The organism is Chryseobacterium sp. AC417 (genome assembly GCF_979258215.1).
The window spans coordinates 1,496,952-1,612,294 of record NZ_OZ409845.1 but is presented as its reverse complement, the minus strand read 5'-3'; the positions used below and the strand labels follow the sequence as shown (position 1 = coordinate 1,612,294).

The 115,343-nt window shown below is 34.2% G+C and carries 116 protein-coding genes and 4 tRNA genes (2 of these 120 cut by a window edge); 57 read left to right on the top strand and 63 right to left on the bottom strand.

The features are described from left to right. Positions 1-111 carry the end of a preprotein translocase subunit SecG gene (gene secG, locus ACZZ9T_RS07850; protein ID WP_463441606.1) on the top strand. The gene continues 234 nt to the left of window position 1, outside the view, so 111 of the gene's 345 nt are visible here — the last part of the coding sequence; the start codon falls outside the window, past its left edge; the stop codon is at positions 109-111. Between the two features lie 50 nt (positions 112-161). Here the strand turns inward: secG and ACZZ9T_RS07845 are convergent, their stop codons facing one another. Next, entirely contained in the window at positions 162-1,001 is an 840-nt protein-coding gene (locus ACZZ9T_RS07845; RefSeq protein ID WP_463441605.1) for a glycosyltransferase family 2 protein, read from the bottom strand. A 1-nt stretch (position 1,002) separates the two neighbouring features. Next, positions 1,003-1,614, bottom strand: coding sequence for a recombination mediator RecR (gene recR / locus ACZZ9T_RS07840; RefSeq protein ID WP_463431076.1), 612 nt, complete (start codon positions 1,612-1,614; stop codon positions 1,003-1,005). 166 nt (positions 1,615-1,780) lie between these two features. Between recR and ACZZ9T_RS07835 the strand changes: the two genes are divergently transcribed. The 5 genes from ACZZ9T_RS07835 (at position 1,781) to ACZZ9T_RS07815 (ending at position 6,455) form a co-directional block, all read left to right on the top strand. Then, entirely contained in the window at positions 1,781-2,383 is a 603-nt protein-coding gene (locus ACZZ9T_RS07835; RefSeq protein WP_463441604.1) for an LURP-one-related/scramblase family protein, read from the top strand. A 66-nt stretch (positions 2,384-2,449) separates the two neighbouring features. Continuing rightward, positions 2,450-2,941 (top strand): hypothetical protein, encoded by a 492-nt coding sequence (locus tag ACZZ9T_RS07830; RefSeq protein WP_463441603.1) that lies wholly within the window; start codon positions 2,450-2,452, stop codon positions 2,939-2,941. Positions 2,942-3,154: 213 nt separating this feature from the next. After that, positions 3,155-4,600, top strand: coding sequence for an aminoacyl-histidine dipeptidase (locus tag ACZZ9T_RS07825; protein WP_463441602.1), 1,446 nt, complete (start codon positions 3,155-3,157; stop codon positions 4,598-4,600). 171 nt (positions 4,601-4,771) lie between these two features. After that, positions 4,772-5,353, top strand: a complete 582-nt coding sequence (locus ACZZ9T_RS07820; RefSeq protein ID WP_463441601.1) for an LOG family protein — start codon at positions 4,772-4,774, stop codon at positions 5,351-5,353. Positions 5,354-5,690: 337 nt separating this feature from the next. Next, positions 5,691-6,455, top strand: coding sequence for a putative phage abortive infection protein (locus ACZZ9T_RS07815; protein ID WP_463441600.1), 765 nt, complete (start codon positions 5,691-5,693; stop codon positions 6,453-6,455). A gap of 59 nt (positions 6,456-6,514) precedes the next feature. Here the strand turns inward: ACZZ9T_RS07815 and ACZZ9T_RS07810 are convergent, their stop codons facing one another. Continuing rightward, complete coding sequence (locus ACZZ9T_RS07810; protein ID WP_463441599.1) at positions 6,515-6,844, bottom strand: 2Fe-2S iron-sulfur cluster-binding family protein; 330 nt, start codon at positions 6,842-6,844, stop codon at positions 6,515-6,517. Between the two features lie 75 nt (positions 6,845-6,919). After that, a complete protein-coding gene (locus ACZZ9T_RS07805) occupies positions 6,920-7,975 on the bottom strand; it encodes an NAD(P)/FAD-dependent oxidoreductase (RefSeq protein ID WP_463431064.1) in 1,056 nt (351 codons plus the stop codon). A 150-nt stretch (positions 7,976-8,125) separates the two neighbouring features. Here ACZZ9T_RS07805 and ACZZ9T_RS07800 point away from each other — a divergent pair, with 150 nt between their 5' ends. Next, positions 8,126-8,896: a DUF3108 domain-containing protein gene (locus ACZZ9T_RS07800; protein ID WP_463441598.1), complete on the top strand. Its 771-nt coding sequence runs from the start codon at positions 8,126-8,128 to the stop codon at positions 8,894-8,896. Between the two features lie 632 nt (positions 8,897-9,528). Here the strand turns inward: ACZZ9T_RS07800 and ACZZ9T_RS07795 are convergent. The 6 genes from ACZZ9T_RS07795 to ACZZ9T_RS07770 all read right to left on the bottom strand — a co-directional run bounded on the left by ACZZ9T_RS07795 (position 9,529) and on the right by ACZZ9T_RS07770 (position 13,789). Beyond that, a complete protein-coding gene (locus ACZZ9T_RS07795; protein ID WP_463441597.1) occupies positions 9,529-9,636 on the bottom strand; it encodes a hypothetical protein in 108 nt (35 codons plus the stop codon). Next, positions 9,627-10,172 carry a response regulator gene (locus ACZZ9T_RS07790; protein WP_463441596.1) on the bottom strand — a complete coding sequence of 182 codons (546 nt, stop codon included), beginning with the start codon at positions 10,170-10,172 and terminating at the stop codon, positions 9,627-9,629. Before ACZZ9T_RS07790 ends, ACZZ9T_RS07795 begins: the two co-directional genes overlap by 10 nt. Beyond that, positions 10,169-11,149, bottom strand: a complete 981-nt coding sequence (locus ACZZ9T_RS07785) for a sensor histidine kinase (protein WP_463441595.1) — start codon at positions 11,147-11,149, stop codon at positions 10,169-10,171. Before ACZZ9T_RS07785 ends, ACZZ9T_RS07790 begins: the two co-directional genes overlap by 4 nt. Next, positions 11,094-11,909 (bottom strand): CHASE3 domain-containing protein, encoded by an 816-nt coding sequence (locus ACZZ9T_RS07780; protein WP_463441594.1) that lies wholly within the window; start codon positions 11,907-11,909, stop codon positions 11,094-11,096. The genes ACZZ9T_RS07785 and ACZZ9T_RS07780 overlap by 56 nt, the downstream gene beginning before the upstream one ends. An 85-nt stretch (positions 11,910-11,994) precedes the next feature. Then, positions 11,995-13,005 carry a phenylalanine--tRNA ligase subunit alpha gene (gene pheS, locus ACZZ9T_RS07775; RefSeq protein ID WP_463441593.1) on the bottom strand — a complete coding sequence of 337 codons (1,011 nt, stop codon included), beginning with the start codon at positions 13,003-13,005 and terminating at the stop codon, positions 11,995-11,997. A 124-nt stretch (positions 13,006-13,129) separates the two neighbouring features. Beyond that, the gene (locus tag ACZZ9T_RS07770) at positions 13,130-13,789 is read right to left on the bottom strand and encodes a YceI family protein (protein WP_463441592.1); all 660 of its coding nucleotides are present in this window, start codon (positions 13,787-13,789) and stop codon (positions 13,130-13,132) included. 77 nt (positions 13,790-13,866) lie between these two features. Between ACZZ9T_RS07770 and ACZZ9T_RS07765 the strand changes: the two genes are divergently transcribed. Beyond that, entirely contained in the window at positions 13,867-14,802 is a 936-nt protein-coding gene (locus tag ACZZ9T_RS07765; RefSeq protein ID WP_463441591.1) for a sulfate/molybdate ABC transporter ATP-binding protein, read from the top strand. Positions 14,803-15,066: 264 nt separating this feature from the next. Here ACZZ9T_RS07765 and ACZZ9T_RS07760 read toward each other — a convergent pair whose 3' ends face one another. Beyond that, a complete protein-coding gene (locus ACZZ9T_RS07760) occupies positions 15,067-15,411 on the bottom strand; it encodes a zinc ribbon domain-containing protein YjdM (protein ID WP_463441590.1) in 345 nt (114 codons plus the stop codon). Between the two features lie 137 nt (positions 15,412-15,548). Here ACZZ9T_RS07760 and ACZZ9T_RS07755 point away from each other — a divergent pair, with 137 nt between their 5' ends. The 17 genes from ACZZ9T_RS07755 (at position 15,549) to ACZZ9T_RS07675 (ending at position 32,693) form a co-directional block, all read left to right on the top strand. Beyond that, positions 15,549-16,754: an RsmB/NOP family class I SAM-dependent RNA methyltransferase gene (locus ACZZ9T_RS07755; protein WP_463441589.1), complete on the top strand. Its 1,206-nt coding sequence runs from the start codon at positions 15,549-15,551 to the stop codon at positions 16,752-16,754. A 102-nt stretch (positions 16,755-16,856) separates the two neighbouring features. Then, positions 16,857-18,521 carry a GLPGLI family protein gene (locus ACZZ9T_RS07750; protein ID WP_463441588.1) on the top strand — a complete coding sequence of 555 codons (1,665 nt, stop codon included), beginning with the start codon at positions 16,857-16,859 and terminating at the stop codon, positions 18,519-18,521. Between the two features lie 316 nt (positions 18,522-18,837). Then, the gene (asnB, locus tag ACZZ9T_RS07745; RefSeq protein ID WP_463441587.1) at positions 18,838-20,505 is read left to right on the top strand and encodes an asparagine synthase B; all 1,668 of its coding nucleotides are present in this window, start codon (positions 18,838-18,840) and stop codon (positions 20,503-20,505) included. Between the two features lie 145 nt (positions 20,506-20,650). Continuing rightward, positions 20,651-21,466: a hypothetical protein gene (locus ACZZ9T_RS07740; protein ID WP_463431044.1), complete on the top strand. Its 816-nt coding sequence runs from the start codon at positions 20,651-20,653 to the stop codon at positions 21,464-21,466. Between the two features lie 86 nt (positions 21,467-21,552). Next, positions 21,553-22,956 carry an MFS transporter gene (locus ACZZ9T_RS07735; protein WP_463441586.1) on the top strand — a complete coding sequence of 468 codons (1,404 nt, stop codon included), beginning with the start codon at positions 21,553-21,555 and terminating at the stop codon, positions 22,954-22,956. A gap of 119 nt (positions 22,957-23,075) precedes the next feature. Further along, a complete protein-coding gene (locus ACZZ9T_RS07730) occupies positions 23,076-23,951 on the top strand; it encodes a pirin family protein (RefSeq protein ID WP_463441585.1) in 876 nt (291 codons plus the stop codon). 41 nt (positions 23,952-23,992) lie between these two features. After that, on the top strand, positions 23,993-24,310 hold the full coding sequence (locus ACZZ9T_RS07725) for a GNAT family N-acetyltransferase (protein WP_463441584.1): 318 nt from the start codon (positions 23,993-23,995) through the stop codon (positions 24,308-24,310). Between the two features lie 77 nt (positions 24,311-24,387). Further along, positions 24,388-25,287 carry a pirin family protein gene (locus tag ACZZ9T_RS07720; protein WP_463441583.1) on the top strand — a complete coding sequence of 300 codons (900 nt, stop codon included), beginning with the start codon at positions 24,388-24,390 and terminating at the stop codon, positions 25,285-25,287. Between the two features lie 40 nt (positions 25,288-25,327). Next, positions 25,328-26,200: a subclass B3 metallo-beta-lactamase gene (bla, locus tag ACZZ9T_RS07715; RefSeq protein WP_463441582.1), complete on the top strand. Its 873-nt coding sequence runs from the start codon at positions 25,328-25,330 to the stop codon at positions 26,198-26,200. Between the two features lie 24 nt (positions 26,201-26,224). Beyond that, positions 26,225-26,758 (top strand): NADPH-dependent FMN reductase, encoded by a 534-nt coding sequence (locus tag ACZZ9T_RS07710; protein WP_463441581.1) that lies wholly within the window; start codon positions 26,225-26,227, stop codon positions 26,756-26,758. 5 nt (positions 26,759-26,763) lie between these two features. Continuing rightward, on the top strand, positions 26,764-26,982 hold the full coding sequence (locus ACZZ9T_RS07705; RefSeq protein ID WP_463441580.1) for a (4Fe-4S)-binding protein: 219 nt from the start codon (positions 26,764-26,766) through the stop codon (positions 26,980-26,982). Further along, complete coding sequence (locus ACZZ9T_RS07700; RefSeq protein WP_463441579.1) at positions 26,982-27,380, top strand: OsmC family protein; 399 nt, start codon at positions 26,982-26,984, stop codon at positions 27,378-27,380. The genes ACZZ9T_RS07705 and ACZZ9T_RS07700 overlap by 1 nt, the downstream gene beginning before the upstream one ends. Position 27,381: 1 nt before the next feature. After that, positions 27,382-27,663 carry a GNAT family N-acetyltransferase gene (locus tag ACZZ9T_RS07695; protein WP_463441578.1) on the top strand — a complete coding sequence of 94 codons (282 nt, stop codon included), beginning with the start codon at positions 27,382-27,384 and terminating at the stop codon, positions 27,661-27,663. Between the two features lie 113 nt (positions 27,664-27,776). Next, the gene (locus ACZZ9T_RS07690; protein ID WP_463441577.1) at positions 27,777-29,351 is read left to right on the top strand and encodes a sodium:solute symporter; all 1,575 of its coding nucleotides are present in this window, start codon (positions 27,777-27,779) and stop codon (positions 29,349-29,351) included. Between the two features lie 101 nt (positions 29,352-29,452). Further along, positions 29,453-30,670 carry an AbiH family protein gene (locus ACZZ9T_RS07685; protein WP_463441576.1) on the top strand — a complete coding sequence of 406 codons (1,218 nt, stop codon included), beginning with the start codon at positions 29,453-29,455 and terminating at the stop codon, positions 30,668-30,670. 134 nt (positions 30,671-30,804) lie between these two features. Beyond that, a complete protein-coding gene (locus ACZZ9T_RS07680; RefSeq protein WP_463441575.1) occupies positions 30,805-31,656 on the top strand; it encodes a transketolase in 852 nt (283 codons plus the stop codon). Between the two features lie 89 nt (positions 31,657-31,745). Then, on the top strand, positions 31,746-32,693 hold the full coding sequence (locus ACZZ9T_RS07675) for a transketolase family protein (RefSeq protein WP_463441574.1): 948 nt from the start codon (positions 31,746-31,748) through the stop codon (positions 32,691-32,693). Between the two features lie 138 nt (positions 32,694-32,831). On the opposite strand, the gene ACZZ9T_RS07670 is transcribed toward ACZZ9T_RS07675, so the two are convergent. From ACZZ9T_RS07670 to ACZZ9T_RS07660, 3 genes are all read right to left on the bottom strand, one after another. Continuing rightward, on the bottom strand, positions 32,832-33,221 hold the full coding sequence (locus ACZZ9T_RS07670) for a hypothetical protein (RefSeq protein ID WP_463441573.1): 390 nt from the start codon (positions 33,219-33,221) through the stop codon (positions 32,832-32,834). A gap of 68 nt (positions 33,222-33,289) precedes the next feature. Next, a complete protein-coding gene (locus ACZZ9T_RS07665; protein ID WP_047446659.1) occupies positions 33,290-33,760 on the bottom strand; it encodes an Lrp/AsnC family transcriptional regulator in 471 nt (156 codons plus the stop codon). 134 nt (positions 33,761-33,894) lie between these two features. Beyond that, complete coding sequence (locus ACZZ9T_RS07660; RefSeq protein WP_463441572.1) at positions 33,895-38,682, bottom strand: translocation/assembly module TamB domain-containing protein; 4,788 nt, start codon at positions 38,680-38,682, stop codon at positions 33,895-33,897. A 4-nt stretch (positions 38,683-38,686) separates the two neighbouring features. Between ACZZ9T_RS07660 and tsaD the strand changes: the two genes are divergently transcribed. The 3 genes from tsaD to ACZZ9T_RS07645 are packed head-to-tail and all read left to right on the top strand — an operon-like array spanning position 38,687 to position 40,912. Then, complete coding sequence (tsaD, locus tag ACZZ9T_RS07655) at positions 38,687-39,703, top strand: tRNA (adenosine(37)-N6)-threonylcarbamoyltransferase complex transferase subunit TsaD (protein ID WP_463441571.1); 1,017 nt, start codon at positions 38,687-38,689, stop codon at positions 39,701-39,703. A 59-nt stretch (positions 39,704-39,762) separates the two neighbouring features. Then, positions 39,763-40,173, top strand: coding sequence for a hypothetical protein (locus ACZZ9T_RS07650; protein ID WP_463441570.1), 411 nt, complete (start codon positions 39,763-39,765; stop codon positions 40,171-40,173). A gap of 43 nt (positions 40,174-40,216) precedes the next feature. Beyond that, positions 40,217-40,912, top strand: coding sequence for an RsmE family RNA methyltransferase (locus tag ACZZ9T_RS07645; protein ID WP_463441569.1), 696 nt, complete (start codon positions 40,217-40,219; stop codon positions 40,910-40,912). 12 nt (positions 40,913-40,924) lie between these two features. On the opposite strand, the gene ACZZ9T_RS07640 is transcribed toward ACZZ9T_RS07645, so the two are convergent. The 3 genes from ACZZ9T_RS07640 to ACZZ9T_RS07630 are packed head-to-tail and all read right to left on the bottom strand — an operon-like array spanning position 40,925 to position 42,884. Next, on the bottom strand, positions 40,925-41,782 hold the full coding sequence (locus ACZZ9T_RS07640) for a hypothetical protein (protein WP_463441568.1): 858 nt from the start codon (positions 41,780-41,782) through the stop codon (positions 40,925-40,927). Further along, entirely contained in the window at positions 41,782-42,213 is a 432-nt protein-coding gene (locus tag ACZZ9T_RS07635; protein WP_463441567.1) for a hypothetical protein, read from the bottom strand. Before ACZZ9T_RS07635 ends, ACZZ9T_RS07640 begins: the two co-directional genes overlap by 1 nt. Further along, positions 42,210-42,884 (bottom strand): TrmH family RNA methyltransferase, encoded by a 675-nt coding sequence (locus tag ACZZ9T_RS07630; RefSeq protein ID WP_463441566.1) that lies wholly within the window; start codon positions 42,882-42,884, stop codon positions 42,210-42,212. The genes ACZZ9T_RS07635 and ACZZ9T_RS07630 overlap by 4 nt, the downstream gene beginning before the upstream one ends. A gap of 77 nt (positions 42,885-42,961) precedes the next feature. On the opposite strand from ACZZ9T_RS07630, the gene ACZZ9T_RS07625 reads away from it, so the two are divergent. Together ACZZ9T_RS07625 and ACZZ9T_RS07620 are read left to right on the top strand one after the other, a co-directional pair. Next, positions 42,962-43,978, top strand: a complete 1,017-nt coding sequence (locus ACZZ9T_RS07625) for an asparaginase (RefSeq protein ID WP_463441565.1) — start codon at positions 42,962-42,964, stop codon at positions 43,976-43,978. 55 nt (positions 43,979-44,033) lie between these two features. Then, positions 44,034-44,120, top strand: a tRNA-Ser gene (locus ACZZ9T_RS07620). A gap of 179 nt (positions 44,121-44,299) precedes the next feature. Here ACZZ9T_RS07620 and ACZZ9T_RS07615 read toward each other — a convergent pair. Beyond that, positions 44,300-44,986, bottom strand: coding sequence for a hypothetical protein (locus ACZZ9T_RS07615; protein ID WP_463441564.1), 687 nt, complete (start codon positions 44,984-44,986; stop codon positions 44,300-44,302). Between the two features lie 390 nt (positions 44,987-45,376). Between ACZZ9T_RS07615 and ACZZ9T_RS07610 the strand changes: the two genes are divergently transcribed. Next, positions 45,377-45,754: a hypothetical protein gene (locus ACZZ9T_RS07610; protein ID WP_463441563.1), complete on the top strand. Its 378-nt coding sequence runs from the start codon at positions 45,377-45,379 to the stop codon at positions 45,752-45,754. Between the two features lie 14 nt (positions 45,755-45,768). Here ACZZ9T_RS07610 and ACZZ9T_RS07605 read toward each other — a convergent pair whose 3' ends face one another. The 8 genes from ACZZ9T_RS07605 to ACZZ9T_RS07570 form a co-directional block, all read right to left on the bottom strand. Then, positions 45,769-46,821, bottom strand: a complete 1,053-nt coding sequence (locus ACZZ9T_RS07605) for an NAD(P)/FAD-dependent oxidoreductase (RefSeq protein WP_463441562.1) — start codon at positions 46,819-46,821, stop codon at positions 45,769-45,771. 54 nt (positions 46,822-46,875) lie between these two features. Then, complete coding sequence (porN, locus tag ACZZ9T_RS07600; protein WP_463441561.1) at positions 46,876-47,814, bottom strand: type IX secretion system ring subunit PorN/GldN; 939 nt, start codon at positions 47,812-47,814, stop codon at positions 46,876-46,878. Between the two features lie 18 nt (positions 47,815-47,832). Continuing rightward, positions 47,833-49,425 carry a type IX secretion system motor protein PorM/GldM gene (gene porM, locus ACZZ9T_RS07595; protein WP_463441560.1) on the bottom strand — a complete coding sequence of 531 codons (1,593 nt, stop codon included), beginning with the start codon at positions 49,423-49,425 and terminating at the stop codon, positions 47,833-47,835. A gap of 40 nt (positions 49,426-49,465) precedes the next feature. Continuing rightward, positions 49,466-50,158 carry a type IX secretion system motor protein PorL/GldL gene (gene porL / locus ACZZ9T_RS07590; protein WP_463430991.1) on the bottom strand — a complete coding sequence of 231 codons (693 nt, stop codon included), beginning with the start codon at positions 50,156-50,158 and terminating at the stop codon, positions 49,466-49,468. A 64-nt stretch (positions 50,159-50,222) separates the two neighbouring features. Further along, positions 50,223-51,635 (bottom strand): T9SS ring complex lipoprotein PorK/GldK, encoded by a 1,413-nt coding sequence (gene porK / locus ACZZ9T_RS07585; protein ID WP_463441559.1) that lies wholly within the window; start codon positions 51,633-51,635, stop codon positions 50,223-50,225. 107 nt (positions 51,636-51,742) lie between these two features. Beyond that, a complete protein-coding gene (glmS, locus tag ACZZ9T_RS07580; protein ID WP_463441558.1) occupies positions 51,743-53,596 on the bottom strand; it encodes a glutamine--fructose-6-phosphate transaminase (isomerizing) in 1,854 nt (617 codons plus the stop codon). A 23-nt stretch (positions 53,597-53,619) separates the two neighbouring features. Continuing rightward, the gene (locus ACZZ9T_RS07575) at positions 53,620-55,194 is read right to left on the bottom strand and encodes a DUF4270 family protein (protein ID WP_463441557.1); all 1,575 of its coding nucleotides are present in this window, start codon (positions 55,192-55,194) and stop codon (positions 53,620-53,622) included. A 14-nt stretch (positions 55,195-55,208) separates the two neighbouring features. Then, entirely contained in the window at positions 55,209-55,979 is a 771-nt protein-coding gene (locus ACZZ9T_RS07570) for a glycogen/starch synthase (protein WP_463430987.1), read from the bottom strand. Between the two features lie 168 nt (positions 55,980-56,147). On the opposite strand from ACZZ9T_RS07570, the gene panC reads away from it, so the two are divergent. Beyond that, positions 56,148-56,996 (top strand): pantoate--beta-alanine ligase, encoded by an 849-nt coding sequence (panC, locus tag ACZZ9T_RS07565; RefSeq protein ID WP_463441556.1) that lies wholly within the window; start codon positions 56,148-56,150, stop codon positions 56,994-56,996. Between the two features lie 98 nt (positions 56,997-57,094). Here panC and ACZZ9T_RS07560 read toward each other — a convergent pair. From ACZZ9T_RS07560 to ACZZ9T_RS07550, 3 genes are all read right to left on the bottom strand, one after another. After that, positions 57,095-57,167, bottom strand: a tRNA-Lys gene (locus ACZZ9T_RS07560). A 65-nt stretch (positions 57,168-57,232) separates the two neighbouring features. Beyond that, a tRNA-Leu gene (locus ACZZ9T_RS07555) sits at positions 57,233-57,315 on the bottom strand. Positions 57,316-57,349: 34 nt separating this feature from the next. After that, positions 57,350-57,422: transfer RNA gene (locus tag ACZZ9T_RS07550), tRNA-Lys, on the bottom strand. A 116-nt stretch (positions 57,423-57,538) separates the two neighbouring features. Here ACZZ9T_RS07550 and ACZZ9T_RS07545 point away from each other — a divergent pair. Further along, a complete protein-coding gene (locus ACZZ9T_RS07545) occupies positions 57,539-58,054 on the top strand; it encodes a shikimate kinase (protein ID WP_463441555.1) in 516 nt (171 codons plus the stop codon). Here ACZZ9T_RS07545 and ACZZ9T_RS07540 read toward each other — a convergent pair. Beyond that, on the bottom strand, positions 58,049-58,492 hold the full coding sequence (locus tag ACZZ9T_RS07540) for an RNA-binding S4 domain-containing protein (RefSeq protein WP_463441554.1): 444 nt from the start codon (positions 58,490-58,492) through the stop codon (positions 58,049-58,051). The genes ACZZ9T_RS07545 and ACZZ9T_RS07540 overlap by 6 nt on opposite strands. Positions 58,493-58,546: 54 nt before the next feature. On the opposite strand from ACZZ9T_RS07540, the gene ACZZ9T_RS07535 reads away from it, so the two are divergent. Then, on the top strand, positions 58,547-59,281 hold the full coding sequence (locus ACZZ9T_RS07535; RefSeq protein WP_463430981.1) for a hypothetical protein: 735 nt from the start codon (positions 58,547-58,549) through the stop codon (positions 59,279-59,281). A 56-nt stretch (positions 59,282-59,337) separates the two neighbouring features. On the opposite strand, the gene ACZZ9T_RS07530 is transcribed toward ACZZ9T_RS07535, so the two are convergent. Together ACZZ9T_RS07530 and mtaB are read right to left on the bottom strand one after the other, a co-directional pair. Continuing rightward, the gene (locus ACZZ9T_RS07530) at positions 59,338-60,840 is read right to left on the bottom strand and encodes an FMN-binding glutamate synthase family protein (protein WP_463441553.1); all 1,503 of its coding nucleotides are present in this window, start codon (positions 60,838-60,840) and stop codon (positions 59,338-59,340) included. Between the two features lie 57 nt (positions 60,841-60,897). Then, positions 60,898-62,244, bottom strand: coding sequence for a tRNA (N(6)-L-threonylcarbamoyladenosine(37)-C(2))-methylthiotransferase MtaB (gene mtaB, locus ACZZ9T_RS07525; RefSeq protein WP_463441552.1), 1,347 nt, complete (start codon positions 62,242-62,244; stop codon positions 60,898-60,900). 151 nt (positions 62,245-62,395) lie between these two features. On the opposite strand from mtaB, the gene ACZZ9T_RS07520 reads away from it, so the two are divergent. Then, positions 62,396-62,755, top strand: coding sequence for a nuclear transport factor 2 family protein (locus ACZZ9T_RS07520; RefSeq protein WP_463430975.1), 360 nt, complete (start codon positions 62,396-62,398; stop codon positions 62,753-62,755). A gap of 33 nt (positions 62,756-62,788) precedes the next feature. On the opposite strand, the gene ACZZ9T_RS07515 is transcribed toward ACZZ9T_RS07520, so the two are convergent. Together ACZZ9T_RS07515 and ACZZ9T_RS07510 are read right to left on the bottom strand one after the other, a co-directional pair. After that, on the bottom strand, positions 62,789-64,885 hold the full coding sequence (locus tag ACZZ9T_RS07515) for a T9SS type B sorting domain-containing protein (RefSeq protein WP_463441551.1): 2,097 nt from the start codon (positions 64,883-64,885) through the stop codon (positions 62,789-62,791). A gap of 136 nt (positions 64,886-65,021) precedes the next feature. After that, positions 65,022-65,819: a hypothetical protein gene (locus ACZZ9T_RS07510; RefSeq protein ID WP_463441550.1), complete on the bottom strand. Its 798-nt coding sequence runs from the start codon at positions 65,817-65,819 to the stop codon at positions 65,022-65,024. Positions 65,820-65,974: 155 nt separating this feature from the next. Here ACZZ9T_RS07510 and glgP point away from each other — a divergent pair, with 155 nt between their 5' ends. Continuing rightward, on the top strand, positions 65,975-67,630 hold the full coding sequence (glgP, locus tag ACZZ9T_RS07505; protein WP_463430969.1) for an alpha-glucan family phosphorylase: 1,656 nt from the start codon (positions 65,975-65,977) through the stop codon (positions 67,628-67,630). Between the two features lie 65 nt (positions 67,631-67,695). Here the strand turns inward: glgP and ACZZ9T_RS07500 are convergent, their stop codons facing one another. Further along, entirely contained in the window at positions 67,696-68,169 is a 474-nt protein-coding gene (locus ACZZ9T_RS07500; RefSeq protein ID WP_463441549.1) for a hypothetical protein, read from the bottom strand. A gap of 119 nt (positions 68,170-68,288) precedes the next feature. Here ACZZ9T_RS07500 and ACZZ9T_RS07495 point away from each other — a divergent pair, with 119 nt between their 5' ends. Next, on the top strand, positions 68,289-70,418 hold the full coding sequence (locus ACZZ9T_RS07495; protein WP_463441548.1) for a S9 family peptidase: 2,130 nt from the start codon (positions 68,289-68,291) through the stop codon (positions 70,416-70,418). 53 nt (positions 70,419-70,471) lie between these two features. Here the strand turns inward: ACZZ9T_RS07495 and ACZZ9T_RS07490 are convergent, their stop codons facing one another. Further along, positions 70,472-70,777 carry a type II toxin-antitoxin system RelE/ParE family toxin gene (locus ACZZ9T_RS07490; protein ID WP_463441547.1) on the bottom strand — a complete coding sequence of 102 codons (306 nt, stop codon included), beginning with the start codon at positions 70,775-70,777 and terminating at the stop codon, positions 70,472-70,474. Beyond that, positions 70,764-71,009: a hypothetical protein gene (locus ACZZ9T_RS07485; protein WP_463441546.1), complete on the bottom strand. Its 246-nt coding sequence runs from the start codon at positions 71,007-71,009 to the stop codon at positions 70,764-70,766. Before ACZZ9T_RS07485 ends, ACZZ9T_RS07490 begins: the two co-directional genes overlap by 14 nt. An 84-nt stretch (positions 71,010-71,093) precedes the next feature. Here ACZZ9T_RS07485 and ACZZ9T_RS07480 point away from each other — a divergent pair, with 84 nt between their 5' ends. From ACZZ9T_RS07480 to recG, 5 genes are all read left to right on the top strand, one after another. Next, on the top strand, positions 71,094-72,746 hold the full coding sequence (locus ACZZ9T_RS07480) for a peptide MFS transporter (RefSeq protein ID WP_463441545.1): 1,653 nt from the start codon (positions 71,094-71,096) through the stop codon (positions 72,744-72,746). Positions 72,747-72,882: 136 nt separating this feature from the next. After that, positions 72,883-74,601 carry a peptide MFS transporter gene (locus tag ACZZ9T_RS07475; protein ID WP_463441544.1) on the top strand — a complete coding sequence of 573 codons (1,719 nt, stop codon included), beginning with the start codon at positions 72,883-72,885 and terminating at the stop codon, positions 74,599-74,601. 121 nt (positions 74,602-74,722) lie between these two features. Then, the gene (locus ACZZ9T_RS07470) at positions 74,723-76,396 is read left to right on the top strand and encodes a peptide MFS transporter (protein WP_463441543.1); all 1,674 of its coding nucleotides are present in this window, start codon (positions 74,723-74,725) and stop codon (positions 76,394-76,396) included. A 30-nt stretch (positions 76,397-76,426) separates the two neighbouring features. Then, positions 76,427-76,960, top strand: a complete 534-nt coding sequence (locus tag ACZZ9T_RS07465) for a thioredoxin family protein (protein WP_463441542.1) — start codon at positions 76,427-76,429, stop codon at positions 76,958-76,960. Positions 76,961-77,084: 124 nt separating this feature from the next. Next, entirely contained in the window at positions 77,085-79,169 is a 2,085-nt protein-coding gene (gene recG / locus ACZZ9T_RS07460; RefSeq protein WP_463441541.1) for an ATP-dependent DNA helicase RecG, read from the top strand. A gap of 138 nt (positions 79,170-79,307) precedes the next feature. Here the strand turns inward: recG and ACZZ9T_RS07455 are convergent, their stop codons facing one another. The 3 genes from ACZZ9T_RS07455 to dapA all read right to left on the bottom strand — a co-directional run bounded on the left by ACZZ9T_RS07455 (position 79,308) and on the right by dapA (position 81,508). Beyond that, positions 79,308-79,970, bottom strand: coding sequence for a hypothetical protein (locus tag ACZZ9T_RS07455; protein WP_463441540.1), 663 nt, complete (start codon positions 79,968-79,970; stop codon positions 79,308-79,310). Between the two features lie 14 nt (positions 79,971-79,984). Then, complete coding sequence (locus ACZZ9T_RS07450; RefSeq protein ID WP_463441539.1) at positions 79,985-80,482, bottom strand: GNAT family N-acetyltransferase; 498 nt, start codon at positions 80,480-80,482, stop codon at positions 79,985-79,987. Positions 80,483-80,635: 153 nt separating this feature from the next. Next, positions 80,636-81,508, bottom strand: coding sequence for a 4-hydroxy-tetrahydrodipicolinate synthase (dapA, locus tag ACZZ9T_RS07445; RefSeq protein WP_463441538.1), 873 nt, complete (start codon positions 81,506-81,508; stop codon positions 80,636-80,638). Positions 81,509-81,612: 104 nt separating this feature from the next. Here dapA and ACZZ9T_RS07440 point away from each other — a divergent pair, with 104 nt between their 5' ends. The 4 genes from ACZZ9T_RS07440 to recO are packed head-to-tail and all read left to right on the top strand — an operon-like array spanning position 81,613 to position 86,297. After that, positions 81,613-82,368 carry a 5'-nucleotidase C-terminal domain-containing protein gene (locus ACZZ9T_RS07440; RefSeq protein ID WP_463441537.1) on the top strand — a complete coding sequence of 252 codons (756 nt, stop codon included), beginning with the start codon at positions 81,613-81,615 and terminating at the stop codon, positions 82,366-82,368. Beyond that, the gene (locus ACZZ9T_RS07435) at positions 82,368-83,318 is read left to right on the top strand and encodes a bifunctional metallophosphatase/5'-nucleotidase (protein WP_463441536.1); all 951 of its coding nucleotides are present in this window, start codon (positions 82,368-82,370) and stop codon (positions 83,316-83,318) included. The genes ACZZ9T_RS07440 and ACZZ9T_RS07435 overlap by 1 nt, the downstream gene beginning before the upstream one ends. A gap of 1 nt (position 83,319) precedes the next feature. Beyond that, entirely contained in the window at positions 83,320-85,611 is a 2,292-nt protein-coding gene (gene porZ / locus ACZZ9T_RS07430; protein ID WP_463441535.1) for a type IX secretion system anionic LPS delivery protein PorZ, read from the top strand. Next, positions 85,611-86,297, top strand: a complete 687-nt coding sequence (gene recO, locus ACZZ9T_RS07425; protein WP_463441534.1) for a DNA repair protein RecO — start codon at positions 85,611-85,613, stop codon at positions 86,295-86,297. The genes porZ and recO overlap by 1 nt, the downstream gene beginning before the upstream one ends. A 4-nt stretch (positions 86,298-86,301) precedes the next feature. Here recO and ACZZ9T_RS07420 read toward each other — a convergent pair whose 3' ends face one another. From ACZZ9T_RS07420 to ACZZ9T_RS07395, 6 genes are all read right to left on the bottom strand, one after another. Further along, the gene (locus ACZZ9T_RS07420) at positions 86,302-87,111 is read right to left on the bottom strand and encodes a glucose 1-dehydrogenase (protein ID WP_463441533.1); all 810 of its coding nucleotides are present in this window, start codon (positions 87,109-87,111) and stop codon (positions 86,302-86,304) included. Positions 87,112-87,184: 73 nt separating this feature from the next. Further along, complete coding sequence (locus ACZZ9T_RS07415) at positions 87,185-87,667, bottom strand: GNAT family N-acetyltransferase (protein ID WP_463441532.1); 483 nt, start codon at positions 87,665-87,667, stop codon at positions 87,185-87,187. Between the two features lie 5 nt (positions 87,668-87,672). Further along, a complete protein-coding gene (locus ACZZ9T_RS07410) occupies positions 87,673-88,299 on the bottom strand; it encodes a DUF1684 domain-containing protein (RefSeq protein WP_463441531.1) in 627 nt (208 codons plus the stop codon). A 4-nt stretch (positions 88,300-88,303) separates the two neighbouring features. Continuing rightward, a complete protein-coding gene (locus tag ACZZ9T_RS07405; protein ID WP_463441530.1) occupies positions 88,304-88,759 on the bottom strand; it encodes a hypothetical protein in 456 nt (151 codons plus the stop codon). Positions 88,760-88,783: 24 nt separating this feature from the next. Continuing rightward, positions 88,784-90,289 carry a malate dehydrogenase (quinone) gene (mqo, locus tag ACZZ9T_RS07400; protein ID WP_463441529.1) on the bottom strand — a complete coding sequence of 502 codons (1,506 nt, stop codon included), beginning with the start codon at positions 90,287-90,289 and terminating at the stop codon, positions 88,784-88,786. 528 nt (positions 90,290-90,817) lie between these two features. After that, entirely contained in the window at positions 90,818-91,858 is a 1,041-nt protein-coding gene (locus tag ACZZ9T_RS07395; protein ID WP_463442992.1) for an NAD(P)H-dependent glycerol-3-phosphate dehydrogenase, read from the bottom strand. Positions 91,859-92,081: 223 nt separating this feature from the next. On the opposite strand from ACZZ9T_RS07395, the gene ACZZ9T_RS07390 reads away from it, so the two are divergent. Then, entirely contained in the window at positions 92,082-93,107 is a 1,026-nt protein-coding gene (locus tag ACZZ9T_RS07390; RefSeq protein ID WP_463441528.1) for a M23 family metallopeptidase, read from the top strand. Positions 93,108-93,177: 70 nt separating this feature from the next. Here ACZZ9T_RS07390 and ACZZ9T_RS07385 read toward each other — a convergent pair whose 3' ends face one another. The 5 genes from ACZZ9T_RS07385 to ACZZ9T_RS07365 all read right to left on the bottom strand — a co-directional run bounded on the left by ACZZ9T_RS07385 (position 93,178) and on the right by ACZZ9T_RS07365 (position 96,061). Next, positions 93,178-93,828 (bottom strand): NAD(P)-dependent oxidoreductase, encoded by a 651-nt coding sequence (locus ACZZ9T_RS07385; RefSeq protein WP_463441527.1) that lies wholly within the window; start codon positions 93,826-93,828, stop codon positions 93,178-93,180. A gap of 60 nt (positions 93,829-93,888) precedes the next feature. Further along, positions 93,889-94,299, bottom strand: a complete 411-nt coding sequence (locus ACZZ9T_RS07380) for an Rrf2 family transcriptional regulator (RefSeq protein ID WP_463441526.1) — start codon at positions 94,297-94,299, stop codon at positions 93,889-93,891. A gap of 84 nt (positions 94,300-94,383) precedes the next feature. Continuing rightward, a complete protein-coding gene (locus ACZZ9T_RS07375) occupies positions 94,384-94,872 on the bottom strand; it encodes a nuclear transport factor 2 family protein (RefSeq protein ID WP_463441525.1) in 489 nt (162 codons plus the stop codon). Between the two features lie 86 nt (positions 94,873-94,958). Next, a complete protein-coding gene (locus ACZZ9T_RS07370; RefSeq protein WP_463441524.1) occupies positions 94,959-95,531 on the bottom strand; it encodes a helix-turn-helix domain-containing protein in 573 nt (190 codons plus the stop codon). A gap of 95 nt (positions 95,532-95,626) precedes the next feature. After that, positions 95,627-96,061, bottom strand: coding sequence for an FKBP-type peptidyl-prolyl cis-trans isomerase (locus tag ACZZ9T_RS07365; RefSeq protein ID WP_463441523.1), 435 nt, complete (start codon positions 96,059-96,061; stop codon positions 95,627-95,629). Between the two features lie 173 nt (positions 96,062-96,234). On the opposite strand from ACZZ9T_RS07365, the gene ACZZ9T_RS07360 reads away from it, so the two are divergent. Next, complete coding sequence (locus tag ACZZ9T_RS07360) at positions 96,235-97,236, top strand: catalase family protein (RefSeq protein WP_463441522.1); 1,002 nt, start codon at positions 96,235-96,237, stop codon at positions 97,234-97,236. Between the two features lie 87 nt (positions 97,237-97,323). Here ACZZ9T_RS07360 and ACZZ9T_RS07355 read toward each other — a convergent pair whose 3' ends face one another. From ACZZ9T_RS07355 to ACZZ9T_RS07320, 8 genes are all read right to left on the bottom strand, one after another. Beyond that, positions 97,324-98,361: a TerC/Alx family metal homeostasis membrane protein gene (locus tag ACZZ9T_RS07355; protein ID WP_463441521.1), complete on the bottom strand. Its 1,038-nt coding sequence runs from the start codon at positions 98,359-98,361 to the stop codon at positions 97,324-97,326. A gap of 106 nt (positions 98,362-98,467) precedes the next feature. Beyond that, positions 98,468-99,079: a TerD family protein gene (locus tag ACZZ9T_RS07350; protein ID WP_463441520.1), complete on the bottom strand. Its 612-nt coding sequence runs from the start codon at positions 99,077-99,079 to the stop codon at positions 98,468-98,470. 78 nt (positions 99,080-99,157) lie between these two features. After that, the gene (locus ACZZ9T_RS07345) at positions 99,158-100,078 is read right to left on the bottom strand and encodes a hypothetical protein (RefSeq protein ID WP_463441519.1); all 921 of its coding nucleotides are present in this window, start codon (positions 100,076-100,078) and stop codon (positions 99,158-99,160) included. A gap of 37 nt (positions 100,079-100,115) precedes the next feature. Then, complete coding sequence (locus ACZZ9T_RS07340) at positions 100,116-101,282, bottom strand: toxic anion resistance protein (RefSeq protein WP_463441518.1); 1,167 nt, start codon at positions 101,280-101,282, stop codon at positions 100,116-100,118. A gap of 6 nt (positions 101,283-101,288) precedes the next feature. Continuing rightward, on the bottom strand, positions 101,289-101,843 hold the full coding sequence (locus ACZZ9T_RS07335) for a TerD family protein (RefSeq protein WP_463430912.1): 555 nt from the start codon (positions 101,841-101,843) through the stop codon (positions 101,289-101,291). Next, positions 101,833-102,657: a phosphoribosyltransferase family protein gene (locus ACZZ9T_RS07330; RefSeq protein ID WP_463441517.1), complete on the bottom strand. Its 825-nt coding sequence runs from the start codon at positions 102,655-102,657 to the stop codon at positions 101,833-101,835. The genes ACZZ9T_RS07335 and ACZZ9T_RS07330 overlap by 11 nt, the downstream gene beginning before the upstream one ends. Position 102,658: 1 nt before the next feature. After that, positions 102,659-102,976 carry an HAD family hydrolase gene (locus ACZZ9T_RS07325; protein WP_463442991.1) on the bottom strand — a complete coding sequence of 106 codons (318 nt, stop codon included), beginning with the start codon at positions 102,974-102,976 and terminating at the stop codon, positions 102,659-102,661. 29 nt (positions 102,977-103,005) lie between these two features. Continuing rightward, positions 103,006-103,329 (bottom strand): hypothetical protein, encoded by a 324-nt coding sequence (locus ACZZ9T_RS07320; protein ID WP_463441516.1) that lies wholly within the window; start codon positions 103,327-103,329, stop codon positions 103,006-103,008. Positions 103,330-104,268: 939 nt separating this feature from the next. On the opposite strand from ACZZ9T_RS07320, the gene ACZZ9T_RS07315 reads away from it, so the two are divergent. The 8 genes from ACZZ9T_RS07315 (at position 104,269) to ACZZ9T_RS07280 (ending at position 110,361) form a co-directional block, all read left to right on the top strand. Beyond that, entirely contained in the window at positions 104,269-104,688 is a 420-nt protein-coding gene (locus tag ACZZ9T_RS07315; protein ID WP_463441515.1) for a transposase, read from the top strand. Between the two features lie 18 nt (positions 104,689-104,706). After that, positions 104,707-105,033, top strand: a complete 327-nt coding sequence (locus ACZZ9T_RS07310; protein WP_463430905.1) for a helix-turn-helix domain-containing protein — start codon at positions 104,707-104,709, stop codon at positions 105,031-105,033. A gap of 309 nt (positions 105,034-105,342) precedes the next feature. Then, positions 105,343-105,501 carry a hypothetical protein gene (locus tag ACZZ9T_RS07305; RefSeq protein ID WP_463441514.1) on the top strand — a complete coding sequence of 53 codons (159 nt, stop codon included), beginning with the start codon at positions 105,343-105,345 and terminating at the stop codon, positions 105,499-105,501. Beyond that, positions 105,476-106,054, top strand: a complete 579-nt coding sequence (locus ACZZ9T_RS07300) for a phosphorylase family protein (protein ID WP_463442990.1) — start codon at positions 105,476-105,478, stop codon at positions 106,052-106,054. The genes ACZZ9T_RS07305 and ACZZ9T_RS07300 overlap by 26 nt, the downstream gene beginning before the upstream one ends. A gap of 365 nt (positions 106,055-106,419) precedes the next feature. Beyond that, entirely contained in the window at positions 106,420-107,748 is a 1,329-nt protein-coding gene (xylA, locus tag ACZZ9T_RS07295; RefSeq protein ID WP_463441513.1) for a xylose isomerase, read from the top strand. 29 nt (positions 107,749-107,777) lie between these two features. Then, positions 107,778-108,122, top strand: coding sequence for a hypothetical protein (locus ACZZ9T_RS07290; RefSeq protein ID WP_463441512.1), 345 nt, complete (start codon positions 107,778-107,780; stop codon positions 108,120-108,122). Beyond that, a complete protein-coding gene (gene xylE / locus ACZZ9T_RS07285) occupies positions 108,010-109,200 on the top strand; it encodes a D-xylose transporter XylE (protein ID WP_463442989.1) in 1,191 nt (396 codons plus the stop codon). Before ACZZ9T_RS07290 ends, xylE begins: the two co-directional genes overlap by 113 nt. A gap of 132 nt (positions 109,201-109,332) precedes the next feature. Beyond that, positions 109,333-110,361, top strand: coding sequence for a LacI family DNA-binding transcriptional regulator (locus ACZZ9T_RS07280; RefSeq protein WP_463441511.1), 1,029 nt, complete (start codon positions 109,333-109,335; stop codon positions 110,359-110,361). A 225-nt stretch (positions 110,362-110,586) separates the two neighbouring features. On the opposite strand, the gene ACZZ9T_RS07275 is transcribed toward ACZZ9T_RS07280, so the two are convergent. After that, a complete protein-coding gene (locus ACZZ9T_RS07275) occupies positions 110,587-110,913 on the bottom strand; it encodes an endonuclease domain-containing protein (protein WP_463442988.1) in 327 nt (108 codons plus the stop codon). Beyond that, positions 110,850-111,002 carry a hypothetical protein gene (locus ACZZ9T_RS07270; protein ID WP_463441510.1) on the bottom strand — a complete coding sequence of 51 codons (153 nt, stop codon included), beginning with the start codon at positions 111,000-111,002 and terminating at the stop codon, positions 110,850-110,852. The genes ACZZ9T_RS07275 and ACZZ9T_RS07270 overlap by 64 nt, the downstream gene beginning before the upstream one ends. A 499-nt stretch (positions 111,003-111,501) precedes the next feature. On the opposite strand from ACZZ9T_RS07270, the gene ACZZ9T_RS07265 reads away from it, so the two are divergent. Then, positions 111,502-112,449, top strand: a complete 948-nt coding sequence (locus ACZZ9T_RS07265) for a tetratricopeptide repeat protein (protein WP_463441509.1) — start codon at positions 111,502-111,504, stop codon at positions 112,447-112,449. Between the two features lie 340 nt (positions 112,450-112,789). Here ACZZ9T_RS07265 and ACZZ9T_RS07260 read toward each other — a convergent pair whose 3' ends face one another. Together ACZZ9T_RS07260 and ACZZ9T_RS07255 are read right to left on the bottom strand one after the other, a co-directional pair. Next, positions 112,790-114,403, bottom strand: a complete 1,614-nt coding sequence (locus tag ACZZ9T_RS07260) for a UxaA family hydrolase (RefSeq protein WP_463441508.1) — start codon at positions 114,401-114,403, stop codon at positions 112,790-112,792. Between the two features lie 6 nt (positions 114,404-114,409). Further along, positions 114,410-115,343 carry the 3' portion of a tagaturonate reductase gene (locus ACZZ9T_RS07255; protein WP_463441507.1) on the bottom strand. It continues 530 nt past the right edge of the window, so 934 of the gene's 1,464 nt are visible here — the last part of the coding sequence; the start codon falls outside the window, past its right edge; the stop codon is at positions 114,410-114,412.

Below are 115,343 nucleotides of genomic sequence, written 5' to 3'. Positions count from 1 at the left end.
CCAAAAGCAGCACCTCTTCCAGTGCCTACTCAATCTGAGGCACCTGCTAAGAAAAATGCACCTGCTTCTAAAACTACTACAACTAAGGAAAGCGTTCCGGCAACTAAGTAAGAATTTATTGATCAAAATAAAACAAAGCAACTCAATTATTGGGTTGCTTTTTATTTGAGTTTAATCTGTTCAATTTTGTGTCTTAATTTTAAACCTGCCTTCAAAAATGAATATTGCAAAGGTTTACTCTCCCGGTAATATTTATCTATAAAAATCTGCATGGCTCCGTAAAATCTTTCTAAATACACTTCATCTTTAATGGTACTTTCACCCTTATGATGCAGGATTGAAGCTTTTCCGTAATAATAATTTTGACACCCGTTTTTCAACAAAGTGTAGCACAAATCAATATCTTCACCATACATAAAGTACCTTTCGTCAAGACCGCCTACTTTTTTGTAAACGTCTCGTTTAACAAGGAAAAATGCTCCGGTAATGACTTCAACTTCAGCAATTTCAAATTCGTCTACATCATTTCGATAATATGATTTTGAATTTTTCTTTTTAAAATTGGTAAATAACTTTTCGAAAGAATTAAACATATCAGGAACTGACCGCTTGCTTTCCGGGAGAAAAACTCCATAGGCATCATGCATTCTTACACCAAGGCATCCGAAATTGGTTTTAGAATCAGCAAAATCTAAAATTTCATTCAAATAAAAACCTTCCAGTTCGGTATCGGGATTTAAAATTAAAAGATATTCTCCCTGCGCAGATTCAATTGCTTTATTGTTTGCTACGGCAAAACCTTCATTTTTTTCGGAAGCAATAAACTGTACTTTCGGAAACTCCGGAATGAGGTCTCCCCAAGAACTATCACTAGAATTGTTATCAATCACAATAACTTCATAATTGATTTTTTCAGCGTATTTTTGAATTGAAATAAGGCAGTTTCTCAATAGTTGAGCCACATTATAATTAACGATAATGATTGAAAGTTTTGGAGTCATTTTAATCCTTTTCGTTATACGGAAGCCTGTTGATGATTGATCTTCCCAAAGAAATTTCGTCAGCATATTCCAGCTCATCACCTACAGAAATCCCTCTTGCAATACTTGAAAACTGAATCCCCGAATTTTTGAATTTCTTGTAAATATAATAAGCTGTGGTATCCCCTTCCATCGTTGCACTCAAAGCAAAAATAAATTCTTTGGCTTCACCCAGCTGCAGCTTCTTTTCAATACTCGGAATATTCAGCTGATGAGGTCCTACACCTTCCATCGGAGAAATTTTTCCGCCAAGAATAAGATATTTACCTCTGTATTTTCCGGTATTTTCGATGGCAATAACATCTCGTACATCTTCTACAATGCAAATAAGCTCATTACTGCGTTTTTCGTTACTGCAGATCTCGCAAATATCAAAATCAGAAAAATTGTGGCATTCTTTACAGTATTTTATTTCATTAACAAGATTGATGATCGAAGTTCCCAAACCTGTCGCTCGTGAATTAGGCTGTTTAAGTAAATGAAGCGCAAGACGCAAAGCGGTTTTCTTACCAATACCCGGAAGTCCTGATATTTCCTCAACTGCTTTTGCCAATACTTTACTTGGGTAATCCATAACACAAAAATAAGAATTTTTGTTGAGAGTTTTGAAATTCAAACGTACAGAAACAGGACATTTTTGGTGTCAAAATTTTTAATTCATTCATGCTTTTTAGGCATTAAATTATTTTAAAACCTTTATCTTTGATCATCAAAATATTAAACAGAAAAATAAACCAAAAATGATTCTTAACAACCTCAATTATCCGCTGGATTTTAAATTTAAAATCACCACTCTTGCCAGCGATTTCAACATTACAGATAAAAACGGAAACTCTGTCGCATACGTTCGCCAGAAAATGTTTAAACTGAAAGAAGACGTCATTGTTTTCAATGACGAAAGCAAAACCAAAGAACTTTTCAGAATTCAGGCAAATCAGTGGATTGATTTTAATGCATCTTACTCAATCAAAGATATGATCGGGAAAAATTTCGGAAGATTAGCCAGAAAAGGAATGCGCTCTATCTGGAAATCTTCTTACAATGTTTTGGATGAAGCCGATCAGCAAAAATTCACCATTACAGAAGACAATGCCTGGGTCAAATTTTTTGACGGAATGGTTGGAGAAATTCCTATTATCGGGATGTTTACCGGATATTTCCTTAACCCATCTTACACCGTAAAAGGTATGGACGGAAAAGAATATTTTAAGCTTAAAAAAATGCCTTCAATGTTCGGAAGAAGATTCCAGCTGGACAGACTGATTGATATTGATGACGAAGACGAAAGTTTGGTTGTTTTATCATTGCTGATGATGGTTCTGCTTGAGAGATCAAGAGGATAGATAGCTTCTGGCAATTGCTTTAAGAATTAAAATCGTTTTAAATTCAAAATAAACAAATTTCAACAGATGAAATATTTTATCATTTTCCTTTCAGCTTTAACTTTGGTTGCCTGTAAAAAGGAAAAAGAAACCGTTTCAGATTCAACACCCAAAGATTCTCTTAATATCGTTCAGGATTCTGCAAAAACTGATTCTGCATCTGCCAACATTCTGGTCGATGTATTTCCTTTCCCTAAAGAAATTAAAGAATGCTCTTGTTATTTTGCGAAAAATAAGACAGATTTTGAAAACGAAAAATACATTTATGCAGACGATGCAGGGAAAACAGCTTACATGAAACTCAATGGAAAGAGAATCGCAATGAATCTTATCTCCTCAAGTGATATGGAAGTGGATGAAGAACTGACCAAAGAAATTGAAAATGAGAACTATAAAATCTCTGTGAAAGGTAAAAAGATAAAGCATGAAGAGGTTTTACTTTTCGAAGGTATCTTAACGATTGAAAAACCGGACGGAACTATCATGAAAATGCCGATTTACGGCGAATGTGGATGCTAAAGCAATTAGCAATTAGCAATTAGCAATTAGCAATTAGCAATTAGCAATTAGCAATTAGCAATTAGCAAAAATACTGCTCCTGAATTTCGGGAGCATTTTTTATTTCATATTATTTATTTATTTTTTCATTTGTCATATTCAATCGCCGAGTTTTAGTTAGTATTTTCGTTTCTAAATCATAGCGATTTCGTAATTTTGATAAAAATAAATTTTATGGAACTATCAAACATAGAACCGCAGATTATCTGGAAGAATTTTTCCAAATTGAATGCTGTTCCGAGACCGTCTAAAAAAGAAGAAAAAGTAATCGCTTTCATCAAAGAATTTGGTGAAAATCTAGGTTTAGAAACTACGGTCGATGAAGTAGGAAATGTCATTATTAAAAAACCAGCCACCGCAGGAATGGAAAACCGTAAATCAATCGTGATGCAGTCGCATCTTGATATGGTTTGCCAAAAAAACAATGATGTGAATTTCGATTTTGAAACTCAGGGAATTCAAATGGAAGTTGACGGCGACTGGGTAAAAGCAAAAGGAACGACTTTAGGTGCTGATAACGGTTTAGGTGTTGCAACCATCATGTCTATTCTTGAAAGTTCAGACATTCCGCATCCGGATTTGGAAGCTTTATTTACAATTGATGAAGAGACAGGTATGACGGGAGCTCTAGGTTTAAAGCCCGGACAATTAACCGGTCAGATTTTATTAAATCTTGACACCGAAGAAGATGACGAAATCGATATCGGATGTGCAGGTGGAATTGATGTAACGGTGAGCCAGACTTACACAACAGAAGCTTCTACAGGGCAAATTGTAAGAATCGAAGTAAAAGGTTTACAAGGAGGGCATTCAGGCATGGATATTCACAAAGGTTTCGGAAATGCCAATATTATTATGGGCAGAATTCTTTACAAAGCTTTAGCAAATCAGAACATTCAGTTAGTTTCTATTGACGGCGGAAGTTTGAGAAATGCGATTCCGAGAGAAGCTGTGGCTTTAGTTTCTGTAAGAAATGCAGGAGAATTTATTGAAGATGTGACCAACGGAATTAAAAACGAAATTTTGGAAGAATTTGCTTCCATTGAAGCCGGGCTTCAGATCAATATTGAAAATTCTACAACTTCAGAAAAGGCTGTTTCAGAAGAAGATTCAAAGAAAATTATTTTGGTTTTAAAATCTCTTCACAACGGCGTTTACAGAATGAGCCCGGATGTTCAGGATTTGGTAGAATCTTCAAATAATGTGGCAAGAGTAGAATTAAAAGAAGGTGGTTTGAAAATTTTAAATCTTTCGAGATCATCAGTTGATTCGTCTAAAGATTCTGTTGCTGAACAACTGAAATCAGTATCAGAATTGGCAGGAATGAACGTTGAATTCAGCGGATCATACCCTGGCTGGAAACCAAAACCAGGTTCTGAAATCGTTCAGATGATGGAGAAAATCTACACCGAAAAATTTTCGGAAAAACCACACGTTGTCGCTTGCCACGCAGGTTTAGAATGTGGAATTATCGGTGCCAATTATCCTGAAATGGAAATGGTAAGTTTCGGACCCACCATCAGAGGAGCACACTCGCCGGATGAAAAAGCAAATATTTCGTCAACACAGAAATTCTGGAGTTTTACGAAGGATATTTTAGCAAATATTCCTTTGAAATAAGATAAAGAATACTCAAATATTAATATCCAAAGTCGTTTGATTTTGGATATTTTTTCTAATATCTCATCAAATTTATACTTTGCTTAGATTCCTCCGGAATGACAAACATTGTGGTAATTAGTGAAATCATTTGAGATATTTGTGGTTTTTAAATACCAAAAAATTAAAATAATGAAAAGTATCACCGTATTCTGCGGATCAAGTTTCGGTTCGGATGAAAAATATAAAGAGCAGGCAATTTTGCTCGGACAGACATTAGCAAAACAAAATATTCAACTGATTTATGGCGGTGCCAATGTCGGATTAATGGGTGCTGTTGCTGACGGTGTTCTTCAGGAAGGTGGAAAAGCTATCGGTGTTCTACCCTATTTTTTGCAGTCTAAAGAAATTGCACATCTTCATCTTACCGAGTTGATTTTGGTAGAAAGCATGCATGAAAGAAAAACCAAAATGAATGACCTTTGCGACGGCGTTATCGTACTTCCCGGCGGTTATGGGACTATGGAAGAGTTTTTTGAAATGATTACTTGGGCACAACTCGGGCTGCATCAAAAACCCATTGCCGTTCTGAATATTGGCGGCTTCTATAATGATTTAATTAAATTAGTTCAAACAATGGTTGATAAAGGATTTTTAAAGCAAATCAATCAGGAAATGCTTTTGGTAAGCGACCATATTGATGAGCTTTTAGAAAAAATGAGAAATTATCAAGCTCCTAAGGTTGGGAAGTGGATTTCTAAGGAGGAGGTTTAAATTAAACATATTATATTTAAAATTAATACTATGATTATATGTTCAAAAACTCAATTTTAAAAACTTATAATAAATACGGGTCAGTTGGAATCATTCTACTGATTATATCGATTATTAGTATTATTCTTGGATTATATATACTAATTGATTTTTTTATTAAAATATCATACTCAGTTGAAGTTATTGATGAAAAAGATACCTCGATAAAGAATTAACGGGAATAATTGGTGATTTTGTTGGTGGAATTGTCGGCACACTTTGGTCATTGACAGGTGTAATTTTGTTTTTTTTAGCTTTACGACTTCAAAGTAAAGAATTAAATCTTCAAATTCAAGAAATGAGAGAAACAAGAAACGTTTTTCAAATTCAACAATTTGAAAATACTTTTTTTAATCTTATCAAAACTCATAACGATATAAGAAACAACATCAAGATTGATAAAAATAAAGATCTTAATAATTTTAACGAAGAACTTATTAATGGAATTGAAGCTATTGAGTTTATTAAAATCAATATATTTAAAATGAAAGAGCAATTGGTCAGAAATTTAGATATAATGGAGAAAGATTTAACCGAAGAAAATAAAAACCAATTCAAAGACTTATATTTTATTGATTATGAAGAATTTTTACAAAAAAAATATATCCAAGCAAAAGTTTTATACAAACTAACTCTTCTCACTTATTATAACGAATTAGGTCATTATTTTAGAAACCTATATCATATATTATTATTTATAAGAGAGAACGAAGAATTTGAATTATCTGAAAATACTCGAAGTATTCTTTTAGGCGAGAGCAATTCTATATCAATTAATAATGTAAATATACATGAAGACAGGATCAAAAAGAAATATAAGAAATACACACAACTTCTACAAGCTCAAATGAGCAATACTGAACTATTTTTAACATTTTATAATGCATTATTCTTTCCAAAATTTAAAAGATTAGTACAATATTATGATCTTGTACAAAATCTTAACAAAGATGATTTATTATATCCTGATGCTGACGAAAAATTTTATGAACAGTATTTTTATAAACAAGAGTTAATCCCAGAATTAAAACTTAAAAGAAAAGCAGACAGTTTAAAATTATAACCAATAAAAACTCCCGAAGAATATCTTCAGGAGTTTTTAATATCATTTAAATAAAATTTCTAAGGATAAGGAGCAATCTCTACTTCAAGACCTTCCATTACATCAGCAATATGAAGCTGGCAACCCAATCTGCTGTTTGGCTCAACATGATAAGCTTCTCCCAACATGGCATCTTCTTCGTCTCCCATAGGCTCAAGTCCGGGATCTTTAATTACATACACCTGACAAGAAGCGCACATTGCCATTCCACCACAAACTCCGATCGTTCCTTCTTCTGCCAATTCATAAGAACGGATGATCTCCATCAAATTCATTGACATATCTGTAGGAGCTACAATATCGTGAGTCAATCCTTCCCTGTCAGTGATTCTTATATTTATATCGCTCATTTTGTTGATAGTTGGTGGTTGATGGTTGATGGTTTCTGTTTTACTAACAACTGATAACCAACAACTGACAACTCATTAATTTATTTTCTTTACAACCGCTTTTTCAGCTTCCTTACGGCTTCCGTCGAAACCATCTACTCCACTCACGGTGGTATATTTTAAAACGAATTTTTTACCGGGATTTAATCTATTATAAACACTTTGACACATCAAGGTTGCTTCGTGGAAACCACAAAGAATAAGTTTTAGTTTCCCGGGATAGGTGTTGATATCACCAATTGCGTAGATCCCTTCGATGTTGGTTTGGTAATCCAAAGCATTGTTGACTACAATTGCATTTTTCTCGATATTCAATCCCCAATTTGATATTTCACCCAATTTTGGCGTTAATCCGAAAAGTGGAATAAAGTAATCTGTTTCGATATCAAAAGCTTCCTGATCATCAACTTTTACAGTAATCGCCTCTACTTTTCCGTCACCTTTGATGGCGGTAACTTCTGCGGGAGTAATCAGTTTAATTTTACCCTGATTTTTAAGATCCTGAACTTTTTCTACAGAATCTAAAGCTCCACGGAACTCATTTCTTCTGTGAATCAATGTCACTTCACTTGCCACATTGGATAAGAAAACGCTCCAGTCTAAGGCAGAATCTCCACCTCCTGCGATAACTACTTTTTTATTTCTGAAATGTTCCGGCTCTTTTACGAAATATTCCAGACCTTTCTCTTCGTAATCAGCCACATTATCCATAGTAGGTTTTCTAGGCTCGAATGTTCCTAAACCACCTGCAATTGCAATTGCTTTACATCTGTGAACTGTACCTTTATTCGTAACTACCTCAAACCACTCTTCATCAATTTTTTTATAAGAAACTGCGGTTTCGCCTAAGGTAAAACCTGGCTGAAACTGTTTGATCTGTTCCATTAGATTATCTACCAATTCACCCGCATTCACAGACGGATAACCAGGAATATCGAAAATAGGCTTTTTGGGATACAACTCTGCCAACTGACCTCCAGGTTGAGGAAGCGCATCGATAATATGGCATTTCATTTTAAGCAGACCTGCTTCAAACACAGCAAATAGCCCAGTTGGTCCTGCCCCAATAATCAATATGTCTGTCGTTATCATAATATTAAAGATTATTTAATTGTAAGTAGATGCAAATTTACTAATTTTAATGCGAAGCATATTTAAACGAACTTAAATAAAAAACTGAGATTTATCAAATAAGACATCAATCACTTAATCATTTGGCAGTCTTTTTGTAAATTATACATCATGAAGAAATTATTCAATATTTTAGCAATATTCGCATTCTTTTTAGGCTTTGGGCAGATAACAAATATTGCAGACGGAGAATCTTTGACGCTAAGAATACATTACGGTTTTTTAAATGCCGGAAATGCCAATTTAAGTACGCGAGTGGTCAATTTTCAGGGCGAACCTCACCTACACGTAAAAGGTGTCGGTAAGACCACGGGTGCTGTGAAAGCCTTTTTTAAAGTTGAAGATTTATATGAAAGCTATATCAATGTAAAGACCAGTCTGCCTGCTTATTATGTGCGAAACGTGAAAGAAGGAAGCTACAGTCAGCATTTACAGACGGTTTTTATCCACAGTAATAACACATTGGTTCTTACTGATAAAAAAACTCCGTCCAATGGTTCGAAAACTATAAAATCTGTAAAAGGTGTTCAGGATATGTTGTCTTGCTTCTATTATTTAAGAAGTAAGAGTTCAAACGAATTAAAATCCGGAGCGGTTATTAATATGAATGTCTGGATAGATGACGAGATGTTTCCTTTTCAGCTGAAGGTAATGGGGACGGAAAATTTAAAAACAAAATTCGGAACAATAAATGCTCTGAAAATTATTCCGTCTGTAAAAAGCGGAAGAGTATTCAAAGAAAAAGAAGGAGTTACCATGTGGGTTTCTAACGATGCCAATCACATTCCATTATTACTAAAAGCTGAGCTCGCTGTAGGATCTTTAAAGGCGAGTATTGAAGATTATAAAAATGTAAAATATCCTTTGAAATTCACTAAATAAAATTCACTTTTAATATAAAAAACAAGCCAAAGCAGAATATTTTTGCTTTGGCTCTTTCTTGTATCAGTAACAAAGCTTTTCAGCTATGAAACTATACTAAAGGTTTCATCACTTGTGTTTTTGGAATCAAATCAATTTGTTTTTTTTAAGTATCAACCTACAAATCTTTCAAATTTGTAAATAAATAATCTTCTCATCATTTGTGTTTTAAGAATTAATTTTAGATTCATCATTTGTGTTTTAACCTGCTTTGCTTGCACAAAGTCTTTAACCTCTGTATCAGCAAAATTCATCTTCATCATTTGTGTTTTAGTTTACCTGCTTAGACAAAGTCTTTAACCTCTATATCAGCAATTTTCTTCATCATTTGTGTTTTAATTTGATATTTGAAAATTCATCATTTGTGTTTTTAGAACCAAACTTCAAATTATTTTTCAGATATGATTATATAATCGATTATCTTGGTACAAAAATACCAACATATTGAAATACAATTATCATAAATAGCTTAGATATATATCGCTTAGCTTGTAGATATTTATCTACAAAAAAGAAACAGAATCATGATTGATTCTGTTTCTGTATGACGTGTAAGAAAAATTCAATGTTAAAGTCCTCGGAAATATAAAAAATCAGTCATTATTTTTGATTAAGTGTATAAGCTCTACAATGTTTTCAATCTCTAATTTATCAAAAATTCTCTTCTTAATAGTGCTTATGGTATTTTGTTTTACATCCAATTTATTTGCGATTTCAGATTACCCAGACCTTCAGCGTACATTTCTGCAATCTGTGATTCTCTTTCTGTAAGACGTGATAAAGGGTTTGCAGCTTTGGGATTACGCAAAGAATTCAGTAATAAACCCTGCGTTACCGAAGAAATATACTCACCGTGCTGCAGCATTTTTTGTAGAGCATTTTCTATCTCGTCTTCCTCACTCATTTTACTGAGAAAACCATGAGCTCCAGCATTGATGTATTTTAGTGATTGAGTATTTTCATCGATCCCGGTAAAAACCAAAATCTTGATTTCGGGTTTCATTTTTCTAAGTTCAGGTAAAATACTGAGGCTATTTCCATCAGGAAAATGAGCATCAATAATTGCTATATCAATAGCATTTGTTTTCACAGATTCTAATGCCTGTTGCAGATTAGATGCCTGAAAAACTTTACTGTCAGGCGAAATTTCTTCTATAACAAATAAAAGACCCTGCCTGATTAAACTATGATCATCTGCAAGCAAAATCGTAAATGGTTTTTGATCTACCTGATTCATTTTTGATGTACCTTTAAATTAATAGCAAAAGAAACTGTTGTTCCTTCATTTTGTTCGCTCATTACAGAGATATTACCTGCATATAATTCTACAATTTCTTTGCATAAACTCAATCCCAAACCAGCACCGAGGTTTTCAACTTCATTTGATAGAACTCCCTGATAATAAGGTTCAAATATTTTTTTCAGATCAGACTTAGAAATTCCGGCACCTGTATCGCTTATTTCAGTGGTTAAAGTAACATTATTTTCACCTGTCTTTTCAGCAGCGGTTTTTACGGTTATTTGTCCGTTTTCTGTAAACTTGTTGGCGTTACCCAAAATATTCATAAAAATCTGATTTATTTTTGTATTGTCTGAATAAACCACGATATCGGAATCAATATTTTCATGAATGATAAACCTGTTATTTCTTGTTTCTATATAAGGTTCTATGGAAGTTAAGATTGATTTGATCTCATTTTTAAGATTAAAAACTACAGGAATTAATTTATTTTCAACGTGTTGGTTTTTCGTATATTCCAAAATCTGATTGGCCTGCATCAATAATGTATTATTGGTAAAGCTAATTGATTTTAAATATTCTTTGATGCTTTCATCATTCGTTTTTTTATTAATTCTGTTGATAAAAATTCCTATGATTTTCAGCGGTGATCGTAATTCATGACTCAGCATTCCTAAAATTCTGTTCTTAAAATTAAGATTTTCTCTAATCTGTACATTGGCAGAATTGAGTCTGCGCTCATAAATGAAGGCAATTCTCGTAAAATACATAATCAGGATAGAAACGATGAACATTAAAATCATGAGACCTATTACCAGATTTTTTCTTACTTTATTACTTTCAGAATTTTGTATTGCTAATTCCTTTTCAAGTTCAGATTTAGAATCTTTCACGGCAAATTCGTAGATATTCATCAATTCATTGCTGTAAACCAACAAAGAGTTGAATGTCGAATAGAATTTGCTCGTTTTCATTTTTACCCTCATCTTTATTTTTGACAACATTGACCTGAATTCTTTTAACTTCTTTGGTATAGTGCTTATTGATTGAATTTACGATACTATCAAATTCATTTTTTATCGTAGGAATATCCAGAATTTTACCTCCTTTTACAGTCACTACTACACTATCTTTTCTCACATTTTCTTTTCCGGCTATTGCATCACCCAACCGACCAAAAAGACCTTTCTTTTTTAAAGTATCTGAATAGGTTTTTGTCTGTACTTCAAACTTATCAAAGTTATAATCGAATGTATATTGCTGTAGTTTTGGCAACTTATCCGGCATTTTCAGATTTGAATTAGCAGAATACTGATAAGTAGAATCCAGCAATTGTTTCAAATTTTCAGTTTCGCCGTTGACCTCTTTGCGTGTGTGTGATGTTACAATACTTTTTAATTTGGGATTTTGATATTTAAAATGATTGATGCTATCAAGGTTTTTGGTGAGTTTGTTCACAGAATTAAAGTAAGACGTCAAATACTGATCATCGTGACTGATTACATATTCCTGAAAATAATTTTGTGCATTATTGAGCTCCTTTCGGGAATCATCAGTTAGATTCTCCAGCTGGCGAACCTCATTTATTTGTTTTTCAATGAAATTTAAATTTTTGTTATTGACAAACTCATTGTAAAAAAATCCGGCTATGATAGTTTGTATGAGAAGAATGCAAACAATAAGTGAATACTGTACAATTTTCCTCCATTTAAAACTCAAAGATTTTTTAGACATTTGTTGTTTATTAGTGTATAAATTTAATAAAAAATCCTGTGAAAACTTAATTTACAGGATTTTGAATATATTTATTTATAAATGACTATAATGATTTAAATTGTTCCAAAGTTCGGATATCATTTTCAAAGAACATTCTGATATCGCTCATTTGGTATAAAAGCATTGTAATTCTTTCAATTCCCATCCCAAAAGCATAACCGGAATATTTTTCAGAATCAATATTGACATTCTTCAAAACAGCAGGATCTACCATTCCGCAACCCATAATTTCTAACCAACCGGTTCCTTTTGTGATTCTGTAATCTGTTTCAGAATTTAATCCCCAATATACATCAATCTCTGCACTCGGCTCGGTGAAAGGGAAATAAGAAGGTCTCATTCTGATTTTTGACTTTCCGAAAAGTTCGGTGGTAAAAAACTGAATCGTTTGTTTTAAATCCGCAAAACTCACTTTTTCGTCAATATATAAACCCTCAATCTGATGGAAAATACAGTGCGAACGCGAAGAAACTGCTTCATTTCTGAACACTCTTCCCGGAGACAAAATCCTGATCGGCGGCTGATTTTCTTCCATATAACGAATCTGTACCGAAGAAGTATGCGTTCTTAAAAGAATATCCGGATTCTGTTCAATAAAGAAAGTATCCTGCATGTCTCTCGCAGGATGATATTCCGGTAAATTCAGTGCCGTAAAGTTGTGCCAGTCATCTTCAATCTCAGGTCCGTCTGCAACAGCAAAGCCGATAGATTTGAAAATATCGATAATTCTGTTTTTCACTAAATTAATCGGATGTCTGGAACCTAATTCTAAAGGAAAAGCAGGTCTTGTAAGATCTTCTTTTTCAAGGATAACAGAAGATTCTGAAGACGCTTTAAAATCTTCCAATTTGGCAGCGACCGCTTGCTTCAAAGAATTGATTTTCTGTCCGAAATCTTTTTTCTGGTCGTTGGGAATTGTCTTCAATGATTCATAAAAATCATTTAAAACTCCTTTTTTACCATTAAACTTAATTCTGAAGTTTTCAATCTCATCTTTGGATGTTGCGCTGAAGCTGTTTACTTCTAGCAATAATTCTTCTATCTTTTCTGTCATTCTATTAACCCTTTCAAAATCTATCTGCAAAAATAAGGTTTTCCAATTAAAAAAGTTTTGATTTTATCATAAAAAACCTGTCTCTTTTATAAAGACAGGTTTAAGTTTATTTAAGTTCTATAAATTATTTCTTTTCTAAAGCTTTCACATTAATCTGAAGACTTACCTCATCTTTAATCACTCCGTTCTCGACAGGACTTTGAAATTTGACTCCAAATTCTTGTCTCATGATATCTTTCGGCTCTGTTGCAATGCTCACCACACCTTCTTTTACCGAAACGTTAGCGTTGAACTGCACAGGTTTTGAAATGCCTTTTATCGTCAAATTACCATCTAAAAGTGTATTATAATCGCCTTCAGCAGTTGGAGTTACTTTTGTAATTTCATAAGAAGCAGTCGGAAATTTTTCTGTCTCAAAGAAATCTCCGCTTTTTAGATGACCGTTCAATTTAGATAATTGTTCTGTATCATCTTTTAAATCAACAGAAGTAAGAGAAGTCATATCTGCTACGAATTTTCCGCTTTCTAATTTCCCTTCTTTTACGGTAACGTCGCCGCTTTCAAAAGTTATTGTTCCGAAATGACTGGTATTTTCAGACTTGAAAACTTTGTAACCTTTCCACTCTACTTTACTGTTTAAAGTATCAAGAACATATTTATTTCCATCTTTTGTAGTGGTGACCTCATTACCATTACCTGTAACCGGTTTTTCTTTTTGACATGAAACAAAAACAGCTGCGGCAAAAAGTGCGGGAACAGTGAGAGAGAATAATTTTCTTTGCATAATGAACTAAATTTTTTAAGTCATTCCAAAATTACTAAAAATATGCCAGTGTTTACTAAAAACCGTATTTTTGCCTCATGCTGTTAGAGATAAACAACTTATATTTTTCACATACTCAGGAAAATCCTTTATTCCAAAACTTTAACCTAAAATTGGGAGAAGGAAAAATAATTGCATTGGCAGGCGAAAGCGGTTGCGGGAAGTCTACCTTATTAAGTCTCATCTACGGACTTCTGAACTGGGAGCAGGGCGAAATTGTTTTTGAAAACAAAAAACTGATGGGACCAAAAGGTAATCTCGTTCCCGGAGAAGCTGAAATGAAATTTGTAGCACAGAATTTTGACTTAATGCCTTATGCGACCGTTGCAGATAATGTTGGAAAGTTTATTTCAAATATCAATTTAGCCAAGAAAAAAGAAACTGTCAATGAACTTTTGGAAGTTGTAGGATTATTAGAATTTGCTCATGTGCTGCCAAAAAATCTTAGTGGAGGGCAACAACAAAGAGTTGCCATCGCAAGAGCGCTTTCTGTTTTGCCTAAACTACTTTTATTGGATGAACCTTTCAGCCATCTCGATTACGCAAGAAAAATTGAACTTCGTGAGAAACTTTTCAGATATGTAAAGGAAAAAAATATTTCCCTGATTATTTCTACACATGAACTGCAAGATATCATCCCTTGGCTTGACCAGATTGTTATTCTGGAAAGCGGAAGATTGATACAGAATGATAATCCGGAAGAAACATACAAAAATCCGTATAATACTTACGTTGCGAAACTTTTCGGCGAGGTCAATATTTTTACTGAATCTGAAATGAAAGATTTTGAACTTTCAAATTTCGCCTATTATCCGCAACAGATACAAATTTCAGAAAGCGGTTTTGACACCCAAGTTCTTGAAAGCAGATTTGCCGGAAATCATTACTGGAACAAAATTATTTCAAAAAATAAAGAGCTCATCATACATACCCATGAAAAGATAAAGGGTTCAATGAAAATTTCATTCAAATAATTAACAATTCTTTAGCACCCTTAATGTTAGTTAGTGGATAAATCAAATATATTTATCTATCTGATGTTCAACATAATTACTAAATTTGAATCATCAACAATATAAGGAAACTTTTGGTTCAATTCTCTTCCAGTAAATAGACTGCAATTAGCTTTCTCCCGCAATGAAGTCTCGGAAGTTTACACTGTCCAATCTTTTCCTTTTTTTATTGGTATTTTCCTACAGCTTTTAGCTAATTCCCAAAAGCCAAACGCGAGATGCTGATTACGCTTTTTTCACAAATTCAGATTTCAAAGCCATCGACCCAAAACCGTCAATTTTACAATCTATATTATGTTCGCTGTCTGGTCTTAAACGAATATTTTTAACTTTAGTTCCTGCTTTTACAGGTTTCGGAGCACCTTTTACGGGCAAATCTTTTACAACTACTACAGAATCTCCGTTCTGCAATTCATTTCCGTTTGCATCCAAAATTTTTCCTGAACCGTTCTCATCTGCACTTGTTTCTTCTGGATTCCATTCGTAGAAACATTGTGAACAAACCGTCATGTTATCACTTGGATAGGTGAATTCTGAACCGCATTTCGGACAAACTAAAGAGTCACTCATAATTTTAATTTTTGCAAATGTATGATTAAATAGAAAATTTAAAAATTAAGATTTCAGTGATATTACTCATTGCCAATTACTTATTACTTATCATTAAAAAATCGTATTTTTGCAAGTTCAAACAGCATACTACAACAATGGAATTGATACACAGAAACTTAGCAATCGGGATTCACGATGCTTTACAAGAAACTTTTTTTGAGAAAAATAAATACGCCGATAAAGTAATAGAAAGACTTTTAAAAGCTCACAGAAAGTGGGGAAGCCAGGACAGAGCAGTTGTTTCCGAAATTTTCTACAATATCATCCGTTGGAAAAAACGTCTTGAATATTACATGGGTGAAAGTGTGAAACCTGACAATATTTATAAATTAATTGTTGCGTATTGTCTTTGGAGCAAAACCAATTACAAAAGATTTGAAGAATTTGAAGGCATTAAAATCGCCGACATTACCACTAAACTGAAGAAAGGGACAGTTCCGACAAAGTCTATTGAATACTCAATTCCTGAATGGCTGGTTGAAACTTTAGAAAAAGAACTAGGCCCGATCTGGGAAAAAGAAATGAAAGCTCTGAATGAGCAGGCTCCAACAGTTTTGAGAGCCAATTCTCTGAAAACTTCAGCCAAAGAACTGATTTCAGACCTTGCCGTTGAAAATGTAGTGGCTTATACGGTGAAAAATTATCCGGATGCAGTACAGTTAGAAGAAAAAAAGAACGTTTTTCTTACCACAGCATTCAAAGACGGATTATTTGAAGTTCAGGATGCCACGTCTCAAAAAATCGGATATTTTCTTGATGTAAAAGAAGGCCAGAGAGTGGTCGATGTTTGTGCCGGAGCGGGTGGAAAAACACTTCACCTTGCCGCATTGATGGGCAACAAAGGTCAGATCATTGCTTTAGATATCTACGAATGGAAACTGGCTGAACTAAAACGCCGTGCTAAAAGAGCCGGAGCTCACAATATCGAAACCCGTATGATTTCTGATAACAAAGTAATCAAACGTCTTCACGAAACTGCTGACAGATTATTGATTGATGCACCATGTTCAGGTTTGGGAGTTTTAAAAAGAAACCCGGACAGCAAATGGAAAATCGACCAGGCTTTTATCGACAGAATTAAAAAAGAACAGCAGCAAATTATTCAGGATTATTCTAAAATCCTTAAAAAAGGCGGAAAAATGGTATATGCCACTTGCTCAATTCTTCCATCAGAAAACAACGAGCAGGTTGCTGAATTTTTGAAAAACAACCCTGATTACAAATTAGTAAAAGATGAAAAAGTAATGCCGAGCGAAGGCTACGACGGATTCTACATGGCTTTGATCGAAAGATTGGCTTAAATTTATCTCACATAAATATATAAACTACTCTATTTTTCCTAGAGTAGTTTTTTTTATTAAATTAATTCAAAACTTTACCTTTGTAAAAACCATCACTTCATCATGATCAGATCATTACTACTCAGTTTTTTCACACTATTATCTATTTTAAATTTTGCGCAGACCTACGAAATTCAGTACACGAGTTCTTACAACGGAAAAGTACAGCCTAATCAAAATCCTACAATTGTTTGGGTCAATGAAAGCGAAAACTACATTTTAAATTCAAAAATAAAAGACCAGAAAAATGAATATCCTTATGAAATCAACAAGATCGAAAAACCATCAAATACGATTGTATCTTATGGATTTCTAAAGCCCGGAGATATCATTTCTACTTCTGATACAGAATCGATTGCAAAACAAAGTTTTGAATTCACTGATAAAACAACGAAAATTTTAGGATATCATTGTAAACACGCAGTCACTAAAATCAATTCAAACACAATCGAAGTCTGGTACACCAATGATTTGAAATATAAAGGTGGACCATCAAGTCTTGGACAAAATTTAGGTTTAGTCTTAGAAATCGAACGAAACGGAAATTCTGCAACTACAGCAACGTCACTAAAAAAAATTAAAAAATCAGCAATTGAAAATATCATCAATAAGCCGATTACTACGACAGATCTTTTAAGCTACAAAGATTTGCTTTGGAAAAGCAGATTTACCACATTAAAAGTTTTTGAAAACGAAATCATTAATTTCTCGGATCAGTCAAAATCTGACGAAAATATAAAAAGATTTGCCAACGGAACTATTCTTTTAAAGAAAATCAAATTTCCAAAGATTTCTCAGGGCGAAAATGTTTTTGCCGAATTAAAACAACAATCGAATGGTGACGCTTACGACAGAACCGGAACCGTATTTTTTATTCCCGAAGATAAATCGCAATCTTTTTTTGACGGATTGGAAAAAGGAGTAAAAACACTTCCCGCTTATGAAAACGGAAACGGGAAACAGTATTTTGGAATTATTTCCAGCGAAAATTATCTGCCAACGGTAGAACTGATGAGATTTTTTACCGCATTCGGTATCAATAAGTTTAACAATTTAGAATTAAAAGGTAAAACCTGGCAAACGGTAAGTCCGTTTCGTCAGGATATTACAGAGTTGAAACCATCACTTTCTGAAAAAGAAATCTGGGTAGGAACTTTCATCGGAAATTATGATAAAGGCGGTCACAAGGTAAGTCTGGATATTACCATCCACAAAAGTGATCAGATTGTTCATAAAAACAACAAAATAATTCCGCTTTTCAATACCACAAATATTATGGAAATGGCGGGACAGGATTATGCCACAATGTTCAACAATGAAAAAGGGCTTTTTGTGGAATTCAATTTAGAAAAGGATTTAAAAAACGCTCAATTAAGATATATAACAACCGGTCATGGTGGTTGGGAAAACGGTGATGAATTTATTCCAAAAGAAAATTCCATTTACTTGGATGGAAAAATGATATTCTCATTCATTCCCTGGAGAACCGATTGCGGATCTTACCGACTCTACAATCCTGCTTCCGGGAATTTTCCGGACGGACTTTCTTCTTCAGACCTCAGCCGATCAAACTGGTGTCCCGGAACCATTACTCATCCAAACTTTATTCAATTGGGTGATTTAAAAGCCGGAAAACACACTATTCAGGTAAAAATTCCTCAAGGCGAATCAGAAGGAACAAGCTTTAGTTCATGGAATATTTCGAGTGTAATATTAGGAGTTGAATAAAAACAAAACCTCCTTGCAATATTATTACAAGGAGGTAAAAACACAAATGATGAAAAAAAATTATTTCGAGCCACAAAGGAATGAAAAATATTTGGATTATTAATTATCATACATCAATGTTTTGCAACTTTTTTTATTTTTTTAAAATCAACTTCTTATTTCTTATAGAAAAAAATTAAGTTTAAACACGCATACTCTACTTTAAAGATTAAAAAATTAATTAATAGTATTTAATTAATGTAAAATATTAACTTTATATTGATTTTTATTTTATAATTTATACTTAATAAGTATTTTTGCTTTAAATAAAAATAATATGTGTGGAATTGTATGCTTGTTTGATGCCAAACAACCAACCGAAATATTAAGACCACAGGTCTTGGAAATGTCTAAAAAAATTCGTCATAGGGGTCCGGACTGGAGTGGTGTTTTTCAAAATGATAAAATCTTATTTTCTCATGAAAGACTCGCCATTGTAGATCCTACTTCAGGAAAGCAACCCTTCTTTTCTAAAGACGGCAAAATAGTTTTGGCTGTAAACGGCGAAATTTACAATCACCGTGAGCTGAAGGAAGAATTTCCGAACTATGAGTTTCAAACTAAATCTGACTGCGAAGTTATTTTAGCTTTATATCAAAAATACGGAAAAGATTTTATCGAAAAACTCAACGGAATATTTGCTTTCGCTTTATATGATATTGAGAACAACATTTATCTGATTGCCCGTGACCACATGGGAATATGCCCTTTATATCAAGGGTGGGACAAAAACGGAAACTATTACATTGCCTCTGAACTGAAAGCTTTGGAAGGAATTTGTAAAAAAATCGACACATTTCTTCCTGGACATTATGTCTATAGTATTGAAGGCAGTGAACTTCAGCAATGGTACAAAAGAGACTGGGAAAGCTTTGAAGCAGTAAAAGACAACGTGACAGACATTCAGGCAATCCGAAAAGGATTAGAAGATGCGGTTCACAGACAGTTGATGAGCGATGTTCCTTATGGAGTTTTACTTTCGGGAGGTTTAGATTCATCGATAATTTCTGCTGTTACAGCAAAATATGCAAGACAGAGAATTGAAAGTGGTGATACGCAGGAAGCCTGGTATCCCAAACTCCATAGTTTTGCAGTTGGATTGGTAGGTTCTCCGGATTTGGCGGCAGCAAAAAAAGCAGCGGAACACATTGGCTCGGTTCATCATGAGGTAAATTTTACCGTACAGGAAGGTTTAGACGCAATTCGGGATGTGATTTATCATCTGGAAACCTATGACGTTACAACAATCAGGGCTTCTACGCCGATGTATCTTTTAGCAAGGGTCATCAAATCGATGGGAATTAAAATGGTTCTTTCAGGAGAAGGTGCAGATGAATTATTTGGTGGTTATTTGTATTTTCACAAAGCTCCGAATGCGAAAGAATTCCATGATGAAACGGTGAGGAAATTAGGAAAATTACATCTTTATGATTGTCTGAGAGCCAATAAAGCTTTGATGAGCTGGGGAATCGAAGGCAGGGTTCCGTTTTTGGATAAAGAATTTATGGATATTGCAATGAATGTAAATCCACAAGATAAAATGATCCGTAAAGAAGAAGGAAAGATTGAAAAATGGGTTTTAAGGAAAGCGTTTGAAGATATCTTACCGGAATCTATTGCTTGGAGACAGAAAGAACAGTTCTCAGACGGCGTAGGTTATTCATGGATTGACACATTGAAAGAAGTGGCTAAAAAATATGTAACTGATGAAATGATGGTGAATGCAAAATTCAGATTCCCCTTAAACACCCCTCAAAACAAAGAAGAGTACCGTTACCGGACGATTTTTGAAGAACATTTCCCTAGTGAAACTGCGGCTGCAACTGTACCTTCTGTACCTTCTGTAGCCTGTTCTACTCCTATTGCATTAGAATGGGATGAAGCATTTAAAAAAATGAATGACCCAAGCGGAAGAGCAGTGAAAGTACACGAAACCTCTTATTAAAAAATATTGAAATTTATTAATCCTGTATCCTTACAGGATTTTTTCTTGAATAAAATCAATAATATTTGTATAATTTAACTAAGTATTAAACTTATTATCTAATAAATAATTATATTTGAAAAATCAAAAAAATCTTTGCTGTAAAATGAAAAGAAACATTACTATTTTATTTGCTTTACTATCTGTAAGCTTTGCTTTTGGACAAGGTAAATATGGAAAATATCTTAATTCTAAAAAGCTGGCTCTTACCTATAAAAGTGTAAAACCTGCCGAAAAAGACGATTATTATCAGCAATATTATTGGTTGGTAAAAGCTGAACAGCTAAAAACCTTCCCTCACCTTGCGGATATTAAGCCTGTAGTTCTTTACAACTTCGTAAAAAAAGTAAATCCTCAGAATCCTACAAAAAAACTGGATGACAGAGGAAAAGAATTGAGAAAAACTGCAGAATTATCTTTGGATCAATATTTCAAAAACAAAAATTTCCAGAATAATCAGGTTTTATTGTATAATCTGGAAACGTATGTAGATCCTTCTCAAGGTGAATATTTCACAAAGGTTGATGCAGAAAGAATAAAAGAATTGGTACCAAAAGAATTTTTCGGCTTTGCTTCTCTGAATAAAAAGACAATGGAGGAAACCATTTATTATCTTTGGGTTGATAAGAAAAAAGACGAATTTAATATTGTAGATATTGTTCCTAACGAAAAGGAAGACAAGAAATTCTACGCTTCATTGAAACAGTACTTACCAAAATATAAATTCAACAGAAAATATATGCCTACGGTAAAGAAAGGAACTAAAGCTGATAAAACAGATAAAGACTTCTTCTACATTATGCCGTTTGAGCAAAACGTAGACAACATCGAATACAAAACTGACGATTTTAAAACTTTCACATTGAGCCAGGTCAAAAGAGAAGGTGAAGCGTGGATAGGAGTAGAAAAGCCTAGAAAATAAACCCATAAGTCCTGCGAGAAATCGCAGGACTTTTTTAATATTATAAAATGGTTTTAAAATTGCTTTTTTAAAATCATTTCTTATTTATGCCGACAACTACATCCCCACGACAGACCGTAAAAAAAGTTCTTCCTTTAATCTTAGCAACTGCCATTTTCATGCAGATGCTCGATTCAACAATCCTCAACACTTCCCTTCCCTCGATTGCTAGAGATTTAAAAGAATCTCCGCTGAATATGCAAAATGCCATCATCAGTTATGTTCTGACCTTAGCTGTTTTCATGCCTGCAAGCGGATTTTTGGCAGATCGTTTTGGAACCAGAAGAGTTTTTATTTTTGCTTTGGCACTTTTTAGTTTAGGTTCGGTTTTTTGTGCGCTTTCTCAAAATCTTACTCATTTGGTGATTTCGCGCGTGATTCAGGGAGTTGGCGGAAGCTTGATGACACCTGTCGGAAAATTAGCCCTAATAAAAACTTTCAACAGAAACGAATTGCTCAAAGCGATGAATTTTGCCATTGTTCCTGCTTTGATCGGTCCTGTTTTAGGTCCGTTGGTCGGAGGTTATATGGTAGATTATCTTTCTTGGCACTGGATCTTTCTTATCAATATTCCAATCGGAGTTTTAGGAATTGTTTTAGGTTTAAAATATATGCCCAATTATAATTCAAGAGATACAGATTTTGATCTTAAAGGTTTTATGATCTTTGCTGCAGCCTCTCTCCTACTTTCTGTGTCGCTCGAGCTTTTTGGAGATATGCAGAATATCACACCGGTTTTATTGGTTTTCATATTAGGATTTTTATTCCTGTATTATTATTACCGACATGCAAAAAGAGGCAACAATCCGATTTTTCCTTTGAATTTATTTCAGGTCCGAACTTTCCGGGTAGGAATTGTGGGAAATCTTGCGACAAGATTGGGAATCAGCTCTGTTCCGCTTTTGCTTCCGCTGATGATTCAGATTGCTTATGGCGAATCGGCAGTTACATCAGGCTGGATCATTGCTCCAATGGCATTAACCGCAATGTTTGGAAAATCATCTGTTATTAAAATTTTAAATAAATTCGGTTACAAAAGAACTTTGATGGTCAATACATTCATTATTGGTACTTTGATCTGTTGTCTTGCTATTCCGAATATCAACTCTTCCTTATTTTGGTTTATTCCGATTATTGCCATATTAGGATTTTTCAATTCGATACAATTCACGTCCATGAATACCATTTCGATTGCAGATTTACGTAACTTCCAAACGAGCAGCGGAAATTCTTTGATTTCTGTCAATCAGCAATTAGCCATCGGATTCGGAATTGCTTTTGGTCTGATTGTTTTAAAAATCTACGAAAACAGTCCTGAACTTATCAGGCATGAAACTCACAACGCTTTCCGTTTTACCTTTCTTACGGTGGGAATTTTAACCATTTTATCAAGTTTGGTCTTCAGAAGACTTCACGTGTCGGATGGCAGAAACATGAATTCAGAAGAATAAAACTCAAGCATTTACCTCTGACTCTAAAGCTCTCCAACCCAAAACTCACTAATTACCACACATCAATGTAATTCTCTTCTAACTGTTATAATTTTGTTTAATAGTAAAACAAGCATATTATGACAACTAAAAAAGTAGAGATTGTAATTCCCCCAAAGCCTGCCCATTTTGTAGGTGACGGTTTTAGGGTGCATAATTTTATTCCCAGTGCTCAGAGATTAGATATGAAAAGAATGGATCCATTCCTCATGTTAGATTATAATTCTAAATTTCATTTTAATCCATCCGGAACTCCAAAAGGTGTTGGTGTACATCCGCACAGAGGTTTTGAAACAGTCACCATTGCTTATCAGGGGAAGGTTGAACATCACGACAGCGCAGGTGGTGGTGGGATCATTGCCGAAGGAGATGTACAATGGATGACTGCAGCAAGTGGAGTTCTCCATAAAGAATATCACGAAAAAGAATGGTCTAAACAAGGCGGAATTTTCCAGATGGTTCAACTTTGGGTGAATCTTCCTGCAAAAGACAAGATGACCAAACCAAAATATCAGGCGATTTCCAATTCAGAAATGAAAAAAGTAGATTTGGGTGAAAACGGATTTATTGAAGTCATTGCCGGAGAATTTGAAGAAAACAAGGGTCCCGCATCTACATTCACACCGTTAAACATGATGAATGCCAAATTAAAATCAGGAGGAAAAGCCAACTTTAATTTTCCTGCTCAGTTTACTACGGCTGCTTTAGTTATTGAAGGAAACATCATTGTAAATGGCAAAGAAAAAGTATCAGCTAATCATTTTATTTTATTTGAAAACAAAGGTGAAAATTTCAGTATTGAAGCAACCGAAGACTCAATTATATTGATAATCAGCGGTGAGCCAATCAATGAACCTATTTTTTCTCATGGACCTTTTGTTATGAATTCAAGAGAAGAAATTATGCAGGCTTTTGAAGATTTCAATACCGGAAAATTCGGATATTTGGAGGATTAATTTCATTTAAAATTCAACATTAAGTACTAAATTATACAATCATGAAACCAGAATTTGAAAACATTCCATTAGTAAAAAACGAGGAAAAAAAGAGATTTGAAATTGAGTTTAACGGTCATTTTGCATTTATCGACTGTAAAGAAACCAGTCAGCAAATTGCCTTAATACACACCGAAGCAGAACCGGAATTAGCAGGAACCGGAGCCGCTGCAGCCGTTGTAGAAAAAACATTGCTCTACATAGATGAAAGCGGAAAAAAATTGTTGCCCTTCTGCCCATACGTTTTTGCATTCATTAAAAAACACCCGGAATGGAAACGTATTGTTGATGAGAGATTTGAAGGATATAACAAACTTTAAATAATATTCATCAAGCATCAACATTAGAAATATTTGATTAAATTAGCCTTAAACAAAAAACCAAAACGAAACTCATCATGTCAAACATCGGACTCATATTAGAGGAAAAATCAGCAGATATAGGAAACTTTTTAGTCGGAAGATTATTGCCTTTTCGTGAAAAAAGAGCGGTAGGACCTTTTGTATTTATCGATCACATGGGGCCTGCAGAATTGAAAGATTTTCAAAATCTTGATGTACCGCCGCATCCGCATATCGGTCTTTCAACTTTAACCTATTTATTGGAAGGATCTATTTTTCACAGAGACAGCATCGGGAGTGCTCTTGAAATAAAACCCGGAGCTGTTAATTGGATGACCGCCGGAAAAGGTGTTGTACATTCAGAAAGAACTCCGGAATATTTAAGAACAACAGATAAAAAACTCCATGGCTTCCAAATCTGGGTAGGTCTCCCGAAACATCTTGAGCAAAGTGAGCCAACTTTCAGCCACATTGAAGCAAACGAACTCCCTGTTTGGGAAGAAAATGAAGTTCAGTATAAATTAATTGCAGGTGAAGCTTTCGGAAAGAAGTCTCCGGTTCCTGTTCACAGCAAATTATTTTTTATCGAAATTAAAACCAAAACCGCACAGAAAATCAGCATCGGGCAAGATCTTTACGGAGAAGCTGCCATGTATGTTTTAGACGGAACTGTAAATATTGAAGATAATAATTATGGCTCTAAACAACTTTTGATTGCTAAAAATACCCAACTTTGTGAATTCGAAATGAGCGACAATGCAACGGTTTATCTTTTTGGTGGTGAGCCATTTGATGAAGAACGTTTCATATTCTGGAATTTTGTAAACTCAGATAAAGAACTGATTGATAAAGCAAAAATAGACTGGAATGATCAAAATCATGATGCTTTTCCTTTAGTTCCGGGTGATGAGAACGAATATGTTCCGCTTCCTAAAGCGATTTTAAACAGAAAATAAAATGTAAATCTACATCCTACGATACCAATATTTTTATCCAATGAAAAAAATCCTGCTTGTAATCTTTGCAATTATATCTTTTTTAGGTGATGCACAAACCGTGACAGAACCAAAAAACAACCCTGCAGAATGGTCGCAGGATTATGCACCTTTTAAAATTGCAGGAAATTTATATTATGTGGGAACCTATGATTTGGCATCTTATCTGATCGTCACGAATAAGGGAAACATATTAATTAATACCGGTCTGGCTGATTCTCTTCCTATCATTAAAAAAAATATAAAACAACTGGGTTTTCATTATAATGATATAAAAATCCTCACTTTAACGCAAGCTCATTACGATCACATGGGAGCAATGGCAGAAATAAAAAAAGAAACAGGCGCCAAGCTTTATGTTGATGAAAAAGATGCCAAAGAACTGAAAAGTGGAGGTAAAACTGATTACGAAATGGGAAAATACGGGGTCACTTTCAAACCTGTACAACCAGATTTTATTTTGAAAAATAATGATAAAATAAAGCTCGGAACTACAGTTTTAACACTGCTCCATCATCCCGGTCATACAAAAGGATCTTGCAGTTTTATATTCGACACGAAAGAAGGAGACAAAAACTATAAAGTTCTGATCGCTAATTTACCTTCAGTTATTATTGACGGTAAGTTTTCTGAAGTCTCAACCTATAAAACCATTCAAAAGGATTATGCAGAAACTTTTGAAGCGATGAAAAAAATAAACTTTGATCTATGGGTTGCTTCCCATGCAAGTCAGTTTGATCTTCATCAGAAAAGAAAAGCAGGAGATTCTTACCACCCAGAAATATTTATGGATAAAGCAAATTTTTTCAAAAAACTCAAAAATCTGGAAAATAATTACCTGGAAAAAGTAAAAGAGGATTCAAAGAAAAAGTAACGAAGAGTATTTAAAATATAAATAATGGAAATATTAGCATTTGCAGGAAGTACTTCTTCCACATCCATCAACAGAGAACTGGTAAAATTTGTTCTTAAAAGTTTTCAGGAAGAGGATATTAACTTAATCGACCTCAATGATTTCAACATGCCTGTTTTCTCTGTAGATCTTGAAAAGAAAGGTTTTCCTGATGAAGCTCACAACTTTTTAAAGCAGATAGAAGAATGTGATGTGATCATTTGCTCACTTGCAGAACACAACAGATCATACAGTGCCGCCTTCAAAAACGTATTCGACTGGGCATCAAGAATTAATGTAAAAGTATTTCAAAATAAACCAATGCTTTTGATGAGTACTTCTCCGGGAGGTTATGGAGGAGGAAATGTAATGAATACGGCAAAAACGTTCTTTCCTCAATTTGGAGCAGATGTGAAAGAGACTTTTTCATTATCTAAATTTTATGAAAACTTCGATTTAGAAACCGGTGTCATCAACCCTGAAGTATTGCAAGAGCTAAGTGATACCATTGAAAGTTTTAAAAATCAAATTAAATCTTAAACATTATGGAAAAACACCAATATTCTAATGGCAACATTCATGTAATATGGCAGCCTCAAAAGTGTATTCACGCCGGAATTTGCGTAAAATTACTTCCTGATGTGTATGATCCGAAAGCACGACCCTGGATCAAGGCAGAAAATACAGCTTCAGATCAACTAATAAATCAGATCAAGCAATGTCCTTCCGGTGCATTAACCTATGAATTAAAAACTGAAAAGTAATGGCTGTAACCGTAAAAGCAAGTTTAGGCAAAACAAAATATTATACAGAAGTTATTGCCGGGGAAAATCAGTTAATCACAGATGAACCCGTGGACAAGGGCGGACAAAACAAAGGCTTCAATCCTTTTGAAATACTGGCAACATCTTTGGCAAGCTGTACCGCTGCCACTTTAAGAATGTATATCGACCGAAAAGAATGGAATGTAGAAAAAATAGATGTAGAAGTAGAACTGGAAAATTTTCCGCTCACAAAACTGGCAGTTTTTAAAAGAAATATTAGTTTTGGAGGACACCAACTGAGCGATGATCAATTTAAAAGACTGGGAACAATCGCAGATGCCTGTCCGATTCACAAGATTTTAATGAATGAGATTCAAATTCAAACCAAAATTTCATAATATGATAGAAGTAAAACAAAACAACGACGAAAAACACGGAAGCTTTGAAGCTTTAATTGAAGGAAAAAAAGCAGGATTAATGACCTACACTTGGGCAGGTGAAGAGCGTTTCATCATTGATCATACCGAAGTTGAGGAAGAATACAACGGAAAAGGTGTCGGAAAAGAAATGCTTGTTAAAGCCGTAGAATTTGCAAGGGAAAAAGGTAAAAAAATCATTCCGCTTTGTCCGTTTGCGAAAGCAACTTTCCAGAAAAACAAAGATTTGCAAGACGTGCTTTAATAGTTTAGAATAAAAGTAAAATTCACAAAACCTTTCAGAAAATTTCTCTGAAAGGTTTTTCTTTTTTAGCAGAAACAAAAAAAACTATATTTGCTAAAATTTAAAATCTAAGCATGAATCCCGGAACTATCCTTTTGCTGTTTGTTTTCGTTTATTTTGTAGGTCTATTGGTGATCTCGTATTTTACCAGCCGAAATTCTGACAATCAGTCGTTTTTCATCGGTAATAAAAAAAGTAAATGGTGGCTTGTTGCTTTCGGGATGATCGGAACCAGCTTAAGCGGAGTAACATTCATTTCAGTACCAGGAACCGTCGGGAAAATGACCGGTAGCGAATACATTTTCGGAGGTTTCGAATATTACATGATGGTGATCGGATTTTTTATCGGGTATTTTATTGTGGCGGCAATTTTACTTCCACTCTACTATAAGATGAATCTGACTTCGATTTATACCTATTTAGGAAAAAGATTTAACGTAGAAGCGCATAAAATAGGGTCTATATTTTTCATTATTTCGAGAGCAATTGGCGCAACGGCAAGATTATATTTAGTGGTTAATGTTTTACAGATCTTTTTATTACAAGATTTGGGCGTTCCGTTTTGGGTAACGGCAATGGTTCTTTTATTGATGGTACTTTTATACACTTTCGAGGGTGGTGTAAAAACCATTGTGATTACCGATACTTTGCAGACCTCATTCATGATTATCAGTTTGATTGCTTGTATCGTCTATATTTTATCTAATTTGAATCTGTCTTTTGGAGAAGCATATACTATTTTAGGAGAGAAAAACTATACCCATTTGATCAATTTTGATCCCAATTCCAAAACATTTTTCCTGAAAACCATTCTGGGAGGTATTTTTATTACGATAGCAATGACCGGATTGGATCAGGAAATGATGCAAAAAAACATCTCTGTAGACAACCTTCAGAATTCGAAAAAAAATATGTTGACTTTTGCAGGAACATTGCTTTTTGTAAATCTTGCGTTCTTGTTTTTAGGTGGATTGCTTTATCTTTTTGCTTTACAAAATGGTGCAGGATATTCTCAAATCACCAGTATGGTAGAAGGAAAAGAAGTAGTCTCTAATGTTTTCGGATTTAAAGATGCTGCTGGAAACGTGAAAAACATTATGGGAGACGATTTGTTTCCTGCATTATCACTGAACGGATATTTCCCACTGGCAATTTCTGTTATTTTTATTATCGGTTTAATCTCAGCACTGTTCCCTTCTGCGGATGGCGCTTTGACGGCAGTCACGAGTTCTTACTGTGTAGATTTATTAAATTTAAATGAAGATAAAACCAGAACTGAAAAGCAGAAGAAACATCTTCGTATGAAGATTCATTTAACTTTTACTATCGTTTTTTTCATATTGATAATGTTTTTCAAAGCGATGAACGACAAATCAATTGTGTATTTAATCATGGAAATCGCAGGCTACACGTATGGCCCTCTTCTGGGACTTTTCGCTTTCGGGATCTTTACTAAATTTAAAATTTCTAGAAAATACTCAATACTTGCCGTTACACTTTTGGCACCGGTTCTTACTTATTTGATTAATTATTCTGTGACAACCTACACAGATTACAGAATTGGTGTGGAACTGATTATTCTAAATGGTTTGCTGACCTTTATTGGTTTGTGGCTGGTGAAGAATAAAAATTATTTGAAATTGGTGTAATAATTATTTGGGCAGCTTTTTTTGTCAATTCCCGCTTTTTCGTTTAGAAAGAAACCATTTAAGCTATAAAATCGGAAAATTATAAAAAACATATATATTTGATGAACAGATTAATTTTAGTAGGAAATGGCTTTGACTTAGCCCATAACTTAAAAACCGGATATAAAGATTTTATTGATAACTTTTGGTCAGAACAAATAAAAAGTTGCACTATTGATTCTCAAATCAATAGTATAGCAAACGATTATTTTTATTTTGATTTAAATCAGCCATTGCCTGTAAATGAGAATTTTAAAAATTACAATCAACTAAAAAATCTTTTAAAACAAAAAAAAGTAAAGATTAATTTTGACAATAAATTTCTAAAAATAATTTCAGAAGCTATATCTTCACAAAATTGGGTAGATATTGAAAATGAATATTATACAGAATTATCAAATGTAAAAACAGAAAAATATCCAGATTATAAGATTGATCATTTGAATTCCGATTTTAATGATATTAAAAAATTATTAGTTGATTACTTAAATAGAATTGACAAAAAAGTTATTAAAAACAATTCTGTCTTTGATAAAATTTATGACAGATTTTACTATCGAGATCTTGAAGAGAAAAAACAATTAAAATTATTAGATTATATATTAAAAATATTCTTAAGAAATTTTAATGATATTGATCTACAGAATGATATATCTCTTGAAACAAATAATTTGAAAAAACGTGTAAATGAAATTAATGAAGAAGGAGATGATGCAAAAGAATTTATTAAGAGTAAAATTGATTCTCTACACACTTCCAGTTCAAAAGAACTCTTTAATTTAAATCCTGATAAAATATTATTCTTAAATTTTAATTATACTGAAACTATAAAAATTTATGAAAACAAATATAAATCAGAAACAATAAATATTCATGGAGAATTAAACTCAATTCAAAACCCTGTAATATTTGGTTTTGGAGATGATGTAGATAAAAAATATCAAGAGTTTGAAGATTTAAACGATAATAAATATCTAGAGAACTTTAAATCTATTGCCTATTTACAAACAAATTCATATAAAAGACTTTTAGAATTCATCAATGCTGACGAATATCAAGTTTTCACCTTTGGACATTCTTGTGGTATTTCTGATAGAACAATGTTAAATACTATTTTTGAGCATGAAAATTGCAAATCAATTAAACCTTTTTATTACAAAAGAAAGGATGGTAGTGATAATTATACTGATATTGTACAAAATATTTCAAGAAATTTTAATGACAAAAAGAAGTTTAGAGATAGAGTTGTTAACAAAACATACTGTGATCCATTAACCTAATTTACCAAATAAACAATTAAATTTATTAAAACTTGATTGAAGTAAATTAATAAAATCCGGGTTTGATTCCGGATTTTTCCATTTCCGTAAGCCAGTAAAAAATTGTAGATTTGCGTGCAAATAAATCCTATACAATGAGTAAAAGTATTGAAGAGCTGAAATCTCTTACTACGCAAATCAGAAGAGACATTTTAAGAATGGTTCATGCTGTAAATTCAGGACATCCTGGTGGAAGTTTAGGCTGTACAGAGTATTTCGCTGCACTTTACGGTAAAGTGATGAACTACAACCTGCCATTCACCATGGAAGGTAAAAACGAAGATCACTTCTATCTTTCAAACGGACATATTTCGCCGGTTTTCTATTCTACACTGGCAAGATTTGATTTCTTTCCGGTAGCAGAATTAAGCACTTTCAGAAAATTAGATTCAAGATTGCAGGGTCACCCGACGACTCACGAAGGTTTGCCGGGAATCAGAGTTGCTTCAGGATCTTTAGGTCAGGGACTTTCTGTAGCACTTGGTGTGGCTCAGGGTAAAAAATTAGATGGTGACGATTCTTTGGTATATACGCTTCACGGAGACGGAGAATTGCAGGAAGGTCAGGTTTGGGAAGCTTTGATGTATGCTGCTGCAAAAAAAGTAGACAACATCATCTCAACCATTGATTATAACGGACAACAAATTGACGGAAGCACAGAAAATGTACTTTCTTTAGGAAATCTTCATGCAAAATTAGAAGCTTTCGGGTGGATTGTTTTAGAAGAGAAAAACGGTAACGATCTTGAAGCCGTAATCGGAATTCTTGATAGAGCAAAAACCGAAACCGGAAAAGGAAAACCAGTAGTGATTATTCTTCATACAGAAATGGGTAATGGTGTAGATTATATGATGGGAAGTCATGCTTGGCATGGTAAAGCTCCTAATGATGAGCAGTTGGATACCGCATTCAAACAATTATATCTGGAAGCTCCGGCAGATTATTAACATCAATGATAATTGATAAGCGATGAATGATTTCGTATTTAAAATCAATTATCAAGCATCATTAATCATTTATAAACTTAGAAATTCACATGAAATATACATATACAGAAAAAAAAGATACACGTTCAGGATTTGGGGCAGGATTAGCTGAATTGGCTGACAAAAATCCTAATGTTGTGGCACTTTGCGCAGACCTTATCGGTTCTTTGAAAATGGAAAAATTCATCGAAAAAGCTCCTGAAAGATTTTACCAGGTGGGTATTGCTGAAGCAAATATGATGGGATTGGCTGCAGGTCTAAGCATTACAGGAAAAATTCCTTTTACGGGAACGTTTGCTAACTTTTCTACATCAAGAGTGTATGACCAGATTCGTCAGTCTATCGCATATTCCGGAAAGAATGTTAAAATATGTGCTTCTCACGCAGGTCTTACTTTAGGTGAGGATGGTGCAACGCATCAGGTTCTGGAAGATATCGGAATGATGAAAATGCTTCCGGGAATGACGGTTATCAATCCTTGCGACTACAACCAGACTAAAGCTGCAACCTTAGCGATTGCAGATCACGAAGGTCCTGTTTATTTAAGATTCGGAAGACCGACTGTTCCTGTGTTTATTCCTGAAGATATGCCTTTCGAGATCGGAAAAGGTATTCTTTTGCAGGAAGGAACTGATGTGACGATTGTTGCAACAGGTCACTTGGTTTGGGAATCTTTGGTTGCCGCAGATGAACTTGAGAAAGAAGGTATATCTTGTGAGGTAATTAACATCCATACGATTAAACCTTTGGATGAAGAGATCATCTTAAAGTCTGTTGAGAAAACTGGGAAGATTGTAACTGCTGAAGAACATAACTACCTTGGAGGTTTAGGTGAATCTGTTGCGGGAATGTTGGCTAGAAAAAGACCTACAAGACAAGAATTTGTTGCCGTAAACGATACGTTCGGAGAATCTGCGACACCAGCGGAATTAATGAAAAAATATAAAATCGACGCAGCAGCTGTAAAAGAAGCTGTGAAGAGAATTTTAGCATCATAGATTTCATCTGAAATTGATAAAAGCATCCATATTTTGGATGCTTTTTTTATTTATAAAAAGATCGTGAGATTCTTAATCAAAACTCAACTGAATGTTTTTTAACAGCTTAGTAATAAACTTAATTGTTCGAAAATCTTATTATCTGAAAAACTTCCACTTCGGAATAATCGCCAACATCCCAAAACCTGTAAAAAGGAAAAGATTGGTAACGTCTGAATATAAGAATGTAGACAAATAGTAATTGTGCATAAAGAAGTGCAAAACCAACATCACAGGAAACAGAATGATGCCTATTTTCCGGTAAAAGTACATCAGTACAATTCCTGCAATCATCAGAAAATCTATTGAAAAAATGAAGTAGAAATAGCCTGATGGAATATTTAAGGTCTCATGCTGTAAATACTCATCAAAATCTAACCCTATTCCCATAAAGGTAAACAAAAGCAAAGAAGCTAATGCCAAAATAAATTCCCATCCTTTCTTTGGATCTTCATCAAAGTAACTGTATTCTTTGTATTCCTTTTCCATACTGCAAAAATAAAGAACTTATGAATTACTTCATAAGTTCTTTGTTATTTATATCGTCTAAAATTTGATTAAATTGAGATTGCGTTGATCAATCTGTTTTTATCGCTTAAAAACTCTTCCATAGAGATCATACTTTCAGTTCTCATCACATCCTGGATGTCGTCGATCTGATAAATAATTTTTTTAGCGTCTTCAGTATTTTTAGCTTTTACCTTGCAGAAAATATTATACTTTCCTGAGATAACGCTTGCTTCTACAACGTTTGGAATTGTTCCCAACTCTTTCAAAACCTCTTGCGTACGGTTTGATTTTGTTAAAAGAATTCCGATAAAAGCTGTAAAGTGGTAATCTAGTTTACCATAATCTAAATTAAGAGATGATCCTAAAATAATACCTGCATCTTCCATTTTCTTCACCCTTACGTGGATTGTTCCGGCAGATACATCCATCTGCTTAGCAATTTCTGTAAAAGGCATTCTTGTGTTTTCTACTAAGAAATCAAGAATTTTCTTGTCTATTTCGTCCAGTTGATAGTTCATATTAGTGAAATTATATTTTTCCTAAAAAATCGATAAATTTTTTACAAAATTAAGAAAAATAAATTAACTAAGGAATATATATCAAAGATTAACAATAATTAACACATATGACAAAAATCATTCAAGGATTCAGATTATTTAACCTCTGATTTTACGGAATCTGTTTTTATTTCAGTAGTAGCAGGTGCCTGTTTTTTATCTTTTCTCTTCTTTTTGAACAAAGAATTGAAGCTTTTACTCCATACGATACCGCCTCCATATGCCTGATTCGCAGAGCCGTTTGTACCCACTGTTCCCACTCCCATTCCTATATTGGTAGGTTTAGAGTAGCCTCTTAAAATTAAAGTTCCGTCATTCTTTTTAGAAATATCATATTCAATACTTCCCTCTCCGGACAGATAATTGGCATCTGTAGCATCTGTTTTATTCAACGGAATTCCCAGACCTGTCTTTACAGTGACTCTTGGTGAGAGGTCAAAGCTTACTCCTGCATTTGCACGATCTCCAACGTTAGAATTCTGATCTGCTTTAACGTAATTTAAATCAATCTGAAATTCACTGCTCATTGTATTAAGAACCGAACCCAACTGTTTCAGAAGCATATTATATCCCGAAGATTCTGCAACACCCACTGCATCAAATACTAATCCTCCCGTGTTTGTCACATTAAACATATTCAGCAAAAGAATAGATCCGAATTGAAGAACATTCTCTCCTTCCGTTTGATTGATTTTCGCTGCCAAAGTTTCTTTTACCTGACTGGAAACATCCAAAGCGGTAACATTCAGCGCTATTTTGGGATCATTCAAAGTATTGGTAATATTGGCTTGCAACAAAATACTGATCGGCTGCAACTGACCCATATTCAGATATTCTCCGGCATTTGAAACCATTCTTACATAGTTTGCCGATATATCTAATGCAGGCTTCATCGCATCACCGTCCCAACGAATACTGCTGTTTTTTTGAATCTGGAAGGTTCTGTTTAATATTGCCTTAGATACAAAAGTTCCGCTGTCTACCATATAGGAGCCATTCATCGCTATCGCACCCTGTCTTCCCATCTGGAATCTCAAGTCTTCAGCCACTCCTTTCACTGTAATATTTCCTACATCATCTCCTACCAAAACATTCACCGTGGTTCCTTTATCCACATCAAGACTGAAATCAATATTCATATTCGATCCTGATTTTTTCTTTTCTTCTAAAGTGACCAGACCGTCTTTTCCTTCCTGCAAAAACCTTAGCATTTTAAATTCTTCAACATTTGAAGTGGAACTTGAATTGAAAGTAAAGGTACTTCCATTCAATGCTTTCATATTCGGAGTTGATAAATTTAAAGCCGAAACAGGACCATCAATATATAAATCTCCCTGACCGTAAACTCTTCCCCAGAAAAGGTCATATTCTTTCTGAGTAGTACTTAGCATTAGCAGATTATCTGCTCTCATAACAAGGTTGACTCCCATTGATGATATCGTTTCAAACTGTATCGCCCCAGAAATTGTTCCCTGAGAATTTGATCTTCCGTCATGCACTCCTATATTGTTCAGAATTGCCAAACCTTTAGAAAGAGGAATTACGGTATCATCAAATGAATAATCAACTCCTGTGAATAAAAGTTTTAAACCAAACTGTTTCAAAGCTATATCTCCGCTATAATCAAGATTTTTCAAAGTTCCGTTGATCTTCAAATCTCCTGTTGCTTTTCCTCTTAAATTACCAAAAATTGTCTGAACAAACTGTTGTGTAAATGCCAGATCAAACTCATCCAATTGCGCTGTCAGATCGATGGTTGGCGAAGGTGTGTTGTTATTAACAGTTCCTGTCAAATGCAGATTATTATTCCCAATGATTCCTGAAGAGGTTACTTTTACATCAACATCATAAACATTTAAAGAGTAGCCGTTAACTGCAGATATGGTAAGATCACCCATATCATTTCCATTCATCATTATGTTATCAACCGTCAAATCAACCAATGGCTGCAATGTGCTTTTATCCATTTTTATTTTCACACTTCCATTGGCTAAACCTTTAATATCCATCGGATTTCCTCCGGCTTGCATTTCTAGAAGTTTCTCGATAGCAAAATCCTGTACTTCTGCATCAACGTAGAAATCTTTTGCAGATTTGAATATCGATTCATTGATCAAGATGGAGCTTTTATCAGAATAAATTTTAAGATTTTTAACTTCAAAATCCTGTGTGCTTTTGCGGTAACTTATGTAGTGATCCAAATCTACACTCGTATCGATTGCCCAGGTCACATTATTAAAGCTGACTTCTGTAGGTTCAAACCTAAAAATATAGTCTCCCGCAGGATTGGTCGATTGATTGAAATTTATTGCATAGTTCTTCAGATTATCATCAAGCTCATCCTCAGGACTTCCGTGCTTAAAGCTGGTCGCAATGCGAAGTGTAGAGTTATTTTCATTTTTCCCTGTGAGAAGTATGTCTTTCAGAATATTTTTATTGTATTCTACCCTTTTTATTTTCGCATACAGCTGCTGATCAAGATTCGCTGTATTGATTCTCACCATTACACTATCCACCAAAGCACTGTCTCTGGTAATTGTTTCTCTTTCATTAATCTTATAATCAGGATTTGCATTTGCCAAAGCCATATCTGCATCTGTGATTTCTTCTTTTTTGGTCATCACATACTTTAGGGAAGCGGCGTCAAGATTCAAAATCAAATTGTTTGAATTTCCGTCATATTCTCCTTCTACTGTTGCGCCTTGAGGAAGCTTCAGATCGGGCATAAAATAACTCACCAAACCCTGCTGAACATCAAAATTCATTGTGAAATTCTGTCCGCGATATAATTTTCTTGGTGGTGGACCCACTAAGATTTTTCCTAAACCATTCTCCACCATTCCCGCTAAATCGGCAAGATTATATTTTCCTGAAATTTTACCTTCTACTGCTCCCGGTGCATTTACATCAATTACTCGGTTTCCGTTTTCAATAAACGTTTTTACTTTTGCATTTGGAATTTGATAACGCTGTGTGGCAGTTGCAAAATTGATATTATTTGCCTCAACATCAAGATTTAAATCGTTCAGATTGGTCATCGACATTTTTCCGTTTACCTGGCCACTTACGATTTGGTTTCCTTGTTTACCGGTGAAATAATTCATATTCAAATGCGTCACATTCGCATCCACATTGGCAGAAATTCTGGCAGTACTAAAATCAATAAGCCCTTTTACGGTAGCTTTTGTCTGCTCATCATTTACGGTAATCAAACCGTTATATTTTTTATGATCAAGCAAACCGTCCAAGCTCAGGTTATTGATCTCTTTATTCATGATATCGATGCTTGAAATCTGAGATCTGGTTCTGATACGCATTGTATTCACATCAAAACTCTGCCCGTCGATATTGAATTTCCCTGAAATCAAACCAACCGTTTTACTTTTCGTAATTACTGAAGTATTTAAATCTCTTACTTCCGCATAACCTTTGTATTTAGGCATTGCAGTGCTGAAATCTGTCAATGAAAAGTTGGAAATCTTCGCTTGTCCTATTCCCGTCATCAGATTTCCGGAAGAAACGTAAACCTGTTTAGGATTTACTTTTACATCACCATTATATTTTAATTTACCAAAATCATCTGCGAAGTTTTTCATTTTAGATGAAATAAATTTTGGCATCATCGCTTTCAGATCTTTGTAAGTGAAATCTGCAGAGAGATTATTGGTTTCAATTAAAAAATTACCTTTCAGCAAATTGGTAATGTTCATTTTCTGTGTAGCAATATTCACAGAAGGATTTCTGATAAGAAAATTATCAAGCGTGAATTTATTCAGCGGTCCGGACATTTTTCCGCTGATATTAAACGGAATATAGTTATCCCAATTGGTTACAAAATAGCTGATGTCATACCCGCTCAACTGACTTCCCAGCTTGAGATTCATATCCCATTTTACTTTGTTGGTAAAATCTGCCCAAGAACCTTTATTTAAATTAAATTTTATATCACCCTGCAGAAGCGAATGATCGGTGTTTAAAGTCAGATCTTTCAGGTAAAGAAAATCTTCAGTCATTGAAAAATCAGTAGAAAAAGTGTCAACAAAATGAGATTTCCCCCATCTTTTAGTGGTGAAGGTAAAATTATTGATTTGTGCAGAAACATTGACACCGTTTACTTTAAGCAGGGGTGCTATCAAATTAACATTCGTGGCAGTCAGCCATTTCCCGGCTTCTCCCGGAGAATTCTCATTAATGATTGAAACTTTAGAATCTAAAATTTCCAATCTTGAATTTAATTGAAAAGGAGGTTTTGCAGGATCTGCTTTTTTCCCGCTGTCGAAAAGTTTTGTGAACCGTATAAAATTCGAAATACTGTCGCCTTTATAAGTAATCACTTTGATATCAGCGTCTCTTAGAGTCAATCCATTAAAGCTCAAAGAGTTGTTTTTACCAATATTTGTTACTAGAGAAAACCAGTCTGAATTGGCTTTAAATTCTCTTGCTTTGATGAAATCTAAATTTTTATAGTCTTTTATTCTTAAACCTTTTATGGTGACGTCACCAAAGAAATCTACCTCTACACTTTCTGTAGACATTTTTGCTTTAAAGTCTCTGTTGACAATCTGTAACGCCTGATCTGCGGCCCATCTTTTTGTTACCGGAAGATTGATTGCGATAAGAATAATAACTACAAGAGAAAGTACAGACCAGAATAATATCAGTAAGAGTTTTGCCCACCAAGAATAGCTTGTAACATCTTTTGCAGCCTGTTTACCGAATTCCTGAGCGGTATCTATCGGATGACGAATGGCATCGGAGGCTAACTCGGAAGCTTCTTTCACCGTCTCCTGAACATTGTCTACGGTCTTTTGTACCTGATCTCCTAAGTTCTCAGCTACTGATTTTTTATGCTCATTTTCGTTATTATTCTCTAACTTTGCCATTACTATGAGTGACTCTATAATTTTAGGTATCGAATCGTCTTGTGACGATACTTCAGCAGCCATTATTAAAGGAAATTCTATTCTTTCAAACATTGCCGCAAACCAGGAAATCCATAAAGAATATGGAGGTGTTGTTCCTGAGCTGGCGTCACGAGCTCATCAGCAAAATATCATCCCTGTAGTAGAAAAATCCTTAACCAAAGCAAATATACAACAAAATGCAATCTCTGCCATAGGCTTTACCCGCGGTCCCGGACTTTTGGGTTCTCTTCTGGTAGGCACTTCTTTCGCTAAGTCTTTGGCTATGAGCTTAAATGTTCCTTTGATAGAAGTCAATCATCTTCAGGCTCATATTTTGGCACACTTCATCGACGATGCAAATCCTGTGCCGCCAAAATTCCCATTCCTGTGTCTTACCGTAAGCGGAGGACATACCATGATTGTTTTGGTAAAAGATTATTTCGAAATGGAAATTATCGGGAAAACAATTGATGATGCAGCAGGTGAAGCATTTGATAAAATCGGTAAAATTTTCGATCTGGATTATCCGGCAGGACCAATCATTGACCGTTTGGCAAAAGAAGGAAATCCTGATGCTTTTCAATTCAATAAACCAAGACTTGAAAATTACGATTATTCTTTCAGCGGAATTAAAACCTCAGTTTTATATTTCATTCAGAAAGAAGTGAAGAAAAATTCTGATTTCATTAAAGAAAATATGAATGACCTTTGTGCTTCCGTACAAAGATGCATCATCGAAATTTTAATGAATAAATTAGAGAAAGCGGCGAAAGATTTACATATAAATGAAGTTGCCATCGCAGGTGGGGTTTCTGCCAATTCTGCTTTAAGAAAAGCAATGCAGCACAATCATGAGAAATTAGGCTGGAATATTTACATTCCGAAATTTGAATATACTACTGATAATGCAGCAATGATTGCGATGGTTGCCCAGCTGAAATTTGAAAGAGGAGAATTTACAGATCTGAGAACCACAGCAACGTCAAAATACGATCTATAAACCAATCCTAAAGCAAGGAAAACTTATTAAAATATACGACTTAAAATAAACATCTACAGATGAAAGTATTATTAGAAGAAAAAGTACTGGTGACGCATTCTAAAAAGAACTCAAAATATTATTGGGTTTTAGAAACGATTACCGGAAAAAATGAAGTGACAGATAAATCTGAAGACGAAGATTATTTAATGACGAGTTCAGAAATCGGATATGTTCAAAATGTAAAGGAAGAGATTATTGAGAAAATCAATTCAGAAAATGTGTTTAGTTTTCCTTACGAACCTAAAGAAGGAGATTATTTATCCATCAAAAATAATTTAAGAAAAAACGAATATCTGAATTTGATTTTTATGAATAATAAATGGATTGAAGAAATTTACGCTTGTTCATACAGAGATTGTGAAGGCGATATTTATACCACGATAAAAACCGGAGTAGCATTTTTAAGCGATAATGAGATTACGTTTTAAATAATTACGAATTAATAAATTTCAGGGATTCTAAATATTCTATATGAAACTTTTTTTTGGAGAAATCAATAACGGAAAAGCAATCATCAACGATGAAGAGCAGCAGCACATCGTAAAAGTTCTTCGCATGAAAGATGGCGAAGAAATTCATGTAACCGACGGAAAAGGAAATGTTGCATTCGGAAAATTAATGATTGAAGGTAAAAAAGCAGGAATTGAGGTTTCAGAAATTAAAACTGATACACCAGATTTTAGCCCAAAACTTCACATTGCCATTGCTGCGACTAAAAATATTGACCGTATTGAATTTTTTGTTGAAAAAGCCGTAGAAATGGGGATTAATGAGATTACGATTCTTCAGACTGAAAAAACTGAGCGAAAAAATTTAAATATTGATAAAATCAGAAAGCAGGCAATTGCTGCTTCGAAACAAAGTCTGAGGTTTCATTTTCCCTTTATTCATGATTTCATTAAATTACCGGATTTTCTAAAAAACATAAATTCTGAAAACATTTTTGTGGCGCACTGTAACGAAAATTTGGAAAGAATTAATTTAAATGAAATTCTCAAATTAGAAAACTATACTTTTCTGATTGGTCCTGAAGGCGATTTTTCAGATAAAGAAATTCAGTTTTTAGCCGAAAAAGGAATTAAAGCGGTGTCTCTCGGAAGCCAAAGACTGCGGACAGAAACTGCGGGAATCTTTGTAGCCGCCTGGAATTATAACAAAATGATTTGATTCAATTCTCTTTTACACCTTCAAAACTTTTTCAAAAAATTTTCCTTTTAAGGCGAAAGAGAAAATATGATACGGAAATAAAATGACCAGAATAAAATAATTAGCAGCTTCGAAATTGGCAAGTACAAATTCCATCGTGTACCAATGAAAAACAAATAAAAATACCATAAAAAATGTAAGGAGCTTTCTATTAAACGCTCCCAAAAAGCAAAGAAATTGGGTAAGAATTCCCATTATGGTAAGAATGACCCAAACATTTTCATAGGCATAGATATTCTGTATCCATTCAGGAATTACTGCATCTGCTCTGTAGTAACTATCATAGGTATTTAGTTTTGCAGCGTTCTTATCAATCCAAATTACTTTATCGGTCTGTTTAATTAAATTTTTTGCAGTTCCTAAAATTTTCCACAATCCTGCCATTGTATAGGTTGACAAAATTCCAAGATAAAAATATTGAACCCATTTGTAATCATTACTTTCAAGATTTTTTGGAACAAGAAAAATACTCAGGAAAAAACCAAGGATAATAAGATGATTATCGTGATGCACACCATAATTTGCAGAAATCGGAAGACTGATTATTGCTGTCAATAAAAATATGCAAACATTGAGAATATAAGAAGGTTTTAGAAAAGTATACATAAAAAGCAATCCGCAGACAAGCAAAAGGGTTATAAATAATAAGTTAGAAGGATATTCAGGAAACATTATTTTCTGTAACCAAAAAACAGGTTCATTAATTTCGGCAGGTCTGTCTTTAAGTGCCTGAAATTTCAGATATTGTACAGCCAGCCAATAAATACCGAAGATTCTCATTACATAATAAGAAACTTTAAAATTAAAAATAGTCAGCTGTGGATACGTCATTACAGTTTTGTAATTAATTTTTTAGAGGTATTCATTTTTTTTTCACCGATTTCCTTTGGGTTATAAATTTCTTTATAAAGAAGATAACTTTGATAACGAGGCTGGATATCTTTTGCAAAAATCAATAGTTTTTTATTGCTTACATCTCTGTCTTTATCGTTTTCTATATTGCTTCCATATATATCTATAATTAAAGCCTGATCATTGACTTCATAATTTTTTGAAGGAGTATACCTGATTTTGACGGTATCTGAATTTTTTATTCCATACAAAATATATCTTTCTTCTTTCAAAGCTCCGCCGCTAGGAACTGTAAATAGCTTCCAGCTAGCAAATGGGTATATTTCTTTATATCCTTTTTCAATTAAAACAAGACTTACCAGAGACATACAGAAAGAAAAAACAAATAAGTGTTTTGTATATTTTTTCATAAAATACTGAGATTATTCATTTTCAGATATCTATCTAAAATTCCTTCACCACTTTTCATTGAATTTACCGCCCAACGGATTTTCATTTTCAGCAGTTTTTCTTCGTTTAATTTATACTGAATATCCGATTTTATCAACTTCTGCTTCAATTCGTACATACAAATTGAGGCTGCAACGGAAACATTAAAGCTTCTCGTGAAACCAAACATCGGGATCGCTAAAGTTTCATCTGCGAAATCCAAAATTTCCTGAGAAACGCCTTCCATTTCAGTTCCGAAAACCAATGCAATGGGTTCTGTAATTTCGTATTCGGGGAGCATTTTTGCATTATTTTCTAACGAAACTGCAACGATCTTATAACCTTCATTTCTAATCTTGCGAAAAGATTCCATATTTCTTGGAAGTTTTTCTACTTCAACCCAGGTATCCGCACCTTTCGTTACTTTCAGATTGGGCTCAAAATTATTTTCTTCCTGCAAAGCTACCACTTTATGAAAGCCACAGGCTTCCACAGATCTTACGATGGCTGCAGCATTACGAAACTGATAGACATCTTCTAAAACCGGCAAGACAAAATCTGAACTTTCGGGAGCAAAATATTCTATTTTTCTCAACCGCTCTTCCGTGAGAAACTGCTTCAGGTATTCGTAAGTTTTTGCTAAATCTTCCATCTATTTTCAAATCTTTGCAAATTAACGTAATTTTGAAATTCTGAACCTGATTCAGGTTAAAATTCTTTAATAAAAGTATGAAAAGAAAAGTCCTTCTCATTTATACCGGTGGAACAATTGGTATGGAAAAAGATTACGAAACAAACAGCCTCCGTGCTTTTGACTTCGGAAATATTTTTGAAAAAATGCCTGAAATGAAGCTGATGGAGTGCGAGGTTTTCGTGCATCCTTTTGCAAAACCTCTGGACTCTTCTGATATGGGACCTGAAGAATGGAGAATTATCGCCAATTATATTTTAAAGAATTACAAAGAATACGATGGCTTTTTAGTGCTTCACGGTACAGACACGATGTCTTACACTGCTTCAGCCTTGAGTTTCATGCTAAAAGGTCTAAAAAAGCCCGTGATCTTAACAGGTTCTCAGCTTCCTATCGGGGATTTAAGAACCGATGCAAAAGAAAATCTTTTAACCAGTTTGTATTACGCAAGTTATTACGAAGAAAATGAAGCGGTGATTCAGGAAGTTGCGATTTATTTTGAATACAAATTATTGAGAGGAAATCGTACTTTGAAATATTCAGCAGAATATTTTGATGCATACTCCAGTCCGAACTACCCTATTCTTGGGCAATCAGGAGTGCATTTAAAAATTGATAAGGATAATTTATTTCGTTGTAACAAAAATATTGAGTTTCACGTGGATGAACATATTTCGGAAGATGTTTTGTTCTGGAGGATTTTTCCCGGGATGAAACTCAATCATTTTAAAGAAATCCCGAAGATGAAAGTTTTGATTCTTCAGGTATTTGGTTCGGGAACGATTTTCAGCAATGAAAAAACTTTGAAAACACTGCAGCAAATTAGAAATAGCGGAACAGAAATCGTGGTGGTAAGTCAGTGTATTTCAGGAGGAATCTCTTTTGGAAAGTATGAAAACAGCAATATTTTTGTTAAAATAGGAGCGATCAGCGGAAAAGACATGACCGCCGAATCTGCGATCACAAAAGCAATGCATTTGATTGACAACCCTAATTATGAGGGCAGTTTTGCAGATAATTTTTCAAGAAATATTTGTGGAGAAATCAGTGAATAGGAGATTTAGAATTTGTAAATTCAATAAAATAACCTATTTTTGCAGTCTTCAAAACAGAGAGGTGTCCGAGTGGTTGAAGGAGCTACCCTGGAAAGGTAGTATACGGGTAACTGTATCGTGGGTTCGAATCCCATCTTCTCTACAAAAACAAAAACCAGATCAATCGATCTGGTTTTTTGCTTGAAAGTATGAATGTTGGTGTTTACCTGGTTGAATTAGGACTACTTCCTAGCCCCGATTGCAACGGCATCCTTTTTCTGAAAGGGCTTAAAAAAGCGTTGGCGAAAAAGATAGAGTGGAAAGCGGGATCAGGCTCCTAAATCAGTTACAAATCGTAAGAAAACTGTGATCTCTCATATGAATTTTTATCATGGCTTCAGATTTTAGTTCGCTGTAAATACTTTGATCAAATACTTCAACGGCTTTCAACTTTTGGTCGATAAAATCTGCAATTCTCACAACTGAAAAATAAAAATTTCTGTAGTGTAAGATATCGACCGTACTTCCGAAGCGAGGTAAATATACATTGAGAAAAGGTAAGGTTTTTTGATGCCGGTCATAATCCAGGCAATAGCCGTTTTTTTCTTTTAATGTGATGATTTCGTAGTGATTGATATAATTCAGCACAGATTCATTTTCTTTTATAGAAATCTTGTTTTGCTGAAAATATGCATTTATTTTATCCAGGACACATTGTGCATATTCCATCATCGAAATGGTTTTTGATTCTGAAACCTGATTGGGTTTAGTTTTCGAATTTTTATCAATATCAAATGAAATCCCATAATTTTCAAGTGCAGAAAAAAAACAATTTCTCACCTGAATTGTAGGATCAGCCTGCAATTTATCGTCTGCAAAACTGTAACTCAAATAAGGTTTGTAAAGTGTTGCAAGACCTTTAAGAAAGTCAATTTCGCTTGTATTATGATATCGCTCGAACCAAAGTTCAAGATTGTGGTAATAATTTTTTTCAAATTCTCTGAAACCTAAATAAAACGGTAATTCCATAGCCTTAAGATTTTATAATGCAAAGCTATAGCTGTAATGCGACAAAACTTGACGTGTTTTATTTTGATGTAAAATATTAGAAAAACCAATTCTGAATAAAAACAAAGCGTCAAGCTTTTAGGTCTTTCTAAGAAAAAGTAAAACAATATAATTTTTTTAAATGTAAAGTTCAGTTTTTCATATTCATTGATTATTAACAAAATGTAACTTCAATTGAATTTATCTAAAAAATGAATGACAGAAACAATAAATTACATTAAATATAAAATTATCACCTAAAAATAAACTCAAAATTATTTAATTATCAAAAATTAACATATTTTAAAGAAAAATAATTGTATTTTTGCATCACTAAATCAACACAACCACACCATCAAATAGCAGATACCAATGAAAAAATATTTACTAACTCTTCTAATAATCTTCACTCTTTCAGCGTGTAAGAATACCCCAAAAGATGCTGATCTGACAGTGGAAAAGACCGAAAAAGTGTCGACAGATGAAATAACCAAAGAGACCATTTCTGATCGTCATGGTGATGAAATCGAAATAATTACCAACCATACTAAAGACAGAATAACTATTCATCTTAACGGAAAAACATACGAACTTAAGAAAAATCAATCTTCAACCGGGTTTTCTACAGAAGATAATAGATATCTTTACACTGAAACAAAATATGAAGTAACTTTTCTGAAAAAAGAAATGGATATGGTTCTGTTTCACGGGAAAAGAAACAATATTGAAAAGAAAATAGCATCACAATAAAAAACAAAGACACTTTATTCGGTGTCTTTTGTTTTCATAAATCTATTTAAAGAAATTTCTTCTGTTAATTCTATTGCATTTTCAATAAAATCATAAAGACTTTTTGAGAAATAACATCCATTCAGAATTCCTCTCGCCCCTAAGCCATTAAAGACATAAAAATTGGCGTAATCTGTATGTCTGCCTAAGATTGGTCTGCGATCTTTTACAGTAGGTCTGAAGCCAAAGTAAACTTCTTTCACCTCAAAATCATTCGGATAAAATTCAGATAAACCGTTTTTCAGCTGCTCCATTGCAGAATCATCTATATTTTCATGTAATTGTTCTCTGTCGTAAGTTCCTCCATAAAAATACAATTCGTCATTTAACGGAAACAAAAAATGCTTCTTTTTGATGGTAATTTCTTTCGGGATTGCTTCAGAAAGTTTTACTCTAATATGATGACCTTTATTGGGAATCACCTGAATATTTGAAAAGTAAGGATTGTTTTTCACGCCCATTCCTTCACAGAAAATTATATTTTTATATTTAAAATTATGATACGTGGAATTTTCAATATCAACTTCAGTATAATTGAACTTCTCATGTACTAATTGCGAATTATTGCTGTGAAACTTCAATAAACCATTGAAAAATCCATGAACGTCTAATCTGGCAGATTGGTTTACTATTCCTGTATCAAAATTGTTTTGGACGCCTTTTAAATGTTTAAAATTTTCATCTAGAAAGCTTGAAAGTTCTTCAGTCTGTGATTTTCTAAGCCATAACTTTTGTTCATTCTCATCATGGAAAATCCTGTGAATAGGAGCGTTAATCAAATAATTAGCACCTGTATATTTATCAATTTCGTCAAGTGAGATTTTAAGAAAATCCAATTGTTCCTGAGCCAGCCAAAATGTGGTGAATTTTTTTAAAACAACAGGATTTACAATACCTGCTGATATTTGGGAAGCACTTTTTTTTCCTTCAGAAAAAATAACAAAAGATTTGTTGTTTTTTGTAAGCTGATGCGCAAAAAACATTGCTGCATAACCATCTCCTACAATTATATAATCTACATTCTGCATAATAAAAAAACCTGAGTAAAAATACTCAGGTTTTTTATAAATATCAAGTGAAATCTAGTAATTCCACATATCATTCTCCATTTGAAGAATTTGCTCTTTAATTTTTTGACTTTCTTCCAATTGCTCTTCCGCATTTCTAGGGATATAGTCTTTGATAACACCATCACCTAAACCAGTTGAAGATTTGTAAATAATTGAAGAAAATCTTCTTGCGTTAATTACATCATCAAAAGATAAATCAGCAGATGAATTGTTTTTGTTAAAAACATAATTATTTGCTAAGATCTCTCTTGCTTTAGGATAATATACCCAGAATAAGTCAATAAGCTCATCTTTACCAGCAATAGGTTTTCCTTCTGCATCATAAACACCTTGAACAGCAGGATCTGGGCCCATAGCAGCTATACCAAGTGGTCTGTATTTCATTTGCCCATCTCTTTTATCAATGAACCACATTCCCATTATTTTCAAAACTTTAACTTTATCTGTTGTAGTTTGAAAAATATCTGTGTATTCCTTCTTTTCTTGTTCTGTAAGTTGTCTTCCAGAATTCAAAATATCTATTGCTTCATTAGCAATGACAACTTTTTCTAATCTCTGTTTAATTCCATCGGGAGAAAGTTTGTCAGAAAAATTTTCATCATTGTATACCTCCTCGATTTTTCCTTCTAAAGCTGCATCCAACAAAATTTGATATAAAGACCTTGTAGTTTTTGATAGTAACCCATCCGGATTATCATAATAGAATGGTTGATTAATTTTATCATTCAAGTCTATTATTTCCCATACGATCATACTTTTCAAGATGTCTTTATCATCTACAAAACCGTATTCTAGTGGTTTTACTTTATTGCTAATAACAGTATCTCCCACTTTTCTCATATTTTCAGATCTCATCTGTCTGAATTCTTCCGGAGAAGAAGCATTTAGAATAGTTTGGGAAAATACAAACCCGGTAACTAAAACTAAAAGACTGCTAATATATTTTTTCATAAAAATTGCTTTTTAATATTATTGAACATTAATAATAATTGGCGTGATTCTTTTAACAATCTGACCATCTAAACCTTGAGCAGTTGCTTTGATTTCGATAATCGAAACAATATCCCCAGACTTCACATTTTTCAATAACCCTTCGGCAGCATCTAATGTATTACCCTTAATAAGCATTGCTGCTTTACCTGGTACCCTAACCATAAATTCATTTACGGTAAATGTTACAGGGAAATCAAAATCAGGAATCGCTGCTTGTACAGTTTGATTTTTAATAGAGGTTGCTGGAATATTTAATACATTCAACCCTCTCATCTGACCTTGCGGAGGTGGTACATTTTTAATTCTGTACTCAAAAACCTGAGACACACTTTTTCCTGTAGGATCAGTACCAGAAAGAGTTAATTTCACAGTATTACCAGCTTGTGGCTTGACATTCCATTTACCTTTACCTGTATTAGAAACTACTGCTCCAGGTGCAGATAATGATAATTTAGCATTGTCAGCCCCAAGAATAGATCCTGATACAGGGTTTTGTAAACCTCTGTACATTACATTCATCTTATCAGCAGAAAGCAATAGACCTTGTTCCAATTTCACTTGTTGAGGACCTGCGATTACGTTGTAAGTATGCGTGAAAGGGAAAGTTTGAGCTTTACCTGATGCATCTGTTAATGTAATTACACCACCAATCTTACGTTCTCCTAATCCACCAGTATTTAAAGGAAGATACCCTTTACCATTTTCCTGTCTGCTTACTCCACTAATGCTTATTTTATTGCTGTTAGAATAAGAACCTAACATAATAATAGCTTCAGCTTTTTTACCAGACTGAATATCTGAAGGAGCAGAAACAATAGCTTCATACTGATTAAACTTAATACTTGCATCAACTTTCTCCTGAAGCATTAGTGCTAATGCATCAGACTGTACGTTTCTTGCATCGTTCTGAATAATTTCTAAATTAGAAATCGCAGCAATAAGAGGTTGGTTGTAAAATTTATTCTGGAACCAATTTTTTCCGTTTGGAGATTTCCCATTAGCATATTCTGCAGATAAAGAAGCATTGGCTCTGTCAACTAACTTTTTAAGCTGTTGGTTACTTCCGAATTTAGCATTGATGTAACTTTTTACATCATCCATCTTCTTTTTAAGCTCTAAAGCATTTGCTGACGGACTGTTTTCATCACCTTCCTTGAAAAAATATTCTGTCGTAGCTTCGTTATTATTCAATGCAGAAAAATTCTCGCTTACATCCATATCCTTACCGGTTTTAGGATCTAAATCAACAAACTCTGCTTGTTTTTTAAGCTTTACTTTGATTTCTTCTGTAGAGGCTACTAAAATATCTAGCTTACTTTTCAGACCTTTATAGTCTTCCCAAGGCTGCGCATATGTATCTGGTACCTGCTGTGCCTTAGCTTCCAAAGTTTTTTCAAAAATATCTTCATTTTTCTGCTCTGTCAAAAACCTTGTCTCTTTAAGGGCTTTTGTAGAATCATAATATGATCTAATAATTTCAACATCAATATTTAGGGCCATCATTGCGATGAACACCAAATACATTAGGTTGATCATCTTCTGACGTGGAGTCTGTTTTCCTTTTGCCATTCTCTTTTCTTTAGTTTTTTAATAAATTAATGGTTCGGGATTATGACTTCATTGCTGTTAACATACCACCGTAAACTCTGTTTAAGCTGTTTAAGTTTGTTGTTAAACCTTGTAATTCTTGGTTAAACTTCTCAGAATGCTCAGCAGATTTTTGCATATCTTCAACATATTTCTTAGCAAAATCAGATTGTCTCTGACCATTTTCTAATTGTAATGCATATAGAGCATTCATGCTTTCCATGTGTTGAGCGGCTTTATTAAGCTGATCGTTATATTTGTGTGTAGAAGCAGATACATCAACTGTTTGGTTGATCTGATCTACAGAACTTGAAAATTTATCAATACCAGTTCTCAATCTGTCGAATAACTGTACATCTAATTTTGCATCCTGAAGCATCTTATCTAATTTTCCAGATAAAGAATTTTCTAATTCTGCGAAATGATCTATTGTATTTTTTGCTGATACATTAGAGTGTAAAGGATTTGGGTTTGCATGCTTATCTAATAATTCAGGATAAACATTTTCCCAGTGGTAAGACTCTTCAGCTGCTGGAGGGTCAAATGCGAAAATAATAAAGATAATTGCCTCTGTAACAAGTCCTACAGTAAGTGCAATGTTACCATTAATTGGGCCAAATGAAATGTGAGTAATTTTAAGCCAAGCTCCAAGAATTACAATTGCAGCACCGAATGAATAGAAGAAATTCATCCAAGCATCTTTAGTCTTAAACATATAAGTTAGTTTTTTTTAATGTTAAATAAAATAGTTTCTGAAATAATTTATACTGTTGAGATTCTTATCTGGTAACTCTTTTTACCTTAACAGCTGCTTCAGGAATATCCTGTACCGTTCTGAATCCGATGTAACTTCTGGCAGAGTCTTTACTTTCATAATCTCTGTTTCCTGTCATCAACATATATCCTACATCTTTCCAAGAACCACCTCTTACAGATCTCTTAGCATCTTCTGTATTTTTTGTAGAAGGGTTTAAAGTAGAAGAAAAACCATAAGATGAGTTATTGTAAGCAGATTCTGTCCATTCAGAAACGTTTCCTGCCATATCAAATAATCCAAATCCGTTTTTCTTGAATTTTCTTACAGGAGCTGCATACATGTATGTTCCTTTTTTAGCATCTTCCATGTAGTCACCTCTTTTTGGCTTGAAGTTTGCAAGATAACAACCTCTGTCATCCATCAAATAAGGACCTCCCCAAGGATAAGTAGCATTTTGCTTACCTCCTCTTGCTGCATATTCCCACTCTACTTCAGTTGGAAGACGGAAATCAATTGGTCTTTGTTTTCTTCTTTTTAAACTTTCGTTATAATCAGACTTTAGTTTTGATCTGAAATTACAGTATGCTCTAGCCTGATCCCAAGTTACCCCAACAACAGGATAATCTTTGTAAGCCTTATGCCAAAAATATTGTTCAAATAAAGGTTCGTTGTACGTATAGTGGAAATCTTTTACCCAAACGGTTGTATCCGGGTAGATGGCAATACTTTCGCTTCTCAAGAAGTTAACACCTCTTTCGTTTTCAGCAAGAGCTACATCCATATCTCCCCACTTGTAATTATATTTTAATTTACTAACGTCAAGAAGTCTTTCGCTACCAACTCTAGAAGAAGCCGGTAAGTACATAGATTCTAAAACTTCAGCATATTCTACATCAGGATATTTTGAAGTATTCCAATGTAAAGGAATTTTCCAGTCTAATTTTTTAGTATCATCGTAACCGTCTCTTCCACCAGCTCCTTCAAGATATTCCTGATAAGCTGTAAGATTCTCTTCTTTTTTGGCAAGGTATGCATAATCACCGATCCCTGTGCCTTTACCACCACCTTCACCGCCTTCTCCGGCAGCTTCAGCTAACATGGTTCTTGCAATAGAGTCTCTAACATAATTGATGAACACCCTGTATTCTGCATTAGTAGTTTCTGCTTCATCCATAAAGAAAGATGATACAGTTACTGTTTTCAGTGCTGCTTTTTCAGGGCTGCCTGTGAAGTCCACATCAGCTAAACCTGCAACGAAAGATCCACCAGGAATGGCAACCATACCAAACGGTCTTTCAGCAACAAATGATTTCGTTTTTTCTCTAGGTATCAATTCCCCTTTTGTTCCGGGCTTCCCTACAGAAGAAGATCCACCACCTGAACAAGATACCGATGCTACCGACGCAGACAATAATAAAAGAAATATCCTTTTCATGTTAATTTTTATAATTAAGCCGTAAATATATAATTTTTTTAAGAAACTTTTAAGATTTTTTTTAGAATAACGAAAAAAATCTAAATTTATTTTATTTGCAAGTATTTTTACTCTACAGTTACAGATTTCGCAAGGTTTCTAGGCTGATCGACGTTCGCTCCCCTGTAAACTGCTATGTAATAAGCCAGTAACTGTAATGGAACTGAAGCAACAATTGGTGAAAAACACTCTGAAGTCTCAGGAATCTCAATCACATAATCTGCCATTGCTTTTACCTGAGTATCACCTTTATTCACAACGGCAATCACTTTTCCTTTTCTGGCTTTAATTTCCTGTACATTACTTACAATCTTGTCATAATGCCCTTTTTTAGGAGCGATGATAACAATTGGCATATTTTCGTCAATTAGTGCAATAGGACCGTGCTTCATTTCTGCTGCTGGATATCCTTCTGCGTGAATGTAAGAAATTTCTTTCAGTTTTAAAGCACCTTCAAGAGCTGCAGGATAATTGTAACCTCTTCCTAAATAAAGGAAATTAGTTGCATTGATGAAGTCCTTGGCAATACTTTGAGTTAACTCATGAGTAGCCTCCAGAACCTCTTCAATTTTTTTAGGAATTGCGTTCAATTCAGCAATTAAGCTCATAAATTCTGCGTTTCCTAAATTTCCGTTATGCTTTCCTAATTTCAATGCAATAAGTGAAAGAATAGTTAACTGTGCAGTAAACGCTTTGGTAGAAGCTACACCAATCTCCGGACCTGCGTGAGTGTAAGATCCTGCATCTGTAATTCTTGCAATTGATGAATCAACTACATTACAAATTCCGTAAATAAATGCGCCCTTTTCTTTAGCTAATTTTAGAGCTGCCATTGTATCGGCAGTTTCTCCGGATTGAGAAATAGCAATAACTACATCTTTATCTGTAATAATAGGATTTCTATATCTGAATTCTGAAGCGTATTCTACTTCAACAGGAATTCTCGCAAATTCTTCAATTAAATATTCACCAATAAGACCTGCGTGCCATGAAGTACCACAAGCGATAATAATGATTCTGTTAGCATTTTTGAATCTTTCAAGATGATCCCAGATTCCTGCCATTTTAATAATACCTTCTTCTACAATAAGTCTCCCTCTCATCGTGTCATGAATTGATTTTGGCTGTTCGAAAATTTCTTTAAGCATAAAATGCTCATATCCGCCTTTTTCGATCTGCTCCAAATTCATCTTTAGCTCCTGAATTTCAGGTACAATTTTAGAGTTATCATTAATTGTTCTAATATCCACACCATTTTCTAAAGAAAGAATTGCCATGTGACCTTCTTCCAAATAAATAGCTTCTTTGGTAAACTCTACAAAGGGTGAAGCATCTGAAGCAATAAAATATTCTTTTTCACCAATACCTATTGCTAAAGGTGAGCCCAATCTTCCTACCACCAAAACTCCAGGATAGTCTTCATGCATTACAGTAATTGCATAAGCACCGTATACTTCATTCAAAGCATATCTTACCGCAGTAGGAAAATCTGTTTCTGTGTTTAGTTCTGTAAAATATTGTATCAGATTAACTAAAATTTCAGTATCTGTTTCAGATTTAAAAGTATATCCTTTATCAGAAAGCATTATTTTAATCGTATCATAGTTCTCTATAATACCATTATGGACGATTGCTATTTTACCGTTATTAGAAACATGTGGATGAGAATTTCTATCACTGGGAACACCATGTGTAGCCCAACGAGTATGCCCCATTCCTACTTTTGCAATTCCTTTTAAATGTTCTGAAATTTCAACCAGATCATCAACTTTACCTTTTGTTTTTTCTACGTTAAAACTATTGTTTTCACCTTCCAATACAATTCCGGCACTATCATAACCTCTGTATTCTAGTCTTCTAAGACCATTAACAACTATATCATAGGCATCTTGAAACCCAGTATAACCAACTATTCCGCACATAATTTAATATCGTGTTTTTTTATTTATTTTTTACCGTAAGTCACCCTTAATTTAATCTCATAAGGCTTACTTGGATCATTATCAGGATTGGTAGGATCTGTTCCTACAAAAACAGCTCTGTCTACAGAAAACGGTCTTGTAGTAAACTGATATCCCGCAAGCGTACTTCCTGTCGAAGACTGCAGGAAATTACCCATATCTATTTTGAAATATTTATTGGTATAGTCTGCTCCCGTTTCTACAATATTTTTTAACGATTGGGTAACCGTAAAGTCATAGTATGCAGGGTTTTTATCTAAATCATAAGTTCTGATATAAGTGAAACCAGGTGTACCCGACAATTTAAGTAAATCTTCCGTAAAATTTGTAGTTGCCTTACCGTCAACAATATCTTTCTGTACAATAGTCATTAGAGAAGGCTTAGAGTACTTGTTATTCCAGGCAGTTGGATCAGTGTACATTCTGATTTTTGCACTGATGATTGCTGCTTTATTATCCTGATACAATGTTTTCAGTTTATTAATAGTAGCCTGAGGAAATTTAATTCCGATAGAATTACCACCCATTCCCTGAGCAAATAGTTTCAAATCTCCTGTTGTAGTATTTCCTGTAGAAGCCGACTGTAATGCAGAACCATTTCTGTCATACGCATAGTTTGCGATATGCACGTTTCCGTTTCCTATAGAAAAAGTGTATTTTGTCTGAGGTCTAGTTGTAGTACCACTTTCTACTTTATCAGATTTATAATACATCATCAACTCAACTGTTGAAGGTGAGAACTGCACCAAATAACCATCTTGTTGTTCGACAGAAATTCTCAAACCTCTGAAATGTCTGATGAAGCTTGCAACATCTTTTAATTCTGGTTGCCCTTTTTTAGCAATAATCTTATTTTGAAATAAAGTAGGATCCAAAGGCATTCTGAAACCAACTTCAGATGAAAATAATGAAGCATTATCAGAATCTTTTGTGATGGCAATAGATCTAACGAAACCATCAAAATCTTTAGATCCGATAGGATTTAATTGATTAAATTCATAAATTTTATTTGAATAAGCAATATCATTAAAACCGTCTAAAAATTCTGTTACTTCATGAACTTTTACAGTAAGCTTTCCGCCATTAGCTTTCGCTTTACCATATTTTACAGCCGGATATCTATTGATCACCTTTTTTGCAGGTACCGCTCCGTCAGGATAAACATAGTTCTCGTCTGTTGTAGTTGTAAGACTATCTGATGCATAAGTAGGTTTTATAACCAAAACTACAGAATCTACAACCGCATTTGTACCGAAATCAGGATCATAAGAGGGTAACCTCAACTGTGTGTAATATGCAGCTTGTTGTTTTCCAAACTGACCTTCAGAAAAGGCACCAATAGTTGCCAATCCTATTTTTGAAGCATCACTTCTGATACTGTCATTATTATTAATATTATATGCAATGACGTCATAAGACACTTCAGTACCATTCGCTGCTCCGTCTAAAAATAATTGTTCACCCAAAGAATCTGGTTCCGGTTCGCAATTATACACCAACATCCCTCCAGCAATTGCCATTGAAAGTATCGTGAAGGCTTTTTTCAAATTATAAATCATCAAAATGTTCTTTATTAATATAGTTTATTGATAGAATCTAAGTCTAAATATTCTGATTTTGAAGTAGAAGTTTCGTTAAATGCTTTATCTAAATCTCCTTCCAGAAACTCGTCTCCTTTTACAACCTCATCCACATATTTCATGCTTTCGATCACAAAGCTTTGAAAGCTTGGAGTATTTAACGCTTCTAATCCTGAAATATTATCGAATTGTAATTTTTCAACAATACTTTTATCCAAAGGTGCATCTTTTTCATTGTATAAAGATAGAACGATTTTAGCATCTTTGAAATACGTATCAGATTGATAAAAAGTTTTCAGATAAACTGGAATAAATGAAGCCATCCATCCGTTAAGGTGAATCACATCCGGTACCCAGTTGAGTTTCTTGATGGTCTCTATAACCCCTCTTGCAAAAAAGATTGCACGCTCATCGTTATCTGGGAAAGCAACGCCTTCGTCATCAAAATAGTATTGTTTTCTTTTAAAATATTCTTCGTTATCAATAAAGTATACCTGAAGTCTTTCTCCCGGAAGAGATGCAACTTTAATGATAAGAGGTTGATCTAAATCGTTGATGATAATATTCATCCCAGAAAGGCGGATTACCTCATGAAGCTGGAATTTTCTCTCACTAATCTGTCCAAATCGTGGCATAAAAACTCTTACATCATTGCCTGCGTTGTGCATTTTAAGTGCCATTTTGTTTACCACTGTTCCTAAATTTGTATCTTCCTGATAAGGGTACATCTCTGTGGTAATGTACAGTATTTTCTGATTGGGCATATAATTTTGTATAATTTTAAATAATGCTATAAGTTGCAAAATTACAAAAAAACATCCAACATTATCGTAATTAACATTTTTTTACGATAGTTCGCTCATTCAGGGTGTCAAATCGTAAAAATTAATACAAGATATTTTAGTATTTTTGAATTGCTATTAAAATAATTTATGGAAGTTCTAAAAAACAAAAAAACGCTTCAGGATTTTATTGAAAGACAGAAAGAAATGGGAAAGAAAATTGGCTTTGCCCCAACAATGGGGGCATTGCATGATGGTCATCTTTCTCTATATAAGGCAGCAAGAGCAGAAAACGACTTGGTCATTTCATCAATATTTGTAAACCCTACTCAATTCAACAATGCTGAAGATCTGAAAAAATATCCCAGAGACATCAATAGAGATCTTAAAATCCTTGAAAAATCTGGTGTAGTAGACGCCGTTTATATTCCTGAAGTAAAAGACATCTATCCTGAAAAAGCAGAAAGTCAACACTATGATTTTGATGGCTTGGAAAATGAAATGGAAGGAAAATCCCGACCAGGACATTTTGACGGTGTAGGAACTGTGGTTGAGGAACTTTTCAGACAGGTAAAACCTGATAATGCATATTTTGGTGAGAAAGACTTTCAGCAGTTGGCAATTATCAGAAAAATGACCGAGAAAAAGAAACTTCATATCAACATCATCGGAGTTGATATTTACAGAGCGGAAAATGGTCTCGCATTAAGTTCGAGAAACCAAAGGCTTACTGAAGAACGAAGAGAAGTATCTAAAGTAATTTATGAGACGCTTGTAAAAGTGAATGATTGGTTCCGAGTAATATCAATATCTGAAATTAAAAACAGAGTGAAAGATATTTTTGATGATCAAAAAGGAATGCAATTGGAATACTTTTTGATTGCTGATGAAAATACTTTAAAAGAAACTGATTTTTTTTATAAAGATAAATCATACAGAGCATTTATCGTGGTAATGGTAGACGGTGTGAGATTGATTGATAATATGCATCTGGATTAATCACCTTCTGTAAAAAATCAAAGGCTTCCTGAAGGAAGCCTTTGAACACCAAATCACAAAATATTAATATGAAAAAAATTTACTTTTCAGTAAACTAGTGACCCGGCTGGGATTCGAACCCAGGACCCATACATTAAAAGTGTATTGCTCTACCAGCTGAGCTACCGAGTCGGTCTTGTTTTTAGATTTGTTAAATTTAAAATAAATTTTAGAATTACCAAATTTTTTTTTTGCAGTGCCTGCGACTGGACTCGAACCAGCACATCCTTAGGAAACCACCCCCTCAAGATGGCGTGTCTACCAATTTCACCACGCAGGCAAAAAATTATAAAAAAATATAATATTTTTGCTAGTGACCCGGCTGGGATTCGAACCCAGGACCCATACATTAAAAGTGTATTGCTCTACCAGCTGAGCTACCGAGTCAGTCACTATATAAGCAAGTTTTCATCGTTACCAATGTCTCTTGTTTTTAGTGGTGCAAAGATAGGACTTTTTTTAATTTCTCAAAACTTTTTCGCACATTTGTTAAAAATAAATTCATGATAATTTCACTGGTCGGATACATGGGAAGTGGCAAATCGCACATTTCCAAAATTTTAAGCGATAAAATCAATTTTAGACTTATCGACCTTGACAAAGAAATTTCAAGGAGAAACAAACTAACAATCCCCGAAATCTTCGAAAAAAAGGGCGAAATCTATTTTAGAAAGCTTGAAAGAGAAATATTGGAAGAAATATTGGCTACAGAAGAAAACATAGTTCTAAGTCTTGGCGGAGGCACACCGGTATATTACAACAATATGGAAATCATCAATCATAATTCTAAAAGTGTTTTTCTGCGAACCTCTATTCCTACTTTAATAGAAAGAATTTCAAAACAAAAAGAAAAAAGACCTTTAATTGCTCATATATCAGAAGAAAACCTTCCTGAATTTATTGCCAAACATTTATTTGAAAGGAATGAATTCTACAGCAAAGCCCAATTTATCGTCTCATCAGATTCTAAAGAACCTGAAGAAATCATGAACGAAATCATTGAGAAACTGTATTTATAGATCTTTTTCTTCTTCCTTCTCAGAACTACTTTCTCCAAAAAAATCGTCCCAGTCTGTAAAATCCGAATCTACATCATTTTCTACATAACCGTCAATTTCTCTTCGGTCTTTTTTTGTAGGTCTTCCTTCACCACGGTCTCGGTAATAACTTTGTGACAATTTTCTCAGCTTAAGCAATTCATATTGTTCCTTATCGGTAACATCTTTGATATGCAATGAAACCAATTTGGCTCCTATTCTGCTTTTGGGGATTTGTATGACTTTAATTTTATAGTCAATTTGATTTTTACGGATTTTAATTACATCTCCTTCTTTTACCTCTTTAGACGACTTTACCACAGACTCTCCTATCGCTACTCTGTTCTTTTTTATCTCATCTGTAGCAATACTTCGTGTCTTGTAAAAACGAATACTCCATAAAAATTTATCTATTCTCATATTTTTTTATACTTTTGCCGTTATATTATTTGTAAAGTAATTAAAGTTTTTGAAATGAAAAAAATATTTTTTTATATCCTTGCTGGATCTTTGTGTTTTTCAGCTTGTAAGAAAGATGATGAAGTGGAAACATTCGTGGAGCCAGAAAACATTGAGGTAAGAAACACATATGATGAGCAGGCTATCCAAAAATTCATGGATAATAACTACTTAGACACACAAGGAAACATCAAAGCATTCAGCAGTACAGATGCTGCTGATGATAACTTTAAGAAATTATCAGAATTAAGTCCTGTAAAACTTCCGTCCGGTGTTATTTACATTAAAAGAGAAGGTGCACAACCGAATCCTGGAGTTGCAATAAACACCGATTCAAATGTTCCATCTACCGCAAGTCTGATCAAAACAATGATGAGAGCTACCTATTATCTAGCTACAAATAATGAAGGAAATATTGCTTTAACTTCTGCAGGTTCTCTTCAAAATACAATAGATTTGACTGGTTCTCCCATCACAGACCCCACTTTCTACTACGCTAAAAAAAACATCGTAACAGATGCAAAACCCCGAAGCTTTTATGAAATAGAAGGTCTTCAGGAAGGTCTAAAATATTTTAATGGCTTTGAAAATCTTCCAAACAGCACATTGCCAAATTTACAAGGTGTAATTATTGTACCGTCTAAAGCAGCTTATGCAAGAGATGCTAATTTTTATAATCTTCAAAATGCATGTTTCGTTTTTAACTTTCAGATTTATCATACAGAAATAAGACCTGTTGGTCAACAATAAAATAAAAAATCCGCTTCAAAATTTTGAAGCGGATTTTTTTTAGTTTAAAATTTAAATTATCTCACATTTCCCAAAATATCCGGGAAATATTTATCCGACAGATGCTCGAATTCATCACCGCGCATAAACATTGAAGCATCTACTTCTTCGTAAGAACTTCTTCCAGCAGCAGCAATTAATTCATTACACGTATGTAAAGTATTCTTGTGGAAATGATATACTCTTTCAGCTTTATCAGTCACATCAAGACCTTTAATCAGCATTTTATCCTGTGTTGCAACACCGGTTGGGCAATTGTTATTATTACATCTCAACGCCTGAATGCAGCCTAGAGAAAACATAAATCCTCTCGCATTATTGCACATATCTGCTCCCATTGCGACCGCTCTCAGAATATCTAGACTTGTCAACACTTTTCCGCTGGCAATGACTCTTAATTTATCTCTTAAATTATAGTTTTTTAAGGTACGATTTACAAATATTAAAGCAGGTTCCAAAGGCATTCCTACACCATCTGAAAATTCCGGCGGTGCAGCTCCCGTTCCTCCTTCTGCTCCATCAACAGTAATAAAATCAGGATAAATTTTCAAAACATTCATCTGAACACAAATATCTTCAAACTCTTTGGTATCGCCGATACACAATTTAAAGCCCACCGGTTTTCCGCCCGAAAGTTCTCTTAATTGTTGCACAAATTTCAACAAACCTGCGGCATCCGAAAATGATGAGTGCGATGGTGGAGAAATAATCGTTATACCCGGTTGTACATGACGGATTTTCGCAATTTCAGGAGTGTTTTTCACACCCGGTAAAACTCCGCCGTGACCGGGTTTTGCACCTTGAGATAATTTAATCTCAATCATTTTTACGTTCGAAACTGTTGAATATTTTATAAATAATTCCGGATTAAATTTTCCTTCATCATCTCTACAGCCAAAATATCCTGTACCTATTTGCCAGCAAAGATCTCCTCCTTCCAAATGATGTGGCGAAATTCCGCCTTCTCCCGTATTATGATAGAAATTTCCTTTTTTTGCACCTCTGTTTAATGAAATCTGAGCTCTGTCACTTAATGCACCAAAACTCATTGCTGAAATATTAAATAATGAAGCGTGATAAGGCTGTGTACATTGCTCACCTCCTACCCAGACTCTTGGCAATTCTTCTTTTGGAGATTTAGCATAAATAGAATGTTTGATTCCTTCATACTTTCTATGGTTGATTTCTAACTGAGTTCCAAAAGGAACCGTATCACTGAGATTTTTTGAACGTCTGTAAACTGCAGAACGCTGATTTCTTGGAAAAGGTTTACCATCTGTTTCTCTTTCAATAAAATATTGTTGCATTTCGGGAGAAATACCTTCAAAAAAATATCTGAAATATCCTAAGACCGGAAAATTTCTCAAGATTGCGTGTTTCGTTTGATAGGCATTGTAAACTCCCAACACATATATTACTGTTAAAAGTGTTGGAATCCAGTAATGCGCCTTGATCAGCAATGCGACAACCCATGTAGCAAGTACCAATACGAACCCCCAAGATAAAAACTTATCTCTCATAAAATGTAGATTTAGTAACGTTAAAAGAATAAATTTAGTTGAAATAAAGCAAACAGACTATGCTTTTGCTAAGAAACTTTCGTAAGACGATTGCACAGAAACCGTGCCATCTGACAGGATTTTTTCTAAATTCAGAAATTCAATTTGATTGATCGATGCCTGATCAAAATCTTTTTGTACTCTTACATAATTTTCTGTAAAGCCGTACATTTTTCCGTCTTTATTTTCGTGTTCCCAAAGAACAGGAAGTGTTTGCCCAAGTTGAGTTTGGTAGAAAGACATTTTCTTCTTTTCAGAAAGAATCCTAAGCATTTTGTTGCGTCTTTTTCTTTCAGGAATCGGCACTGCACCATCCATTTCGGCTGCTTCGGTATTTTCTCTTTCGGAATAGGTGAAAACGTGCAGATAACTTATAGGAAGCTCATTCAGGAAGTTATAAGTTTCCATAAACAATTCTTCCGTTTCTCCCGGAAAACCAACAATCACATCTACACCAATCGCTGCATGAGGCATAACCTCACGAATTTTCTGGACTCTGTCACTGTACAATTTGGTTAAATAACGGCGTTTCATTTTTTTCAATAAATCATCGCTTCCGGATTGCAAAGGAATGTGAAAATGCGGGACAAAACTTTTGCTTTTAGAAACCAACTCAATGCTTTCATCTTTCAAAAGATTAGGCTCAATTGATGAAATGCGGATTCTTTCGATACCTTCAACCTGATCTAATTCTTTAATCAAATCTAAAAAAGTATGCTCATGTCTTTTGTTCCCAAACTCGCCTTTTCCGTAATCACCAATATTTACACCTGTAAGAACAATCTCTTTGATTTCTCTCGCAGCAATTTCTTTTGCATTTTGCAATACATTTTCGATCGTATCGGATCGAGAAATCCCTCTTGCCAAAGGAATGGTACAGTAGGTACATTTATAATCACAACCATCCTGAACCTTCAAAAAAGCTCTGGTTCTGTCTCCTATAGAATAACTTCCGATAAAGAAATCTGTTTCTTCAATTTCGCAGGAATGTACAATACCTTCACTTTCAGATTTTTCTAAATCATCTAAATAACTTAAAATATTGAATTTTTCTTTGGCTCCAAGAACCAGATCTACGCCTGTAATCTGTGAAATTTCTTCAGGTTTTAGCTGAGCATAACAACCGACAATCACCACTAAACCTTCAGGATTGGCTTTCATCGCCCTTTTTACGTGAAGTTTACACTCTCGGTCTGCATTTTCAGTTACTGAACAGGTATTGATCACATAAACATCAGCTTTATCATCAAAACTTACCTTGTCATACCCTGCATCTGTCAGCTGACGAGCAATGGTAGATGTTTCCGCAAAATTTAATTTGCAGCCAAGCGTATGAAATGCGGCTGTTCTATGAAAATGAGACATTTATTTTTCCTGAATTTAGTAGGTGCAAAGATAATGATTTAAATATAAATTATATATTGATTCGTTTTGCCTCATCGATTACCTATATTTGCGATTACTAAATAAAAACCAATTTGGTATTTTTCACGTATATAAACGTAAATTGCAGCCTATGAATTGTAAGATCAGCCATTTTATGCAGGATTTAAATTCTTTGAACATTCAAAATCTTGAAAAATGGTTTACTGATGAAACTGTAATTTGGATTCCACCAGCAAAAGAAATTTCAGGGAAAACCCGAATTTTAGCTTTGTTCAGAGCTATCTTCAGACGATATGAAAAAATTGAATGGAGTGTTTCTGAAATTTTCCATTTGGGAAACAACAAATATTTTTACCAAACCGATTCTTTGGGAAATTTGTTGGGAAGAGACGCTTACAGAAACCAAATTTGCACCATCATCCAGTTTTCAGAGTCAGGAAAAATTCTTTATCTATCAGATTATTTTAAGGATACTGAAACATTTAATTAAAAGCCATCTCTCGCGAGATGGCTTTCTACTTTATTATTCTCTGTTCTTCACCAATACCCAACCTGTATATTTGAATAAGGTGCTCTTTTTATCATTTTCATTCCAGATTACAGAATACCAATAATTTCCTGTGGGCACATTTTTACCACCTGCGGTTCCGTCCCATTTATACTTATTAAAGCGATCTGCCTGAAAAATTTTATTTCCATATCTGTCAAAAATAGTAAATACCAAATTCTGTTTATTGGCTAATGCAGAATAATCAATAACATCATTGATGCCGTCTCCGTTTGGCGTGATAACGTTGACTAAATTAGGCACAACAATACCAACACTCACAGGCTCACAATCATAAGAATCTTTTATATAAACCACATGATCGCCTCTTCTGACATTTGTAAAGACATTAGAATCCTGCCAATTGACATTATCCATCGAATATTGATACGGTGCTTTACCACCATTTGCATTCACTGTAACAGTGGTATTAGAAATTTCAATACTTGAAATTATCGGTTGTTCAGATGCGTAGATTTTTACAGTCTGGTAAGAAATACATTCTCCGGTTTTCAATTTCACCCAATATGACCCTACCGCTACATTGGTAATCGTTTGTGTAGTTGCACCGGTACTCCATTCGTATCCGTCAAATCCTGCGCCTGCATCCAAAACCGTCTTATCTTCAATACAGATAATTTTATCTTTTAAAATAGAGGAATACACTGGAGGAATTACCTGTAAAGTAATTTTTGCAACACCATAACATCCGTTTGCGTCAATTACTTTTACGTATACCACTCCGTTTGGAGCGATGTACGCTGCGGGAGTTGATATTTCATTTGTTCCACTTACAGCATCCTGTAAAGATTTGTAATATTTTTTTGTAGTGCCTGTTTGTGAGGTCACATTCGCTGTAGTAAGGTTAAAAGATGCGGTGACTAAATTTTCCTGTAATGCGCAAAAACGCAAAGTGGCATCATTTACAATTACTTCAGGGTAGAAACTCAACGTGATAGCAGCAGTATCAGTACACCCTTCTGATGTTGTCACGAGTGCATATACGACTCCACCTGCCGAAACATATTGAGCCGGGTTTGTAATCTCAGCCGTTCCTGCATTCAGATTTGCCATTGTAGGATAATATTTTATCGTCACATTAGAACCTGTAAAAATGCCTGCAGTGGTCAGATTGAAAGTTGCTGTACCCGCTTTGTTATTGTTACACGCCATTAATGTCTTATCAAGAGCTGTAATATTTCCTTGTTTAAATTTAAACGGACTTATTTGTCGACAAAAATTAAGTGGATTATTCGGATTAGCAGGATCCTGATAACGAATACTGTAATAATATATCGTTGTCGTATTTACCGTAATGGGAACTGTAATCGGGCTGGTTCCCGCTAATGCATCGTTTTGAGTTGTATGATAAGAAATCACAAAATTAGGATTTCCATTTAAAATTCCTGAAGACAGTGAAGAAAAATCAAACACTGCAGGACTTACACATATCAATATTTCTCTTGGATCTGCCGGATTTGCTGCCGGTAATCCCGGCGGAACAAAAGGATTAGGCTGCAAGGCTGGATCTGTAAAAGGTGAAGCCAGTGTTGCTGTTCCTCCCCAAGTTAAGGAAAAAGGAGCTGTTGTTCCTGCTCCGGCGCCCACCCAATTGTCTATGTATAGATAATAAGTTTGTCCTGCTAGAACATCCATATATTGGCAATAGGGTGTTGTAGACCCTCCTGCCGCACTTATAATCGTACTCGTCATATTCAAACCTGTAGCTGCTCCTACACCAATTACAGTGGCTGCATTACAGCGAATTGGTGATCCCAAATTTCCACAGGTAACATTCGGTCCATAAACCGCCCAGTCATAGTCTGCATCAGGATCATTAGGAACCAGATTGAATGTAAGGGTTCCGCTTGTTGCAATGGTTAATTTATACCATATCGAATTATGCTCACCCGTGGTAAGACAACCTCCCAAAGACTCATTCACGGAGCCAATTCCCGTAGGACTATATGTAATACTTGAATTTCCACATACCGATAATGCGGTCGAACAATCTGCTTGAGCATTATATATCTGAAAAATGCAGCAAAGAAAAAAGAATAGAGTTTTTTTCATATTAATTTGGTTATGAGTGTTTAAGCTTTACCAAATATAATGAAATTTTAATAATAATCACCAGATAACGAATAAAACAAAATAATTCACAATAATTAATAATTTTAAATGAATAATAAATATCATAATCTGTGATCTATTTAATACTTGTCATATTCCCGCAAAGATTCTCCAAATGGAAAATTTTATGAAACGGACTTTTAACCTCATTCAAATGTTCTTTATCCTGAATAAAAGTATATCGAGACGCCAGAGAATTCATATCAGAAACTATCACAAGCCAACATTCGTCAACTGAGCGATCATAATATGGAAACTTCTCATTTTTCTTTTCTATTAATTCTAAAATTTTTTCAGAACACAACTCATCAAAAAGATTCATATTGTACTCATGGGTAATAAAAACATTTCTGCGGTGAGAAGATTTCCTGATGCTTTTCACACATCCGGAAGCTTTATTTTTTTTGATACTTTTATAAATACTTAAGACGATTTCCTGTTGTTGTTCGGGATTATCAAATTTTAAATGCCCATGAAACGATAAAAAATAAACACCACGATATTTCGTAGTGTCTTCATTTTCTAATAATATTTCTGCCTGGCGGAATATTTTATTCAAATTGCTCTCAACCTTCTTCATTTCAAGATGATTAATAACTTCAGTTAATTCTATTCCAATTTTTTTATTGTGTAATTTTGCGATAAAGTCAGGACTTTCGCAGGTAAGATTCTCAAAAGTAATTTCCGGAAAATGATGCATAAAAGAATTCAGCAACAAAATTTCTGCTTTCTTCTTATATTTTTCCCGGTCGTGAAGCTGGGATTCGTCTATCGTGCGGTGATATTTCTCCATCGGCTTCTTTGTAAGATGCCGATTCAGGTGGTACAGGCTCAGATTCTTGATTAAATCTTCATCAGAAAAAACCTTTTTCATTTTTGGAAGTTTTTGATTATCAAAAATATACACTTAAAGGTAAATACAAAAAACCAATCTACAGCAAGATTTAAAAATATTTATTATAGAATTAATGTTCAGTTTATTTTCTTATTCAATACCTTTGAATCTTTAAACACAAAACTGATTTTTTTATGGATTTTAAAAATTTTAAAATACCTTACGGCATCAATGAAAAATACACTCAGAAAGTTGCCTACTTTTCTATGGAATTTGCAATTGAGCAAGTTTTAAAAATATATTCCGGCGGATTGGGATTTCTTGCGGGTTCTCATATGAGAAGTGCCTACAACCTGAAACAGGATCTTGTAGGAATCGGGATTCTATGGAAATTCGGATATTATGATCAGGCAAGAAACCACGATCAAACTTTACAGCCAACCTGGACGAAGAAAATGTACAGCTTTCTTGAAGATACAGGAATTAAATTTCAGATCGAAATTCACAGCGCACCTGTTTGGGTAAAAGTCTGGTATTTAGATCCGGAAATTTTTCATACCGCACCGATGTTTTTCCTTTCTACCGATGTACCTGAAAACGATCATATTTCGAAAACAATCAGCCATAAACTGTATGACGCCAACGAATCTACAAAACTTGCTCAATATATTTTGCTTGGAAAAGGCGGTGCAAAATTGCTGGATGAACTGAATATTGAAAGAGAAATTTATCATTTGAATGAAGCTCACGGACTTCCTGCTGCATTTCATCTGTTAAAAAAATACAACGGAAATCTTCAGAAGGTAAAAGAGAAGTTAGTTTTTACCACACACACTCCTGAAGAGGCCGGAAATGAAAAGCACAATCTGAAATTATGCTATGATATGTCTTATTTTTCCGGATTGAGCATGAAAGAAGTAAAACAATTAGAAGGTTCAGATGGCGAATTGTTTAATCATTCTCTCTGTGCATTAAAAATGGCAAGAGTAGCAAACGGTGTTTCCCAGCTTCACGGCGTAGTTTCGAGAGCGATGTGGAGTAAATATCCCGGTATTTGCGAAATCAAATCAATTACAAATGCTCAGGAATTCAAATATTGGGGCGACAAAGAACTTTATAACGGTAAAGACGAAAATAACGACATCATTTTTGATTATCGTAAAAAACTTTTAAAGAAGAGACTGTTTAAAATCGTTGCCGATCAAACCGGGAATTTATTTGATCCTAATGTTTTCACAATTGTTTGGGCAAGAAGATTTGCAGGATACAAACGTGCAGACTTATTATTGCACGACAAAGACCGATTTTACAGATTATTAAATAACCCAAAATATCCTGTGCAGATTATATGGGCAGGAAAACCTTATCCGATGGATTATTCTTCAGTTTCTACCTTTAATACGCTGGTTGAAGAGAGTAAAAATCATAAAACCATGGCAGTTTTAACCGGTTATGAGTTGGCTTTAAGCAAATCTTTAAAGCAGGGTTCAGATTTATGGCTGAATAATCCGAGAGTACCAAGAGAAGCATCTGGAACTTCCGGAATGTCGGCTGCTATGAACGGTTCTGTTAATCTTTCAACAGATGACGGCTGGATTCCCGAGTTTGCGAAACATGGTGAAAATTCTTTCGTAGTACCAAAATGTGATTACGAAAACATGAGTATTTATGAGCAAGATAATTATGATCTGAATAAATTATACGAAATTCTTGAAAACGAAATTTTGCCAACCTATTACGATGACACGAATAAATGGAGAAAAATACAGCAAAATGCAATGAATGACGTTAAAGATCAATTCAACAGTGACCGAATGGCTGATGAATATTATCAAATTCTTTACAAATAAAACAAAACCCGTCCGTGATAATTTCACGGACGGGTTTTTATTAAAGTAAAATTTATTTTTAAGATTTAAGATTTTGTAACTGAAACTCCAATTTCGTAAACGTTAGCATTTTTCAAATACTTAGAACGTTCTCTTGAAGTAACCGACTCAAACTCACCATTTTTTAAAACAATAATAGGATCTTCGCTGTTTTCGATCTCAAAACTTGCTAAATATCTCTCATCTGGTGGAGATTGTGTAAGCTTTGCCTTAATTTTCTGTAATTCATCTGCATAGTTTCTGAATCCTTCGTCAGATGAATGAATAAATTTGTATTCATCGCCCGCTTCAACATGATAATGCAGTTTTTTTTCTACCAAACCAGCCTCTGAAGTTATTTGAGGATTGTCGTTTCCGTCTCTAAATGCGACTTCCACTACTTTACCGCTATGCTCTTCTGAATGTCTTACTGCATCTTCATAACTTGAAAAACCTGTATAAAGAATTTGGTCTTCAAGTTCATATTTATTGATTTTCTGATCGTGCGCATTCGTTTCCATAATTATTTATTTTTAATGTAAAAGAATACATTCAATTTTACTGCCAAATTACATTCCCCAAAAGCTTTTCAGTGCAAATTGATAAAATTGTTATCTTTGGATTCCTTTATTTTTAAAAAATGAAAAAACTCTTACTTACCCTTAGTCTTGCTATGGTACCTCAAAATGTAGCTGCGCAGGAAATTACTTTAGATAAAATATATTCAGGATATTACCGTGGAAAAGGCATTGCGGGAATTACCTCTATGAAAAACGGTGAAAATTATCTCGTCATCGAACAAGGCGGAATTGCAAAATATTCTTATAAAACCTCTCAGAAAGAAGGAAATTTGGTTGACGGCAGTTTTGAGAGCTATGAATTCTCTTCTGATGAATCTAAAATCCTTCTGTTAAAAGAAAGTCAGCCTATTTACAGACATTCTTTTTTAGGAAAATTTGACATTAAAGATTTAAAAACAGGAAAAACGATAAGTCTGAATGAAGGAAAATTTGTTCAGGAACCAAGATTTTCTCCTGATGCTTCAAAGATTTCTTTCATTGTTGATAATAATTTATTTTATCAGGATTTTAATTCAGGAAAAATAACGCAGATTACGGAGCACGGTGTTAAAAACAAAGTATTGAATGGTCTTGCAGACTGGGTGTATGAAGAAGAATTTGGGCACGCAAGATTATATGAATGGACGAAAAATTCAGCCGATATTCTGTTTGTAAAATTGGTAGAAACTGATGTTCCGGAAATCTTCATTCCGGTTTACGGAAAATCACTTTATCCAGGTGAAATGCGTTACAAATATCCGAAAGCAGGAGAAAAAAACTCTATTGCAACGGCACACATCTATCATTTGGCAGATGGAAAAAAGACAAGAGTCAATTTAGATCAATTCAAGAATTATTATATTCCAAATGTGATACAAACTTCAAATGCGGATGAAATTGTTCTGATTACTTCACAAAGAACACAAAACGCTTCAGATGTTCTGAAAGTGAATACAAAAACTGGAGTAGCAACAAAACTATTCACAGAAACTGACGAGAAGTGGATCGATACAGATAATGTGACATTGGAATTTTTGGAAGACAACTCATTTCTCTGGGCTTCTGAAAGAGATGGCTTCCGTCATTTGTATTGGTTTGACAAAGATGGAAAGCTGAAAAAACAGGTTACCAAAGGAAATTGGGAAGTGACAGATTATTATGGTTACAACCCGAAATCTAAAGAAATATTTGTTCAGACAACGGAAAAAGGAAGCATCAATAAAGTGGTTTCTAAAATCAATATTGAAAATGGAAAAATGCAGTTGATTTCTAATACTGAAGGAAACAACTCGGCTAATTTTAGTAAGAATTTTAATTATTTTATTGAAACTTCATCTACCGCTTCTAAACCTTATTCTTATGTTTTGAAAGATGGAAACGGAAAACAATTAAAAGAACTCCAAAACAATGATGATCAGCTGAAAAAATTGCAGGCAGATAATTTTGCTGTAAAAGAATTTATTACGATTCCAAATGCAGCAGGAGATCAGATGAATGCTTGGATTATTAAGCCCAAAAATTTTGATCCGAACAAGAAATATCCATTATTTATGTTCCAATATTCCGGTCCGGGATCGCAGCAGGTTGCAAATTCTTGGGACAACGGAAATGCACTTTGGTTTGAAATGCTTGCACAAAAGGGGTATATCATTGCTTGTGTTGACGGAAGAGGAACAGGTTTCAAAGGTGCCAAATTCAAAAAAGTAACATATAAAAATTTAGGGAAATACGAAATTGAAGATCAGATTACAGCTGCAAAATGGTTCGGAACTCAAAAATACATCGACAAAACAAGAATCGGAATTTTTGGATGGAGTTTTGGAGGTTATATGGCAAGTTTGGCGATGACCAAAGGTGCTGATGTTTTCAAAACAGGAATTGCAGTTGCACCAGTGACCAATTGGAGATACTATGATTCTGTTTACACCGAAAGATTTTTGCTGACACCACAGGAAAATCCTGCCGGATATGATGACAATTCACCGACAACTTACGCCAATTTATTGAAAGGTAAATTCTTATTAATCCACGGAACTGCCGATGATAATGTACATTTTCAAAATTCTATGGAATTTTCTGAAGCTTTGATTCAAAACAAAAAACAATTTGAATTCATGGCTTATCCCGATAAAAACCACGGAATTTATGGCGGACAGACGAGACCACAGTTATATCAGAAAATGACGGATTTTATTTTGGAGAATCTTTAATTTTACAATAAGTTTAAATAAAAAACCGAATCTTTATGATAAGATTCGGTTTTTCACTTTCTTGATTTCCATGTATCAGGATTTCTTGAATCGTGAAATACTGAATATATTTCAATCAAATTTTTTTCTTCATTGTATTTATAATGAACACCAAACGGAAACCTTTTTAGATACGCAATTCTGAAATTTTCATATCTGATTTCACAGGATAAAGGATTTTCTGAAATGTATTTTGCTTTTGTTTTAAAATCTTTTAAAAACATCCAAATAAGTTTCTTATCAATTACATTATACCAATCTGCTATTTCATTTAAGTCAAAATCAGCGTTTTTAGAAATAACTATTTTAGCCTTTTTCATTTAATAATTTTCTTTCAAAATCATCAATAAAATCATCAAAATCTAAAAGTGACTCAGGGTTTTCCTTGGCATATTCCGCTCGTCTCAAAACCTCGTTTTTCTGCCAATTCGGAATAGATAAATCTTCCTCAATAGTTATTGAGATGGGTTTTTTTTTGTAGGCAGCTTTTATACTTTTAATTAAATCATCATTAATTTCGTCAGCTGATGACAAATGAAATACTGTATTCATATTTGCTTTTATTACTCAAAGTTAATAAAATTCAATTATTATATTAAAAATTTTATATTTGTGAAATTGTAAAAATCTTAATACATGAAAACCAAACACCCAAAAGGCCTTCCCTATTTATTCTTCACAGAAATGTGGGAGCGTTTCGGCTATTATCTTATCCTCGGAATTTTCGTTCTGTACATGATCGACAGCGAAAAAGGCGGATTGGCTTTTGACGATAAAAACGCTGATGATATTTTCGGAACTTTTATCGCATTGACATATTTGACACCTTTCTTAGGTGGGTTTTTAGCTGACAGGGTTTTAGGATATATCAAGGCCATCTACATCGGAGGATTTTTGATGGGATTAGGTTATATCGGAGTGGGACTTTTTAAAGAACTTCCGCTTTTTTATGCGTCTTTAGCCTTAATTATTATAGGAAATGGTTTTTTTAAACCAAGCATCTCCACACTTTTAGGAAACTTGTATAACGAAGAACCCTACAAAGCCAATAAAGATGCTGGTTACAACATTTTCTACATGGGAATCAACATCGGAGCTTTTGTCTGCAACATTATCGCAGCATTTATGCGTAATAAATACGGATGGGGTCCAGCTTTCATGACTGCAGGTGTAGGAATGTTTGTCGGATTATTGGTTTTCACAATCGGGAGACAACATATTCTTCAGGCTAATATTTTGAAACCTGTACAGGAAGGCGACACGAAGATTTCTGACGTATTGGTAAAAGTATTCTTACCTGCCGTTATTTTTGGATTGATCGGATGGTTCATCCCTAATAATATTTTTGGAAGTGACAGTACAGATGCGTTTATTTTTGCATGTGTTCCCGTGATTTATTTTTATGTAATGCTCTATGTAAAAGCCAATGCAGAAGATAAAAAACCAATTGGTGCCTTGCTTGCCATTTTTGCAGTAAGTTTAATGTTCTGGGCAGTTTTCAAACAAAACGGAACTGCATTAACTCGTTGGGCAAATTATTACACCGACAGAACTGTTCCTGCTCCTCTGGAAAAACCTTTAGAAGCAATTTATTTGGTGGATAAAAAAGATTTTCAGGATCAAGAAGTTTCTGTTTATGACAATCAGTATCAAGCTCAAAAAGATAAAGCCGGAAAACCTTTAAAAGAACAGGGAAAAGATGTTTATTTCAGAAATATCTCTGAAACTGAGCGTTCAAAATTAGAAAAAGATCCTACAAAAGATGTTAATTTATACAATACAGAATTATTCCAGTCGATTAATCCGGGTTGGGTGATTGTACTCACGCCGGTAGTGGTAGCATTTTTCATGATGCTTCGCAGGAAAGGAAAAGAACCGAGTACACCTTCAAAAATTGTATTAGGATTATTTATTTCTGCATTGTCATGTTTGGTTATGGTGGGAGCGGTGTACGCCGGACAGAACGGTTTGGTAAAAGTATCCGCCTTATGGCTAATTGCTGCATATGGAGTGATTACAGTAGGTGAACTTTGCCTTTCGCCCATGGGATTATCTTTAGTTTCAAAACTTTCGCCTCCGAGATTAACGGCATTAATGATGGGAGGATTTTTCCTTTCTACCTCAATCGGGAACAAACTTTCAGGAGTTTTAGCGAGTTTTTGGTATGATTACGATAATAAAGCCAATTTCTTTATCGTGAATTTTGGTCTTTTACTTTTAGCAACACTTTTAGGATTATCCATTTTAAAAAGATTAAATAAAATAATGAAAGAAAAAGGAGTTAATTAATTCTTTTATTCTTCAACATAACCAAAGCTGTAGATTATTCTGCAGCTTTTTTGTTTAAAATAAAAAATTAAAACCTTGTCAAAAACGCAAAAAAAACTATATTTGTGGGTCTTAACAAAAAATTAACAATTAATATATGGATACAGCGGTTCAGCCAAAAACTAAACACCCTAAGGGATTATGGGTTCTATTCGGAACAGAGATGTGGGAGCGTTTCAACTTCTACGGTATGAGGGCATTGCTTACTTTATTTATGGTAAATTCTCTCCTAATTAAAGAAGCAGATGCAGCAATTATTTATGGTGGTTTCTTGGCTTTATGTTATCTGACCCCACTTTTAGGAGGTTTCATCGCAGATAAATACATTGGTAACAGAAATGCAATTTTAGTAGGTGGTAGTTTAATGGCGATCGGGCAATTGCTTTTATTTTTCAGTGCTTCTACTTTTTCTGATAACCTTGGAGGTGCAAAAACTCTAATGTGGTTGGCTCTATTCATTATTATTTTTGGAAATGGATTTTTCAAACCGAATATTTCCTCAATGGTAGGAAGTCTTTATCCAAAACAGGAAAAGTCTAAACTAGATTCAGCGTTTACCATTTTTTATATGGGAATTAATATTGGTGCATTTTTAGGCCAGTTCATTTGTCCATATTTAGGAGATGTAAAAGATTCTGAAGGCGTTAGAGATATTTTCGCATTCAAATGGGGATTCTTAGCTGCTTCAATCGCAATGCTTATAGGTACAGTAACATTCTTTATTCTTAAAAATAAGTATGTAGTAACACCAGAAGGGAGACCTATCGGTGGATTACCAAAAAACAATACAAGTGATGATTTTGAAGAAGGAGAAACGCAAACTGCAGAATTTTCTGGTAAAAACATGGGAATTGCAGCAATATTATTCGTTGCGCTTTTCTTTGTTTTCAGATATATCTTAGTGGGAGAATTCGGATTCAGTTCTGTAGGAATGGGACAGTTGATAAAAGGAATAATTTATCCATTTATCTATGCAGCAGGAATTGCACTGGCATTCTTAATTATGAGCTCCGCTGAAAACAAGATAGAAAGACAAAGAATTTGGGTTATTTATATCGTTTCATTCTTTATTATTTTCTTTTGGGCAGCTTTTGAGCAGGCTGGTTCATCATTAACTTTCATTGCAGATAATCAAACTGACAGAGATATTTTTGGATGGAATATGCCACCATCAATGGTTCAGATTTTCAACGGATTATTTGTTGTGGCTTTAGCTTTGCCATTCAGTTTACTTTGGGACAAATTAAGAGCAAAAGGAAAAGAACCCGTTTCTCCAATGAAACAGGCAATCGGACTTGCTTTAATTGCTTTAAGTTATTTCATTATTGCTTATAACGTAAAAGATTTAGGAAATACAGGTCTATTAGCTATCAAGTGGTTAATGTTATTATACTTAATCCAAACAATGGGTGAGCTTTGTTTATCACCAATTGGATTATCATTAGTTGGTAAATTAGCTCCAAAAAGATTTGCATCTTTACTTTATGGAGTTTTCTTCATCTCCAATGCAGCAGGCTATGCATTAGCAGGCTCATTAGGCGCAATTATTCCTGCAACTGGAGATAAGTTTGTGAAGGCTGAAAAGTTAGGGGTAAACCTTCAAGACGTTTTAGACAAAAAAGTAACCCTTACACCAGAGCAGGTTGCATTATTTGAGAAAGAACAATTACCTATGGCAAATACAACATTTGCCGGAGTAGAAATTCATAACTTATTTGAATTTTTTATGGTATTTGTGGTATTGTGTGGAATTGCAGCCGTAATTCTTGCCATTTTATCACCGAAATTAAAGAAAATGATGAATGGCGTTAGCTAAAATCATTTAAAATAATATTCAAACCTCTGATTTTTTCAGAGGTTTTTTTTTACATTAGTACATTGTAAAAAAATATTTTTATTTACAAATCAAAATAAATCATTAGAAAACATACTTACCTATGAACCTAACGCTGGAAGAGATACAAAATTTCAAAGGAAAATACCCCAAGCAAATCTGGTCATTATTTTTCTCAGAAATGTGGGAACGATTTTGCTTCTACGGAATGCGCGGAATGCTGGTTTTCTTTATGATTTCACAACTCAATTTTCATGAAAAAGAAGCCAATCTGCAGTACGGAGCCACACAGGCTTTCGTGTATGCATTTACATTTGTGGGCGGACTTTTTGCTGATAAAATTTTAGGGTTCAGGAAATCACTTTTCTGGGGTGGATTGCTAATGATTATCGGAAGTTTAATTTTAGCCGCAGATCCGCATCAATTTTTCTTTTTAGGAATAGCTTTTACTGTTGTCGGAACCGGATTTTTCAAACCCAATATTTCCTCAATGGTCGGTCAGTTGTATAAGCCAAATGATTCAAGAGCAGATGCGGGATTTTCACTTTTTTATGCAGGAATAAATTTAGGCGCATTATTGGGCGGTTACTTATGTATCGCAATCGGTAAAGGCGAGCTTTTCGGAGGTTTTATCTCGGAAGAATTTCGTTGGAATGTAGCTTTCGGTTTAGCTGCCGTTGTAATGGTTATCAGTTTAATTAATTTCGCATTTACACAAAAAAGCTTGGGAACAATTGGTTTAGAACCGGAACTAAGTAAAGTTATTACAAAGAAAAATCTTACAAAATTTATTATTTCTGTAGTTCTCGTTTATTTATTTTTTGCGAGAATGTTTATCAGATTTCTAGACAGTTCAGTGCTTAAAACAGATTCTCCAAAACTTATTTTAAGCTTGGTTGCATTCACCATCGTATATGCGGCAATTTCTTATCTCATCTATTTAGGAGGAAAATTTTTAAAATATGTGGTGTATATAATTTCTTTAGTATTTGTTCCTGTGATAATGCTTATGGTTTCCGTTCCGGAATATACCGATTATTTTATGTGGACAGTAGGACCTTTAACATTGATTTATCTGTTCTACGAAATGTCTAAAGTAACTTCAGCCGAGCGCAGGAAACTTTGGGCAGCATTGGTTTTCATATTATTTTCAATACTATTCTGGGGAATTTATGAACAAAGCGGCGGTTCACTAAGTATTTTTGCAGCCAAAAATTTAAATAAAGACCTTTTAGGATTAGACCCGAATGGGGTCAATAATTCCGGAGGTGCATTTTTTATTATTTTCTTGGCTCCACTTCTAGGTCTTTTATGGATTTGGATGAGCAAAAGAAAAATAGAACCCAATACCATTATTAAGTTTGGTTTAGGATTTATTTTCCTCGGATTGGGTTATTATGTGCTTTTTGCGACCAGGTTTTTCGCAGATTTACGAGGAATTACCTCACTGAATTTCTTTACAATTGCCTTATTGATTATCACTTTGGGAGAACTTTGCCTCTCTCCTATCGGATTATCGATCATGACAAAACTTTCCACCAAAAACCTACAGGGAATGATGATGGGAATGTGGTTTTTAGCATCTGCTTACGGTCAATATGTCGCCGGAATCATAGGTGCAGGTTTAGTTTCCACAAAAGAAGAAGCATCCAACTATGAAGCATTGATAACTTACACAGAAGGTTACAAACAATTGGCGATTTATGCGATAGTTGCCGGAGTGGTACTGATTTTGATATCTCCTTTAATTAAAAAATTGATGCAGGAGGTAAAATAATGTCTCTGTAACTTGCATAAATATCAAATCATGAAAAAAATATTCATCATACTTTTCCTTTCCTTTATCAGTCTGAATTTTGCGCAGGTAAAATGGATGACCATTGAAGAAGCTCTCAATGCACAAAAAGTTCAGCCAAAAAAAATCCTGATTGATTTCTACGCAGATTGGTGCGGTCCGTGCAAGATTATGGATAAGAAAACGTACGGTCATGCTGTAATTTCCGAGTTTTTGAATCAGAATTTTTATCCTGTGAAATTCGACGCAGAAGATAAAAAAGCAATCACCATATTTGGAAGAACATTTTCAAATGAAAATACCACAAAAAAGAAAGGAAGAAATTCTTTACATGAATTTACGCAGTTTATGAATGTAGGAGCAGTACCAAGCACGGTATTCTTAGATGAAAACGGAGCGCCGATTACTATTTTACAGGGAGAACTTTCGGCTAAAGAACTTGAACCTTATCTTACCTTAATGTCAAACGATTTATTTAAAAAGATAAAGACCCGTGAAGAGTGGGAAGATTATCAGAAAAAATTTAAATCGAATATAAAAGATTAATATACTTTTTGATTAAATAAAATATGCTCAATCTGCGATAACAAAATAAATGATACCGAAAGCTTTCAAATCCGAAAGCTTTTTTTATTTCTAAATTTTACCGAAATTCGCATCTTTCTTACCTTTGACTTTAGATACATCCATAGAATTCATCAAAGGAATCGGTCCTGAACGAGCCAAACTCATCAAAAATGTGATTGGAATTTCTACCGTAGAAGACCTTTTACACTTTTATCCGATTCGGTACATCGACAAAAATAAAGTTTATAAAATCGGAAGCCTTCAGGAAAGCAATATTGAAATTCAGCTAAAAGGTAAAATCTCTAATGTTCAGGAAATTCACAACGGAAAAATCAAGAGACTGACCGCAAAATTCAATGATGATACTGGAAGTATGGATCTGGTTTGGTTTCAGTATTCAAAATGGCTGAAAGAGCAGCTTCCTGTGAATCGTGAGGTTTTTATTTTTGGAAAAATAAATGCGTTCAACAATCAGTTTTCGATGCCGCATCCGGAAATTGAATTGGATGAAAACAAAGAAAAAGACAACCGACTTCGTCCGATTTATTCAAGTTCTGAGAAGCTTACGAAAAGAGGTCTGAATCAAAAGTTTTTTCAGGTAATTTTGAGAAATATTTGTAAAGAAATTCCGAATTTAATTCAGGAAAATCTTCCTGGATATCTAATGAACTCTATGAAATTTCTTTCCAGACAACAAACATTTCTGAATATTCATTTCCCAGAAAATTTAGAATCTTTTGAAAAAGCCAATCTGAGATTAAAATTTGAGGAATCTTTCTTTTTTCAGTTGGGATTTGGTTTAAAAAAAGCACATCACAAAACAAAATCACAGGGAAATCCGTTTCCGATTGTGGGAGATTATTTCACCAGTTTTTACGAAAATCATTTGCCTTTTGAACTGACCAATGCACAAAAAAGAGTTTTGAAGGAAATAAGGTCTGACATGAGAAAACCCATCCAAATGAACAGACTTTTGCAGGGCGATGTGGGTTCAGGAAAAACGATGGTTGCCCTTTTGACGATGCTGATTGCGCTTGATAATGGCTTCCAAAGCTGTTTGATGGCTCCCACTGAAATTCTCACACAGCAACATTATAACGGCATCAAAGATTTACTGAAAGACACCGAAATTAAAGTAAACATTCTCACAGGTTCGGTAAAAACTTCTGCCCGAAAGATCATTCATGAAGAACTGGAAAATGGTGAACTTTCAATTTTAGTAGGAACTCATGCGGTTTTGGAAGATAAAGTAAAATTTAAAAATCTTGGTCTTGCCATCATTGATGAGCAGCACAGATTTGGGGTAGCACAACGGGCAAAACTTTGGGCAAAAAATAAAATCCCGCCGCATATTCTGGTAATGACTGCAACACCGATTCCTAGAACTCTGGCGATGAGTTTTTATTCTGATCTTGATGTTTCTGTAATTGACGAAATGCCGGTTGGCAGAAAACCTATTATTACTGCTCACAGAAGAGAAAAAGATCGTGCGTATGTATATAATTTCTGTCATGAAGAAATCAGAAAAGGCAGACAGATTTATTTCGTTTATCCACTAATCGAAGAATCTGAAACGCTGGATTACAAAAATCTGATGGAAGGACTGGAACATGTCATGGAAAATTTCTCCAATTATCATGTAACCATGCTCCACGGGAAAATGAAGCCTGACGAAAAAGATGCTGCAATGAATTATTTTGCATCCGGAAAATCTCAGATTATGGTTGCAACAACGGTTATTGAAGTGGGCGTTAATGTTCCGAATGCATCCGTGATGGTTATTGAAAGTGCAGAAAGATTTGGGCTATCGCAGCTTCATCAGTTACGTGGTCGTGTGGGAAGAGGAGCCGAACAGAGCTACTGTATTCTGATGACTTCGGATAAATTATCCACAGAAAGCCGCACGAGAATTAAAACCATGACGGAAACCAACGACGGTTTTAAAATTTCTGAGGTTGATATGCAGTTGCGGGGTCCCGGTGACATTTTGGGAACACAGCAAAGCGGTGTTGTAGATTTTAAAAAGCTAGATCTGGTAAATGATGCAGAAATTATTAAAAATACCAAAAATATCGTTGAAAAGATTCTAGAAGTAGATCCTTTGCTTACAAGAACGGATCATCAGATTATTAAAAATTATTATCTACAATATTATAAAGGGAAAAATAAGTGGAGTAAGATATCGTGATTTTCAATTTGGGCTAAAGCCAATGGATTTTTCTTTAAAACAAAAGTGCTAAAGCCCATTTCTATTGATTTTAAAACTTTCTAATAATTATTCATATAAATGCAAGATCCCAATGATAGAATCTACAGACACATATTTTCATTTGTCATTATAAACCTCATAAATCAAAGGAACTTTGTTTGAAAATATCTGACCTGTAAAAACATTTTCATCACTGCTCTTTTCTTTTATCGGAATATAAAATTTTTCTGTAATTTCATTTGGTATCTGCAGACTGATTTGGAAATAATATTCAGATTTGTTTTTCAAATCAATATATCTTCTTCTGTACCTTGGAAAATTAACTCTAGTCGAAAAATACTTCTCTTCTCCAGGTTTCAATTTTAAAATCTTGGAACTGATTCTAAACGCAACCTCAATATCACTTTTATTAAAAATTTTGTTGAAATTCCGATTAAATTTTCTTAAATCAACACTTTTTTTGTCAATATTAAATTGATTACCATCGCTATCGGATACGCCATCTGGAATTAAAAGTTTATTCTTTTCAAAAACATAATAATCCGGAAATCCAACAAACTGTGGCTCTACATAGTACTCCCCGTGTTCATTGAATTCATCATTATCTAAAATAATTTGATACGTTTTATCGGAATTATTTTTCAGAGAATAAACAATGTTGTTGTCATCAAATATGGAAACTTTTTTAATTGTATCATTAATTATTTTAAGTTCTAAATCATCCTGAGCAAAACAAATATTGAAAAATAAAACAGCGAAAATTAAAAATAAATGTTTCATAAATATTTTAGTTTTTAAACTGATTTCTCCATCAAATAATCATCCATTACAAAACCATTCCCTATCTCAAAAACACCTTCATCAAAAACTTTGTAGCCTTGAGATTCATAAAATTTCTGTGCAGAATTGTATTTATTCACATTTAAAATAATTCTGTTATCACCGCTTTGTTTTACTCTTTCATTGAGAAATTCAAGCGTCTTTTTTCCTAAACCTTTTCCTTTGCTTTCAGGAACGAGATAAATCCGATGAAGTTTAGTTGTTTGATTTTCATAATGATTTTGGTAACCTAAAAAGCCATCATACAAATTCAATTTCTCATCAAAAACAAGATAATAATGATAGTTAGGATTTTTTAAATGTTCTGAAATTACAGCTTCAGAATACATTGTGTCGAGCATATATTCCATTTGTTCTTTTGAAAGAATGTCTGCATAAGCATGCTCCCAAGATCTTTTTGCTAAATCCTGAATCAGGGGAATATCTTTTTCTGTTGCTTTGATTAGTTTCATAGGTGTAAATAATGTTTACGCTAAGTTTGATAAAACAAAATGTACATTTTCGTTCGCAAATGCTTTTGATTCAACAAAGGCTTGAGATTAAAAAAGTGAAAAGCATTAAGCCTTTCACTTTTAGTATTTTATATAAATTGACTTTTAATATAATTATATTTTCGTCATTTCAGCTTTAATTTTCGCATATAGCCCTTCTGAAGCCGGAACTAATGGAAGTCTCAAATAATTTTTAATTAATCCTTTTTCTGCTAAAACAACCTTAATTCCGGAAGGGTTTCCTTCTGCAAAAATCAATCTTGTAATTTCAACCAATTTATTGTGAATTTCATAAGCTTCATCCACTTTTTTATCGAAAGCCAACTGAACCATTGTAGAAAATTCTTTCGGATAACCTTGTCCGATCACAGAAATCACTCCGTTTCCACCAGCTAAAGTAACAGGAAGCGTAAATTCATCATCTCCTGAAACCAAATCAAAACCTTCCGGCTTTTTTCTTAAAATATCAAAATACTGAAGAATATTTGGCGAAGCTTCTTTTATTAAAAACAAATTAGGAAATTCTTTTGCCAAACGTAAAGTTGTTTCCGCCTCAACATTCTGTCCGGTTCTTGAAGGAACGTTATAGATGATGATATTTTTTCCGGTAGAAGCCAAAACTTTATAATGCTGGTAAAGACCTTCCTGATTAGGTTTATTGTAATATGGAGACACCGATAAAACCGCTGTAAAATCAGATAAATCTGTTTCTTCAATTTGCTGTTTGACTTCAAGAGTATTGTTTCCGCCAATTCCTAAAACCAGAGGAAGACGTTTATTATTGACCTTAATGATATGCTCAACGACCTGTTTCTTCTCGTCTGAAGAAAGTGTGGCAGCTTCTGCTGTAGTTCCCAATACTACCAAATAGTTGGTTCCGTTTTCGATGTTGTACTCAACAAGTTTTGTCAAACTTTCGAAATCTACGGATAAATCTTCATTAAAGGGCGTTACCAAAGCAACACCTACTCCTTTTAAAATGCTCATCTGTTCGAATTATTTTCTCCAAATTTAACAATTTCATACAAGAATTTACAATATTTAATCCTGTTTTATTATACATATAATTATATTTGCACATACTAAAGATTATGCAAAATAAATTCTTATTATTAGGAATTGCCCTGTTTTCGCTCACAGCCTGTAAAACGACATCGTTGCAGGTTGCCAATGTGCAGACACAGAAGAATATTCCTATTAATAATGAACTGAAAAGTAATTCGGAATTTGATCAGTTTATCGAGCCGTATACTTTGAAACTCAACAAAGAGATGAACCAAAAAATCTCTCATACCAATGTTGATTTAACAAAAGAAGGCGATAACAGCAATCTGGGGAATCTTCTAGCAGATTATACTTTTGACGGAGCAGATATCTGGGCAAAAAAAAATCTTAACAAAAACGTTGATGCAGCTTTAATCAATATCGGGGGAATCCGTACTACCATTGGGAAAGGTGACATTCTGCTCAAAAATGTTTTTGAAGTAATGCCTTTTGAAAATGAGGTAATCATTGTAAAAATGAAAGGTTCGGATTTACAGGGTCTTTTTGATTATTATGCCAAAAACCAGGTCAATAATCCTGTATCTCATTTGTATATTGAAACAAATCACGGTACTCTTTCAAAAAGTTTAATCAATGGAAATATAGTCAATCCTGCTCAGAATTATTATATTGCAACATCTGATTATTTAGCTTTGGGAGGAGATAATATGAAGTTTTTCAGTAAAGGAGAATATATTGCAACCGGGATTAAGCTCAGAGATTTGTTTATTGAATATTTTAAGAAAAATCAGGAAATTGATCCTAAAGCAGAAGTTCGTTTACAATTTATCGGGAAGAAATAATGGATAGAAAAAGTTTTTTAAAAACGGTAACTGGCGGAACTTTAGCAATGACTTTAGCTCCAAATCTGATCATGGCAGAAGAATTGAGTTTAAATTCTTTCAAATCTGCTAATAAATTGACGATTCTTCATACCAACGACCAGCACAGCAGAATAGAGCCTTTTGATGAAAGTTACACAAGAAATCCTAATCAGGGTGGTTTTGCAAGGAGAGCAAGTCTAATTCAGAAAATCAGAAGCGAAGAAAATAATCTTTTATTGCTGGATTCCGGTGATATTTTTCAGGGAACTCCTTATTTTAATTTTTTCGGAGGCGAATTGGAATTTAAACTGATGTCGATGATGAAATATGATGCTTCCACAATGGGAAATCATGACTTTGACAATGGTTTAGATGGATTTTTGAAAGTTTTACCGAATGCAAAATTTCCTTTTATCTGTTCTAATTATGATTTTAAAAATACTATTTTAGACGGAAAAACTTCTCCTTATAAAATTTTTAATAAAAACGGAATCAAAGTCGGAATTTTCGGTGTTGGGATTCAGCTTGACGGCCTGGTCGGGAAAAAGCAATTTCAGGAAACCGTTTGGTCTGACCCGATTGATGTAGCACAACATTATTCTAATTTCCTGAAAAATGAGAAAAAATGTGATCTTGTGATTTGTCTTTCGCACATCGGATATGATTATAAAGATGATCAGGAAAAAATAAGTGATAAAGTTTTAGCTTCAAAAACAGAAAATATCGACTTAATTTTGGGAGGTCACACCCATACTTTTTTGCCAGAGCCGCAGAATTTTAAAAACAGACAAGGAAAAAATGTTCTGGTAAACCAAGTAGGCTGGGCAGGTCTTCTTTTGGGAAGAATAGATTTCTTTTTTGATAAAAATAAAAATGTACAACAGATTTCCTGGAACAATCAGGCAATCGACAGCAGTATAACAGCATAATATGAAAAAATTCTCTATAATTTCTCTTGGTATTCTGGCAACTTTCCAGATGGTGAAGGCTCAAAATATTTCATCTAAAAAATGGCAAGATCTGTTTTCTTACAACAATGTTCTGGCATTAAAAGAAGATAACGGAAAAATCATCGCTGCCACAGAAAATGGAATTTTCTATTATACTGTTTCAACAGGTGAAATTGCGAAACTTTCTAAGGCAAACGGTCTTCATGAAGTTAAAATTTCTGCTTTTGATTATAATCCACAGACAAAAATTGGTCTTGTGGGATACGAAAACGGATCTTTGGATGTTATTACTCCACAAGGAATTACCTATATAGTGGATATTCCTATTGCAACGGGATATAATGCAAGTAAAAAAATTAACCATATCTCAATTACAGGCGACAGAGCTGTAGTTTCTGTAGGCTATGGAGTTTCTATATTTAATTTAAATGATAAGGAATTTGATGATTCTGCGTTTTTTGTAAGCGGCGGAATTTACCAGGCGAGTAATGAAGCAACGATAAAAGACAACAAAGTTTTTTCTGTAACGAATACCGGATTAAAAACTCATGAATTAAATACAACATTTCCGGTTTTCTCTACGTGGACTACAGAATTGGCAGGTAATTTTACGGATATAGATTCGGAAAACACATTGGCTTTCTCTTCCCCGACTACAACTTATATATACAATAATGGAGTTTCTACTCCTCTATCACAAACATTTGGAAATGTGAGTGATGTGGTGGTTAATTCTGATAATATTATTGTTACAGATGCGAGCAGAATTTATAATTATAACATCAATGGAACTTTTGCAGGATCTGTTACCGTTGGAGAAGAATGTAATACTGCAACAAAAGTCGGCTCAAAAATATATTGCGGAACTATTTTATCCGGTTTAAAAAGTGAAGATAATGTAATTTTTAAACCCGACGGACCGTATTTTAATTATGCTTATAAAATAAGACTATTCAATGATAATAAGCTTCTGGTTTCTTCAGGAGGAAGAGCAGATGGATTTAACATTAATTTATTCAATGCAAAAAATCCCGGATTCTATTATTTTGACGGAATGCAATGGATATATTCTTCATATTTTGTAGGAAGCACCACTACTTTCAATATTTTAGATGTTATTGCAGATCCTGTGAATCCCAACGACTTTTTCTTTAGCAATTATAATAATGCGCCCGGTCATGGTATTTACAAAATGAAGTACAATGCAGGAAGTAAAGATTTTGAATTTGTAAAAAGATATGGCTTAGATGCTATTGACCCTTCATTACCTTTAAATAACTTTTTAAACAGACCCGTAGGATTTGTTTTAGACGATCAAAATAATCTTTTTTGCAGTATGGCATTTGCCACTGCGAACGCCGCATCACCTGCATTTACCTATTATGACAGGGCAACAGATGATTTTCTGATAAAATATATTACAGGAATTACCAGTAATGGTATACAACAGCCAATATATTATGAAAATTTATTCTGGACACCGTTGCCGAGATCAAATAATTTTCTTGTGTACGACACAAAAAAAACACAAAGCTTAGGAGATGACACAACAACTTTTCTAAGTGAATCAAACGGATTACCTTCTAATTCTGGCGGAACACTGTCCATAGCAATCGATAAATCTGGTGATGCATGGATAGGAAGCGATTCAGGACTGCGAATACTTCCCAATGCTGCTGCAGAAATAAAAAATGATCCCACAGTAGAACCAATAGTGATCGAACAGGGCGGTCTTGCAGAAGAGTTATTCAGAGATTCTCAGATTTTACAGATCGAAGTAGATGGAGGCAACCAAAAATGGGTATCCATTGATGGTGGCGGAGTGTATTATCTTTCTGCTTCCGGTGAGCAGATTATCAAGCGTTTTACAAAAGAAAATTCACCATTGCCTACCAACTCAGTTACAGACATTAAAGTTGATAAAAAAACAGGAAAGGTGTATTTTGTCACCTACCAAGGGATTGTCACCTATCAAGGTGATGTAGCTGATGTCAATTCAGGTTTCGGGAATGTTTTGGTATATCCGAATCCTGTAGTGTATTCGCAGTTTAAAGGAAACGTTACCATAAAAGGATTGGCAGAAAAAACAAACATCAGAATTACCGATGCAGCCGGAAATATTGTACATTCTGCGGTTGCAAGATCAGGATATTACGAATGGGATCTTAATAACCAGAAAGGTAAAAGAGTAGCATCAGGAATTTATTTTGTTTTGATGACTAATGAAGATGCAAGCGACAAAGCAACTGCAAAAATAGCTGTTGTTAATTAATGAATTCTCAAAACGGTTTTTTACTTTCGTTTATAAAATATGGTGAGAACGATGCAATTCTGCATTGTTTTACCGAAGAGGAAGGCTTTCAGACTTATTTTCTAAGAGGTATTTATACCAAGAAGAATAAGAAGAAAGCCTTTCTTTTGCCATTAAATAAGCTGAATTTTTCAATCCGTATTGGTAAAACGGGCAGTATGCAAACGATATCAACTATGGAGATGCTGCATCTGCATGACGTTTACACAGATATCAAAGCCAACGCTGTTGTATTTTTTATTTCAGATTTTTTAAACCAAATTTTAAGAAATGAAAATAAAAATCCTGTCGTTTTTTATGTGATCGATGAATTCATAGATCAGCTTAGCAGCAAAAATTACCAGGCTCATCTTATTTTTTTAATTAAAATATTAAAAATTCAAGGAGTTGCACCACTTTTAGGTGAAGGAAATTTTCTTGATCCGGAAACCGGAACATTTTCTCCTTTTTCAAGCCATCCGCTTTTCGATGAAGAGATTTCGCTGTTTTGGAAAAACATTATTTTGTCATCCAATCCTTATGAAATTAAGATTTTATCTGCCAAAAGAAAAAAATTCTTAGACAGTATTCTTGTGTATTATCATTACCATATTTCAGATTTTAAAACGCCAAATTCTCTAGAAATCCTACAGCAGATATTTGAATAGATGTTTAACCATTGTCTGAAAAACTTTCAAGACTGGTCATTCCGCCATCTGCGAAAATAGTTGCTCCCGAAATATAATCTGCCAAATCACTGGCTAAAAAAGCCGCCAGATTACCAATATCTTTCGGTTGACCGATTCTGTTGTAAGGAATAAGCTCCAGCAAAGAATTTAAGGCGTCTTTGCTCTCCCATGCGTCTTTATTAATCGGAGTCTGAATTGCTCCCGGACCAATGGAGTTCACCCGTATTTTATCTGCTCCATATTCCTGTGCTAACGTCTGCATCAGCATTTTTATCGCCCCTTTACTTGCTGCATAATTGGCGTGACCTGCCCAAGGAATGACTTCGTGAACGGAACTGATATGAATAATTTTTCCACAGGCAACAGAACGCGAAGTATCTATTCCGCGACGGAGAAATTCTTTAATAGCTTCTCGTGAACAGAGAAAATGTCCCGTAAGATTGACTCCCATTACTGCATTCCAATCGTCTAATGTCATTTCCGTGAACTTTGCATCTTTCTGAATTCCGGCATTATTAATCAAAATATCAACTGTTCCGAATTTTTCGATGACCTCTTTAAACATTTCAATCACTTCATGTTCCTTGGAAACATCACATTGATAAGTGATGCCATTTCCACCGGCATCAGTGATTTCTTTTAAAACTTCCTGAGCATTTTCGTAAGATTTTTCTGAAGAATGATTGATGATTACCGTAGCTCCGGCTTCTGCGATAGATTTTGCAATTCCTGTTCCTATTCCGCTGGATGCACCTGTGATAATGGCGACTTGATTTTTTAGTGATATTTCCATGATTAGTATTTCAATAATGTTTAAAAATCATTGAAAGTATCACGCCAAACTTAGAATTTTATTTTAAATTATTTTAAAGCTTTTTAAACATTATAAATTGTGGTCCGCTTCTGCCTTCTCTGGTCTTTCCTTCAAAGTCATATCCGCTTTTGACATACAATTGAAAAGCTGAGGTATTTTTTTCGTTCACCGCTAAAACAATTTCATTGCAGTCTGCAAAATGCTCTCTTATGAAATAATCCACTTCAATCATTGCTGATTTCCCGATGCTTTTTCCCTGAAAATCCGGGTTTACAGATAACGAACGAAGCAAAACAGAATCCGGATTCTCTGTGAGATCAAATTTATCGTCTCCAAAATCAAGTACAAAAAATCCTGCCACTTTTTCCTCATAGAAAATCGTAATCGGGTAAGCAAAAAAGTCTCCTTTGAGATTTCTTGCTTCTATTCTTTCTAAAGATTGCCTTGCCGTTGCCGTATACTGCGACTGAATATCATCCAGAACATAATCAAGTTCAGGAAGGTCTTCAGGCTGATAAAACTTTAATTCAGTCATATTTTTTAATGATGATAAATATCTTCGTACATCACTCCTGCTTTTATTTCAACTTCAAGTTTGTTTTCTTCAGGAACAATCGGGCAATGGTAATCATAAGCATTGTAAGCGCAGAAAGGCTGATACGACTGATTAAAATCTAGTACAATCGTATTTCCGTCTGGGATTTTCAGATCCATATATTTTCCTCCGCCATACGTTTCTTTGTTGTTGGTTTCATCACGAAAAGGCAGAAAAAGATGATCTTTATACTCCTCTATTTTCATTAAATCTAAACTTTGGTAAATCGATAAGGAATACGGTTTTCCATCTAAATCAAACGTTGCTTTACCAAATTCCTGATACAATTTTGATTTGCCGGAAGATGTTGGTAAATTAAAAGGTTGTGGGTTTTCAGTTTTGATAAATTTCGCAGTAATTCTGTATTTCAAATCAATCGGAAAGAAAGGATGTTGTTTAAATTTCGTAAAATTATCGCCTCTCAAAGGGGTTTCTTTCGGATCTGAGTATTCTTTATTCAGATCTTGCTGAAATTTTTTGATCTCTTCAATTTCTTGTGATTTCTGTTTATTATTTTGAGAAAATCCAAATACCGGAAATAGTAAAAATAAAAATAGGATGTAATTTTTCATTGAATTATTCTGAAATTTTAATTCTGTAAATATCTGAAGAATTTCTTTTGATTGATTTCACAAAAAAACCACCTTCTTCGGGAATAATTTCTTTGAAATCAAAACTTGTACAATCTTTCGGAAGTCCGGAAAACACTAAGGTAAACCAAAAATCTTTCATAAAAGGTACAACTGTCCAGTTGGGATAAATGGTAATGTTTTCAGCATGAATCAAGTTACTCTGGTGACCTGAAGTGGTATCCATAAGATAGGTTGTATTCCAGATTCTGATGAGGTTTCCCAAAAATGGTGAAGCAGGAAAACAACAATGCACAATGACCTGCTTCTCTTCATCTATTTTAGTCTGAAGAGATTCCAGCAATTCTTTTGCAATAACGGGTTTTACAATGACTTCTTCCATGGTTGATGGGTGATGAGTAATTGGTAATGAGTAATTTGAGGTTGCGAATAAATTGCACATTACTTATTACCAATTACTTATATTTTAATGTTTGAGTTCTAATTTTTCTTTGCTGTATGCTCTTATTTTATCGGTAAGTTCACGATTATCAGCTAGTTTTTGTCCGTATGACGGAATCATTTCCAATAATTTTTCTCTCCATTCGCCATTCAGCTTTTCAGGAAAACATTTTTCTAAAACATTGATCATCGCAAATACCGCCGTTGAAGCTCCCGGAGAAGCTCCTAATAAAGAAGCGATTGTTCCTTGCTGATTGACAACGACTTCTGTCCCGAACTCCAGTTTGCCGCCTTGTTTTCCGTCTTTTTTTATGATTTGAACACGTTGTCCGGCGACTTTCAATTCCCAGTCTTCTTCTTTTGCATCTTTCACAAATTCTCTTAAATGCTGAATCCTCTGAGCTTTGGTCATCGCAACCTGCTGAACCAAATATTTTGTCAGCGGAATATTGTGCCACCAAGCCCCGAAAAGGGATTTTATATTTTTTGTATTAACACTTGCGGGTAAATCAAGATAATTACCTTCTTTCAAAAATTTAGTTGAAAAACCAGCAAAAGGACCAAACAGTAATGCTTTCTTCCCGTCAATAATCCTTAAATCCAAATGCGGAACAGACATTGGTGGTGCATCTACAGTCGCCTGAGTGTATACTTTTGCCTGATGCTTTTCTACCAATTCAGGATTGTGCGTAACCAGCCATTCTCCCGATACCGGAAAACCTCCGTACCCTTCACTTTCTTTAATGTCTGAACTTTCCAGCAACGGTAGAGCATAACCTCCAGCTCCAATAAACACAAAATCTGCAACGACTTCCTGCTTATGACTGTGGATTCTGTCTTTCACTTTCATTTCCCATTTTCCGTCTTCTTTAGGATCAATATCTTTCACTTCATGATACAGGAAAACTTCAACATTTGAATCTTCCAATAAATGTCTTCCCATTTTTCGGGTTAAACTTCCGAAATTGACATCGGTTCCCAAATCCATTTTTGTAGCTGCAAGTATTTCATTTTCATTTCTTTTGCTCATTACCAAAGGAATCCATTCTCGTAATTGGTTGTGGTCAGTAGAAAATTCCATTGCAGAAAACAATGGTGAATTTTTCATTGCTGTATGGCGTTTTTTCAGATATTCAGCATCTTTTTCGCCAAATACCAAACTCATATGTGCACAAGAATTGATGAAATCTGAAGGCGTATTAATGTACTTTTTATCAATAAGATAAGACCAAAACTGTTTTGAAATTTCAAATTGCTCGGCAATACTTTCAGCTTTTGAAATATCTACTGTTCCGTCTTCATTTTCTGGAGTGTAATTCAATTCGCAGAATGCTGAATGACCCGTTCCTGCGTTATTCCATGCAGCGGTGCTTTCTTTCGCAAACCTTCCGAGTCTCTCAAAAATGGCTATATTTAAATTGGGATCAAACTCATGAAGCAAAGTTGCTAACGTAGCACTCATAATTCCGCCACCAATTAAAACAACATCGTATTTTGGTTTTGGTGTTCTGCTTAAAATTGAATTGGACATTCTTGTAAATTTACTACGAATTTCGGGAAAAGTTTTTTATTAAATATGCGATTAATCATTTTTAACACGCTAATTTTTAATTTAAGAATATGAATATTTATATTCTCGCATATACAGTAGATTTTTTGGTTGAGAAAATAATCCCACAGATTACTCAGATTTTCACAGATGAAATTTAAAAATATTTTACTTTTCTCTCGTGATTTGAACTGATTTTGTATTTTTGATTGGTATTTAAAATTTTGGAGCCAAGCAAAGTATATCAAACAAATAATGGCTCAGTAGAAGCAAATATTTGTGGAAACTTATATAAAGCAGAATGGGAGCTCCGTAGGAGCGACATGTTTGTAAAAGTTTATTTTTTTCTTCTTAGATTCTAAACATCGGATTGTTGCAGCCCGACTTAAACGGAGCTTTTTTGTGGCAGCGAAGCGGAACGAAAAAAGCGGGAGTTAAGGGGCGAAAATAGCTGCCATAAAAAAACATCAGTAAATAATATACTGATGTTCTATTTTATATTTTTTAAATTTAATTCAGTTTTGCAGTCAGTTTTTTGAATTGTTTTTCTGCGTTTTTACCTTCATACAAAATCGCATAAATGGTATCAATAATAGGAAGTTCAAGATTTTTTTGTCTTGCTGTTTTATAAATAGAATCTGCGGCGTAATATCCTTCAGCAACCATGTTCATGGATTGAATGGCAGATTTTACAGTATATCCTTTTCCAATCAGATTTCCTAAATTTCTGTTTCTGGAGAATAACGAATAAGCTGTTACCAGTAAATCTCCTAAATATGCACTTTCATTCACATCCCTGGGCGCTTCATAAATCGCTTCAAGGAAAGTCTCCATCTCTCGGATAGCGTTTGATACAAAAACGGCTGTAAAGTTGTCTCCATAACCCAATCCGCTTGCAATACCCGCTCCGATGGCGAAAATATTTTTTAGGATGGCGCTGTATTCATTTCCTAAAATATCTTTGCTTGAATTGACTTTGATAAATTCTGAACTGAAAATATCAACCAGCTTATCAGAAGTTTCATCTTCTACCGTAGCAACGGTGAGATAAGAAAGTCTTTCCATCGCAACCTCTTCTGCGTGACAAGGTCCTGCAATCACAGCCTGGTTTCTGAAACCGATTTGAAATTCTTCCTTCAGATAATGCGCAACAACATCATTTACTTTAGGAATAATTCCTTTAATGGCTGAAACAAAAATTTTGTCTTTGTAGTCACACGTCATTTTATCCATTGTGTCAGACAAATAAATCGAAGGAGTTGCCAAAACTACAATATCACAGGCTGAAACCAATTCGTTTACATCTGTGGTCAGTTTTAAATTTTTAAGGTTAAAATTTACCGCAGTAAGATAAGTCGGGTTATGACCACGAAGCTCGATTGCACCTTTTACAAATTCACTTCTTACGCACCAATGCACGGTTTTACAGTTTTCAACAAGCATTTTCACAATCGCCGTAGCAAAACTTCCGCTACCGACAACTCCTACAGAAATGTCTTTCTTAGCCTTTTTTGTGTTTGCAGATTCTGAAACTGTTTTCTTTTTCGCCATAATAAAAGTGTGAACTGCAAATATATTAAAACAAAGAAATAACCAGTCTTTATATGAAGGATAAACCTCATTTTTTGAAAAATTTAACATTAGCATACAATTAAATATCTAAAAATCCGTTAAATACAAATTATTATTAATTTAAATTAAAGGTATTTCTCAAAAAATTATTTTAGTTAAATTTGCACCCTTAAAACGGTTTTTAAATTCCAAGAAACAGAAAATGAAGAAATTTTTAAGAAGCAAAAAGAAGGTAAACATCCTGATTGCAGGACTTTTACTGATAGTTTTTGCACAAAGTATTTTGATCGCCAACTTATTTTCAAAAAAAGATGATAAAAATTACGAAGTCAATCTGGTAAAAATAAACACTGAAAAAGACAGTGTAGATTACCTGAAAATGAAAACAGATCTTAGTTTAGTAGACCAAACAGTAGGACAACTGAACTCATTTCTAAAATCCAAAGACATTAAGAACGAAAAATTGATGGTTCTTGATAACGACAGTATTTCAAACTCTATTTATCTGGCAAAACAATCCAACAGATACAGCCAATATCTGATGGATTTGCAGAAAAAACTAATGCAGGTTCCTTTGGGAATGCCGAGCGAAGGTTATATTTCATCTAATTTCGGGATCAGAAAAAATCCTATTCCATTTAAAACAGTTTATGCATCTGCAAAACCAACCGCAGAATCAAAACCCGCAGTAATTGCAGCCGCCGCACCAAAAGCTGAAGTTAAAGCAGAACCTTATGAAAAAATCATTGAAGTTACAGACAGCTACGGAAATAAACGTGAGGTAAAAGTAATGATAACACCGAAAGCAAAAAGTGAGACCGTTGCTTCTGCAACACCAAATTCCTCAGGAAATTCTGTTCCTGCAACTTCAAAAGCTGCCATTGAAAAAAACAATCCGCCTGCCGAAGCTGATCAGATGCAGTTTCACAAAGGTCTGGACGTTGCGGTTCCGTTCGGGTCTGATGTCATTGCTACTGCTGCAGGAAAGGTGATATTCGCAGGGCAAAAAGGAGGTTACGGAAACTGTGTCATTGTTTCTCATGGCAACGGTTTAGCAACACTTTACGGACATTTATCTCAATTGGTTGCGAAAACTAATGATCAAGTAAAGGTGGGACAGGTGATTGCAAAATCAGGAAATTCCGGACGTTCTACAGGACCACATTTGCATTATGAAGTTCATAAAAATAATACTCCGGTAAATCCTAAGTTATTTATGAATTTGTAAATACTAACTACAATAAATTTTCGGCGGCACCTTTGGTGCCGCCGAAAATTTCAATAAAAACCAAAAAAAATTAATATCCTGCTGTAAAACGCTCACGAATATGATTACTCTGCTCCAGCTCATCTACAAGAGCTACCGCAACATCTTCTACAGAGAGCACACTTCTACCGTTTTCATCAAAAACCGGCGATTCTAAAGACGTTCTGTACTTCCCCGTTCTGATTCCTGCTGTTCCTTGGTGCATTTCGATTGCCGGACTGAAGAACGTCCAGTCTAAAGTTTCATTTTTCTTGATTTCGTTTAAATAATCTCTTGCTGCGGTTGCTCCCGGTTTGATATCAGAAGGAAAATCCGGACCGTCAACCAATTGATTACCGTTGATAAACAAACTTCCAGCACCGCCAACAGTGATAAATCTTTTAATTCCTGACTTTTCTACCGCTTTTTCAATATTTTTGCTTCCGTTTAAAAAATCGTTATAAAGATTCGGGTTTGTCCATCCTGCATTGAACGTGTTGATAACTGCATCATTTCCTTTTAAACCTTCAGCAAGATCATCAATGTTATTGACATCAATACTTTTAGCAATCACATTCTCTTTCTGCTCAACTTTTGAAGCATCTCTCACAATGGCTTCTACAGAATATCCTCTGTTTTCCAATTCTTTTACGACCTGCGTTCCTACAAAACCCGTGGCTCCGATTACTGCTACTTTTTTCATTTTAATATTATTTATTTTATTAATTGTAATAAATTTTGTTACATTTATATTCAAAAAAAATTACTCAAATTGGTCCGCAAATTCCTGAAGAGATTTGTCTCCCAAAAAACCTTTTACCAATTGATCTGTCTCTTCAAAAAGCATACACAAATGGCTGTTAATTTCCTTCCCTACGGGACAGTCAGGATTTGGTTTTTGATTTTTCTTTCCTAAAACCTCATTGTTTTTTACAGCCGCATAAATCTCAGAAATCTTAATCTCTTCAGCATTTTTTGAAAGTCTTGTTCCGCCATCTTTTCCCAAACGGCTCGTTATCAATCCGGCTTCTCGCAATTCGCTCAATTCTTTACGGACAATTACAGGATTAACATTGATGCTTCCTGCAATCCAGTCAGAAGTGAGCCACTCCTGAGGAACTTTTGCCAGTAAGGTCATGATATGTATTGCCGTAGCAAATCTTGTGTTGCCCATAAATTTATACCGCAAAGATATAAAAATTTTAATTGTAACAAAATTAATTACAATTAAATTATTCAACTGTAATTAATTTTATAGTTATTGATGGTCGTAACTGAGAACATCACTCATCACCCAACCTCCATCTTTTTTTAACCAGACTGCCGTGAATTTTGCCTGACCGCCTAAAACATCTTCTTTATTTTTTTCCCTAATGTAAAATTGGTGATCTCCGGTTTGTATTGCTCCGTATAAATTTCCGTTGTTGTACAAAGGGAAAACCTCAAGACTGCTTTCGATCACTTTTCGAATTGGCTTTTGATTTAGATTCGAACATATATTTTGTTTTGTTCTCTCCAAAAACAATTTCTTGTCCTGAAAACCACCTTTGTCATGATAAAATTTCAAATCTTTATCCACTTTTTTTTCTAAATATGCTATATCACAACTATTAAATCCTCGCTCGAAGAAAATACTGTCTTCTTTCTTTAATTCTAAAAATAACGATGAATTTTTATCGATTTGAGCTTTTACATTCCCAATGAATAGGAAGAGAATTATCATACTGCTGTAGATTTTTTTTGTCATAGAATTATTTTTGACAAAGATTCAGGATAAATCAAATCCAGTTCAAAAAATATACCTGACAAAAACCCGACAGTTACCTGTCAGAATCATAACAAATTGAAATTAAACTTATAATATATACGTTTTTGTTTATCAATTTCGTATGCATTTCTCAGAATGATGTAAACATTGGCAAGCGTTAAACTAATCATGGTAATTATTACCGACGCTGAACCAAGTTTAAGCAAAGCAATAACCATAAAAATGATGGGCGAAATGATAGCTAAAAATACCTGGAGAGAAATAATCTGTTTCACAATTTGAGATTTCTCTTTGGTAAAAAGCATGATGAATAGTGGCGGTAAAAAATTGGCAATCGGAAACCATGCAAAAGGAAGTGAAGAAAGGTTAATCATTTTGATTAAACCGGAATTGAAAATCTGATCACTTTCTATATTTAAAACAGGTTCTTCGAAAGTAATTTTCTCTTTTAGTGTATGCGAAGCTGATAAATCTTTTTCGGAAATATCAAGACTTGAAGCTAATGTTTTTAGTGTGTACCCTTTCGGTGGTGTTCCTGCTTCAATCCGCTGAATAGTTCTCACTGAAAGACCCGATCTCCCAGCCAATTCCTCCTGTGTGAGATTTTTTTCTTCTCTAATTTTTTTTAATTCCGACATAAGTAAAATTCTGCTGTAGCAAATTTACTGCTTCCATTATTCTGTTAAATAAAAAATTACCCGAAAACAGGTAATTTAATATATAAAAAAAGAAATTATTTAATATCCAGCAATTCAACCTGGAAAACAAGTGTGCTGTTTGGTCCGATTTCTTTGCTGATTTGCTGATCCCCGTAAGCCAAATGAGGTGGAATAATCAATCTCCATTTGCTTCCTACAGGCATTAATTGTAATGCTTCCGTCCATCCTTTGATTACCTTGTTTAAAGGAAATGAAGCCGGAGTTCCTCTTTTTACAGAACTGTCGAAAACTTTTCCACTTATTGTCGTACCGTGATAATGGCATTTTACCATCGATTTCGGACCTGGTTTCGGACCGTCACCTTCAGTAATGATTTCGTACTGTAAACCGCTTGGCAATTCAACAACGCTATCTCTTTTTCCGTATTCAATCATGTATTCCTGACCGTCTTTCAGATTTTTTTCAGCCTGCTCTTTTTTACGCTTAAATAACATATCTGCTACTCCCATAATTTTTTTTCAAAGATAAGGTTTTGAAGTGGGAAGAAAGAAGTCGGAAGCGGGAAGTTTTTGGAGAGGAAAATTATTGTTCTGTGAGTCTGCACCTCAAACTTCAAACAATTTTAATATTCTCTTAACGCAGAATTAAAAACTTGGCGTTATAATTGAGTTTTTAAAACTATATGCCAAATCCATTAAAATATAATAAGAATTTCGATAAGCTTACTTATGAAGAAAGGCAACTTCTTGAGGAAAATAAAAAAAGTATTGTCGACTTTGTAGAACATTCATCGTCCTTAAGTGATGTAAATTATGCCACGAGAAACGCTCACGCCAAGACATATGTCGTTTTGAGAGGTGAATTTATGATCAGTCCGAAAATTCCTTCTGACTTATTATATCTTTTTGATAAAGAAAAATACAATATTGTTGTGAGAATTTCAAATGCTCACCTGAAAATCAATAAAAGCAGGAAAGACATTCCCGCATATGGTTTTGCGATAAAAATTAAAGATGATGCAGACCGTACGATTGCCAATTATCCTTTGGTAAATTTCTCTTTGTTTCCTGTAAATTCTGTTTCAAAATTTTTAAAATTATTCACCGCTGTCAATCGGTTTTTTATTAAAAAATGGGGAAATATTTTTCCTTTGGTATCGCAGATTTATCAGATTTTACCGAGTATTTTTACCTCATCTTTTTTGAAGAAAAGTTTAGAATTTTTGATGAAAAAAAATGACTTTATGCTGTCATTCGATTATCATTCTGTCGGTGCATATCGTTTGGGAGATTATATGATTAAAATTAAACTGAGCCCTCGAAATCCGCAGAAAAAATTCGGCAAAAATTTAACTACAAAAGAATCTATCCAACTTTTTTGTCATCAGGAGAATTATAATGCTGATGTGATGATTCAATTTTGCTATGATTTGCAGGATCAGCCAATCAATATACTGAACAGGGAATGGAAAAATTCACCTTTTATAAAAATAGGTGACGTAAAAATTGAGAAAGACTCTTTTGTTACTCCTAATACCTGTGATAATGAATTGCTGTCTTTCAATCCTTTTGAAAGTGCAGAAATCTTTCAGCCGGTGGGAAAAATTCAGAAATTACGGGATGAAGCATATAAGGTATCACTACAGACTAGGAGGAAAATTAATAAGCTTTTGAAATACAAATAAGGTGATAGTAAATTTTGCTTCGCAAGGAATAATGAATTTCTCAATAAAAAAGGCTTTACAAATTGTAAAGCCTTTTGAGATTTATTATTAATCTAATTGTTCTTGTTCGTCTTCCTTTTTATCGGGAAACATGATGGAAAGCAGAACCGAGATTACCAATACACCTCCTACAATTCCTAATGAAACTGGTGAGGAAATATGATACCATGGTGCAATCAACATTTTAACACCGATAAAGGCTAAAATAATTGCCAAACCATAAGGTAATTTGCTGAACATGTGAATAAAATTTGCCAACAGGAAATACAATGATCTTAATCCTAAAATCGCAAAAATATTGGAGGTATACAAAATAAAAGGATCATTTGAAATCGCAAAAATTGCCGGAATAGAATCTACTGCAAACAATACGTCTGTAAACTCAATTACTGCAACGACTACCAAAAGCGGTGTTGCCATTCTGATTCCGTTTTGTACCGTGAAGAATTTATCTCCATCATAGTTATCAGAAACTTTCCAGAAACTTTTGATCAGTTTTGCACCTGCCGTATCTCCATAATTCTCATTATCATCATCGCCATCGTCGCCCCAGGATTTAATTCCTGCATAAATAAGGAACAATCCGAAAAGTGTCATCACTACATTGATTTTTACGGTATGACCGAAAATATTCATTTCGGGTAAATAGGTTAATTCAATGAGTTCAACTCCTGCAAAGATAAAGATTGCTCTAAAGATCAATGCACCGATGATTCCCCAGAATAAAACTTTGTGATGAAGAAATTTTGGCACTTTAAAGAAACCAAAAACCAGGATAAACACAAATAAATTATCTACGGAAAGCGCTTTCTCAATCCAGTATGCTGCTTGATATTGTGTAAATTTCTCCACTGCCACTGCATGGCTTCCGGCCGTTCCGTCGGTATTAAAAACCCAATACACAACTCCAGAAAAAATCATTGAAAGAGAGATCCAGACTATTGACCAGATCGTTGCTTCTTTTGAAGAAACCTCATGACTTTTTTTGTTGAAAACTCCTAAATCTAAGAGTAACATGATAACTACGGTTATCGCAAAACCCCATACCAACCCGGGGTGCAGTTCTAAAATATTGTATTGTTCCACTTTATTAATGTTATTATATGATAAAAGCAATAGCCGTAAAGATACAGATATTGCTTAATTTATGAGCCTAAAATCATACAATTTCAGACAGATTTTCATTTGCATTTTACAAATACTTTTGCTGAACGGTCTGAATTGTTTGTTCCAGTTTTTTATCTGCTGTAGGATCTCCGATTGCATTGAATTTCCACTCGCCATTTTTCTTGTAGAAAACTCCCATTACCATGGCAACATGACCACTGAAAGATTTATCATTCGCAATATCATATTTAGCAAAAACTTCTCTCACGCTTGTAGGAGTTCCTTCATAGATACGGATCGATGCAAAAGGGATCGTCCCGAAATCCTGACCTTTGTAGCTGTTTAAAACTAAAGCAACATGCTCAACTGACGGATCTAAATTAGCAAAATCAATCGTGATTACTTCATTATCTAAACCGTCATCACCACTAACGTCTCCCGTTAAATCATCACCACTGTGTTTTACAGAGCCGTTTTTAGATTTAAGGTTTCCGAAATAGATAATTTCTGTCGCATTTTTGTTCGTATCATATAAAATACAGCTTCCGTCTAAGTCAACTGCTTCTTTTGAAACTCCGCCAAAAAAACCTTTTTTCTCGATTGCTCCCCAGTTAATTCCCACACACGCTTGAGAAAGTGTTGTTCCGTTTTCTTTTGTCAGGTTTATTCTTTGACCTTTTTGTAAGTTAATAGCCATATTATTTTTGTTTTTAGTTATTTTGAAATGTAAAAATAGATTTGAATCTTTATTAATTCATTCTGCTTTTAATTTTTATTAATTATTTAAATTTAAATTGAGCATCGCGCGAAGAATATTGGTTTCTTCGTTGACGTCAAATATTTTGCTCATAATATCTACGTTTTCAAGATTTTTCAGATAATCTTTTAAAACATCATCTACACCTTCCGGCAAAATTCTTTTCTTCTCATGAATGGTTTCTTCGAGCTCTTCATTCCTTTTTATCAATTGATTCATTACCGAAGCCTGATTTGATTCATTTTCAGAAGTATCCAAATAAGACAATTCATCATCAATCAGGTACAGTCTTTTTTCCTCAACATTAAAAATAAAATGCTCGTCAGACTGGAAGATTTTAAACAATTCATACTCATCTCTTCCAATTCTGTACCCACACACAAAACGAACTTTAAAATTCTGAATATTGAGCTTGCCTAATAATTTTCTTTCAATCGAATAATCCTGATACTGATAAGAAGAAACCTGACTGTGTTTGAGTTTCGTTTCATCCGCATTTGTCCGGTAAAATTCTACCGCATATTTTTTATGAAAATATAAAACATCATTCCAGTTCAGAGAAAATTTATCTTCGGTAAGATCTTTATAAAGCTTCCTTAGATGTTCAGAAAAAACTCCGCTGTATATTTTCCTGTCTGTTTCAAAATGATCAACTTTCTTCTCTTCAAAATTCTCAATATATTGATTGTTAATGTTGATTTCGTTGATTACCGCCAACAGATCATTTTCTTTCTTCTTTTTAATTTTAGTTAAAAGTTCGATCAGACTGTCAGTATATTGCAGGTGAAAAAGCTCAAGTTTATTGTAATCTAATGTCTTGTTTTCTTCGAATAATTTATGAATAATATCTGTTTTGATATACACTGATATTACGTCAATATTTTCATAGAAATTAGAGAGAAGTTTAAGCTTAGTTAATCTTCTTCTACTCTGAGACATTATGTTTGCAACCTCACCATCCACGTTTTTGCCCTATTTACCCTCTTATATTTGCTTTCAGTTCAGATTCTAAAGTCTGTAGATCCTGATCTAGTTTTCTTCTGCTTTCTGTGCCCTGTTTTTGAATTTGCTTCACTTCATTCAACGTATTAATCAGCATGGCAGTGGTCTCTTTCAGTGTTTCAGCTGAAACGATGGTCTGTTCGTTTGCTTTCGCCACATTAATTGAATTCTGACCCAAACGTTCTGCATTTTTTCTCAAAATATCTTCTGTTGTGGCAGATACTTTCTGTTGAACCTCAATATTCTGCTGCTGTCTGTGCATGGCAACAGCAAGCGAAAGCTGATTTTTCCAAACCGGTAAAGTTGTGGTCAAAATTGTTTGCGCTTTTTCAGCAATTGATACGTTGTTATTCTGTACTAATCTGATTTGCGGAAGCGACTGCATCATAATCAGACGCACCACTTTCAAATCTGCCAATCGTCTGTCTAATCTGTTGATGAAATCTCTTTTATCTGCAATTTGATAATCTGCAAAATTCTGAACATTCGTTTCCATGTTTGCCAATTCTGCAGCGGCCTTTTCCATTCTCAGATTTCCGGCTATCACCAGCTCTTCAATCGCTTTGATTGAATTGACATTGCTGTCGAAAATTGTCTGCAGAACTGCATTATCTTTCGTAGAAGTGATGATTCCTGCATTTACTTTATGAGAAATCTGGTCAATATTACTGGTAATCTTATCGTATTTTGCAAAAAGATTATCAACCTGAGTCATCATCTTTTTCATGAAAGGAAGTCTACTCAGAAAACCTTTTACCTTACTTCCCTGAATCTCGTCAACGTCTACATAATTTAATTCTATCAACAAATTATTGATGAGCTCTCCTACTTCACCGGAATTTGACCTTCTTACATTTCCTAAAAAACTATCACTCTGATTCGCTAAAGTTTTCTGCAAATCTGAACCGAAATTCACGATAGAACCAGGATTTGTCTCATCAATTGCATTGGCCATTAATTCATATTTATGACGTTCTGCGTCTTCAATCTGACTTAAATTTACGTTTCCGTCTCTATCCATCAGAACGGCAGGAGCCGAACTTTGAGCAGGTTGAGCCGGAGCGATTGGAGTAGGTTCAAAGGTTTTTAAAGGCTCGATCGATTGAAGCGGATCTGTATTTTGATTGGGTTGATTATCCATAATTAATTATTGATACATTGATACAAATTTATCTAAACCGTCTCTCTGACCTGCACCTACAGCTTCAAATTTCCATTCACCGTTTCTGTTGTAGATTCTTCCAAATTCTACGGCAGTTTCGATAGAGAAATCTTCGTCCAATTCATATTTTAAGATTTCTTCATTCGTATCTGTATTGAAGATTCTGATGAAAGAATTTCTTACCTGTCCGAAGTTCTGCTTTCTTGCATCAGCATCGTGAATGGTTACTACCACTGTAATTTCTTTTACGGCAGCATCAATTTTTGTTAAATCTATTTTTACTTGCTCATCATCGCCGTCGCCGTCGCCTGTTAAGTTATCACCAGAGTGAATCACTGCTTTATCAGGCGATTCCAGATTGTTATAAAAAATAAAATGGTTATCTGAAACCAGCTTTTTATTGTCATCTAAAAGAAATAGTGATGCATCCAGATCAAATGCTCCACCGGTAGATGTATTGTTGATGTCCCATCCTAAACCGATTGTAAATTTTGGAGCATTTATATTTTCTCTTTGTCCTTTCTGTAAGTTAATAGCCATAATTAAGTTCTGTTTGTGTTAAAGTGTTTATATTGGTTTCGTATTCTTTTATCAAATGATAATTGTTGCTGATTGCCAGCTCAAGAAGATGATCCATCTGCTCTTTTTTTATTTTAGACGTAAGATAATCAAAATTACTTGATTCTAAACCTAAAATGTATTTTACAATTCTTGTGTTAAACTGAAAACTCGGTTTCAGCATTACTTCTGCAACGTCTTGCACGTCTTTTACAGTATAATAATTGAAGAAGTTTTCAATTTTCGGATCTATTTCAAAATTTATCAGTTCTGCATAATATAAAAATAGAAAATCTGCATTTACGTTGTACTCATTCAATATTTTATTGACTGTAAATTCATGACTTCCGGTAATCTTGATATCATCAATAAATATGCAAAGTTTACCTTTCAGAAAATCTTTATCCAAATAATAAGTATCATTGGCAATCAAATTTTTACGATCTTCAAAACTAAGATTACCGTAATCTTTTGTGTAGGTATGATTTCTGTTTATTTTTGAAATGATGCTGGAACGTTTTCCTCTTTGAAACAGGTAAAAATCCAGCTGCTTCTTAAAATAAAAGCATAAGAAATTAGAAGCAGTGGGAATCGCCATGTATGGACTTGGCAACACTACAATTTCCTGATCTGTGTTTAAAATTTCCTGGTGACTTGCGAGAAATCCTTCAAATAATTCTTTGGCAAATTTCTCGGCATACAATTTATCACCATACTTAAAATAGCTGTATTCTGCCGGGGAAAAAGTAAATTCTTGGGCAGAGTCTATTTTGTGCAAACTATAGCGTGTATTCATATTAGATTTGGTGTGTTATTAAATATGCGTTGAATCCGAAATCTTTTGCTCCTTTATAATCTGCAATTGCGTTATCACCAATATGCAAAATCTGGTTCATCAGAATTTCCGGCTTCAGATTATTTTTTACTTCCTGAAAAACGAGCGGATTAGGTTTTGAGCAATTGATCTCGTCAGAATAAATGTGGAAATCAATGTACTGATCAAGATTTTCCTCAATCAGAAATTTTCTCATCGTCGTTCCTTTAATAAAACCTGTATTGCTTAAAATATTAATTGTTTTTCCCTGAGTTTTAATTTCCTCAAAAAACTGATGCAGATTTTCGAAAATAACAACGGGTTTATATTCTAAAAATAAGGCTTCACTTTCAGATAAAATCGGTTTAATTTTTCTTTATCAATTGTTTTTACATCAATATTTAAAGATCCTAAAATCAAAAGATAAATCTCGTAAGTATCAATATTCCTGCCACTGACTTCATTGATGGTATTACATAAATCATCGTAATATTTTACCTTTCCTGTAATTTCTTCTAAAGGTTTGTCAATGGTAAAGAATGAGCCAAAAAGCTCGACCCTTTTCGCTTTAAATTCCGGATGAGATTTTATTAGGGTTAACCACAGATCAAACGAAAAATGAGTGTGGTTTTGGATGTCAATATCTGTTTTCAAAATGTTTTAAGTTAAATTATTTAGCTTGTATTGAAAAAGATTTTTAAAAGTGTGCCATGATTATTTTTTTATATCAATTGTGTATGAATTTCAATTCTACCCAAAGATAAAATTTTTCTTTTAATCTGTATTTTTTTTAAGATTATTTAAGAGTTTAACTTTCGCAAAACGTAATAAAAAAACTAAAAAAAATTATTCAGAGAAATCGCTTTTATTATTCAGGATTTATTAATTCATCAATAATATTCTTTTACATTTAATTAGAATACAATTTATTATATTATAGTAAAGCATTCTGGTAACTGATAGCAAAAAAATTCACTAAATCTTTTGTGTATTTTCAAGCTAAAATGATGAAGTTTCTTGTCACCTACATCATCTGTAAAAAAAAACAAATTTTTCTCAACCAATATCATTTAACTTACTGAATCGTCTAAACAAAACCAATATATTGTTTAATGCTAAATGCAATTGCTTTTATCATCATTTAATTGTTAATATAAATCAATTATTATTAACTGTAATTAAAAATAATTATAACATTTATTAGATAATTTTTTTTAAATTTGACCAGTTGCTTTATTAATTTTAATGAAATATTACCAACAGATTTCTATTTCTGTTCGAGCAAAGTAAGATTTATTATTCATTCCGAAGAGAAAAAAATAAATGAATAAAATATTTTATTAAATTGTATTTCACAACAACTATACAAAGAACTCCCCTCGCCTTTGAATAGTTAAAAAAATGGTATTCCGGAGAATCTAGAATCAATTAATTTATTACAGATAATGGATGAGTAGAATGAAGATCTAAATGTTAAATATCATTACAAATAAGAAGTATATCTCTCTTTAGATTTCAAAAGAAGCCAAAAACACAAATGCTTACCAATGACGGATTAATGAAAAATATTTAAAAATAAATCATTATTTATAAATGTTATATAAAGTAATACATATCGGCCAATCTATTAAAGAGCTTGTGGATCAGAAAGAAATTCCGATCGAAAGAATCTGTAATTTCCTGAATAAAGATGAAGAGTTTGTAGAGAGTGTTTATGAAAGTAAATCTATTGATACCGATATTCTCTTAAGATGGGCTAAATTACTGGAATACGATTTTTTTAGGCTTTACAGCTCTCATTTGATTTTGTATGCACCACCTTCGGCTGTCAACAAAACCAATATAAAGTCGGAAAAAGCACCACAGTTCAGAAAAAATATTTATACTCAGGAAATTAAAGATTTCATTCTCAAAAAAATTGGTTCCGGTGAGATGACACAGGCTGATGTGATTAAAGAATATTCCATACCGAAAAGCACGCTTCATAGATGGCTTCAGAAAAATCAACCCTAACTGCAAAATATCGTAAAAATGAAACCGAACTACAGTAAAATATACCACGATCTTTTGCTTGCAGAACATCCTGAAAAACTGAAAGATGCAAAAGTAAAAGAGCTTCTCAAGAATCTTAATACCAGTGAAGAGGTGATTAGATTTAACGATAAGATTTTCAAACAATCCAAAGAAAGTTCTGAAAACAATCAGAAACTCAGAACATACGACAAAGCAACGATGCTTAAGATATTGACCTATCAAAAACAACACGGATTCTCCAGCAATTATATTTCAAAAAAATATAAAATCAGCAGAACGACTATAGCAAAATGGAAGAAAATCTGCGAAGATGAAATTCAATAAACAAAAAGCTGCGACTTTAAACTGCCCCAAAATAGTTAGACACTTTTTTGGGGCAGTTTTATTTTATCCTCATTGAAAATTCTTGCGGAATGATCGACTTTGTGGATCATGTGATCATTTAAAAGAATGTCGAAAACCATAGCCCCGATTGAAGCGGCATCCTTTTTTGTTGCGACCGGAGCGAAGCGGAGGTCGTAACGAAAAAGATACAGCGGAAAGCGGGAATAGCTACTGAAAAAAACTCATGTATTTCAAATCGACCATTCACTTTTCACATATTTTCTATCTTTGCACATTCAAAATAAAATTATGAGTATTCACATCAGTGCAAAAAAAGGAGATATAGCAAAAGTGGTGTTACAACCGGGAGATCCGCTTCGTGCGAAATATATAGCAGAAAATTTTCTTGAAAATGCAAAATTGGTAAGTCAAGACCAGAGGAATTTTATATTACACAGGTCTTTATAAGGGTAAAGAAATCTCTGTAGGAGCAAGCGGAATGGGCTTCCCGAGTATCGGTATTTATTCTTTTGAATTGTATACAGAGTATGAAGTAGAGACCATCATCAGAATCGGAACTTGTGGAGCTTACACTACAGATTTGAAAATTTTTGATTTATTAAACATTGAAAATGCTGCAAGCGAAAGTACTTACGCAAAATTTGCCTGGGAAATTGATGAAGATATTATTTCTCACCAGGGAAATGTTTTTGGAATCATTAATCAAACTGCGGAAGAATTATCTTTAAAAACTAAATCAACCAATATACACAGCAGTGATATTTTTTACAGAAAAAACCCTGAAGTTCCTGTTATTGCAACGAAATACAATTGCCCGGCAGTGGAAATGGAAGCATTCGGATTATTTGCCAATGCAAAACATCTAGGGAAAAATGCAGCGACCATTATTACGGTTTCTGATATTATTCCTACTCATGAAAAAATTTCGGCAGACCAAAGAGAAACAGCTTTAAAACCTATGATTGAATTGGCTTTAGAAGCTGCCTGGAAAATGTGTTAAGATAAATACTCAATATCTTTTTACCTGCATGTATCATCAATCACTAAAAATGTATGAATAAACCAAATATTAATTATTCATGTTGTTTTTAGGGGAAGTTATGAGAGTGAAAAACTGATATACAAGCATACCTTATCATCAATACAACGATAACATGAGTTTAGTTTTCAAATGAAAATTAAAGACTTACATCAGACTATTATCATAAAAAAAAACACTGTTAATAAAATTTAATCTATTTTATTATAAAATTATTACATTTAAAAACTCGTCAATGGGAAATTATTTCCCCAAATGAGATCTTGCGCAATCGATTACAATTTTTAATCATACTACAATTTGTAAATAATATAATTTTAAAAATAATGGCAATTACAACAGGAAACAAAGAGTATTTTAAAGGAATAGATAAAATTAAGTTTGAAGGAAAAGAATCAGACAATCCGTTAGCATTCAAATTTTACGATGAAAATTTGGTCATTCGTGGAAAAACGATGAAAGAATATTTCAAGTTTGCCTCCGCTTACTGGCATACATTCTGTGCAACAGGTGGAGATCCATTTGGTGCGGGAACTCAGCAGTTCGACTGGTTAACTGCTTCTGATGCAAAACAAAGAGCAACAGAAAAAATGGATGCAGCTTTCGAATTTTTCACAAAACTAGGGGTTCCTTATTACTGTTTTCACGATTATGATCTGATTGATGAGGCAGATAATTTCTTAGAATCTACAAAAAGATTAGAATTCATTACCGATTATGCTAAAGAAAAGCAGGCAGCTTCCGGGGTAAAATTACTTTGGGGAACGTCCAACTGTTTCTCAAATCCAAGATTTATGAATGGTGCAGCAACCAATCCTTCATTTGATGTTTTGGCTTATGCAGGCGGACAGGTGAAGAATGCTCTTGATGCAACGATTAAATTAAATGGAGAAAACTATGTATTTTGGGGCGGTCGTGAAGGGTATATGTCTCTATTAAACACCAATATGAAACGTGAGCAGGAACACATGGCGAAGTTTTTACATTTGGCGAAAGATTATGCAAGAGCTCAAGGTTTCAAAGGAACTTTCTTCATCGAGCCGAAACCAATGGAACCTACAAAACACCAGTACGATTTTGATGCGGCAACATGTTTGAATTTTCTTCGTCAGTACGATTTATTAAATGATTTTAAATTAAATCTGGAAGTGAATCACGCTACTTTAGCACAACATACTTTCGAGCACGAACTTCAGGTAGCTGCTGACAACAATGTTTTGGGAAGCATTGATGCAAACAGAGGAGATTACCAGAACGGTTGGGACACAGACCAGTTCCCGGTTGATTTGTACGAAATGACTCAGGCAATGTTGGTGATTATCCAAGCTGGAGGTTTACAAGGTGGAGGCGTTAATTTTGATGCTAAAATCAGAAGAAATTCTACAGATCTTGAAGATATTTTCATCGCACACATCAGCGGAATGGACAATTTTGCAAGATCGTTTATGGCTGCTGATAAAATTTTAGAAAAATCAAAATACTCAGAGATCAGAACCAACAGATACTCATCATTCGACACCGGAAAAGGTAAAGATTTCGAAAACGGAAACTTATCCTTAACCGATCTTGCGACTTACGCTCAAGGGCTTGGTGAAGTGGGCAGAGAAAGCGGAAAACAGGAATATCTTGAGAGCATCATTAACCAGTATTTATAGATTTTAAACAATTAAAATTCAATCAAACTATGCAAATAATAGATTCTGGTCCAAAATATTCTTCAGGAACAAAGGCAAAGATCAATATGCTGTACGTCACTGTACTCACACTGGTTGCCACTTTGGGAGGACTTTTGTTTGGATACGACACCGCAGTGATTTCCGGGGCCGAAAAATCGATCCAGGAATATCTGATCATTCCTTTGGGATTGAGTTTCACTGGCTCACGGAGCGACCATTTCCAGTGCATTGATCGGCTGTATCATTGGTGGTGCAATTTCCGGGATGATCTCCACGAAACTGGGAAGAAAAAAATCATTGATGCTTTCTGCATTTCTGTTCTTCATCAGTGCTTTGGGAGCGGCATATCCTGAATTTTTATTTTTTAAACACGGTGAACATTCGATGGGTGTTTTACTGGCATTCAATTTTTATAGGATCATTGGTGGAATTGGTGTAGGACTCGCTTCGGCAGTCTGCCCGATGTACATTGGTGAGATTGCACCTGCCGAAATACGTGGAAAACTGGTTTCTTTGAATCAGTTTGCCATTATTTTCGGGATGCTCGTGGTTTACTTTGTGAACTGGGGCATCGCAAGCGGACAAACCGTGGAATGGATCAACGAAATCGGATGGAGATATATGTTTTTATCGTTAACGATTCCTTCTGCTCTGTTTGGAATTTTACTGTTCTTCGTTCCTGAAACTCCGCGTTATCTGACGTTTGTCAATAAAGATGCGGAAGCGTTGAAGATTTTAACTAAAATCAATGGTGAAGCCCGCGGAAAAGAAATTTTCTCTGAAATCAAAAGCACCGTTGTTGAGCACAAAAGTGAAATTTTTGCTTTCGGGAAAACAGTAATCGTAATTGGAATTTTGCTTTCTGTTTTCCAGCAGTTTGTAGGAATTAATGTGGCATTATATTATGCTCCCAGAATTTTCGAAAGTATGGGTGTTCACAAAGATTCATCAATGTTACAAACCGTTGTGATGGGATTGGTGAATGTTGTATTTACTATCATTGCAATTTTCACGGTGGATAAATGGGGAAGAAAACCACTGCTGATCGTAGGTTCAGTAGGGATGGCAATTGGTATGTTTGCGATTGCGATTTTATCGTATTATCAGATTATCGGGATTGCAACTTTAGTATTTATTATCGTTTACACCGCTTCATTTATGATGTCGTGGGGACCGATTTGCTGGGTTTTGATCTCAGAAATCTTCCCTAATAAAATCAGAGGAAGTGCGATTGCCATTGCTGTTGCGGCACAATGGGCAGCCAACTATTTGATTTCTTCAACTTATCCTTTTATGATGGAATTCAGTGGAGCTTTCACGTACGGGTTTTACGGCGTCATGAGTGTTCTATCCCTGTTCTTTGTTTGGAAATGGGTACCAGAAACGAAAGGAAAATCTTTGGAGGAAATCGAAAAGATTTGGGAAAAATAAAAAATATTAAGTATTAAAATTAGTTCATTAAGGGCATCGAATTTTTGGTGCTCTTTTTTTTATTCAATAGCTATAATTTGATTAAATTTACGATCTACTTAACATATAGAATAACGCTATTCCATACCATTTATGACAAAGAAAAATGCCACTATTTATGATATTTCAAGAAAGCTAAACGTAAGTGTGGCAACGGTTTCACGAGCATTGAATGACAACCCGAGAATTAGTCAGGCAACAAAAGATCTGGTGATTAAAACTGCTAAGGAAATGAATTACAAGCAGAATAATCTTGCCAAAGCATTAAAAAGCGGCGAAACCAAAAATGTAGGAATCATCGTTCCCTACATCAATACCAACTTTTTCTCATCAGTAATTCGTGGAATTGAAGAAGAACTTTCTCTTCACGGCTATCACGTTATTATCTGCCAAAGTCATGAAGATGTTCTGACCGAAAAAAAACACCTGAATACCTTATTAAATGCTCAGGTAGACGGAATTTTCATGTCTGTTTCCCGAACTACCGTTGATACCGAACATATTCAGCATATTTTAAATACCACCAATACTCCCATTATATTTTTTGACAGAAAGAAAGATATTCCGGGGATCAATACGGTGACTGTTGATGATTACCGTGGTGGATATATGGCGACCGAACACCTGATCAATGAAGGTTATAAAAATATCTGTCATTTTTCCGGAGATCAGAATCTTGAGATTTACCAGAACCGTCTGAATGGTTACAAACAGGCTTTGATCGATCATCAATTTCAGGTAAAAGAAGAAAACATCATCTTCACAGGAAGTTCTATCGATGAAGGAATTGAAGCCATCAAAACTTTATGGGACAGAAAATCTATTCCAGATGCAATATTTTCTGCCAGTGATTTTGCAGCGTTAGGAGCTTGTCAGGAACTAAAAAAACGAAAGATAAAAATACCACAGGAAGTTGCCGTGATCGGTTTTTCTAACGAACCTTTCACCCAATTCATGGAACTTCCAATGAGTTCGATTGATCAGACTCCTTTGTTAATGGGAAATATGGCCGGACAGGTTTTTATTGATCACGTAAAAGATAATTCTTCCGGAGTTTCTGTTGAGAAGAAAGTAGTTTTGACGCCGAAAATTTGTGTGAGGAAGTCTTCGAAGAGGAAATAGTTTACCTAAAAAAAATTTTAAATACCCTTTAAACCACCCCGTCTTTTTCCTTTCGGAAAAATCCACCCCTCCAAGGGAGGGGAATTATAGTCTGTGGGAGAAAAATAAGACTTTAATTCAAATTTAGAAAATGTAAAACAAATTTTAAATAAAAATCTACCATGGAAAATTCCCCTCCTCTGGAGGGGTGGATTAATTTTCAAAGAAAATTAAGACGGGGTGGTTTTAGCAGCCATAATTTTCAACTATAAAATCCTCCAAATTCTTCATTACAGCAATTAAATTATTCTTCACATCAAAATCTGTAATTCTAAACATTTTCAATCCTAAAGATTCTAAATACTTCTGCCTGATGTCATCATAATCTTTTTTTGTATCATGACTCCAACCATCAATTTCAATAACCAATCCTAACTTTTTAACATAAAAATCAACAATATAGTTTCCTATAATTCTCTGTCTGTCAAAATCTATATTGTGGAAACTTTTTACCCGAACTTGATTCCAAAAATCACTTCGCTTAAAATTCCGGCTTTTCTTTTTCCTTGTAATAATGGTTTTAATTTTGGATTGTAGGGGAGATTTTCTACGAAGTTTTTGCGAATGGGGATTCCGTTGATTTGTATTAAAATTTCATTCATTTTTTTGTGTTTTTTCTTTTGTGCTCTTTAAACCACCCCGTCTTTTTTCTTCGAAAAAATCCACCCCTCCGAGGGAGTGGAATTATAGTCTGTGGGAGAAAAATAAGACTTTAATTCAAATTTAGAAAATGTAAGACAAATATTCAACAAAAAACTACCCATGAAAAATTCCCCTCCTCTGGAGGGGTGGCGAAAATTCGAAAGAATTTTTGACGGGGTGGTTTGTTTTCGCAGGAATGTAGAAATTACTTTTGTTTTAATATAACTTGAAACTTGTTATTACTTTTTATTTAATTATTTTTGACGAATAATAGTTTGGATTGACGCATTTGCGTAAAACCTAATATTATCTGCAATTATAAAGACCCCTCTATGTACAAAATTTTGATTTTCCTTTTATTATTTTCTATTAATATTTCTGCCCAAATTAACAGTCAATTTCTAATAGAAAATTGGACAAAATCCAAAACTAGAATGCTAGATGGAAGCAAGGATTTAAGTGAGCCATATTTTCTCTTCCAAATTCTTCCAATGGAAATTTTCAAATAATAAATTTTGTATAAATTCTGAACCAATTTTCTATAATGAAAATAACTGTATAGACTATAAACTTGAAAAAAATATTATTAAAACTTCTCCTCAATCAGGTTACGAAATCGAAAAATTGACAAGCGATTCTCTTATAGTGATAGAAAGAATAGAAGGTGTTACAACTAATGATAAAATTAAAAAATTATGGTTTGTGAAAACTTCAAACCTAAAGAAAAACATTATTGAAATAACCAAAAATGACTCATCTATAGTGGCTAATGAGCATTTCACTCCAACTCTAAATAAAAATTTTATTATTGAAATCAATAAAGAATTTAGAAAAGTAAATAAAACTCCAAATTTCAATGTAATTGGGGAGATTGTTTTTTTTCCTAAGAAGCAGAAAATTGAACTTCTTATTAAAAATACTGATAATCTTAACAAATACGAAAAATTTATTCAAATAGAAAAATCAGTGATAGAAAACTCCTTTTCAAATTGGGACTTAAAAGACTTTATGCACTTCGATAAGATTTATCTTCCATTTATTTTGCAAACACAATATTATAGTATAGATGAAGATTGGCGTTATAAAGGTTCTAGAGTTTTCTATTTTATTAATAATATTGAAGATATAACCAAAATTCAAGGAATAAAAGCAGAAGATATGCGTGATGCTGGAAAGAATTTTAATAATGGAATCTCATCTTACCAAGATAAAAAATATGATAAAGCACTCTTATATTTTCAAAAATCTTACGAATTAGACAATAGAAATATTGATGCTTTGTACAATATAATTGCAATTTACTCACTAAAAAACGACAATTCAAATGCTTGTAAAACATTAAAATTATTAAATGATTTAGAACAGACAGAGGGCACCAAACTATTCAATCAAAACTGTAAAAAATAATTTTCTTTAAAAAATACTTGCTAAAACGGGACGAATTCTTTTTAATAAGAATTTTAAGTCTCTAAAGTAATCTTCATTTTAGCTAAGTTTTATTTTTCGAACTGCTCGTCATTACCAAACCAATAAACATAGAACAAAAATCAACAAAAAGCCTTTTCACATCGGAATAAATTTCTACTAAAAACCTATTTCTCTTAATTCACAGAAAAACGGGCTAACCTCGCTCCTATTGATACCAACTTTATATTCGTGTAATTTGTGTTTAAACAAGCCCTAAAAGAAAATGCTCCCTACCGAAGCAAGAAGCATTTTCAACCCTAATATTAATATAATTAACCCATTACAGAGAGACTCCTCGTCTCCATGGAATGAAATCATTCTGATTCAGAACGTCTGCTTTGGTTTTTACTTCGCCGCTGGCTACGTTGATGATGAGTTCCAGAAGTTCGTCTGCCGCTTCGGGAATTGTTTTTTCTCCGCTGATCACGGTACCTGCATTGAAATCAATAATATCTGACATCTTTTCTGCTAAAACCGTGTTGGAAGAAATCTTCACAACAGGCGTAATAGGATTTCCCATTGGAGTTCCAAGACCTGTAGTGAAAAGTACGATTGTTGCTCCTGAACCTACTAAAGCCGTCGTACATTCGGCATCATTTCCGGGAGTACACAAAAGATTCAGACCTGGTTTTGTAGCGTATTCTGTAAAATCGAGAACTTCAACAATTGGTGCAGCTCCGCCTTTTTTAGAGGCTCCTGCAGATTTCATGGCATCGGTAATTAAGCCGTCCTTGATATTTCCGGGAGACGGATTCATATCAAATCCTGATCCTGCTGCAACCACAGAGGCTTCAAAATCTTTCATCAGTTTCAGGAACTTTACACCGTCTTCATCATTGATGCAACGGTTCACCAACTCCTGCTCTACTCCACACAATTCTGGGAACTCGGCCAACATGGTTGTTCCGCCGACTGCCACCATAATATCTGAAACCTCTCCCAAAACAGGGTTCGCAGAGATTCCTGAGAAACCGTCTGAGCCACCACATTCTAAACCAATGTTCAGTTTGGTAATGGAGGCCGGTTTTCTTTCTATTTCGTTGGCTTTTTTAATGCCTTCATAAGAATCTTTGATAACGCCGGTCAGCATTTCATCGATGGTACCCGATTTTTGCTGTTCGTAAACCACAATCGGTTTTTTGTTATCCGGAGCCAATGCATGAATTGAATCCATAAAAATCTGTACCTGAAGATTCTGACATCCTAAGCTGAGAACGGTAGCTCCCGCAACATTCGGGTTGTTGACGTATCCTGCAAACAGTCTTCCCAACGCTTCAGCATCCTGCCGAATCCCCCCACAGCCACCTTGGTGTGTGATGAATCTTGCATCAATATTTTTAAATATTCTTGTATCCGGTTCCTCTTCTTCCACCTCAACAGCTGCACCACCGTTCAATAAAGAACGCAATAATAATTGATGCTTGCTGGCTTTATCATGAAGCAATTCTTTTTCAAAAATATCCTTCAGCGTTTCGATATTCTTGTTTTCGCAGAATACCAACGGGAAAAACAACCAAATGTTTTCTGTACCTACTTGTCCGTCTTCACGGTGGTAACCCATAAAAGTACGGTCTTTCCATTTATCAACATTGGGTGGAGTCCAGCCCAGAGTTCCGGTTTTACCAACCACTTTTGCACTTTGGTGCTTTACGTTTTCAGTCGTAATCACTTCGCCCTGTCTGATAGATTGGTTGGCTTTTCCAACGATGACACCATACATTAAAATATGGTCGCCATCCTCAAAATCTACGGCAGCGAATTTATGTTTTGCTTTAATATCTTTAAGAATCGTATAATCTGTACCGTCTAAATGTACCGATTCTCCGGCAGGCAAATCCATCAACGCTACAATAACGTTGTCTTTGGGATTTACTTTCAGTACTTTCTTTTGCATGATTTTTTAAGAATAAAATTGAATAAAATTTTTGTAGGCAGTTTCCATGTCATTGTGGTCGATTTCGTACAATGCTTTTGCTACTGCGGCTTTCAGACCTTCAACCTGAGTAAGGTCGGTATCCCAGAACAATTTTTCGCTCAATGCCTGTTCTGAAATTACTTCGTAATCTTCGTTTTTCCAGATTTCTTTGAATCTGTTGATGATTGCTTCTTCGTCATTCAAAGGAAGAGATTTTTCACCAAAACTTCCCTGATAGAATCGGATTAAACTTGCCAGAGAGTACGTTAAGTTCAACGGAAGTCTGTTATTTCTTTCAACATACGTTAGTAAACTCGGAATGACTCTCACTTTAAATTTAGATACAAAATATAAAGCGATGCTTGCCAAATGATGCTTGATAAAAGGATTTCTGAATCTGTCGAAAACTTCTTCCGCAAATTCTTTCAGTTCAGTTTCATCTAAACCTAAAGTCTGGTTGACTTCATTGAAAATCGTTTCATTTAAAAAAGTTCCGATAAACTGGTCATCAATCGCTTCTTTTACGATTTCTTTTCCTGCTAAAATTGCCGGAGCCAACATCAACGTATGTCCGCCATTCAGAATTCTTACTTTTCTTAAACGGTACGGCTGAATATCATCCACCACCAAGATCTGTTCATTGATCTGATCGAAAGGAATTCTCTGTTTTAAATCTTCACCTCCCTGAATTACCCATAAAAGGAATGTTTCAGAAACCACCATCATCGGATCTTCATAATCCAACTGGTCTTCATAAGTTGTCGCATCATCTTTCGGATAACCCGGAACAATTCTGTCTACCAATGTATTGTGGAAGTGATTGCTTTGTTCAATCCATTGCGCAAAACCTTCGTCTAAATTCCAAAGTTGGGAATATTTTAAAATAATACTTTTTAAGACAAAAGCATTATCTTCAATC

What these genes read in the sequence shown, in the direction of transcription:
- ACZZ9T_RS07280 (WP_463441511.1), top strand. Translation starts at nt 109,333, where the DNA reads ATGACAAAGAAAAATGCCACTATTTATGATATTTCAAGAAAGCTAAAC.
- ACZZ9T_RS07405 (WP_463441530.1), bottom strand. Translation starts at nt 88,759, where the DNA reads ATGTGCAATTTATTCGCAACCTCAAATTACTCATTACCAATTACTCAT.
- ACZZ9T_RS07635 (WP_463441567.1), bottom strand. Translation starts at nt 42,213, where the DNA reads ATGAAAAAATATACAAAACACTTATTTGTTTTTTCTTTCTGTATGTCT.
- ACZZ9T_RS07630 (WP_463441566.1), bottom strand. Translation starts at nt 42,884, where the DNA reads ATGGAAGATTTAGCAAAAACTTACGAATACCTGAAGCAGTTTCTCACG.
- ACZZ9T_RS07570 (WP_463430987.1), bottom strand. Translation starts at nt 55,979, where the DNA reads ATGCCCAATCAGAAAATACTGTACATTACCACAGAGATGTACCCTTAT.
- ACZZ9T_RS07615 (WP_463441564.1), bottom strand. Translation starts at nt 44,986, where the DNA reads ATGGAATTACCGTTTTATTTAGGTTTCAGAGAATTTGAAAAAAATTAT.
- ACZZ9T_RS07770 (WP_463441592.1), bottom strand. Translation starts at nt 13,789, where the DNA reads ATGCAAAGAAAATTATTCTCTCTCACTGTTCCCGCACTTTTTGCCGCA.
- asnB (WP_463441587.1), top strand. Translation starts at nt 18,838, where the DNA reads ATGTGTGGAATTGTATGCTTGTTTGATGCCAAACAACCAACCGAAATA.
- ACZZ9T_RS07360 (WP_463441522.1), top strand. Translation starts at nt 96,235, where the DNA reads ATGCCAAATCCATTAAAATATAATAAGAATTTCGATAAGCTTACTTAT.
- pheS (WP_463441593.1), bottom strand. Translation starts at nt 13,005, where the DNA reads ATGACAGAAAAGATAGAAGAATTATTGCTAGAAGTAAACAGCTTCAGC.
- ACZZ9T_RS07385 (WP_463441527.1), bottom strand. Translation starts at nt 93,828, where the DNA reads ATGAAAAAAGTAGCAGTAATCGGAGCCACGGGTTTTGTAGGAACGCAG.
- ACZZ9T_RS07270 (WP_463441510.1), bottom strand. Translation starts at nt 111,002, where the DNA reads ATGAATGAAATTTTAATACAAATCAACGGAATCCCCATTCGCAAAAAC.
- ACZZ9T_RS07315 (WP_463441515.1), top strand. Translation starts at nt 104,269, where the DNA reads ATGTTATATAAAGTAATACATATCGGCCAATCTATTAAAGAGCTTGTG.
- recR (WP_463431076.1), bottom strand. Translation starts at nt 1,614, where the DNA reads ATGGATTACCCAAGTAAAGTATTGGCAAAAGCAGTTGAGGAAATATCA.
- ACZZ9T_RS07490 (WP_463441547.1), bottom strand. Translation starts at nt 70,777, where the DNA reads ATGAAAAAGGCTAAAATAGTTATTTCTAAAAACGCTGATTTTGACTTA.
- ACZZ9T_RS07330 (WP_463441517.1), bottom strand. Translation starts at nt 102,657, where the DNA reads ATGAATACACGCTATAGTTTGCACAAAATAGACTCTGCCCAAGAATTT.
- mqo (WP_463441529.1), bottom strand. Translation starts at nt 90,289, where the DNA reads ATGTCCAATTCAATTTTAAGCAGAACACCAAAACCAAAATACGATGTT.
- ACZZ9T_RS07380 (WP_463441526.1), bottom strand. Translation starts at nt 94,299, where the DNA reads ATGGGCAACACAAGATTTGCTACGGCAATACATATCATGACCTTACTG.
- ACZZ9T_RS07395 (WP_463442992.1), bottom strand. Translation starts at nt 91,858, where the DNA reads ATGGCGAAAAAGAAAACAGTTTCAGAATCTGCAAACACAAAAAAGGCT.
- ACZZ9T_RS07365 (WP_463441523.1), bottom strand. Translation starts at nt 96,061, where the DNA reads ATGGGAGTAGCAGATATGTTATTTAAGCGTAAAAAAGAGCAGGCTGAA.
- ACZZ9T_RS07640 (WP_463441568.1), bottom strand. Translation starts at nt 41,782, where the DNA reads ATGACGTATCCACAGCTGACTATTTTTAATTTTAAAGTTTCTTATTAT.
- ACZZ9T_RS07545 (WP_463441555.1), top strand. Translation starts at nt 57,539, where the DNA reads ATGATAATTTCACTGGTCGGATACATGGGAAGTGGCAAATCGCACATT.
- ACZZ9T_RS07790 (WP_463441596.1), bottom strand. Translation starts at nt 10,172, where the DNA reads ATGAATCAGGTAGATCAAAAACCATTTACGATTTTGCTTGCAGATGAT.
- mtaB (WP_463441552.1), bottom strand. Translation starts at nt 62,244, where the DNA reads ATGTCTCATTTTCATAGAACAGCCGCATTTCATACGCTTGGCTGCAAA.
- ACZZ9T_RS07825 (WP_463441602.1), top strand. Translation starts at nt 3,155, where the DNA reads ATGGAACTATCAAACATAGAACCGCAGATTATCTGGAAGAATTTTTCC.
- ACZZ9T_RS07370 (WP_463441524.1), bottom strand. Translation starts at nt 95,531, where the DNA reads ATGTCGGAATTAAAAAAAATTAGAGAAGAAAAAAATCTCACACAGGAG.
- ACZZ9T_RS07260 (WP_463441508.1), bottom strand. Translation starts at nt 114,403, where the DNA reads ATGCAAAAGAAAGTACTGAAAGTAAATCCCAAAGACAACGTTATTGTA.
- ACZZ9T_RS07810 (WP_463441599.1), bottom strand. Translation starts at nt 6,844, where the DNA reads ATGAGCGATATAAATATAAGAATCACTGACAGGGAAGGATTGACTCAC.
- ACZZ9T_RS07835 (WP_463441604.1), top strand. Translation starts at nt 1,781, where the DNA reads ATGATTCTTAACAACCTCAATTATCCGCTGGATTTTAAATTTAAAATC.
- bla (WP_463441582.1), top strand. Translation starts at nt 25,328, where the DNA reads ATGAAAAAAATCCTGCTTGTAATCTTTGCAATTATATCTTTTTTAGGT.
- ACZZ9T_RS07740 (WP_463431044.1), top strand. Translation starts at nt 20,651, where the DNA reads ATGAAAAGAAACATTACTATTTTATTTGCTTTACTATCTGTAAGCTTT.
- ACZZ9T_RS07720 (WP_463441583.1), top strand. Translation starts at nt 24,388, where the DNA reads ATGTCAAACATCGGACTCATATTAGAGGAAAAATCAGCAGATATAGGA.
- ACZZ9T_RS07755 (WP_463441589.1), top strand. Translation starts at nt 15,549, where the DNA reads ATGGAATTGATACACAGAAACTTAGCAATCGGGATTCACGATGCTTTA.
- panC (WP_463441556.1), top strand. Translation starts at nt 56,148, where the DNA reads ATGGAAGTTCTAAAAAACAAAAAAACGCTTCAGGATTTTATTGAAAGA.
- ACZZ9T_RS07415 (WP_463441532.1), bottom strand. Translation starts at nt 87,667, where the DNA reads ATGACTGAATTAAAGTTTTATCAGCCTGAAGACCTTCCTGAACTTGAT.
- ACZZ9T_RS07700 (WP_463441579.1), top strand. Translation starts at nt 26,982, where the DNA reads ATGGCTGTAACCGTAAAAGCAAGTTTAGGCAAAACAAAATATTATACA.
- dapA (WP_463441538.1), bottom strand. Translation starts at nt 81,508, where the DNA reads ATGAGCATTTTAAAAGGAGTAGGTGTTGCTTTGGTAACGCCCTTTAAT.
- tsaD (WP_463441571.1), top strand. Translation starts at nt 38,687, where the DNA reads ATGAGTGACTCTATAATTTTAGGTATCGAATCGTCTTGTGACGATACT.
- ACZZ9T_RS07335 (WP_463430912.1), bottom strand. Translation starts at nt 101,843, where the DNA reads ATGGCTATTAACTTACAGAAAGGACAAAGAGAAAATATAAATGCTCCA.
- ACZZ9T_RS07730 (WP_463441585.1), top strand. Translation starts at nt 23,076, where the DNA reads ATGACAACTAAAAAAGTAGAGATTGTAATTCCCCCAAAGCCTGCCCAT.
- ACZZ9T_RS07455 (WP_463441540.1), bottom strand. Translation starts at nt 79,970, where the DNA reads ATGAAACATTTATTTTTAATTTTCGCTGTTTTATTTTTCAATATTTGT.
- ACZZ9T_RS07310 (WP_463430905.1), top strand. Translation starts at nt 104,707, where the DNA reads ATGAAACCGAACTACAGTAAAATATACCACGATCTTTTGCTTGCAGAA.
- ACZZ9T_RS07750 (WP_463441588.1), top strand. Translation starts at nt 16,857, where the DNA reads ATGATCAGATCATTACTACTCAGTTTTTTCACACTATTATCTATTTTA.
- ACZZ9T_RS07705 (WP_463441580.1), top strand. Translation starts at nt 26,764, where the DNA reads ATGGAAAAACACCAATATTCTAATGGCAACATTCATGTAATATGGCAG.
- glmS (WP_463441558.1), bottom strand. Translation starts at nt 53,596, where the DNA reads ATGTGCGGAATAGTTGGTTATACTGGGTTTCAAGATGCCTATGATATA.
- ACZZ9T_RS07375 (WP_463441525.1), bottom strand. Translation starts at nt 94,872, where the DNA reads ATGACAAAAAAAATCTACAGCAGTATGATAATTCTCTTCCTATTCATT.
- ACZZ9T_RS07820 (WP_463441601.1), top strand. Translation starts at nt 4,772, where the DNA reads ATGAAAAGTATCACCGTATTCTGCGGATCAAGTTTCGGTTCGGATGAA.
- ACZZ9T_RS07500 (WP_463441549.1), bottom strand. Translation starts at nt 68,169, where the DNA reads ATGGAAACGAATGCGCACGATCAGAAAATCAATAAATATGAACTTGAA.
- ACZZ9T_RS07665 (WP_047446659.1), bottom strand. Translation starts at nt 33,760, where the DNA reads ATGAACTATCAACTGGACGAAATAGACAAGAAAATTCTTGATTTCTTA.
- ACZZ9T_RS07710 (WP_463441581.1), top strand. Translation starts at nt 26,225, where the DNA reads ATGGAAATATTAGCATTTGCAGGAAGTACTTCTTCCACATCCATCAAC.
- ACZZ9T_RS07685 (WP_463441576.1), top strand. Translation starts at nt 29,453, where the DNA reads ATGAACAGATTAATTTTAGTAGGAAATGGCTTTGACTTAGCCCATAAC.
- ACZZ9T_RS07290 (WP_463441512.1), top strand. Translation starts at nt 107,778, where the DNA reads ATGCAAATAATAGATTCTGGTCCAAAATATTCTTCAGGAACAAAGGCA.
- ACZZ9T_RS07625 (WP_463441565.1), top strand. Translation starts at nt 42,962, where the DNA reads ATGAAAAGAAAAGTCCTTCTCATTTATACCGGTGGAACAATTGGTATG.
- ACZZ9T_RS07735 (WP_463441586.1), top strand. Translation starts at nt 21,553, where the DNA reads ATGCCGACAACTACATCCCCACGACAGACCGTAAAAAAAGTTCTTCCT.
- ACZZ9T_RS07435 (WP_463441536.1), top strand. Translation starts at nt 82,368, where the DNA reads ATGGATAGAAAAAGTTTTTTAAAAACGGTAACTGGCGGAACTTTAGCA.
- porN (WP_463441561.1), bottom strand. Translation starts at nt 47,814, where the DNA reads ATGAAAAAATATATTAGCAGTCTTTTAGTTTTAGTTACCGGGTTTGTA.
- porK (WP_463441559.1), bottom strand. Translation starts at nt 51,635, where the DNA reads ATGAAAAGGATATTTCTTTTATTATTGTCTGCGTCGGTAGCATCGGTA.
- ACZZ9T_RS07605 (WP_463441562.1), bottom strand. Translation starts at nt 46,821, where the DNA reads ATGCAGAATGTAGATTATATAATTGTAGGAGATGGTTATGCAGCAATG.
- ACZZ9T_RS07645 (WP_463441569.1), top strand. Translation starts at nt 40,217, where the DNA reads ATGAAACTTTTTTTTGGAGAAATCAATAACGGAAAAGCAATCATCAAC.
- glgP (WP_463430969.1), top strand. Translation starts at nt 65,975, where the DNA reads ATGGATTTTAAAAATTTTAAAATACCTTACGGCATCAATGAAAAATAC.
- recO (WP_463441534.1), top strand. Translation starts at nt 85,611, where the DNA reads ATGAATTCTCAAAACGGTTTTTTACTTTCGTTTATAAAATATGGTGAG.
- ACZZ9T_RS07450 (WP_463441539.1), bottom strand. Translation starts at nt 80,482, where the DNA reads ATGAAACTAATCAAAGCAACAGAAAAAGATATTCCCCTGATTCAGGAT.
- porZ (WP_463441535.1), top strand. Translation starts at nt 83,320, where the DNA reads ATGAAAAAATTCTCTATAATTTCTCTTGGTATTCTGGCAACTTTCCAG.
- ACZZ9T_RS07780 (WP_463441594.1), bottom strand. Translation starts at nt 11,909, where the DNA reads ATGTCTAAAAAATCTTTGAGTTTTAAATGGAGGAAAATTGTACAGTAT.
- ACZZ9T_RS07480 (WP_463441545.1), top strand. Translation starts at nt 71,094, where the DNA reads ATGAAAACCAAACACCCAAAAGGCCTTCCCTATTTATTCTTCACAGAA.
- ACZZ9T_RS07610 (WP_463441563.1), top strand. Translation starts at nt 45,377, where the DNA reads ATGAAAAAATATTTACTAACTCTTCTAATAATCTTCACTCTTTCAGCG.
- ACZZ9T_RS07350 (WP_463441520.1), bottom strand. Translation starts at nt 99,079, where the DNA reads ATGGCTATTAACTTACAAAAAGGTCAAAGAATAAACCTGACAAAAGAA.
- ACZZ9T_RS07675 (WP_463441574.1), top strand. Translation starts at nt 31,746, where the DNA reads ATGAAATATACATATACAGAAAAAAAAGATACACGTTCAGGATTTGGG.
- ACZZ9T_RS07670 (WP_463441573.1), bottom strand. Translation starts at nt 33,221, where the DNA reads ATGGAAAAGGAATACAAAGAATACAGTTACTTTGATGAAGATCCAAAG.
- ACZZ9T_RS07660 (WP_463441572.1), bottom strand. Translation starts at nt 38,682, where the DNA reads ATGGCAAAGTTAGAGAATAATAACGAAAATGAGCATAAAAAATCAGTA.
- ACZZ9T_RS07725 (WP_463441584.1), top strand. Translation starts at nt 23,993, where the DNA reads ATGAAACCAGAATTTGAAAACATTCCATTAGTAAAAAACGAGGAAAAA.
- ACZZ9T_RS07535 (WP_463430981.1), top strand. Translation starts at nt 58,547, where the DNA reads ATGAAAAAAATATTTTTTTATATCCTTGCTGGATCTTTGTGTTTTTCA.
- ACZZ9T_RS07470 (WP_463441543.1), top strand. Translation starts at nt 74,723, where the DNA reads ATGAACCTAACGCTGGAAGAGATACAAAATTTCAAAGGAAAATACCCC.
- ACZZ9T_RS07815 (WP_463441600.1), top strand. Translation starts at nt 5,691, where the DNA reads ATGAGAGAAACAAGAAACGTTTTTCAAATTCAACAATTTGAAAATACT.
- porL (WP_463430991.1), bottom strand. Translation starts at nt 50,158, where the DNA reads ATGTTTAAGACTAAAGATGCTTGGATGAATTTCTTCTATTCATTCGGT.
- ACZZ9T_RS07540 (WP_463441554.1), bottom strand. Translation starts at nt 58,492, where the DNA reads ATGAGAATAGATAAATTTTTATGGAGTATTCGTTTTTACAAGACACGA.
- ACZZ9T_RS07785 (WP_463441595.1), bottom strand. Translation starts at nt 11,149, where the DNA reads ATGAAAACGAGCAAATTCTATTCGACATTCAACTCTTTGTTGGTTTAC.
- ACZZ9T_RS07485 (WP_463441546.1), bottom strand. Translation starts at nt 71,009, where the DNA reads ATGAATACAGTATTTCATTTGTCATCAGCTGACGAAATTAATGATGAT.
- xylA (WP_463441513.1), top strand. Translation starts at nt 106,420, where the DNA reads ATGGCAATTACAACAGGAAACAAAGAGTATTTTAAAGGAATAGATAAA.
- ACZZ9T_RS07845 (WP_463441605.1), bottom strand. Translation starts at nt 1,001, where the DNA reads ATGACTCCAAAACTTTCAATCATTATCGTTAATTATAATGTGGCTCAA.
- ACZZ9T_RS07420 (WP_463441533.1), bottom strand. Translation starts at nt 87,111, where the DNA reads ATGGAAATATCACTAAAAAATCAAGTCGCCATTATCACAGGTGCATCC.
- ACZZ9T_RS07575 (WP_463441557.1), bottom strand. Translation starts at nt 55,194, where the DNA reads ATGATTTATAATTTGAAAAAAGCCTTCACGATACTTTCAATGGCAATT.
- ACZZ9T_RS07760 (WP_463441590.1), bottom strand. Translation starts at nt 15,411, where the DNA reads ATGAGTGACTCTTTAGTTTGTCCGAAATGCGGTTCAGAATTCACCTAT.
- ACZZ9T_RS07390 (WP_463441528.1), top strand. Translation starts at nt 92,082, where the DNA reads ATGAAGAAATTTTTAAGAAGCAAAAAGAAGGTAAACATCCTGATTGCA.
- ACZZ9T_RS07650 (WP_463441570.1), top strand. Translation starts at nt 39,763, where the DNA reads ATGAAAGTATTATTAGAAGAAAAAGTACTGGTGACGCATTCTAAAAAG.
- ACZZ9T_RS07340 (WP_463441518.1), bottom strand. Translation starts at nt 101,282, where the DNA reads ATGGATAATCAACCCAATCAAAATACAGATCCGCTTCAATCGATCGAG.
- ACZZ9T_RS07805 (WP_463431064.1), bottom strand. Translation starts at nt 7,975, where the DNA reads ATGATAACGACAGACATATTGATTATTGGGGCAGGACCAACTGGGCTA.
- ACZZ9T_RS07520 (WP_463430975.1), top strand. Translation starts at nt 62,396, where the DNA reads ATGAATTGTAAGATCAGCCATTTTATGCAGGATTTAAATTCTTTGAAC.
- ACZZ9T_RS07345 (WP_463441519.1), bottom strand. Translation starts at nt 100,078, where the DNA reads ATGTCTCAGAGTAGAAGAAGATTAACTAAGCTTAAACTTCTCTCTAAT.
- ACZZ9T_RS07680 (WP_463441575.1), top strand. Translation starts at nt 30,805, where the DNA reads ATGAGTAAAAGTATTGAAGAGCTGAAATCTCTTACTACGCAAATCAGA.
- ACZZ9T_RS07530 (WP_463441553.1), bottom strand. Translation starts at nt 60,840, where the DNA reads ATGAGAGATAAGTTTTTATCTTGGGGGTTCGTATTGGTACTTGCTACA.
- ACZZ9T_RS07475 (WP_463441544.1), top strand. Translation starts at nt 72,883, where the DNA reads ATGGATACAGCGGTTCAGCCAAAAACTAAACACCCTAAGGGATTATGG.
- ACZZ9T_RS07800 (WP_463441598.1), top strand. Translation starts at nt 8,126, where the DNA reads ATGAAGAAATTATTCAATATTTTAGCAATATTCGCATTCTTTTTAGGC.
- ACZZ9T_RS07695 (WP_463441578.1), top strand. Translation starts at nt 27,382, where the DNA reads ATGATAGAAGTAAAACAAAACAACGACGAAAAACACGGAAGCTTTGAA.
- ACZZ9T_RS07765 (WP_463441591.1), top strand. Translation starts at nt 13,867, where the DNA reads ATGCTGTTAGAGATAAACAACTTATATTTTTCACATACTCAGGAAAAT.
- ACZZ9T_RS07440 (WP_463441537.1), top strand. Translation starts at nt 81,613, where the DNA reads ATGCAAAATAAATTCTTATTATTAGGAATTGCCCTGTTTTCGCTCACA.
- ACZZ9T_RS07690 (WP_463441577.1), top strand. Translation starts at nt 27,777, where the DNA reads ATGAATCCCGGAACTATCCTTTTGCTGTTTGTTTTCGTTTATTTTGTA.
- ACZZ9T_RS07830 (WP_463441603.1), top strand. Translation starts at nt 2,450, where the DNA reads ATGAAATATTTTATCATTTTCCTTTCAGCTTTAACTTTGGTTGCCTGT.
- ACZZ9T_RS07510 (WP_463441550.1), bottom strand. Translation starts at nt 65,819, where the DNA reads ATGAAAAAGGTTTTTTCTGATGAAGATTTAATCAAGAATCTGAGCCTG.
- ACZZ9T_RS07465 (WP_463441542.1), top strand. Translation starts at nt 76,427, where the DNA reads ATGAAAAAAATATTCATCATACTTTTCCTTTCCTTTATCAGTCTGAAT.
- porM (WP_463441560.1), bottom strand. Translation starts at nt 49,425, where the DNA reads ATGGCAAAAGGAAAACAGACTCCACGTCAGAAGATGATCAACCTAATG.
- ACZZ9T_RS07515 (WP_463441551.1), bottom strand. Translation starts at nt 64,885, where the DNA reads ATGAAAAAAACTCTATTCTTTTTTCTTTGCTGCATTTTTCAGATATAT.
- ACZZ9T_RS07410 (WP_463441531.1), bottom strand. Translation starts at nt 88,299, where the DNA reads ATGAAAAATTACATCCTATTTTTATTTTTACTATTTCCGGTATTTGGA.
- ACZZ9T_RS07495 (WP_463441548.1), top strand. Translation starts at nt 68,289, where the DNA reads ATGAAAAAACTCTTACTTACCCTTAGTCTTGCTATGGTACCTCAAAAT.
- ACZZ9T_RS07305 (WP_463441514.1), top strand. Translation starts at nt 105,343, where the DNA reads ATGAGTATTCACATCAGTGCAAAAAAAGGAGATATAGCAAAAGTGGTG.